Here is a 94,802-nt window from a genome sequence, read left to right as displayed (position 1 = left end):
TTTGTCGACGCAAGTATAACGGATATGGGAGTCTGCGTGTTTTTTTGTGTCTGTACCCCAACAAATATTATAGAGCCAAAAAAAAGAACGAAGCAATGCTGCAGCAGTACGCAGCCGAAGCTGAACAAGCGGGAGTGGCTAAGGTGGAGACGGTGCTGCGCTCCGGGGCGCCCAAGTCGACAGTCCCAGCGGAGCTCGCCCCTGATTTCGGGGCCGATCTGATCGTTACCGGAGCTTCCGGGATGGGCACCGTTGAAAAGCTGGTAATGGGGAGCGTGTCGAGCGGCGTTCTTCGCCGGGCCAGGGAGGATGTGCTTATCGTCCGGAGGGAAAGCGAAGGCGGACACAAAAAAATTCTGATAGCCGTGGACGGCTCCGAGGAAGCGGGGCTGGCATTTGAAAAGGGCGTCCAGCTCGCGCTGCAGACGAAGGCGGAATTGTTTATCGTGCACGTATACAACTCCAACCTACTGTATTCTACCGTTCTCAATACTGATGTGCAGAAGTTCATGGAGGACGATGACCGGAAAATGCTGGAGGATTACAAAACCCAGGCGGAGCGTCTCGGCGTCGCCAACGTAACAACGTCTCTGCTGTACGGATCGGCAAAGCTTATTATTCCCCAGGAATACGCCGTGCAGCATGAAATTGACCTGATTGTGAGCGGAGCGTCCGGCAGGAACAGAACGGAGCGGCTGCTGCTTGGAAGTGTGGCGGAGGGCATTGCCCACCGGGCGATCTGTGATGTGCTGATTGTGCGGCAGCCGCTTGAGCATAGAGAGCAGTAGAATTATTTTCTGGAATGAATCAGCCCGGTTTGGTAGGCGTACTCCACCAGCTCCTTCCGGGTTTTCATCGCGAGCTTTTCCATCAGATTGGTGCGGTGGGCCTCCACGGTTTTCACGCTGATGACGAGCGTATCGGCAATTTCTTTATTGGCATATCCAAGCGTTATATAGTAGAGCACCTCCCATTCCCTCGGGGAGAGCCGCCTTGGAATGCGGCCGGCAGGAGGAACGCTTTGGGCCTGCACCAGGGCCCGGAAGGAAGCAGAGGCGTAGCGGTTATGCCGGGCGGCCGCCCGGATGGCCCCGTATAAATCGTCCAGGGGATCGGTATGCAAAAGACAACCGGTGGAGGCGCGTTCGTATACCTGCTGCAGGAAAGCAGGCGTTTCCTCCCCGGAGACTAGAAATACGGCCGGAACCAGGGGACGTTCGAAGATGGACGTTTCTGGTGAAAGCGTGCCCGAATCAATAACATAGACGGGCTTCCGGTAGCCGGTTGGGAAAGCCTCTGCAGATGGCCTGCCGGCTGCTTCCTTCATGACGGTACAATCAGGAGCTTCCTCGAGCAGTATTTTTAACGCTTTCTGGTAGATTGGGCGTCTGCTTACTAAAACGATTGATATCATGCTGTCACCTTCTTAGGCATGGTTAGACATTTATGCACGGAGCCTTTCAGGAATACGTGCCTAGAGCATTAACCATCAAGTGTTAAAAAAACAGGAAAAAATAATTAAGGGTTTTCCCTTATATTTTTTAAAAATGCCCTTTGATAGTATCATGGTAATACTATCGAAGGAGATGGAAATAATGAGCAGGCCCCTTCAAAGTCTTTCAATGTACGAGAAACCGAGCGGATCTTTTGCAAGTATGCTGTCGCCTGAAGAGTTTGACCGTTTTCAGGAGCGCACGCAGCTGGCGCATAAACGGGCCGGAACGTACCTGTATTTAGAAGGAGACCCTTCTGATTATTTCTATTTTCTCTACGAAGGAACCGTGAAAATTCAAAAAAGCACAAGCGACGGAAAGGAACTGACCATTACGCTGCTTGGAAGCGGAGACCTGGCCGGCGAATATGGTAATCTGAATGCGGTGCACCATGATTTTTCGGCGAAGGTGTCAGCCGCCAGTACGGTAGGCGTAATTAAAAAAACAGAAATGGAGGCATTGATTAAAGAATCCGGCACTTTTTCCCTGAAAATGATGCAGTGGATGGGCAGCAACACGTTAAAGGAGCAGTCAAAATTCCGGGATCTGCTGCTGTACGGGAAAAACGGCGCGCTCGCCTCAACCCTGATCCGCCTCAGCACAACGCACGGAACGGATGGGGATAGCGGCACCGTTCTGCAGCTGAAGCTGACAAACACCGAGCTCGGGGAATACATCGGCTTATCCCGGGAGGGCGTGAACCGCTGCCTGAACGAGTGGAAAAAGGCCGGCGTCATTTCCTATAAGAACGGCCGCATTGTTATTCATAACATGCTTTATCTGCGCAGGCTGTGCAACTGCCCACTTGACAACCTTTGCTCCGGCGAAATATGCCGTCTTTAGCCACGCCTAATGTCATAAAATGATAGTCCCCCGGTGCCTCTTTCAGGCGCCGGGTTTTTTGGCGTTTCGCGGATTATAACCGTACAACCATCACGCTGCAGTCGGCATTTTTTGTAATGTGCTCGGAAACGCTGCCGAGAAAGAGCTTCTCTACGGCATTTATTCCGGTGGCGCCTGTAACGATTAAATCAACGTGGTATTTCGGTACAAGCTCACGTGGAATGAGCGTTTTCGGCGATCCGTATTCGATGTCAGCCACCACATTCGTGATACCAAACTCCTCCGCCTGCTTTTTGTATTTGTCGAGGAGCTGACGCGCTTCGTTTTCCACTTCGCCGATGAGGGAGGAGTCATAGTTACTCATCGGGCGGTAGGCGTTGTGGTTGATGACGTGGGTGATTACAAGCTGCGACCCCTGCGATTTGGCAAGCGGAAGAGCTGTTTCAAACGCGTAATCTGCTTCCTCAGAGCCGTCCACAGCAACTAAAATAACGTCCATCGTATGCATAATCTTCCTCCTAACGAAATAATGGTGCTTACACTTCATACTTCTAGTTTGTAAGCATATTTTCCTGTTAACGAACACAAAAATTGTCCTGGGACCGATTAAGCGAAGAGGCTGCCGGGAATCACAACGAATAAAAGCTCACTGGAGGTGCGTTAACGTGCTGACTGTTATTTCGTCAGAAGCAGGTCATATGATCGAGATTGAAATCAGCGGAAAGGTGACAGAGGACGATTATGAAACGTTCCAGAAATCGTTTGACGCCGTGAAGCAGGACGACACTCCGATTAATCTGCTTGTAGTGATGAGCGGCTGGAAAGGAATGACGCTACAGGCGGTCATGGAGGACCTGAAGTGGCTCCGGCGCATAAAGGAATTTCAAAAATTGGCGCTTGTCAGTGATGAAAAAGGCATAAAGGCAGCGGAAGCCTTCGGTAAGCTTCTGCCTGGAGTGGAAACAAAGCACTTCGGACAGGCAGAAAAAGGGGAGGCGCGGGAATGGCTGGCAAGCTGACCAGCATCGCTGCTTTTCAAATTTATATAATATAATTATGTTAACTAAAATTGTTTACCGGGGTTCAGCCTGCGCAGAAAAAGGATTACCCCGGCAGTAAAAGCGGGTAAAAGTGACTAACGGCTAAAATACGTACGTTAAAGGAGGGAGCACCGTGAATAAAAAGCAGAAAAAACAGCTGGATAATCTGATTATCGAATATTTGAAGGACAGGGGAAAATCCCACGAACTGAAGGTGGCAGACGAGCTGTCGGAGCGGTTTGAAGGAAAGCTGCATACAGCGACAGTGCTTGTGAGAATCGACCGTATGAAAAAAAGCAACGAGCTGCGGCATGAGGCCAAGGCTGTCCATGACACGATCGTCTGGGCAAAAAAACTGTAGCTTCATTCACAAAAACTGGGGATCCCGGTTTTTAACCCGGCCACAACAGGGAAAGACGGGAATAGAAGGATTGGCAGATGAAAGCTGCGCTGCCTCACAGCATATGGAGGAGGACAATAGGAATGGAAAAACTGGAATTTCAATTTATAACGTGTGATAAACGGGGAGAAATCCCGATAGAAAGCGGTATATTGACGATCGAAGACGACAATACATGGCAGGCGGAATTGATTAATTTCACCGGCGGCATGGAGCTGTTTTCGGATCAGGGCAACGAGTTCCGCATTAAGGACAACAGCCTGGTCGAGTATGAAGGAAAAGGCAAGGCGTCGAAAACAGGCGATGAAGAAGCGGAAGGAAATATTATTATTAAAGGTCAGGGGAAAATTAGCAAGTACTAATAAAGCATCCCGCATGGGGTGCTTTTTCAATGAACATGTCAGCCGCAGAGGAGGAATTTTTATGGACACGTATTACGAGCATCCTGAATACCGCCCGTTTTTCCCGAACGCACTGAACGCCTCGCACTCCATCGAGATAATGGATTTTGACGGGATCGCCCTGCTTATCCAGATGACCGACGGAGCAGTGGAGTCAGCGCACCGTCCGGACAAAGCAGATCTGCTGCACTGGCTGTGGGATACCGGGGTCGATTATTTGGAGAAAAATAATCCCGGCGACCGCCAGCGGATGGTAATTACAGAAAAAGATCTGGATAACGGCAAATTGATTACTCCCTACGAAGATCTTCTAAAAGAATTCGAAGCTTCCGGATACTGACCAGCAGCTTAAAAAATTTCCTCCAGGAGGTAAATATGTCATTTCGAAATTCAATAGGAAAAAATGTTAGAATCGCCCTCGCAGATATAGCCAAAGAAGATAAAGTTCTGCAATTGATTCTTGCGCCTAAAACGATGGAAAAGTTTATTATCGTCAAAATCGATTCCATCGATGAGATGGGCATATGGATCGAACATGAAATCGAAGCCGAGCTCGATGAAGATGAAGACGGGGAAAAGCTGCTGCAGTCGCAGCGCGAGAAAAAGTTTGTCCGGTCAAAATTCTTAATCAAGTGGCACTACATCGAAGGGGCCTACGCGCCGCTCGATGATGACGTGAACAGCAAAATGAAATTTCTGCGCTAAAGGGAGGAGTCTTACATGGACGATTGGATTCATCAGTTATCAAGCACGGCCCGCCAGAATAAGAAACAGGCGTCCACCGTGGAGGAAGAAAAACAGATGGAAAGCATACGTGCCTGCTCCGAGGAGCTGACAGGCATGTTCGATGAATTAATGGGAACCATTAACGGCCGGTCGGATTTAAAGGTAGAAAAAGTAAAAAGCAACAAGCATGTAAAATATTTTTACGGCGTTTCCGAGCTTATTATTGAAACCGGCGAGGTGTTCACCCGTAAAGGCTTTCTCGAAATAAGCTTCAAAATCCGTATTAACGATTCTGCCTACAACGTCAGCGACGTCCGGCCCCGCAGTGCCTATCTGAAGGATTTAAACACATGCAGGTGGGAAACGGAAACAGGTACTGTATTTAATGAGGAACAGGCGTCGATGTTATTTAAGCAGGCGCTGCTTCCGTATATCGAAGATTAAAAGCAACAGCTGCAGTCCGGAATTGCTCCGGGCTGTTTTTTTATGTCTTCATTTAAATAAATGTATTTTAAATGAAACAGTTGTATATAAAATACACTGCTGCAATACATGGAGCAACGGGAGATATACAAATATGAAAAAAGCTGCCTAAGGTTAAAAAGAATCAGAAAATAAATTCTGTAATTTGAAAAATAACAGTACTTTATTACTTGAAATTGAAGTATGATAAAGGAGAGGGGGATAAACGATGGCTACCGTGTATGTCAACCGTCATGTCCGTTATGTGCAGGTACTGTTAAGCGACGAGGGGAGCCTTTTGCACTGTTTAACCTGGGAGACCGACGACGGATTTGTCTTTGACATCCATGCGCTTGATGACAGCTCGTTTTCCCCGAAGTACGACCGGATCTATATGCCATTTGACCAGGAAACAATGACGCTTCACGGAAACACATATATTTTATATTAACCAGCCGCCTGCTGATAACAAATGAAAGGTTGTTCGGTGTTACCGTACATTTACTGTATTCAAAAAATATACACTACGTAGCTTTTTTCAAAAGAATCATTACGCGGTGGTATAATTGTTCCACGCATCTTTTTGTTTCTTTTTATATACAGTGACGTTGAAACCGAACCTGTGTAATTTCAAAAAAGGTACTGTATGCACGTTGCGGCGATACGCGTTTGTTTCCTATACAACAGGACGGAGGAGTGTTATGCTTTGGGCGGAACAGAAGTTGAAAGGAGCATGCGCTATCTCTCAATTTTCTTATGTGATCGATGAAGAAGGAAATGAAGTGTTCGTAGGGACAGAAGAAGACATTAAGGAGAAATTTCCGGCCAGGGAAAAACATATCTTTAACACTGAAGAGGAACTCCTGAAAGGCATACGCGATTTTCGGGAAAATGAACGAATTATATCTGTCGTAAGTGATCTGCCGGTTTTAAATGAACAGTGGAAAGATAAGGACAATATGTAAAACGGTTCGTTTAGGCCGGGGCCGGACTTTTTCCAGGAAGTCCGGTTTTTTTATTAGGTGGGGGACTATTAAAAGCACTGGCGTAGTATAATGAACAAAGCACCTCCCAGTCTTTATCAGAGAGGAAGATGATGATGAACAAAAAAAGAAATACCGCCTGGCTGTTGGTTCCACTGCTTTTATTACAGGCCTGGTGGCTTTACCGGGAAGCCGAAAAGCAGGGAAAGGCCAAATGGAAGTGGGGCCTGTGGGGATTAACACAGTTTCCGACCCCGGCAGTGGCTTTTTACGTCATTCATAAATGGAAGCAGTAAGCCCGGCTGCTGTGTTTCCGAGGTTTCAAACCGGCGCCCAGGTGTAATAGGATAAAAAGAAGCCGGGGATTCTGCCGGTACATGCAGCACCTATTAGAGTGAAGGGGCGACAAAAATGAAACAGGAAACCCAGGAAATTAACGAAATTGTACTCGACGAATCGGAGCTCCGGTTTGAATCTGCGTACTTGTATCTCGAAACGTCCGATCCGGACCGGATCGGGGAAAGCGCCTAGACGATGGCCATTTATAACGCAGAACAGGAATTTTCCGAAGAGTTTATCAATCGAAACAGCATCAGCATCCGGTTCAAAACCGAAGAAGCAGAGTATCAGGGGCTCGTTCAATTTAAAAACATTGAAGGCGGCGGGAAGAACCATTGCCACCTCGATGGTCTCGATGAACTGGTGCAGATATAAAGCAGGCATGACAACGGGTGACAGCGGAAGCTGGCGCCTGTTTTTTTATTTGCATCCCAGCCGGAAACCGCGGAAACGTTTAATACGCTCGAATTCGGGGATTATAGCTGTGAAAAGATGCTCAAAGATTGAAAGGAGAGAAAGCCATGAGTCCGAGAAAAGAAGCGATGGCCCAGCTGGCCGGAAGAGTCGAGCGGGGGGAAATCGGTGCCGAATGGTCGCCGGTGGATGAAATCGAGCAGGATCGTTTTCAGGAGCTTGCGGAGCACGGATACGTTACGTATGACGACGCCTCCGGAGAAAAAGACCAGGCGGTTTACAGCGGCATTAAAATCACAAAAGAAGGCCAAGAGCTTTATGAAGAATATAAACGGCAGGTAGACGAATAGAACTCACGCTTCCCGCGGGCGGTTTTATACAGGCCGCCTTTTTAAAAGAATGACACTCAGGAGGACGCGATGCCGACATTAGCACTTGAGGCTGTTAAAACAGTCTCCACAAATGAAGTTATTCATGTCAATGAAGGGCAGCTGCAGGCAGGCGGCGGGCCGCTTGAACGCTGGACCGTCTCCATTACAGACTGCGACAACGAGGAATTTTTCCACCAGGCATTTGACAGTGCTTCTCCTGCGCTGGATTTGTATTTTTACACCCGGGAAGGATTTCAGTTTGGCGGCCAGGTTTACATCACCCGGGCAGATGAGGAAGGCATTGAGCTTGAAGGAAGCAGTGCGCTCCAGGAACAGTCGTAATTGGATAAAAGGAGGATAACGATGGCACAGGAACCGGATTTTTCTCAGGAAGGACTGAAAGGCTACCGCGTGCGCCCGCTCCATTTTGCCGGCGAATCAGTCGAAGTGTATCAGGACGAAGAGCTCGTGCTGCTCGTGCAGGTGACTACATCGGCGATGGCAGCCGAAGCAAGTTTAAAGGAAGAAAATGTACCGGACTGGTTATGGAAAATCGGCATGGATTATCTGAAGCAGGAAGAGCCGACGGAAAGAAAGCGTCTCGTCATCACTGTTCAGGACGTGACGGACGGAGAAGTAAACAAAGCGTATGATAATTTATTAAGAGATTTCGAAGCGCCCTCGAGCTGAGAGGGTGCTTTTTGTTTTTATTTATATAGAAGAAATTGGCTGAAGGTTTCTTTTTCCAGTAGGAACACTGAGAAACGGTTTTCACTGACACGAGTAGGAAATTCTTTCTGAAAAAAACGGCCGGGCGTCTTCTCGAACCGAAAAAACTGTGGTATAAATAAGTGGAGGGGGTGGATGACAGTGGCTTTAGTGGAATTCAAATGCAGAACGCAGCCGCAGGTGACCTATAGCAGTGACGGTCATGAAATTCATTACAAGGTGATTGAATACGCCGATGGCTACGAAGTGGTGCTTCATTCGATGAGTGATTTTCAGCCGGCCGATGAAAAACTGTTATTTCATCAGGGAAGTCAGGTCATTCACGCCAAAGAGCATACTTACGTATTAGATACCTGCGATTGTGTGTACAGCGGTGGCTCCGATGAAACCATCGATCATTCGATCTGTCACAAACCGTATTCTAAATCCATGTAATCAAACGCTAAGCGGAGCTTTCCTTCCCGGGAGGCTCTTTTTTGTGGCGGACGCAGGTGCAAAAAATATTCCGGAAAACAGAAAGGGGCATACAAATGCTGCATTTTGAAAAGAAGGACCTTCACAATTTAAACCACGCGGAGGCGCCGTATGTATACATTTACCAATACGGAAAAACGGACATCAGTAGCCACCCCTCCGACAGCAGCCGGGTGGGGCTGTCCAAGCAGGGAATGATGAAGCTGGTGAATTACTGGATCGAGGAAGGCAACCTTGATGATAACGACAAGCAGCAGATTAAAGAGTGGCTCGACCAGTAACCCTTCAGGACACGTGGGGGAAATTCGGGTTTAGCAGGAGAGGTGCAGGGAAAAGGAATCACAATTCACCAATAGAAAAACGAGCTTCAGGCACGTATGTGCGCCGAAGTCGTTAAAGGGGGAATCGTGATGGCACGCCTGCTTGACTTTTATCACGGACCGTATGAAGGCAGCCCGGGAGAGTCTGAACATTTTAATGGACCGGTGCTTCACATCTTTGAGGGCGACCAGCTGCTGCTGTCGATGCAGATTACGGCAGAAGCACTCCGGAAAGATGAACTGAACGTAGACATGACAACGGTGTATGAATGGCTCTGGCACCGGGGGCTCGAATTTATTGAACAGGAAAATATTACGTCAGCCACGGTGATAGTGATTACCGATAGAGATGTCGAAGGAAATCAAATTGTTACGTCATACCGGACGCTTGCATGCCGGGCATAATACAAACGGGGCCGCCTGCTTTGATAAAGCAGGCGGCCCCGTTTATGTGATTAAAAGATGGTGCGGAAAACGCCGGTCACTCTGCCGAGTATCGTACAGTTTTCTAAAATGATCGGATCCATGGTGGCATTTTCAGGCTGCAGCCGGATAAAGTTTTCTTCTTTATAAAACCGTTTAACTGTCGCTTCCATTTCATCGGTCATAGCGACAATAATATCGCCGTTATCAGCGGTCTGCTGCTTTTGAACGACGACAAGATCCCCGTCAAAAATGCCAGCCTCTATCATACTGTCCCCCTGAATGGTAAGCATGTACACCTGTTCCTCGTCGGTCACCATGCGCTCCGGAAGAGGGATGTATTCTTCTACATTTTCCACCGCAGTGATAGGCTCCCCGGCCGTGACTTTACCGATCACCGGCACGTACACAGCTTTGCTTTCGTGAATCGGCTCGCTGCCCTGGTCTTCAAGCTCAAGCACTTCAATTGCCCGCGGCTTGGTCGGGTCACGGCGGATTAAATTTTTGTTTTCAAGGCGGGCGAGGTGCCCGTGCACCGTTGAACTCGAGGCGAGCCCCACGGCTTCTCCGATCTCCCGGACCGAAGGCGGATAGCCTTTTTCTTTTACTTCTTCTTTTATATAATCAAGAATTTGCTGCTGGCGCTTGGATAGCTTCATCTCCGCACCTCCTTTTGAGGAATTTTTCTGAGTAAAGTATAGCATGAGGGGAACAAAAACGCAAACACCCGTTCTAATATTTCTGTTGACGGGAACAGGTATTCTGGTATACTGGATGAATATAGGAACATACATTCTCATTCAGGGGGAACATGCATATGAATAAACTCAAAACTTTCACTTCAACGGACTGGACGATGCTTGCCTTATTTGCATTCGCGCTTTTATTTTTGGTATATTCAGCGGACGCTTCGATCACTCCGGACACGCTGGGCGGCACGGAAGCAGACCGTTCGGCAGAAATCGTCTATGAACAGGAGCATCCGGTTTTAAAGGACAGGCTGGGCTATCAGGAGCAGCCGTGGGAACGAACGGTTTCGTTTGACGCTGCCGAACAGTAAAACACGAACGGAAAGGACCGCAGACAAATGAAAACATGCATCATTTACGCCCGGGTAAGTACGGAAAAAGAAGAACAGCAGTCCTCGCTTGCCAGGCAGCAGGAGGAGCTGGAAGCTCTTGCGGCATCAAATGGCTGGACGGTGCAGCAGACCGTGACAGAACAGGAGAGCAGCTATTCCGTGGAGAGGGACGGACTTCTCCGTGTGTTTGAGCTCCTCGATGACACCGGGGCGGACACACTGCTGATCACCGATGACACGCGGCTTGGACGTGGAAATGCTAAAATTGCCGTGCTCCATGAGCTGCAGAAAAGGGGTACGTCCATCTATACGGTGAAGGATGACGGGGAGCTTGAAATTGCAGATACCGATCATATGATTATGGAGATTTTATCCATTGTGGAAGAGCATCAGCGCCGTCTGCATAATTTTAAGATTAAGCGGGGGATGCAGCGGGCGGTGGAAAACGGGTATCATCCGGAAGAAAACTTCGGGTTGAGCCGCAGCGGCGGCCGGAAGAAAATAGAGGTGCCCATTGAAGAAATCGTTAAGCTGAAACAGCGGGAGCTGACGTTTAAAGATATCGCTCTGACGCTCCGGGGCCTTGGCTACGATATTTCCAAAGCGACGGTGCACCGCCGTTATAAAGAATATGAACAGCAGCGTGCGGATATAGAACCGCAATGATTTGTTTGCGGTACGGCGCTGTTTTTAATATAATAAAAAAGGAACGCCATTTTAAGGGAGGCAACTTATGCTTTCGAAAGAAAAAATTGACCGGATTAATGAGTTAGCCAAACGTCAAAAATCAACAGGGCTGACAGCTGAAGAAGAAGAAGAACAGCATGCGCTGCGTCAGGAATATTTAAGCAAATTCCGTTCTTCGTTTAAAAACCAGCTTGAAAACGTAAAAGTGGTGGATGAAGAAGGCACGGATGTAACTCCAAGCAAGCTTGAGCGTGTGAAACGACGGAACCGCAGCTTCCGACATTAAGATAAAAGAGAGGCCTGGTCTTAACAAAGAGCAGGCCTTTTGATTTTCTTCTTTCTCTGTTAACACGCTTGTGTAATCGTTTTAAAACCTTTATCATAAAAGCGTACAAGAACACGGAAATTCCCGCGGGGTCAACTCACAGGTACGGGTTTCCACCCAAAAATACATACAGTGGAGGGACATATGCATGGCAATTAGCACAGAACAATTAGCAATTAACACGATTCGGACACTGTCCATCGAAAGCATTGAAAAAGCCCAGTCGGGCCACCCGGGGCTTCCGATGGGAGCGGCGCCGATGGCGTACGCGCTCTGGACCAAATCCATGAACCACAACCCGGCCAACCCGGCATGGTTTAACCGCGACCGCTTCGTGCTGTCCGCCGGACACGGATCGATGCTCCTATACAGCATGCTGCACCTGAGCGGCTACGACCTGTCGCTCGAGGAACTGAAAAACTTCCGCCAGTGGGGAAGCCAGACGCCGGGCCACCCGGAATACGGACACACCGCCGGCGTGGAAGCAACCACCGGCCCGCTCGGCCAGGGACTGGCCATGGGCACCGGGATGGCGATGGCCGAGCGCCATCTGGCCGCCAAATACAACACCGACGATCACGCCGTGGTCGACCATTTCACGTACGTGCTCTGCGGCGACGGCGACCTGATGGAAGGCGTGGCATCGGAATCGGCGTCCCTCGCCGGCCACCTGAAGCTCGGCAACCTCGTCGTGCTGTATGACTCCAACGACGTGTCGCTCGACGGCGCGCTCCACCAGTCGTTCTCCGAAAACGTGCTGCAGCGCTATGAAGCCTACGGCTGGCACACGATCTTTATCGAGGACGGCAACGACGTCGAGGCGTTGGAAGCAGCAATCGAAGAAGCGAAGCAGTCCCCGAAGCCATCCATGATCGAAGTGAAAACGGTGATTGGCTACGGAGCACCGAACAAAGGCGGCACGAATGCGGCCCACGGGGCGCCGATCGGTGACGAGGAGTACAACCTGGTGAAGGAAGCCTACCAGTGGGACTACGATGCGTTTCACATCCCGCCGGAGGTGACCGAGCTGTTTGACGAGGTCAAGCAGGCCGGGGCGAAGGCCGAACAGGAATGGAACGAGCGGTTTGATGCCTACAAGCAGGCGAACCCGGAACTCGCTGAAGAGCTCGAGCAGGCGATTGCCGGGAAACTCCCGGAAGGCTGGGGTGCCCATCTGCCGGTCTTTACGGATGAAAAAGTGGCGACCCGTGCCGCCTCCGGCGATGTGCTGCAGGAAGTAGCGGCCGCCGTGCCGTCCCTGTTCGGTGGATCGGCCGACCTGGCCGGCTCCAACAAAACGCTGATCAAAGCGGAGAACGATTTCAGCCGCAACGACTACACCGGCCGCAATATCTGGTTCGGGGTCCGCGAATTCGCGATGGCGGCAGCCGTGAACGGCATTCAGCTGCACGGCGGCCTGAAGCCGTTCGGCTCGACGTTCCTCGTCTTTTCCGATTACTTGCGTCCGGCGCTGCGCCTGAGCGCGTTGATGGGGCTGCCGCTGACGCAGGTATTCACGCACGACAGCATCGCGGTCGGCGAAGACGGTCCAACGCACGAACCGGTCGAACAGCTGGCGGCGCTCCGGGCGATTCCGAACCTGAACGTCATCCGCCCGGCGGACGGCAACGAAACGGTCGCTGCGTGGCGCGTGGCAATGGAAAGCGAATCGACGCCAACGGCGCTCGTGCTGACCCGCCAGGGCGTACCGACGCTCGAAGACACGAAGGAAAAAGCGGTCGAAGGCGTCCGCAAGGGAGCCTACGTGATCGGCGAACAGGCCGAAAAGCCGGATCTCCTTCTCGTCGCTGCCGGCTCGGAAGTGTCCCTCGCGGTGGACGCGAAAGCCCAGCTGCAGGAGGATGGCTGGACGGTCAACGTCGTCAGCATGCCAAACTTCCATGCGTTCGATCATCAGTCCGAGGACTACCGCCGCTCGGTGCTCCCGGACGGTGTACCGGCGATGGCGGTGGAAATGGGATCGTCCTTCGGCTGGTACAAGTACGTCGGCTCCCACGGCGCCGTGTACGGCATTGACCGCTTCGGTGCGTCCGCGCCGGGCGGGGAAGTCGTCGAAAAGTACGGCTTCACGCCGGACAAGGTGGCCGAAGCAGCCAGACAGTTGATCAAATAATCATGTGTTGAGGAGAAAGCAGCCCGCCGGCTGCTTTTTCTTATTTTCATCCGGTTGAAAAACGGGCACCGGTGCTGAATCTTTCGAATCGGTGCTTTCTTTACATAAAAGAATGCGTTATAATAAACAAGGTCTGTTTAGAGACACTAACAACACACACATATATGTTAGGTATTCGGGAAAGGGGTAAGACACATGGGCTGGCTATGGTTAACAATTATCGGCATTGTCATTTTACTAGTTGGTGTAGCCATCGGTTTCTTTATCGCAAGAAAAACGATGATGAACTATCTGAAAAAGAATCCTCCTATTAATGAACAAATGCTGCGCGTTATGATGATGCAGATGGGGCAGAACCCGTCCCAGAAGAAGATCAACCAAATGATGAAAGCAATGCAGCGACAACAAGATAAGAAATAACGGTCAGCACCCTTCTAGCTTCTGGAGGGTGCTTTTTTATCCATAGAGAGGATGAGAGGGATGCGCGCTTTTTGGGATTTACGCTGGTTTTTCTGGCAGGAGCGGTTCAAGTACAGCTTCGGGATTCTTCTGCTCATTATTGTGGCCCTGCTTTCCCTTCTGCCGCCGTATGTGGTCGGGGTGGTGGTCGATGCGATCGAACAAAACCGCCTGACGACCGGCATGCTTGCTGGCTGGATGGGAGCGATGATTGCGGCAGGGATATGCATGTACGTGCTCCGGTACGTCTGGCGTATTATGATTTTCGGCTCCTCGCTCCATCTCGGCCGGACGCTCCGCTACAATCTGTATCAGCACTTCACGCGGATGAGCAGCGATTTTTTTGGACGGAAACGGACCGGGGATCTGATGGCACACGCCACCAACGATATTACCGCGGTGCAGATGATGGCCGGGCAGGGAGTTTTAACGATTGTGGATTCGCTCGTCATGGGAGGATTCGTCGTTCTGGCCATGGCGGTCGGCATAAGCTGGCAGCTGACGCTGATTACGCTCCTGCCGATGCCGCTGATGGCTCTGTTGACAAGCTGGTACGGCCACCTGCTTCATCAGCGGTTTGGTGCTGCCCAGCAGTCCTTTTCGCAGCTGAACAACCGGACGCAGGAAAGCATTTCCGGCGTAAAGGTAACAAAAACGTTCGGGTACGAACGTGAAGACATCGAAGCGTTTGATGAGCAGTCCCGGGACGTGGTGGACAAAAACGAGCGGGTCGCCCGCATTGACGCCCTGTTTGATCCGACAATCACCCTTATCATCGGCGTATGCTATCTGCTCGCGATTGGCTTTGGTGCCGGCTATGTGAACGACGGGACGATTACCATCGGGCAGTTAACGACGTTCAGCGTCTATTTGGGCATGCTCATCTGGCCGATGCTTGCGTTTGGGTGGTTTTTTAACATTATTGAACGCGGGCACGCGTCGTATGACCGCATTCGCAGCCTGATGGCTGAGCGGACTGACATTACCGACCAGAAGGCCGGAGTGGAGGACGTGCCGGCTGGGGCAGTGCAGATAGACATAGATGAATTTTACTATCCGCGGTCGGAAACGAGCGCACTGCACGATATTCACGCGTCCGTGCAGCCGGGACAAACCATCGGGATCGTCGGGCGGACCGGCAGTGGGAAAACGACGCTTTTGCGGCTGCTTCTCCGGGAGCTGAAAAGCGGGGACGGAGCCATTACAATTGGCGGAACGCCCGCAGAGGCCTATTATCTGGACACGTACCGCCTCGCATTCGGAAATGTGCCGCAGGAGCATTTTCTGTTTTCGATGACGCTGGCAGACAATATCGCCTTCTCCAACCCGGAGGCCACCCAGCAGGACATTCAGCGTGCGGCCGGACTCGCAGCCATTCATGACGATATTGTGGCGCTTCCCTACGGCTATGCGACAGCTGTCGGGGAGCGCGGTGTCACTCTTTCCGGAGGCCAGAAGCAGCGTATTTCGATTGCGCGGGCGCTTCTGCAGAATCCGGAAATTCTCATCCTGGATGATGCTCTTTCCGCCGTGGACGCAAACACCGAGCAGCAGATTCTCGAAGCGCTGAAGCAGGAGCGCCGGGGGAAAACGACCTTTATCGTGACGCACCGCATGAGCACGGTAAAAGAAGCGGATGCGGTGTGGGTGATGGAGCACGGCACGATCGTTGAAAACGGCTCCCACCGTGCATTAATGGAAGCCGGAGGCATCTATGCAGAAATGGTGAAGCGCGAAGAACTGAAGGCTCAGGTGGAAAGGGGGGACCGCTGATGCTGCACGAGGATAAAGTGTTAACCAAACAGGAGCAGCGGGCGATTGTGAAGCGGCTGTTAAAGTATGCAGGTGTTCACAAACGGCTGCTGGCGTTTGCCTGTACGTTTCTTGTGATCGGCGTCGGCGCGGAGCTCCTCAGTCCGTACTTCGTAAAGGTCTTTATAGACAGCTACGTGACGCCAGGAGTATTTCCGGCGGATGAATTGACGTGGCTCGCGTCCATCTTCGCAGCGGCCACCGTTCTTTCCGCGGTGATGGTGTATTTTCACACCTACTGGTTTCAGCGCATTGCGCTGAAAAGCATTCAGCAAATCCGCGTCGATGTGTTTTCGAGCGTCGAAGAGGCGTCGATGCGTTTTTACGACCAGACGCCGTCCGGAGCGCTCGTGAGCCGGATCACCAACGACACCGAGCGGATCCGGGAGCTGTACATGGAGGTGCTTTCGACCTTTATCCAGAACGGGGTGTTTCTGGTTGGGGTGCTTATCGCCATGTTCTTTCTGGACGTCCGCCTTGCGGCTGCGGCGATACTGATTATGCCGCTTCTGCTTCTGCTGATGATGCTTTACCGCCGCTACAGCGCCAGGTACTACGGGGAAATGAGCGGCAAGCTGAGCCGGCTGAACACGAAAATTAACGAAAGCCTGCAGGGCATGTCGGTCATCCAGCTGTTCCGGCAGGAGAACCGGATGAAGCAGGAATTTTCCGGAATCAATGATGCCCACTACGAAGCCGGGCTGAAAAGCATGAAAATTGACGGCCTGCTGCTTCGCCCGGCGATCGACCTCGTGTCGGTGCTTGCTCTCGTCGGCGTGCTGTCGTATTTTGGCATTTTATCGATGGAAGGGGCCGTACAGGTCGGAGTGATTTATGCCTTCGTCAACTATTTTGAGCGCTTCTTTGAACCGGTGAATGAAATCATGCAGCAGATGTCGCTGTATCAGCAGTCGATTGTCTCCGCCGGACGGGTGTTTCATTTAATGGATGTGACCGGCCAGGAGGCAGCAGTGACGAGGGGCCGGCAGACCGGGGAAGCCTCACGGAGCGGAGAGATCGAATTTGATCACGTGACGTTCAGCTATGACGGCGAGCATCCGGTCCTCCGGGACATTAACCTGTCGGTAAAAGAAGGCGAGACCATTGCGATTGTCGGCCATACCGGCAGCGGTAAAAGCTCGATCATTAACCTGCTGCTCCGGTTTTATGAACACGATGCCGGCACCATCTTTCTCGGCGGAAAGGACCTGCAGCGCTGGCCGGAGGAGGCGCTGCGCCGGCACGTCGGACTTGTTCTGCAGGATCCGTTTTTGTTTACGGGAACGGTCAGGGAAAATATTGCGATGCACAACCACCGGCTGAGCGACGAGGAGGTGCGGCAGGCGGCTGCTTTTGTCGGGGCGGATCAGTTTATCGAAGCACTGCCGGATCAGTACGACGAACAGGTGGGCGAGCGGGGGAGCTCGTTTTCGAACGGCGAAAAGCAGCTGATCACGTTTGCCCGGACCGTCGCCCATGATCCGAAGGTGCTCGTACTCGATGAGGCAACGGCCAATATCGACAGCGAAAGTGAAGCGGTGATCCAGCAGGCGCTGGCAAGCCTTGTGGAAAACCGGACGACCATCATGATTGCCCACCGGCTCTCCACGATCCGGCACGCTGACCAGATTATCGTACTGCATCAGGGGGAAATTGCTGAACGCGGTACGCACCAGGAGCTGCTTGCCTCCGGGGGACTGTATGAAAAAATGTACCGGCTGCAGCATGAAAATGAAGAGGTGCTGTAAAAGAGCGAACAATTGCGGGCCGCCGCTTCGGGGTGTATCATAAGGGCAGGAAAGCCTTCATGTGATACACCCTATTTTTATAGAAAGGAAGGCGGCCGAAGTGAGTACACTGCTGATTATTACGACCCTCACGGCCTTTTTTATGGCTTCTGTCGTGATCGTCATCCGCATGAAAGCCATTAAGCAGCCGGCGACATTCAAAAAAATCGTGCTGCCGCCGTTTTTCATGGCGACGGGAGCGCTGATGTTTGTTTACCCGCCGGCCCGTCCGACCGGGCTCGAGGTCGGCGAGGCGCTTCTCGTCGGGTTTGTTTTCTCCTTTCTGCTGATGGCCACCACATCTTTTGAAATACGGGAACGCCGGATTTTTGTGCGCCGGTCCAAAGCTTTTTCATTCATTCTGGTCGGCCTCTTAATTGTGCGGACGATCATTAAGCTGATCATCGGCGATGCGATTGAGCCGGCAGTGCTTGCCGGAATGTTCTTTCTTCTGGCATTTGCCATGCTCGTGCCGTGGCGCGTTTACATGGCCGTGAAATACAAACAGCTCGAAAAGGTTCTTCAGCGGGAGCCGGAGCCCGACAGCTCCGTACCTTCCCGCCATTCATCCTAATGAAAGGGAGAAGTGCCCATGTCCAATGATGTAAACGAACACCTTCAAAATGAAATACACGGAAAGAAAATGCCCAATGAAGCGGAGCGGCGTCTGTATCTTGATACGTACCGCGAACGCGTCATTCTTGCACTGACGAAAAAACAGGTGATGGAAAAAGGTATACGCCAGGAAGTGCTGAATGCGATGCATGACCAGAAGGCGAAGGAAGTACTTGTCGACGGCCATCTGAGCCTTGAAGCGCTGCGGCCGTACCGGAAAGCAGCGGAGACCCGCCGCATGTCTTACCGGCGCGTCACGCTCGATGAGCCGGAGGGCGCGTACGGCCTGGTCGTCACGTCCGACACCGCGATTAACCGTGAGGACGTGTTTGCCGAGGATGAACCGGAAGCAGATGCCGGAAATCCGGATGCGGGAGAGAAAAAACCGTGGTGGAAAAAGCTGCTCGGGATCTGACAAACGAAAAAAAGAGGCAAGCGTTTTCCGAATTTTTATCCGAAAATATTTATCTTTGAGGAAAGTTTTGCTATTCTATGAAAGTGGGTCGAGAAACAGATCAGGAAAGGCGGCAGTGAAGTAATACAGCTGCAGGCCTTTCTGCTTATCCTCATCTACTTTTTCGACAACGTTATTGGATTGTTGTATAATAGATCAAGAAGGAGGGGTACATATGGCTCAAAATCAAGACGTATTCAATGCTCGCAAGGCTTTTGAATCGAATGGCAAAACGTATTACTATTACGACATTAAAGCTATTCAGGATGCAGGAGTCGGCGATGTGTCGAAGCTGCCATATTCCATTCGTGTGCTGCTCGAATCTGTACTAAGACAGTTGGACGGACACGTAATCAAACAGGAACATGTAGAAAGTTTGGCAAAATGGGGATCGGAAGAAGGCTCCAAGTATGACGTGCCATTCAAACCATCCCGCGTTATTCTCCAGGACTTTACCGGGGTTCCGGCAGTCGTGGACCTGGCATCGCTGCGGAAAGCAATGAATGATTTCGGGGGAGACCCGGATGTCATCGACCCGGCAATTCCGGTGGACCTTGTGGTGGACCACTCAGTACAGGTGGACCGTTACGGTACTGATGACTCGTTAAATCAGAACATGAACTTTGAATTTTCGAGAAACGAAGAGCGCTACAAGCTCCTCAGCTGGGCAACCAAAGCGTTTAACAACTACAGCGCTGTACCGCCGGCTACAGGCATCGTGCACCAGGTGAACCTGGAGTACCTTGCTTCCGTTGTACACACAAAAGAAACCGAAAACGGCGAGGTGGACACGTATCCGGATACACTCGTTGGTACGGACTCCCACACGACCATGATCAACGGCCTCGGTGTTCTTGGCTGGGGTGTTGGCGGTATTGAAGCGGAAGCGGGCATGCTGCAGCAGCCTTCCTACTTCCCGGCACCTGAAGTGGTCGGTGTTCGTCTCGTAAACTCCCTGCCGAACGGTTCGACAGCGACAGACCTGGCGCTGCGCGTTACCCAGCGGCTCCGGGAAACGAACGTTGTCGGTAAATTTGTGGAATTCTTCGGCGAAGGCCTGGCGGAAATGCCGCTTGCTGACCGGGCGACGATTTCCAACATGGCACCGGAATACGGCGCGACCTGTGGGTTCTTCCCGGTCGACGAAGAAGCGCTCAACTATCTGCGCCTGACCGGCCGCGATGAAGAGCATGTGCAGCTTGTCAAAGACTACTGCAAGCAGAACCACATCTTCTTTGATCCGTCCGAAAAAGAACCGCAGTTCACCCAGGTGATTGAAATTGACCTGGCGGAAATCGAACCAAGCCTGAGTGGTCCGAAGCGTCCGCAGGATTTGATTACGTTATCCGACATGAAAAAACAGTTCAATGATGCGCTTACGGCTCCAGCCGGCAATCAGGGATTCGGCCTGTCTCCGGAGGAGATCGACAACGAAGCGACTATCGAACATCCAAACGGCAAAACGTCGACGATGAAAACCGGGGCGCTTGCCATCGCAGCCATCACAAGCTGTACGAACACGTCCAACCCATACGTAATGATCGGCGCAGGTCTTGTCGCCCGTAATGCGGTGGAAAAAGGACTGGAAGTACCGGAGTACGTTAAAACGTCGCTCGCTCCAGGGTCCAAGGTGGTTACCCGCTATCTTGACGACTCCGGCCTGATGCCGTACCTGAACGATCTCGGGTTTAACCTGGTCGGCTACGGCTGTACGACGTGTATCGGTAACAGCGGCCCGCTGCTCGAAGAGATCGAAAAAGGGATCACAGACAGCGATCTGCTTGTATCATCCGTATTGAGCGGAAACCGTAACTTTGAAGGACGGATCCATCCGCTCGTCAAAGCCAACTACCTGGCATCGCCGCCGCTTGTTGTAGCGTACGCGCTGGCCGGCACAGTTGACTTTGATATGTACCGTGATTCGTTCGGCAAGGATAATGACGGCAACGACGTATACTTTAACGACCTGTGGCCGTCCGCGACCGAAATCAAAGACTTTATCACGCAAAACGTGTCTCCGGACCTCTTTAAAGAAGAGTACGAGACTGTCTTTGACAACAACGAGCGCTGGAACGAGCTGCAGTCGGACGAAAATGCGCAGCTGTACGACTTTGACGATGATTCCACGTACATTCAGAATCCGCCGTTCTTTGAAGAAATGTCCAAGGAGCCGGAAGACATTAAACCGTTGTCTGCTCTGCGGGCCGTGGCGAAATTCGGCGACTCGGTTACGACCGACCACATTTCCCCGGCAGGGTCCATCGCGAAGGACAGCCCGGCCGGCCGCTATCTGATGGAAAAAGGCCTGAAGCCGGCACAGTTTAACTCGTACGGTTCCCGCCGCGGTAACCACGAAGTGATGATGCGCGGAACCTTCGCCAACATCCGGATTAAAAACCAGCTGGCGCCTGGCACAGAAGGCGGATATACGACCTACTGGCCAAACGGTGAAGTGCTGTCCATCTATGATGCAGCGATGAAATACAAAGAGGAAAACACTGGCCTGCTTGTAATGGCCGGCAAAGATTACGGCATGGGAAGCTCCCGTGACTGGGCAGCGAAAGGGACAAACCTGCTCGGCATCAAGACCGTTATTGCGGAAAGCTTCGAGCGTATTCACCGCAGTAATCTTGTGCTGATGGGCGTGCTCCCGCTGCAGTTCCAGGAAGGCGAAAACGCTGATTCTCTCGGCCTGACCGGAGAAGAGCATTTCGATGTGAAAATTGATAATACCGTAAAGCCGCATGACATGATAGACGTCGTCGCCACTGATCAGGACGGCAAAACGACTACCTTCCAGGTGGTTGCCCGTTTTGACAGTGACGTCGAGATGGATTACTATCGTCACGGTGGTATTTTGCAGATGGTTCTCCGCAACAACCTTGAAGCGGCAGAAGCAAAACGCAATCAGTAAGTGTTAACAGAAGGTCCCGGTCCGCCGGGGCTTTCGCTTTAATAATATTTAAAATTTCACATACCGCAATGATAAAATTTGTCACACCTTTATCAACCTCTTATAATAAAAACAAGGACTAATGCGTGTTCAACCAGGGAATACGATAAAGATGACTACTCATTTTCGTCCTTTTCCCGATAGGGGGTGCCTTTATTGCAAATTAACGAGCAAAATAACATTTACGATATAATCGATAGATGGGAAAAAGAAGAAAATAATATCACAGTCAAACGGGCCTACGAGTGCATCCGGACGCTGGAGGAAAACGAACAGCCCTCCGGCTGCGCGCGCGTATACGCGCTCATGGCCAGAGACCGGTGGAAGCATCAGCGCCGGTTTGACCCGATGATCCGCAACTGGCTGCAAAAGGCAGAGGAGCTTGACGATTCGGTGCCTCTTCTGCAGCAGCTGCGGCCGATGGAGCGGATCGACAGCATTCAGGAAAACATTCTGGATACCCAGCTGACGCCGCTCCGCGAAACGGATCCGGCATCGGCCCGCTACCGCGTGGCTGAACAGCTGCGCGAGCAGTGCCGTCAGATGATTCAGTATCTTGATGATACGCTTGACACGTGGAATCCGGAAGAATTGACCGTAGACTTTTTGAACGTGGTGGAAAACGAACACCTGCGGGAGCTTCCGTTTCTGCTTGAAAACATCAAGCAGGCGTGCGAACGGCTGGCATTGAGCGCCCAGGCCTATATGGATACAGCCTCGGGCTCGTTTTATTCGCCCGAAGCCGTTCGCGAAATTAAAGAAGCAATCAGCCATGTGGAGCAGCTAAAGGGAAAGTGGAACGAAGCGTCGAGCTCACTCACGAAGGTGGGCGAAGAGTATGCCGACCCGCTTGAAGAGCTCAATGACATGATCGGCCTTCACGGCGTAAAGTCCCGCGTGCATAACATGTATCATTATCTGCAGTACCAGAAGCGGCGGAAGGAGCAGGGGTATCAGTGGAAGGATGAACGAAGCCTTCATATGATTCTGACGGGCAACCCCGGCACGGGCAAAACGATGCTCGCCCGCCTGCTGGCTAAGATTTATCACCAGCTCGGCCTGCTGCAGCGCGATGAAGTGCTTGAAACCGACCGTTCCCGCCTCGTCGGCTCGTACGTTGGCCAGACCGAGGAAAAAACCATGGCGCTGATCAAGGAAGCGGTCGGCGGCGTGCTGTTCATTGATGAGGCCTACAGCTTAAAACGCGAAGGAATGGCCGGAAACGACTTTGGACAGACGGCGATTGACACTCTGGTCTCGGCGATGACGAGCGGGGAGTACGCCGGTACGTTCGCGGTTATCCTGGCCGGCTATCCGGAAGAAATGCGGCAGTTTCTGCATGCCAATCCGGGCCTTCGCAGCCGGTTTCCGGAAAGCAACCATATCCATCTGCCCGACTACAATATGGATGAGCTGATGGAAATCGGGGAAAAGGTCGCGATGGAAAACGACTTTTTCCTGAGCGAGGAAAGCAAACGGGTGCTCGAAGAACGGATTGAAAAGGAACAGGTGGATGAAACGTTCGGCAACGGCCGCACCGTTAAAAATATTGTACTCGACAGCATTTTCCAGAAAGGGGCGGCAATCGGCAATCAGGACTATATCGGTATTGACGATTTTTCGCTGTTGACCGCTGATGATATTCAGGAGCCGGAAGGCGAACAGCCGAAGGACAAACGCTCCGCCGTCCAACAGCTCGATGACTTCATTGGCCTCGATCACGTGAAGCAGGAAATGAAAAAGCTTGCCTCCTTTATCCGCGTGCAACAGCAGCGCCGCGAAGAGGGGGCGCCGACCGTGCCGATTCAGCTGCATACCGTCTTTTCCGGACCGCCGGGCACCGGCAAGACGACGCTTGCCCAGGTGTATGCCGGCATCCTGAAGGAATACGGGTTTTTAAAGCGCGGCCACTGCATCGTCGCCGGCCGCAGCGACCTCGTCGCCGAGTATGTTGGCCAGACAGCCGCGAAAACGAAGCGGAAGGTCCGCGAAGCCCTCGGCGGAGTGCTGTTTATTGACGAGGCTTACGCCCTGATGTCGAGCTCGCGGAGCGACTTCGGCCGGGAGGCGCTTGATACGCTCGTCGAAGAAATGACGAAGCACGACGAAAATCTGGTGGTTGTCCTTTCCGGCTATCCGGAGCCGATGAAGCAGCTGCTTGAAATGAACCCGGGTCTTGAATCCCGATTTAAAAAAACCTTTTACTTCCCGCCGTATACGCCACAGGATCTGGCTGAGATCACAGAGCGTTCGGTGGAGCGGTTCGGCTATCATTTTGAGCCGGAGGCGCGCGAGCTGCTTGAAAGCAGGTACGCTGTATCCAACACGGACGGCAACGCCCGGCTCGCCGAGGACGTGGCTGAAGAAATTTTTCAGCAGCAGGCCTTCCGGCTGTTCCAGTCGGAGCAGAACGAGGAAAATCTGCACGAGCTGACGGCTGAAGACGTGAAGCATGCGCTTGAAGTACGGGTGAAATCCGAAGGAGAAGAAGGACATGAAGAGCGTTCATACACCAATTGAAGTACGATATGCTGAAACGGACCAGATGGGCATCGTCCATCACGGCTCCTATGTGGTCTGGTGCGAAATCGGACGGACGCACCACATGAAGGAGATGGGCTTTTACTATCCGGATATTGAAAAAGCCGGCTATTTGTTCCCGGTGCTCGGTATTAATATTGATTACGAAACGCCCGCCGTCTACGGCGAGGATGTGGAAATTGAAACGTGGATTGATTCTTATGACGGAGTGCGTGTAAAATATGGGTATATTGTGACTAACGCCGAAGGTAAGACGTGCATCCGGGCGTTTTCGAGCCACGTGTGCGTCCGAAAAGAAACGTTTAAGCCGGTAGCCATCCGCAAGGCGCTGCCGGACTGGCATGAGGCCTACAAGCGGCTGGCGGGCTCTACGGCCGCGGGTGCTGCCAAAGGTGGTGGAGACGATGGCGTTTGGCATTAAAGCCCATGAGCTGAGAGCCTGGAAGCAAAAGGCAGCGGCGGGCGAAGTGGCCCTCTTAACGCATTACTGGTATGATCCGCGTTTTCCCGACTGTGATACGGTCACAAAAGCCTCCTGCCGGGACGTGGAAACACTTGCGCGCTGGGGCAGGCAGTACGGGCTGAAGGCCGGATGGATCCATTACCGCGACGACTACCCGCACTTTGACCTGCTTGGGGACTACGAGGCGCACATTCTGTTCGAGGAAAAGCAGTGGAAACAGATGGAGCGGTTTGGTATCCAGGCTCCCCGTTCAAACAAATAATTTAATCTGGAGGCACGAACTATGAATGCAACACAGAATGAAATTATTGAAGCACTGCAGACGACGCCGGAGATTGATCCGAAGCAGGAAATCGAGCGCCGGGTGCACTTTTTAAAAGAATACGCGAAGCAGGCCGGAGCCAAAGGCTTTGTACTCGGCATTTCCGGCGGCCAGGATTCAACGCTCGCCGGCAAGCTCGCCCAGATGGCTGTGGATGAGCTTGAAACCGAGCAGGCCGTGCCGTTTAAATTCGTCGCGCTCCGTCTGCCGTACGGCAAGCAGCACGATGAAGACGATGCTTCGAAGGCCCTTGACTACATCGAGCCGCAGGAAACGTATACGATCGACGTGCAGCCGGGTGTGGACGCGTCGGTGCACGCGTTTGAGCAGGCCCTCGGGACGACCATGTCCGACTTTATCAAAGGCAACACGAAGGCCCGGGAGCGGATGAAGGCCCAGTATGATGTCGCCGGGGCCGAAGGCCTGCTTGTGCTCGGCACCGATCATGCGGCAGAGGCGGTCACCGGCTTTTATACGAAGCACGGGGACGGCGCCTGCGACGTGGCACCGCTGTTTGGCCTGAACAAGCGCCAGGGCAAAATGCTGCTGCGCGAGCTTGAAGCACCGGCATCGACGTTTGAAAAAGTCCCGACCGCCGATCTTGAAAGCGACCGGCCGGGACTCCCGGACGAGGAAGCGCTCGGGCTGACATACGATCAGATTGACGACTTTCTCGAAGGCCGCAGCATCGATTCCGAAGCCCATGACCGGCTGGTGGATATGTATAACAAAACGGCGCATAAACGGGAGCTGCCGGCAACGCTGTACGATACGTGGTGGAAAGAATAAAAACGTCTGCGGATGGTCCCTTGCGGCCATCCGTTTTTCACAAAAGCGGCAAAGACTGGACGCCGGCCGCGATGTTTGATATACAGATAACAGAAAGTAAAGGAGAGAACACCGAAATACGCTAAAGGAGTACGATAGTGCATGCCTATTAAAGTGCCTGACTATTTACCGGCCAAAGATACGCTGGAAAAAGAGAATATTTTCATCATGAACGAAAGCCGGGCCTACCTGCAGGATATCCGCCCGCTGAAAATCGTTATCCTGAACCTGATGCCGTTAAAGGAACGCACAGAGACCCAGATTCTGCGGATGCTCAGTAATACGCCGCTGCAGGTGGACGTCTCCTTTCTGCACCCGGACACCCACCGCTCCAAAAATACGCCGCGCGAGCATCTGTCTTCGTTCTATAAAACGATTGATGAAGTGCGGAGCCGGAAATTCGACGGCATGATCATCACCGGAGCGCCGCTTGAAAAAATTCCATTTGAAGAGGTGGACTACTGGGAAGAGCTGCAGAGCATTCTCGACTGGAGCGACCAGAACGTCACGAACACGCTGCACATCTGCTGGGGCGCCCAGGCCGGCCTGTACCACCACCACGGCATCGATAAGCATCCGCTCCCGAAAAAGCAGTTCGGCGTGTACCCGCACTATATTAACGGCGGCAACGAAAAGCTTCTGAGCGGGTTCGACGATCAGTTTTATGTGCCGCATTCCCGGTACACAAAAACGAGACGGGAGGACGTGGAGGCCTGTCCGGACCTTGACATTCTGTCAGAATCCGACGAAGCCGGGCTGTATATCGTGGCGACGAAGGACCGTAAACGGATTTATGTGACCGGCCACAGCGAATACGATGCAGAGACGCTGCGCGATGAATTTGAACGCGATATGCGGCGCGGACTCGGAACAGAGGTGCCGGAAAACTATTTTCCGGAGGACAACCATCTGTATTCCCCGCTGAAAATGTGGCGCGCCCACGCGACGCTGCTGTTTACGAACTGGCTGAACTACTATGTGTATCAGGAGACGCCATTCGACTTTGCCTGAAGCTGTTTCCAATTTTGGAAACAGTTTTTTCAATCGGCGGAAAAAAGATGATATAATAGACGCGTGTGTGAACAGTAAGAAACGATAAACTGGCAGAGCCGCCGAAGACTGAGAGCGGAAGATTGGGTGATGGAGTTGGATGCGCTAGACGTATTGATGAACAAAGAACGGGTCATGGTATACTTTCAGCCGATACTGAGCGCAGATAAGCTGGAAATTTCTGCGTATGAAGTGCTCGGCCGCTTCCAGAACGACAACGGGACCGTCGAAACGCTTGAGAACTGCTTTCGGGACCCGAACGTGCCGTGGGAGTATAAACAGGAAATCGACCGTGCCGTGCACCAGGCTGCCCTGGAAACATTTGTGGCCGGGGAGCGGACGGACATGATTTTTTTGAACGTGGATGCGGCCACCATTCTGGGGGACGGGGGAGACGGGCTGGTCGAATTTTTGCTCGGGTACGAGGAGAGGGGCATAGCCCCGACCTCGATCTGCCTGGAGCTGAAGGCGACGGATTTCCAGCAGGACCTGTCCCGCCTGAAGCATTTTATGCAGTATGCCCAGAGCGCCGGATTGACGATTGCGATTGACAATCTCGGCAAGGAAGCGATTCATTTGGAGCAGATTGCCTACTTAAAGCCGAACGTGCTGAAGGTGGACGTAACATTTTCTGAAAATTTTGCAGTGCCGAGCATTTACCGGGACGTGCTGCATTCGTTATCGACGCTGTCGAGAAAGATTGGAGCTTCGCTTTTATTTGAAAAAATCGAATCGTTTAATCAGCTGAACTACGCCTGGCGCAACGGCGCCCGGTACTACCAGGGATTTTATCTCGACAAGCCGAAAGAGACGTTCATTGAAAAGGATCAGTTTCAGGAACGGATGAAAAAAGACATCCATCATTTTATTGATGTGGAACGCAAAAAAATTGAAGCTCAGATCCAGCTTACCGCCGAGCTGAACCAGCGGCTGAACGACCGGCTCAAGCATGCGGAGGTGATGGAAGACATTGACGGGTGGACGCTGAAAACCGCAGAGTCGCTCGAGGAAATGAGCTTCCGGGTGTATGTGTGCGACCGGGAAGGGTATCAGCTTTCCGGAAACGCCTCGCGTCAGAACGGTGAAGCGTGGGAATACCGGACAGAGGAGCGCAACCGCAACTGGAGCTGGCGCCCGTATTTTCTGGAGAATATTGTACGCATGAATTTTGAACAGCGGGGGATTCTTTCCGATATGTATACGGATTTTCACAGCGATGAAATGATTCGGACGTATTCTCATCCAATTACGGAGGATCTGTATGTGTTTGTGGACATTCCCTACGCGTTTTTGTATGAAAAAGATTATCTGCTGTAAACAGCGCCGGCTTCTCCTGCTGTGGAGGAGCGGCGTTTTTACATAAAAAGGAGCGCGGTATCGGTGCAGCGGCCAAGTCTTGATATGTATCAATGGAACAACGACACGGTCCGGAGCTTTTTTTCCCGACATACGTTTTCGCAGGAAGCGGTCACATACGGCCTGGAAGAGGCCCGGGCCATGCCGGCGCTTGGCGAAGAGGAGCAGAAGGACCTACAGCGGCTGAAGGCGAAAAATAACGCATCGGCGTACCACATCCTCGTCTGCGGCCATTTTTCCGCCGGCAAAAGCACGCTGATCAATCAGCTGCTGGACGGGGAATGGCTGCCGGCCCACCCGGTGCCGACGAGTGCAAATATCGTTTCATTTACAACCGGCAGTACTATCTCCTATGAGGTTACGACCGGCGGACAGACAGCGGCCGTACCGCCGGAGGACTGGACGAACGCCTGGATGATGGCCAGAGAGACCGAGCGGGTGGAGGTGAAGCATCCGGATCTTCCGCTGCCGCCGGGAGTGACGCTTTTTGACACGCCGGGCATCGACTCTACCGAAGCCGCTCATCAGCGGGCAGCGGAGTCGGAGTGGATGATAGCGGATGAACTGTTTTACGTCACCGACTACCAGCAGGTGGAGTCGGAAGAAAATTTTTTATTTCTGCAGCAGCTGAACGAGCAGTATGTCCGCCCGTCGCTGATCGTCAACCAGGTGGATAAGCACGAGGAGGAGGAGCTTTCATTTCAGGCGTACCAGGACCGGATTCGGCAGAGCCTGGACCGGAGGAAGATCGAATACGGGGGTATTTTCTTTGTGTCTGCTCTTTATCCGGAACGGACCGCTGATGCATGGGAAGCCCTGCGGGAAAAAATGCTGCCTGAGGATTCCGGGGAGCGGAAGGAGCGCATCCGCCAGACGTGCGCCTCGAGGGCCTACTACATCACTGTCTCTCATTTGCGGAGACGTCTTGCTGACGCGGAGCCGGACGGGGATGTGCAGCACATCTGGGAGACGTTTCCCACACCGGGGGCCCTTTATGAGGCGCTCGAGGCCGATCAGGAGGCTGCCGGACAGTTCAGGCACTGGGAAACGAAGGCGGAAAAAGCGATGCGCCGGACCATCCACGACGGCTTCGCCCGGGCCAAGCTGATGCCTTATCACACCCGGGCAGCCGTGCATGCGTATCTGGAATCCCGTCTTGTCACCTTTCGTGTGAAAAGCTGGCTGGGGACGCAAAAAACAGCGAGGGTTCGTAAGGAACGTGAAGCACGGGTGATGGAAGAACTGAATGAAAACATTAAAAACGAGCTCGAAAACCATTTAAAACGTGATATGAAGCAGACCGCTGAACGATACGCCGGCAGAGATCCGGAAGTGGAGGCCGCTATTGAGGCCATGGAGGTGCGCGCGGACCCTGCCATGCTAGAAGAAGCGGAAAACAAGGGGGCACGTCTCACCGAGGCCTACGCAAGAACCTATTGCCGCACGCTGGAGGAAAAAATGCAGACGGCCTACCGCCGGCAGCTCGCTGACTGGATGCCGCTGTTTTTGGAGAAGGCCCGTGCCCATAAGGAGACGAAAGCCCACCGGCAGGAAACGAAAGCGGCAGCCCACCAGCAGGCATGGGAGGCTTATGAAGCGTGGCGAAGGGAATTTTATCAGGTGAAGGAACTGCTGGAGACCGCGCAGCAGCGGTGGGCCCAGGAGGCCGTTCCGCTGGCGCAGCCGGCAGAGCGTGAGCCAGTTACCCAGGCTGTGGCTCCTTCGACGGGCGAGCAAGTCTATTCGGTGCAGGAATGGTACCGCGATTACCTGGACAGTGCCGGCAGGAAGCGGGAAGCCCGCCCGGATCCGGAGGCAGCGGCAGATAAGTGGCAGAAGCTGGCCCGGCTCGTACAGCCGTATGCACCGCTTGAAGGTTTTGCCCGGCGGCTTGAGTCCCGGGCCCAGCGGCTTCGGGAGCAGGCATTCCGCGTTTCCTTTTTCGGCGGGTTCAGCGCCGGGAAATCCACCGTGGCCAATGCCATGGCCGGGGAAACAGCACTGCCGGTGTCGGCAAATCCGACCACAGCAGCCATTACTCATATCAAAGCGCCGGACGGCCGGTACCCGGACCGGAGCGCGGTGATTTATTATAAGCAGCAGGCCGACGTCCTGCAGGACATGAATGACCTGCTCGCGCCGTTCGAGGTGCGCCTTTCGCATGTGACGGAATGGAGCAGCCGGTACGCCTCCTATGAAGAAGAGCTGCAGGAGCGTTCGGAGAAGGCCGAAAAGCAGAAACGGACGGAACTCGAGCAGCAGCATCTGGAGCCGCTTGCGTTCGACGCCATGCGGGAGGAAGAAAAAAGGATGCTTGATCAGTATGTGGCGTCCTATCAAAAGCAAAAGAGCAGCGCCGGCCGCCGGGAAACAGTTTCCCTGGAAGCTTTCCAGGAGGCCGCCGGTGCTGAAGAAGCCGCCATGATGATCGAACGGGCGGATGTTTATCTTTCTACGAGGTGGACCGGCAGAGGGATGGAGGTCGTCGATACGCCCGGCATTCATTCGGTGTATCAGCGGCACGCGGACATTTCGTTTCAGGAAATGAAGCGGGCGGACGCTATTTTGTTTTTATCGTATTACAACCATGCGTTTTCCCGCGGGGACAAAGCGTTTTTGGAACAGCTGGCTGCGGTGAATCAGACCTTTTCCTACGATAAGCTCATTTTTTTAGTCAATGCAGCGGATCTGGCCGCCGGCAGGCGGGAGCTTGAGGAGGTTCTCCGGTACGTCCGGGAGGAGCTGGCCGCGATTGGCATTCATGATCCGCTCGTTTTGCCCATTTCCGGAAAAGTATCGCTTCAGGACAAAACGGCCGGCGGCCTGGAAGGATTCGAGGCCGTATTTGAGCAGTTTCTTTCCGCTACGCTTGAGACGACCGTGATGAAAGAGGGGAGCCGGGAAGCAGCAGAGGTCCTGGACTATGTGGAACGGACACGGGCGGAGGCAGGACGGACGGATGCCGAACAGGAGCAGGAAAGGCAAAGCGACATCGCGCAACTGGAGCAGTTCACCGCGCAGGACAAATGGACGGAATCATGGAAGCGCATCGAAAAGCGGCTTTCGGAGGAAACAGAGGAGTTGTTTTTTTACGTGCGCCAGCGCCTGTTTTATTATTACCGGGAGGAATTTCAGTTCTGGTTTTCGCGGGCATACTTTCACGACCAGTCGTCGTTTCGCTCCCAGCTTCGCCGGAAAACGACGGAGGCGGTCCAGCAGGTGCTGCAGCGCTTCATACAGGAAACAAGGATTACCTCCGCCCGGATTGAGCAGTGGATGCACCGTACCATGAACGAGGAAGAGCAGTACTGGAGAAAGCAGCTTCCGGACTCTTTCCGTTACGTATTTTCGGGGGAGCAGACGGCTTTTCCATCAATCGAATTCCCCCCGCCGGAGGTGCCGGCGATCGCAGAAGCAGTTGAAGGCGAGTGGAAGACGCTGACCCACTATGATTTTTTCATGAAGGGGCAGAACAAGGTGTACCGTGAAGTGCTGGAGCAGCAGCTGCGTCCCGTCGTGGAACAAGAACTGCAGACCGTGAAAAAAGACGTCTATGCGTGGGCAGAGGCGGCTGCGCGGGAACGGTGGAAGCAGCGCACGGCTGAGTGGGAGGCGGCTTCACGCCGGCAGGCGGAGTGGCTCAGGCAGGAAAAAACAGGAGAAACCGAACAGGAGTGGGCGCAGCTTGAAGCAGAGGTCCGGAGGCTGGTTGGACAGACAGAGTAAGTGTGTTATACTACAATTACTCTGTAAGATAAAGGATGGGGACATGAACGGAACAAATATTTTTTTAGACGACGTCCGACAGTCTCCGGATAATCACGTATTAGTGAAAACAGCTGAAGAATGTATGCGATTGCTGCAAAACACGGCTGATGTCAGCCATCTGTCGCTTGACCACGATTTGGGAACAAAGTATTTTAATGGTTTTTCCGTCGTGCTGTATTTACTTGAAAAACAAATTATACCTTCAAAGATTACTATACACTCAGCCAATGCAGTCGGCGGTAAACGGATGTACCGGAGATTGATGGAAGCACGCAAATCCGGGGAACTTCCTGAACGGGTGAAGATTCTGCACCGGCCGCTTCCATTGAATGCCTAAAAAGGAGCCTTTCAGGGCTTCTTTTTTTATACTGGGGAAAGCTTTGCTATAATGAACAGAATCAAAGGAGGCACAAACTATGCAGATAAACGTCACAGACCGGGCGGCGGAAGCGATCCGCCGTCTCGGCAGCAATCAGACAATCACGATTGCCTATGAATTCACGGGCGGGTGCCAGGGACTTCAGGAATTCCAGCTGCATTCCTCACCTGGAAGCTCGCCGGAGGTCCGGGCGGCCGATGAAGATACTCTGCACCTGATCGAGCCGTCGCCGGTGCTTGACTATCACCCAACGCTCAAGTGGATGCTGAAAAACAAAAATCAGACAATCGCAAACAATATTCATTTGTATGAACACACCAAAGCGTAAGGAGGTCAGACAATGGAGCGTTTAGTGGATATGAAAAATGTCAGCGTGCGGACCAACGGCCGGGTCCGACTTGACGACGTCTCGTTTACGGTCAATCAGGGCGAGCACCGGACGCTTCTCGGCCTGAACGGCTCCGGCAAAACCACCCTCCTGCAGGCCATTTTAGGACAGGTGTGGGCCACGGAAGGAGAAGTGCGCACCTGGTTTGGCCGTCACGGCAGGGTGAACATGCAGGACCTCCGCCGGGAAATCGGCATCGTTAGCAACGCCCTGGATGATCAGTACCAGCACCGTGCGGGCGAAACCGCCTTTAATGTCGCGTTAAGCGGTTATTTTGCGAGCATCGGTATTTATGAGCAGGCGCCGGAAGAAATTACAGCGCGGGCAGAGAATGCGCTGCACACGTTTGGGGTTTCGCAGTACCGGGACGTGCCGTATGCAGCGCTCTCGCAGGGGGAGAAGCGCCGGGTGATGCTTGCGCGGGCCTGGACAACAGGAGCGAAGCTGCTGCTTCTTGATGAACCATGCACCGGGCTCGATGTAAAGGGAAGGGAAGAGCTGATCGAAGGACTTGAAGCGTCGCTGCAGCACCCCGATTCGCCGACCGTGCTGTACGTAACCCATCATCTCGAAGAACTGCCGGGAGCAGTGGAGGCTGCGACGATTATGAAAAACGGACGGGTCCAGGCGGATGGAAAGAAACAGGACGTCCTGACGGATCAGGAAATTTCAACCGCATTTGACGTGAATGGAAGCATTCAATGGCATGAGCAGCGGCCGTGGTTTATTACCGGGGGAGCGACGACACGCCGGTGACCGGACACAGCTGTTCGGTTAACAATGAAAATTTCAATTACCGTATTTATTAATAAGATAAAAACAAACAATAATAAAAGGCAGAAAAATGAGTTAAAAAATAGACCCTTCCTGATAAAGGAAAGGGCCCTAAAACATGTTATGCCTCGAACGATGCCACGATTTTTCCGCGTGTGTGACCATCCTGCATGTCTTTTAACGCTTCTGGAATGTCACTGAAGCCGACAGTACGGTTAACGGAAGGCTTCAATTTTCCCTGGGAAGCCAGTTCTCCCAATTCCCGGGCAATGAACCCGAGATCTTTAATCTGTGCTTCGTCATCAGAGCGATACACAAATCCAAGTGCTACTTCATGAACCGAAGGGGCGAGCGTTTTCGCTACGTAGTGGGAAAGATCCGGCCACTCCACCACAGCAATCAAATGGCCGTTGAAGGCGAGATAATCCAGCGCTTCGGTGGCTGTCTGCTGTCCCACCAGATCAAGAACCACATCAACGCCGCGGCCGTCCGTCCATTTGTGTACTTCCTCCACCACGTTCTCACTGCGGTAGTCCACCACATGATCGGCGCCCAAATCTTTGACATAGTCCGCATTTTCGCTCGAGCAGGTGGAAATGACCGTAAGGTCGAGATGCTTGGCGAGCTGGACGGCAAAGCTGCCGACACCGCCGGCCCCGGCCTGAATCATGATCGTCTGTCCGGGACGAAGCGGTGCCTTCCGGTACAGCGACTGGTAGGCCGTAAAGCCGGCCGTCGGCATCGACGCGGCTTCCACATGCGTCAGTCCTTTCGGCACAGACGAAACTACGTCTGCCCGGGTGGTGGTAAATTCAGCAAATCCGCCGTCTTCCGTCATGTTGCCGTGATAATATACTTCATCGCCGACCGACCAATCGGTTACGTCTGCGCCGACTTCGTCGACCACCCCGGACACGTCCAGTCCCGAAACGTGGGGAAAAGACCACTCCGGGAGAGGGGACGCCATTAATTTATAATCGACCGGGTTTAATCCCACGGCGTGTACTTTAATGCGGAGCTCATGGGCTTCCGGCTCCGGCATGGCAATGTCCTCTTCCTTTAACTGGCCGGGGCCTCCGGCTTCATTTATCACAAGTGCTTTCATTTTATCAGCCTCCTGCTCTCCCTATACCTTCCGTCCACGGGCCAAAAACATCCAAAAAATAAAAACTCCTGCATGGAAGCCTTTAACACCTGCCCGCCGGGACCGATATATGAAGTAAAGAGACCAGGAGGGAAACGGCATGTCCTTAGCAAGCGAAAAAAACATTTTATTAGAATCCGGGACGAATGAGCTCGAGATCGTTCTTTTTTCCGTCGGAACCAGTCAATTCGGCATCAATGTGCTGAAGGTGCGCGAAATCATTCATCAGGTGGAGGTGACTCCCGTACCCAACCACCACGAACACGTCAAAGGAATTGTCCGGCTCCGCAATGAAGTGATTCCGGTGATCGACTTAAAAAAAGTGCTCCATCACGACGGGGCGGACGACGCCCGGCATGACAAATACATTATCGCAGAGCTCAATCAGGTGAAGGTAGCGTTTCATGTTGAAGAAGTATCGCGTATTCACCGCATCAGCTGGGAGGATATTGAAAAGCCCAATGCCCTGTCCCAGGGACTCGAAGCACGCTCCATCGGCATTGTGAAAATGGAGCACGCCATGGTCTTTCTACTTGATTACGAAAAAATCATCAGCGACATTTCCCCGGACACCCTGTTTGACCAGCACCTGCCGGCGTATAGACCGGACCGGGAAAACACGAGCGTTTTAATTGCGGAGGATTCGTCGGTGCTCAAGCATTTAATTGTCGATACACTCGCAGAAGCCGGCTACAAACAGCACCGATCCTTTGAAAACGGCCGGGAAGCGTACGAGTATCTGGAGGAACTACTGGCAGACGACGCCGCGGCCCACCTGCCGGATCTCGTCATTACAGACATTGAAATGCCGCAGATGGACGGCCATCATCTGACGAAAAAAATCAAGGACCATGAAAGCCTCCGCAGCCTTCCAGTCATTGTTTTTTCCTCTCTGATTACCGCGGATTTGTTTCACAAAGGAGAAAAAGTCGGAGCCGATGCCCAGGTGAGCAAGCCCGAAATTAATACACTGGTAAAAACAATCGACAGCTGCATCCGCGCTGCTGCCAGCCGCTGAACCGTCGATTGAGCCTCTCTGCGATCAAGCAGAGGGGATTTTTTTATAAAAAATTCGAAAAAATTAAGAAATAACCGTTGACTGTATTATAACAACGGTATATAATATGAATTACATTATAACAACATTAACGAAAAGGAGCGATTTAGGATGCGTCATTTCACAAGATCGAAAGAAGACCGTTATACCCCGGAAGAGGAAAATCAGACGATTCTCGACATGATTAATGACTATCACACCAACACTAAATAACGCTCACGTCCCGAAAAGGCTTCCCGCACACCGCTGCGGGAGGCCTTTTCTGTGTTATAACACTAAAAACAGCCGGGATAGAAAAACAAACATACATTCGCTATAATGGGAATATGCTGAGGTGAGCAACCATGAAAAAACAATCCTTACAGGAATTAATGCAGTGGATGAAAACTGACACGTCTATTGCGCCCAATATAGAATTCTGGCATACCGTGGAGGCACGGCCGGCCAAAACAGCGGCCTTCCCGGAACAGCTGCATGAGCGCCTGCGCGCCGGTCTTGCCGCCCGCGGCATCGACTCGCTGTACACCCATCAGCATTCCGCGTTTGAAGAGGCTTACGGACGTAGGGCCAATGTCGTCACTATTACGCCGACCGCCTCCGGGAAAACGCTGTGCTACAACCTTCCGGTGCTGCAGACGATCATGGACGAGCCGGAAGCACGCGCTCTGTATCTGTTTCCGACCAAGGCCCTCGCCCAGGACCAGAAAAGCGAAATCAATGAATTTATCGAGGAGATCGGTGCCTCCATCAACAGCTATACGTATGACGGAGACACGCCGCCGACCATCCGGCAATCAATCCGGCGCGCCGGCCATATCGTCATGACCAACCCGGACATGCTGCACTCGGCCATTCTTCCGCACCATACGAAATGGGTGTCGCTGTTTGAGCACCTGCGCTATATCGTGATTGACGAAATTCATACGTACCGCGGGGTATTCGGGAGCCACGTGGCGAACGTCCTCCGCCGGCTGCTGCGCATTGCCCGCTACTACGGGGCAGAGCCTACCTTTATCACGACCTCTGCGACGATCGCCAACCCGCGCGAGCTCGCCGAGACCCTTACCGAACAGCCCTTTGAGCTCGTGGACAACAACGGGGCGCCGCAGGGGAAAAAGCATTTTGTGTTTTACAACCCGCCGGTCATTAACGAAGCGATGAATATCCGCAAAGGGGTCCTCTCCGAAGTGAACCGGCTCGCCAATACGTTTCTCGAGCAGCACGTCCAGACGATTGTGTTTACGAAAAGCCGGGTGATGGTGGAGGTGATTTTAAGTCATCTGCAGCATTTAAACAGCAGGCAGACCGGCCAGCAGAGCCTCGTGACCGGCTACCGCGGCGGCTACCTGCCCAACCAACGCCGGGCCATTGAGGAAGGGCTGCGTTCCGGCGATATTATGGGCGTGATTTCGACCAACGCCCTCGAGCTTGGCGTCGATATCGGGCAGCTGCAGGTATGCATCATGTCCGGCTATCCGGGCTCGATCGCAAGCGCCTGGCAGCAGGCCGGGCGTGCGGGACGGCGCCAGTCGGAGTCGCTGATCGTCATGATCGCAAGCTCCAACCCGATCGACCAGTACATGATCCAGCATTCCGATTACTTTCTGGAGAAAAACCCGGAAACCGCGCGCATCCATCCCGATAACCTGATTATTCTCGTGGACCATGTGAAATGTGCCGCCTTTGAGCTCCCGTTCCGGGACGACGACATGTTCGGCGGCGTTGATGTAAACGACGTGCTCGAGTACCTGTCGGAGGAAAACGTCGTGCACCACCGGGGCTCCAAATGGTACTGGATGAGCGATGCGTTTCCGGCGCACGGCATCAGCCTTCGCTCGGCCTCGCAGGAAAACGTCGTCATCATCGACCAGACGGTGCCGTCCGCTTCCAAAGTAATCGGGCAGATGGACCGGTTCAGCGCGATGACCCTGCTGCATGACGAAGCCATTTACATTCACCAGGGCGTGCAGTACCAGGTCATTTATCTGGACTGGGACGAGAAAAAAGCGTATGTGGAGGAGGTGCGGGTCGACTACTACACCGATGCCAACATGGCCGTCGAGCTGAAGGTGCTTGAAGAGGATAAAACGGCCGGCTACCCGTCGTATCACGCCGGCTTCGGGGATGTGATGGTGCACGCCAAGGTGACCATCTTTAAAAAAATCAAGCTGACGACGTTTGAAAACATCGGTTCCGGAACCGTACACCTGCCGGAGGAGGAGCTGCATACGAATGCCTGCTGGCTGCATTTTCCGGAGGAGACCGTCCGGGAGTTTGGGCGCGACACGCTGGAGCAGGCGATGATGGGGCTTGCGAACGTGCTCCGGCACACGGCGCCTGTCCGGGTCATGTGCGATCCGTCCGACATTCACGTCGTGCCGCAGATGAAGGCGACCCATTCGGAGCAGCCGACCATCTTTTTATACGACCGCTATCCGGGCGGCGTCGGGCTGTCCTCCACCATTTTCATCGACCTGCCCGACGTGCTGGCCGACTGCGCCTCGCTGATTGAGGCCTGTCCGTGCCAGGACGGCTGCCCGTCCTGCATCGGGTCGGATATTATGCTGAGCGGAAACACGAAAGCGACCGTGCTCGCATTCATTCACCGGCTTCAGGCCGAACAGGAGGTGAGCTCAACCGGTGAGCATGAAAAATAAACTCAAGCGAATGAAAACGCATCTGCAGGAGGAAGCCCCGTCCGCTCCCCCTCCGCCCGAAGAAAAAAGGGAGGAGGCAGGCATTTTGCACCTGGACGAATGGGAGGCCTTTGGCGCGGTGCCGAAGCATTACGACGGGGAAACGATTTTAAAACGGACCGTAACGTATCCGCTTGACCATATCCACGGCAGCGCCTCGTTTGGCGAGCTGTTCACTGTGTTTGACCGCTGGAAGGAGGAGCCCGCGTTTCATCCGCTGCATCCGGAGGGGCGGCGGCCGGAGGACCTGCTGTTTTTTGATACCGAGACGACCGGACTGAAGGGGGGGACGGGGACCACCATCTTTCTGCTTGGCGGCGCCCGGGTGTACACCGACCGCGTCGAGGTGACGCAGTACTTCCTCCCCGGCCCGGAGCATGAAGTGGCTCTATACCATTATTTTCTCACCGAATGCTATTCGGCGGAAAACCTGGTCACCTATAACGGCAAGTCGTTTGACTGGCCGCAGGTGCAGACCCGGCATACGCTCGTGCGCAACCAGGTGCCGAAGCTTCCGGCCTTCGGTCACTTTGATCTTCTGCACGCGAGCCGCCGGCTGTTTGCCGACCAGCTGGAATCGTGCCGGCTGAGCGTAGTGGAGCGGGATATTCTCGGATTTGTCCGCCACGACGACACGCCGGGCTACCTCGCGCCGATGCTGTACTTTGACTACGTGAACGAAGGGCTTCCCGAGTTTGTCACCGGGATCATGGAGCATAACGAGCAGGATATTTTGTCCCTGATCACGCTTTACATTGATATTTCCAAGCGCATTCTCGCTGACGGTACAAGTGAAAAACAGTCGCTTGCCGTCGCCAAATGGTTTGACCAGCAGAAGGAATGGACGAAAAGCGCCCAGCACTACACCGCAATGGTCGAAAGCGGGGACGAGGACAGCGAAACGATGCACCGCTACGGTGTCAATTTAAAAAAACAGCAGCGTCAGGCTGAAGCCGTGTCCTGGTTTGAAAAGGTCTGGGAGCGCAACGAGAATTCGCGGTATACGCTGGAGGCCGGGGTCGAGCTTGCCAAATGGGAGGAGCACCAGGCGAAAAACCCCGAGCGGGCGCTGTTGTACGCCGCAGGGGTCCAGAGCAAGGCCGAACGCGCAGGAATCACGCTTCCGTCCGGGCAGCAGGCGGACCTGCACAAACGGCTTGAGCGGCTGATGAGCAAACGGGGGCGGACGTCTTGAGGCGGCTCGCTGCGACCGGCTACAAGCCGGCAGAGCTCGGCATCTTCAAGGACGACGCCCCGGAGATTGCCTACATCCGGAAAACGCTCGAAAAGCGGCTGCGGGCGCTGATTGAAGAGGGAAGCGAATGGCTGATTATTTCCGGGCAGCCCGGCGTGGAATGGTGGGCGGCGGAAGCATGGAACGCGCTGCGGGAGGAGTATGATCATATTCAGCTCGCCGTGCTTGAGCCGTTTCTCGAACAGGACTCCATCTGGCCGGAGCACGTCCGCACCGCCTACGCGGAGCTGAAGCAGAGTGCAGACTACGTGGACGCGATTTCCAAACGCCCGTATGTGAATCCGTCACAGCTGAAAGCCAAAAACGACTTTATTATTTCCCATACGGACGCCCTGTTGATTCTGTATGACGAGGAGCAGGAGGGCGTGCCCCGGTATATGCTTGCCTCTGCCGAGCGGCGCCAGGAGAGCGACCATTATCCGGTCTATACCATCGTGCCGGAGGACCTTGAGGAAACCGTGCGCGAGGAAGCGGAACGGGAATGGGACGAATAGGCCCGGGAAGGAAATTGACTTTTTTTATGTATTCTGAAAGAATATAAGCAGATAAATACGCGGTCGTCCGCCCGGCAGGCGCCGGCGGCTGCGAATGTATCATACAAATAAAGCAGAGGTGGTCCTTGCTGATGGAACAGACACAGTTATCTGCCAAAGACATTTTAGACAAAGATTTTAAAAACAGTGTCAAAGGCTACAACAAAGACGAAGTCGACCAATTTTTGGACATTATTATTCAGGACTATGAACGGTTCGAACAGAAAGTGCGCGAGCTTGAAGACCAGCTGAACCGCTCGCCGGAGCAACGGACAGCCGCATCGCCGGAGGGGGATTCCCGCTACCAGCGCACCGTGACGTCGTCGACCTCCACCCGGTCCGAAAGCGGCGCCGGCAGTACGGACACCGCTTCGAACACCGCCGCAGCCGAACCGGCCGCCGGGACAACCAATTACGATATTTTAAAACGGCTCTCGAACCTTGAAAAAGAAGTATTCGGCAAGAAACTATACGATTAAAGGCGGGGACGCGGGCCTATGCGGACGATTCATATTGACGGAGCGAGCGCCGGCCAGCCCGGGCCTTCCGGCATCGGCATATTCGTAAAGCACGATGACGGCAGCGTGGAGGAATTTTCCCGCCCGCTCGGCTGCCTGACCAACAACGAAGCGGAATTTGAGGCGTGCGTGCAGGCGTATGAGCTCTGCCGCGAGCGCGGCTGGCATTCGGCCTCCATCCGGACCGATTCGCAGCTTGTGAATGCGTCGGTGGAAAAGCGGTTTGTGAAACGAAAGCTCTATCAGCCGTATTTAACCAAAATCCTGCGTGCCGAAGAGGAGCTGCCCCTTTGTTTTCTCAAGTGGGTGCCCTCCCGGGACAACCGCGCGGCCGACCGGCTGGCCAGACAGGCCGTGCTCGCTTCGGGCACGGGCAATCGGTGCTGACTTCCAGTTTCTTTCCTTGCTTCTTGCGTCTGGAACCGATATAATAGCACCTGGCCATAAAGAGCCGGGATTCGTTCAGGTAATCGCTGTATGTACCCATACAGAGGAAAGTCCATGCTCGCACAGCCTGAGACGGCTGTAGTGTTCGTGTCTGACGAAACCATAAGTCAGAGCAGCTTCGTTTCGGAGCTGACGGCGGGGAAACAGCCTGTGTCCTGCTGGATATGGCTGGAGTCCCCTGAACAGTGCCACAGTGACGTAGTCCGGCTGGAAACGGCCGGAGTGGAACGCGGTAAACCCCTCGAGCGAGAAACCCAAAATTAGGTAGGGGCGCCTTTCGGAAGAAATTCAACGGAACGAAAGGGCAGAACGTTTTCTGCAGATAGATGATTACCACCCGAGTGCAAGGTGAACAGCCGCTGGCAGCACAAGGGAACAGAACATGGCTTACACGAACGGTCCCGGCTTCTTGAAGCAAAACCCCTGGAGGATTTCAGGGGTTTTTTTAGTAGATATGAACGGACATTGACGTCCAAGGAGGAACCTATGACCCAACCAGCATACACATTAATCGCCACGGCGACGATGGGCCTTGAAGCCCTGGTCGCCAAAGAAATCAAAGCGCTCGGCTACCGGCATCTGCGCACCGAAAACGGCCGGGTGGAATTTGAAGCTCCCGCCGAAGGCATTGCCCGGGCCAACCTGTGGCTCCGCACCGCCGGCCGGGTCAAAATTAAGATTGGAGCTTTTACCGCTGAAACGTTCGATGAGCTGTTCGAACAGACGAAGGCCCTCCCGTGGGAGCAATTCCTGCCCGAAAATGCCGAATTTCCCGTCAGCGGCCGATCGGTCAAATCCACGCTGTTCAGCGTCTCGGACTGCCAGGCGATCGTCAAAAAAGCCGTCGTGGAACGGCTGAAGCAGTCCTACCAGAGCGAATGGTTCCCGGAAAACGGACCGCTTTTTAAGCTCGAGGTGGCGCTGCATAAGGACGAAGCCGTGCTGTCGCTCGATACGTCCGGGGCCGGGCTGAACCAGCGCGGCTACCGGGAGACCCATGCCCAGGCACCGCTCAAGGAAACGCTGGCGGCAGCCATGGTTATGCTTGCCAACTGGCATCCGGACCGTCCGCTCGTCGATTTATTCTGCGGCTCGGGCACGATTCCCATCGAAGCGGCCATGATCGGCCAGAACATGGCCCCCGGTGTCAACCGCTCGTTTGTGAGCGAAACGTGGCCATGGGCCGAAGCCATGCAGTGGGAGGCGGCGCGCCAGGAAGCCGAGGACCTTATCCGCGACGACCAGCCGCTCATGATTACCGGCACCGACCTGAATCCGAAGGCCATCGAAGTCGCGGAGGAAAACGCCAAAGAGGCCGGCATGTACGGCCTGATCACGTTCAAGCAGATGGCGGCGCGGGACTTTAAGCCAAAGGGCGAGTACGGCGCCGTTATCAGTAATCCGCCGTACGGGGAACGAATCGGGGAAATGGAAGAGGTGGAGGAAATGTACCGGGCACTCGGCCGCATCGCCCGGGATACACCGACCTGGTCCTATTACGTGCTGACGTCCCATGAACGGTTTGAATCCCTGTTCGGCCGGCAGGCGACCAAACGGCGCAAGCTCTACAACGGCAACATCAAAACGGATTATTACCAGTACTGGGGGCCGAGGCCGCCGCGCCCGTCCTAATTGTTCGGGTGATCGGTATCCCCGAGCCGGGGATTGTCAAAATGAAGGTAGTCGATGGCCGGATGATAGCTGATGGTCATGCCGTCGAGGTACCACTGGTCCTGCGGCTCGACAAAAAAACGGAGGCCGCCCGCGTCCGTCCGGTAGCTGGCGCCGGACGGGTCCCCGGGCTCGACCCCGATGGAAAAACCGCCGGAGCCGACGCCGCCGATGCGGACAAACAGGCGTACAGCGGCCCCTTCGGACAGGTCCATTTCCTGCTTGTAGTGGCGGCCTGCTTCTTCAGTAATTGTCATTTGCATACGTATCTTTCGCTCCCTTCCACTCTTTGTTATATCATGAAGAAGAGAGTCACACCAAACAGAGTTCATAACAAGGAGGAATTACTATGCCGGATTATGCACAGATCGAACGGGATTTTTTGACCGAACAGCGCAGCCTGGACGCCTACAATCAGGCCCTCAGCCTGCTCGGATGGGACGCACGGACCGGAGCACCCAAAAAAGGGGTGGAGGAGCGCTCCGAAGTAATGGGGGCGCTTGCGACCGAGCTGTTTGCCCGGAAAACCTCCGGACGCCTGAAGGAAATGAGTCAGTATCTGCTCGAGCCGGAGGCCGCCTCGCAGGTGTCTGCAGTCGCCCGGAGAGCCGCGGAAGAAACGCTCACCGAGGTGGAACGGATGGAGCGTCTGCCCCGCGACGAGTATCAGGCGTTTACGACGCTTACGTCCAAAACGGAATCGTACTGGGAAGAGGCAAAAGCGTCCGGGGACTTTGAAGGGTTCCGCCCGTACCTGGAAGAAATCGTCGCCTACCAGCGCCGGTTCGCGGATTATCTCGGCTACGACGGGCACCCCTACAATGCGCTTCTGCATGACTTTGAGCCCGGTATGACCGTCTCCACCCTGGATACGACCTTTTCCAGGCTCCGCGACGGCCTGATGCCGCTCGTGGAACAAGTAAAAGCAGCATCGGCGCGGCCGGACACCTCGTTTCTGCATGCGCCTTTTCCGAAGGACCAGCAGCGTGCCTTCAGCGAGCATGTGCTCCGGCAGATGACGTACGATTTTGATGCCGGACGGCTGGATGAAACCGTGCACCCGTTTGCGGTCGGCCTGAACCGAAACGATGTGCGGGTCACCACCAAATACGACGAATCCGACTTCCGCACCGCCGTGTTCGGTACGATCCACGAGGGCGGCCATGCGCTGTATGAGCAAAACCTTGGCGCAGATCTGGCCGGAACGATTCTGGCGGACGGCGCATCGATGGGCATCCATGAATCGCAGTCGCTCTTCTGGGAAAATTTCGTGGCTCGGACCCGCTCCTTCTGGGAAAACAACTACGGCAAACTTCAGGAGCTCAGCGGCGGCCAGTTCCAGCACGTGGCCCTCGACGATTTCTACTTTGCCGTCAACAGCGTCGAACCGTCCCTGATCCGGATTGAAGCCGATGAAATGACCTATTCCCTGCATATCATTCTCCGCTACGAGCTGGAAAAAGCTCTGATCGAAGGCAGCCTGCAGGTGAAGGATCTGCCGGAGGCGTGGAACGAAAAAATGAAGCAGTACCTCGACGTCGTGCCGGCGAACCACTCCGAAGGGGTACTGCAGGACGTACACTGGGCGGGCGGCGCCTTTGGCTACTTCCCGTCCTATGCGCTCGGCTATATCTACGCGGCCCAGCTCCAACAGGCCATGGTGCGTGATTTGCCGGCGTTCGATGATCTGATCACAAGCGGTGACCTCGCACCAATCCGGCACTGGCTGACCGAGCACGTGCACAAGCACGGCCGGATGAAACGGCCGGCTGACATCATGGCAGCCGCTACTGGGGAAGGGACCAACCCGGAGCCGCTGCTTGCCCACCTGTCCCATAAATACCAGAGCCTGTACCGCTGGTCCTGATCCCGCTGCCCTATGCAGCGGGGGTTCCGCCCCGGGACGTTTGAAGGATGCACTTTTGTGAAATAAAGTAGAGACTCTAATAATTTAGATGTCCCTTGCAACAGAACCATTAGAGGGGGATTGGCATGATTACATTCACTGACATTGCAAAGACGTTTCCCGGTGCCGACGACCCGGCCGTTCAAAACTTTAACGCCACGGTCGAGCAGGGGGAATTTTTCGTCTTGATCGGCCCGAGCGGGTGCGGCAAGACGACCACGCTGAAAATGATCAACCGGCTGATCGAACCAAGCACCGGCACCATCCGGATCCAGGACAAGGACATCCGGGACTGGGACCGCCATGAACTGCGGTGGAACGTCGGTTACGTGCTGCAGCAGATTGCTCTGTTTCCGACGATGACGATTGCCGAAAACATTGCGGTTGTTCCGGAAATGCGGCGCTGGAAGAAAAACGAGATCAAGGAACGCGTCGATGAACTGCTGCAGATGGTCGGCCTCGACCCGGATACATACCGCAACCGGAAGCCGTCGGAGCTCTCCGGCGGCCAGCAGCAGCGGATCGGGGTGATACGGGCACTTGCTGCGGATCCGGACATTATCCTGATGGACGAGCCGTTCAGTGCCCTCGACCCGCTGAGCCGCGAACAGCTGCAGGAGGATATCCGCGCCCTGCAGCAGAACATCCGGAAAACGATCGTTTTTGTCACCCATGACATGGACGAAGCGCTTGCCCTCGGGGACCGGATCTGCCTCATGAAGGACGGCGACATCGTGCAGATCGGCACGCCGCGCGAGCTTAAAAACGAGCCGGCCAACGATTTTGTGCGCGACTTTATCGGAGACCGCCGGGACGAATGGGACACCCCGGTCCGGTCGGTCATGAGCGGGCGCGACAGCCAGTACATCGCAAGCGTCCACGACATGCCCGAAATGCCGCTGTATCCGGCTCCGCTGTACATTTTCGACCAGAACGACACGTTTCTCGGCCGCCGGGACGGCGACTCCATTGCGTCCCAGAAAACCGTGATTTCCCCGGATCATGTGCTGTATGACGCCCTTAGGACCTTTAACGACACGGACGCCGAAGCGCTGCCGGTGCTCGAAGAAGGACGGCTCGTCGGGGCGCTCAGCTACAAGGATGTGATGCAGTTTCTGCAGAAAGCGAAGCTCGCATCCGCAGGAGGTGACACGGAGGCATGAATTTACTCGAAAACACGTATCAGCTGTTTACCGACGAGCAGGGGCAGTTCTGGACCCTCGTGTGGGAGCACGTCAACATGAGTCTGATCTCGCTTCTGTGCGCGTCGTTTATTGCGGTGCCGGTCGGCGTGCTTCTGACCCGGCGCCGGTCGATTGCCGAGCCGATCATCGGCATCGCCGCTGTACTGCAGACGATTCCAAGTCTGGCCCTGCTCGGGTTCATGATTCTCATTCTTAACCAGATCGGCACCGTGCCGGCCGTGGTCGCGCTGACCGCCTACGCGCTGCTTCCGATTCTGCGCAACACCTACACCGGCATTGCCGGCGTGGATCCGGCCCTGGTGGAGGCGGCCACCGGCATGGGGATGAATTCCTTCCGACGCCTGCGCAAAATTGAGCTGCCGATGGCCATGCCGGTCATCATGGCCGGCATCCGGACGTCCATGGTGCTGATTGTCGGAACCGCCACCCTGGCGGCTCTGATCAGCGCAGGAGGCCTCGGCGATTTCATCATGACCGGCATCGACCGGGCAGACAACGCCTACATTCTGCTCGGTGCCATTCCGGCGGCGCTGCTGGCACTGTTTTTTGACCTGGTGCTGCGTATCACGGAGCGCACCTCCCAGGGCAAAGCACTTGCTCCCGTGGCTGTTGTTCTCGGTGTGGCGCTGTTAGTGGTTATCACTCCGGCGCTTGCCTCGACCCAGCAGGAGGAGCTCGTGATCGGCGGGAAGGAAGGGGCGGAGCCTGAAATTCTCGCCAACATGTATTCGCTGCTGATTGAGGAAAACACCGACCTTGAGACGAGCGTGGACGCCGGGCTGGGGAGCACAAGCATTGCGTTTAACGCCCTGGAATCCGACGACATTGATATTTATCCGGAGTTCACCGGCACCGTCACCGCCAACCTGTATGATCAGGGCGTGCCATCCGGCAGCACCCGGGAAGAAGTATACGAGGAAGCGCGCAGCCTGCTCGCTGATGACGGCTTGGCCTATCTCGAGCCGATGGAATACAACAATACGTATGCGCTGGCGCTCCGGGAGGAGGAGGCCAACAATCTGGGCATTGAAACCATTTCCGATCTCGAGCCGCATACCGATGAGCTCGTACCCGGGTTTACCTTTGAATTTGCCGACCGTCAGACCGACGGGTATCCCGCGATTGTCGACACGTACGGCTTCGAGTTTGACGAAGTGGAAACTCTCGATGCCGGCCTTCGTTCCAATGCGCTGCAGGAGGGCCAGATCGATTTGATTGACTCCTACTCCACCGATGCGTATATCATAGAGTACGGGCTTACCGTACTTGAAGACGATGAAAATGTATTTCCGCCGTACCAGGGGGCTCCGCTTTTAAAGCAGGAAACCCTGGATGACAACCCCGGTCTCGAAGAAGCATTAAACCGCCTCGGCGGCCAGATTACCAATGAAGAAATGCAGGAAATGAACTACGAGGTGGACTACGAAGGCGCCGACCACCGGGAAGTGGCCCGGGACTACCTCGAAGAACATGACCTGCTTGGCAGCAACTAACAGGCAGTACATTCATATTTTAAGGAGGGACAACCAATGAAAAACCCTGAACGAGAAGAAATACGGGCCATTCTCGACCGCAGCAAACGTATCGCGGTCGTCGGCCTGTCGGATAACCCGTACCGGACGTCCTACCAGATCAGCAAAGTGATGCTTGAAGCAGGCTACGAGATCATTCCGGTCAATCCGACCGTAGAACAAGTTTTTGACATTCCGGCCGTTGACTCGCTGAAAGACATTGAGGGCCACATTGATATCGTGAACGTCTTCCGCCGCAGCGAGTTTCTTAAAGACGTAGCCGAGGAAGCGGCGCAGGTGGACGCGGACGTGTTCTGGGCCCAGCTCGGCCTCGTGAGCGAAGACGCTTATGAGATTGCAGCCAATGCAGGCATGACGGTGATCATGGACCGCTGTATTAAAGTGGAGCATGCGATCGCGTAAGCATCGATTATACCGAACAGCAACCAGCCTTGGCGGGACTCTCCTGCCAAGGTTTTCCTGTCTGCAGAAGGATTCAGCCTGAAATCGAAACATATGTTCCCGTTCATTGACAAACTGTGTTAGTATGAAATATAACTAGAACGGAGAACGAAGAAGGGAGAGACAGGAGTGGCAGCAGATAAATCCTATCAATACAATGATGAATCCATTCAGGTACTGGAGGGGCTTGAGGCGGTACGGAAACGGCCGGGCATGTATATCGGCAGCACAGACAGCCGTGGGCTTCACCATCTAGTTTTTGAAATTCTTGATAATTCGGTCGATGAAGCGATCGCCGGCTACGGCAGCGTGATCGAAGTGACGCTCCACAAGGACGGGAGCGTGTCCGTGTCCGACCATGGACGGGGCATGCCGACGGGCACCCACAGCTCCGGCAAGCCGACCCCGGAAGTGATCCTGACCGTGCTTCACGCCGGCGGAAAATTCGGCCAGGGCGGCTACGCGACCAGCGGCGGCCTGCACGGCGTCGGCGCCTCGGTGGTGAACGCGCTGTCGGAATGGCTTGAAGTCACCATTTACCGGGATAACCAGATTTACGAACAGCGCTTTGAAAACGGCGGCCGCCCGGTGACGACCCTGGAACAGAAGGGCAATACCAAAAAAACCGGAACCACGATCCGGTTCAAGCCGGACGCCTCCATGTTCAATGCGGTGCACTACCAGTTTGACGTGCTTGCCGAACGCCTGCGCGAAGCGGCATTTCTGTTAAAGGGCACAAGCATCCGCCTGCACGACAAACGCGACAAGGAACCGGTCAGCGAAGAGTTTCAGTTTGACACCGGCATTCAGGCTTTTGTCGAATATTTAAACGAAGACAAGGAGACCCTCCACCCGGTCGTGGCCTTTGAGGGCCGGTCCCAGGATATTGAGGTGGACTTTTCCTTTCAGTTTACCGATGGCTATACCGAGAATATGCTGTCGTTTGTAAACAACGTCCGCACCCGCGACGGCGGGACCCATGAATCCGGCGCCCGCTCGGCGTTCACCCGCGTGCTGAACGAACACGCCCGCAAGCTTCAGCTGTTAAAGGAAAAGGATAAAAACCTGGACGGCAGCGACATCCGTGAAGGGCTGACCGCCGTGGTTTCCATCCGGATCCCGGAGCATCTTCTTCAGTTTGAAGGGCAGACAAAAAGCAAGCTCGGGACCCCGGAGGCCCGTTCTGCGGTGGATCAGTACATTACGGACCGCCTGACGTACTTTCTGGAGGAAAATTCGACGATCAGCACGATGCTGATCAAAAAAGCCATCAAAGCCGCCCAGGTGCGCGAAGCCGCACGTAAAGCCCGGGAAGAAGCCAGAAACGGCAAAAAGAACCGGAAAAAGGACGCGCTCCTGAGCGGGAAGCTTACCCCGGCCCAGTCCAAAAACCCGGACCGCAATGAGCTGTACCTCGTCGAGGGCGATTCGGCCGGCGGCTCGGCCAAGCAGGGGAGGGACCGGAAATTCCAGGCTGTGCTTCCGCTGCGCGGCAAGGTCATTAATACGGAGAAAGCAAAGCTCGATGACATCATGAAAAACGAAGAAATCCGCACCATCATCTATGCCCTCGGAGCCGGTGTCGGCACGGATTTCACCCTCGAGGACCGTAATTACGACAAGGTCGTCATCATGACAGATGCCGACACCGACGGCGCGCACATCCAGGTGCTGTTGCTGACCTTTTTCTACCGCTACATGCGGGAGCTTGTGGAAGCCGGAAAGGTGTATATCGCACTGCCGCCGCTCTATAAAATCAGCAGGGGCAGCGGCGCTAAACAGAAATCCGAATACGCCTGGGAGGAAAACGGCCTCCAGGAAGCCATTCAGCGTATCGGAAAAGGCTACGCCATCCAGCGCTACAAAGGACTCGGGGAAATGGACGCCTCCCAGTTGTGGGAGACGACAATGAATCCGGAGAGCCGCACCCTCATCCGGGTGACCGTGGAGGACGGCGCCCGGGCAGACCGGCGTGTATCTACGCTGATGGGCAACAAAGTGGAGCCCCGGCGCAAGTGGATTGAATCCAACGTGGCGTTTGGCATGGAAGAGGACTTGAATATTTTGGATAACACTGACCTGCAGATTATTAAGGAGGAACCGTAAGTGGCTGATGCAGAACAATACTTGGATCTGCGCCTCGAGGATGTTCTCGGCGAACGCTTCGGGCGCTACAGCAAATATATCATTCAGGAGCGTGCCCTCCCGGACGCACGTGACGGGTTAAAGCCCGTCCAGCGACGGATTCTGTTCGCGATGCTTCAGGACGGCAACACCGCGGACAAACCATTCCGCAAAGCAGCAAAAACGGTGGGGAACGTGATCGGGAATTATCACCCGCACGGCGATTCCTCCGTGTATGAAGCGATGGTGCGGATGAGCCAGGAGTGGAAGGTCCGCGCCCCGCTTGTGGAGATGCACGGCAACAACGGCTCGGTCGACGGCGACCCGCCGGCGGCAATGCGGTATACCGAGGCACGGCTTGCCAGCGTTTCGTCCGAGCTTTTAAAAGACATTGACAAACAGACGGTCGAGCATGTAACAAACTTTGATGATACCCAGGAGGAGCCGACGGTGCTCCCGGCGAAATTTCCGAACCTCCTGGTAAACGGCTCCACCGGCATTTCCTCCGGCTATGCTACCGATATTCCGCCGCACCAGCTCGGGGAAATCATTGATGCTGCCGTGGTCCAGCTCGAGAACCCGGCGGTATCGACCGAGGAATTGATGCAGTACGTGCAGGGGCCTGATTTTCCCACCGGCGGCGTGATTCAGGGCAGGGACGGCATCCGCCAGGCGTATGAGACCGGACGGGGAAAGGTAGTCGTTCGGGCCCAAACGAGCATTGAGCAGGTACGGGGCGGCCGGGAACAGATTCTGATCACCGAACTGCCGTACGAAGTGAATAAATCCACGCTCGTGAAAAAAATGGATGAGCTCCGGTTCGACCGTAAAGTGGACGGCGTCGCCGAGGTGCGCGATGATACAGACCGGACCGGCCTCCGGGTCGTCATCGAGCTTAAAAAAGACGCCGATGCCCAGAGCGTGCTGAACTTTTATTACAAAATGACCGACCTGCAGGTGTCATACAATTTCAATATGGTCGCCATCAGCAACCGGACCCCGCAGCTGATGAATTTAAAACAGCTGCTTGATGCCTATATCAGCCATCGCCGGAGCGTGGTCACCAACCGGTCCCAATTTGACCTTAACAAAGCAGAGCAGCGCCAGCACATCGTGGAAGGCCTGATTAAGGCAATCAGCGTGCTCGACCAGGTGATCGACACGATCCGCCAGTCGGAAAACAAGAAAAATGCGAAGGAAAACCTCGTAGCGCAGTTTGCCTTTACGGACGCGCAGGCTGAAGCCATTGTGAACCTGCAGCTGTACCGGTTGACCAACACCGATGTGACCCAGCTTGAAAAGGAAGCCAGCCAGCTCGAAAAAGAAATCAAGCGGCTCCGCGGCATCCTGTCGAGCGCAAAAAAGCTGCAGCAGGTCGTGAAAAAAGAACTCGAGGAAGTCAAAAAGCAGTATGACGACACCCGGCGCACCTCGATCGAAGCGGAAATCGAAGAGCTTAAAATCGACCGCGAAGTGATGATTCCGTCGGAGGACGTGATTGTTACCGCTACGGCAGAAGGATACATTAAACGCACGAGCCAGCGGTCCTACGCGGCTTCCAACACCGAACCGCCGGGCATGAAGGAAGAAGACGCCCTGTTGTTTTTCCGCGACATGAATACCACAGACATGCTGCTGCTGTTTACGAAAAAAGGCCAGTTTATCTATCTGCCGGTGCATATGCTATCGGACATCCGCTGGAAGGATAACGGCCAGCACATCGGCAACGTTTCCCCGCTTGATCCGGGGGATGCGCTGGTGGCAGTCATACCGGTCCAGGAGTTTACTGAAGCCAATTATTTCGTGTTCATTACCCGCCAGGGCATGATCAAAAAAACGGCGATGACCGCTTACCAGGCTTCACGATACGGACGCTCCATGATCGGAGTAAATGTAAAGGACGGGGACGAAGTGCTTTCCGTGTACCAGACGGACGGGGAGCAGGAGCTGTTTCTCACTACCTATCAAAACTACGGCCTCCGCTTCCATGAACAGGAGGTTTCCCCGGTCGGCGTCCGCGCGGCCGGCGTCAAAGCCATTGATTTGAAAGAGGAGGACACGGTCACGGGGGCACATGTGACGTCAGCCTACGACACCGAGGATGCCGTCATGGTCACCCAGCGCGGCGGTGTGAAACGGATGAGCCTGGATGATATTCCAATGACAAACCGGGCCAAGCGGGGCGTCGTCCTCTGGAAAGAAGTCAAATCCAAACCGCACCGCATCATCGCAAGCTATATCCTGGACGGCGAGCCATTGGTGCTGCAGGCCCGCACCAAAAACACAACTGTTACAATTGATCCGGCAAAATACCGACGGGTGGACCGGTACAGCAACGGTTCCTATGTTATAGATACGAAAAAGCACGGAGTAATTGAAGCGGTATGGAAAAATGTTTCGTACCAGTAACAACGATCCGCTCGCTTTCAAAAAGGACGCTGAACAACCATGAAAGCAGGAACACATGTGATCGGGGCAGTCACCGGCGGCCTGGCCGTTCAGTGGCTGACGCCGGTGCCATTTGCCTTTTTTGAATGGGAGACAAGTATTTATGTCGCAAGCCTGGTTTTCGGGGGCCTGGCGCCGGACATCTGCCAGCCCAATTCGTGGATGGGGCGGCGGGTGCCGGGCGTTTCCCATCTGATTTCGAAGCTGGTGGGGCACCGCACCTTTACCCACAGCCTCCTGCTCGTGCTGCTCGTCTTTTTGTCGCTTGCCCAGTGGCAGGAAGGATGGGGACTCGCGCTGCAGTGGGGCATCAGCCTCGGAATTTCAAGCCATATTGTACTCGACATGATGACCACCAAAGGCGTTCATCTGCTGTTTCCGCTGCACTATGCCTTTCGGTTCCCATTTACGACAAAAACCGGATCCACCTTTGGGGAAGGGCTGATCAACGCCTTGCTCATCGCCGGTTTGTTTTACGTGAGCTTTCAGCTTTTTTCGATTGATCTCACACTGTAAACCAATATGCCAACAAACCAATGAAGGAAGCATCAGTAATGAAGGAAGCATCAGTACGGAATAATACTGGTGCTTTTTATTTGTTTTGTCTCAAAACACGAAGTTATCTTTGGTAGTGAAACAATATATCATTAACTTCCGATAATATATATTATGTTAACTAGAAACAAATGAAGTACACCAGGCTATCATTTTAGCTTTATATCCGCCTTCCCTTTCAGGAATCAACTTTCCTATTTCCTATGCAGGCTTGCCTTTAATCGTCATTTCATTTCTGTACTATCACTCTGACAAATTTGATAACTTCTCGGCTGTTCGTTTCAACTGCGATAACTGATACTCTTCATGCTATGCTGAGCTTTCCTCGCCGGGCTCACCATTTAACTCTGCATTTCTGTACGTATCCAAGCTGCCAACAGACTTTTAGATTGTAATAACGATTTCCGTTAGCTGATGAAAATATGATGCTGCTATGAACCCAGCCATTTTCACCGGCGGTTCTGATACTCTTGATACGTGTCCGTCAGCTTCAGATTCGATTTCTTTCCACGCATTTTTTATCTATAAGCCGTTCCTATTAGCTGTTTAAGGACAAGCCCATTTTCCGCTTTTTGGTTTGTCTCAAAATCAACTGAGACGATGTTCCCTATGTCCATAAGCAATAAAAAAGACCCCCGAAGGAGTCTTTTCAGGCCAATTCCGACATATCGCCGGTAAAATGATGACTTTCCCGCTCTATATAACCACGGGCAGGTGCTGTTTCAATTGCTCTGAGACACCGCTCCCGCTCCGGGCCTTTTCAAAGACACGTATATGTCCCTGTGGGCAGTTAAATTCCTGAGGGGCGAGCTGCTTATATTATAAAGGATCGTGCCAGCCGCTTCTTCGTTTGATTCAAAAACTGGCGTAATCCCTACCACGGCTGGTCGGTAATCTCCTGCACCGTGCCAATGTCTTCGCTGCGGTTGACTGTAAAGCTGATCTCGTCGCCTTCCTGCATCAGCACAGCGTCAGCATCACTGGACGTGTTGTAGACGTAAAGGGTTTCATCACCCTCAAGCTTAAACTGGACAAGATTGGCTTCCTCAGCACCGGACGTGATGACGACCCGGTCGACCGTTCCTTCCGCTTCTTCCCGATTGGCTTCACTCGCTTCCACGCCTTCATCGGTAGAGGCAAGCGCGGAGCGGTAATTTTCCAGCGCTCCCTGCGCGGTGTCACCAAACGCGTATACGTCGGCATCGTTCGCTTTAATATAGGCGTACTGGCGGAATAAACCTGCCGGATCAAGCGTATTAACGACCCAGGTCGCATTGCCGTTAATGTTGTACATGATCGGCATGCTGCCGGTCCATTCCTTCTCGGGAAACTGGCGGTTCACGATGCCGCGCGCTCCCCGGGTATCCATCGCCCCTGTATATTCCTCGCCGTTGTACAGACGAAGCTCTCCGGTGCGGGCATCAATAAAGGATACGCCGAGCGTGGAGTCCGAATCTTCATTGGGACTCGTAAAGTCGGTAAAGTAGCTCATGTTTCCCTCTGCATCAAAAACCGGCGTGACCTTATTCTCGGTGCCGTTTTCATTTGGAATCAGCACATCCTCTTTTCCAAACATGTAATTAAGAAGCCCCTGCCCATATTTTCCGTACTTGTCGTTCATGTCACTTGCCATCGCAGGGCTGTACACACTTTCAACAAACGACGGGGCGTTATCAGGTTTGTACTTGGACGCATCCCCTGTTTCCGGGTCCACAACTACCACCTGCGCGTTGGTGTGATCCGTGTGCCACGTTAAGGCGCGGTTTTGATAGACGGTTTGGACGTACCACGGTTTTCCTTCCTCATCCACCTCCAGATAGGTGCTCCCGCTCTGGTACCAGGACGGAAAGGCACTGTAAATCACACGGTTCAGCTTCTCGTTAAAAAAGCTGCTGTTGGTATATTGCATAGGTGATTCCACGAAGGTTGAATTGTCGTTCGGGTCGACCGCAGAAATCTGAAAATATCCCGGCGTTCCATCACCACGGAACCAGCGGAACAGGTTCGTGTAATCCACATTGGCGACATACATCGGCTCTCCGTCGATCACCTGGGCCTGGATGTCTCCAAAGTCATAAAACTGCGCGTTCTCCACCTCCGACATCGCCTTTTGCATTTTATTACGGGCGGATTCAGGTGCGACCTGCACAGGCGTCTCCTCCTCGGAAAACGACGGTGGGTTGTCCGCCACCTGACTGTTGTTATCGATCGCTTCATGGGTCTCCCCGTAGCCAAACAGGCTCCGTACCAGAAGCACAATCAGAAAAAGAAGGATCACCGCACCGCCAAGAGCGGAAATGTTGATGCTTTTATCAGGCACCCCTTCTCCTGAAGTCCTGGCCAGGGCGTAAAAAATGGCACTGAACACCAGCAGGGCGACGAGGTTGGGCCCAGCCAGCGAAAGCATCGTCCATGCCGGCAGGAAAAAGTAGCTGGTAATGACGGCTAAAACAAATGTCAGCCCAAGCGCAGGCAAAACGGATTTAACCAATAAACGCGGACGGATGACAGCAATAACCAGAGCGGCAATAAAAGAAAAAATCATCACAAGTAAAGCAGTCAGTAAAATCGTCAAAAAAAACACTCCAAGCGTCATAGAATTAGGTTCGGTTGGCATCTGAGTTTCATGATCCGCCTGTTTAACCAGCGGTCGTAAGGTTCATATGTACCTCTATCGTGAAGCCGTATTTTATAAGGGAATTACCGAATTGGTACCTGACAAATTATCGCCTCCTTCCTCCTAGGTGATAAAAACGCTCCCGCTCCACCATAGCATAGGCGTCCATCGTGCCACTCGCATTTTTTAACCGCAGAAGCATCCGATCATTCTCCGTAAATAATGATCACCTTGGAGATAAATTACGAAACGCACATCAAATTCCCCTGGAGACAGCAGGGGGATGCGTTCTTCTTTCCGAACGCTGTTGTTCAGGAGATGAGACATTCGCAGTCTGCTTAAAATGGAAATAACTAATCCTTCTCCTTGCAGAGCAGCATTCAGGCAAAAAAGAAATGACAAAGATGAAGATATAGAAAGAAAGCATAAGTTTTATTATATCAGCCATGCATCTGTAAAAAAATGGTTGTCTATGTAAAATAAAAAAGCCCTGGCTCCAGGGCTTAAAATTCCACTTGATCCTGATTGGTAACTACAAGCAGCGTTTTGCCTTTTTGCAGTTCTTCTTCGAGGCGCTCGGACTTTTCCGAATCAAAACCGAGCTTCTGCAGCTTAGTTAAAATCGTTTTCGTTTTCCCCCGGAACACGTTTTTTAGGCTCGTGCCGAATCCGACCACTTTCATTCCCACTTTTTTGGCGTCAGTATCCTTTCTCGCCCGGCGGTCATGGTCATTATCGTACGCCAGTTAGTATAGATTCATTTAGGCATTGGATGCTTTTTTTAGTTTTTTGATTACCTTTGCCGGTTGCTGCGTCGAGGCTTTTGTGCCTTCAAACTTTTCTTCCTCGTATTCTTCTTCCTGCTCCCAGGTCTCTTCGGTACCGCTGTTCTCAGAAGCTTCCGCGGCGCTCTCCCCGTTTTCCGACGAAGGCTCCTCCCTTCTGTTTTCACTCCCAGCAGCGGTCCGCTCAGGGTCATACGCAGGGCCCTGAATCTTTTCGCCGGTATGGATGACGGCTTCACCCACGTGATAGCGCAGAGTGTAAATTTTCTTTTTGATCTTTTTCGGAACCTTAGCCATCGCAAAGGCAGCTGCTGATACTTTGGCAGCCCGTTTGACGGTTTTTACCGTACCCTTGGCTTTTTTCTCCATGCTCTGGCCGGATTTAATGGCCTGGCTCAGCGGTTCCGGACTCATCTTCCGGGCTTTTTTCGCCGTCTGATTGACATTTTTTTCTGTTTTTTTGCCGATATCTTTGCGCAGCAATGGCAGTGCCCCGCCGATTAAACTGCCGGCAGCCATGAACGCATAGGTAAGGTTGTCATTGCTTTTGGAGCTTTTCTTCTTGCTGCTCACTGTCCCACCACCATTCAAAAGTATGATTGCATGTACCATACCCGTATCTGTTTGTTCTTAAGCCACACTCGTTTCATAAACATACTTTAGGTCCAGAGCTGACGGGGCACATGCTCCCGCTTAAGTCCGAACTAAAGAGGTCCCCGGCGGTTATCACCTTCGCAGCATAAAGAAGAGCGGCCCTGGGAGGGTCCGCTCTTCTATCATGATATGCCGCCCGGTCTCGTAAAATCTGAAGCCATTACCCTTTGTCCTCCTCCGATTGCTCCAGGATCAGGGTATTGTTTTCCTGACGAATGTGCTTTTCCTTCAACAGCGAACCAACTGCCCGCTTGAACGCTGCCTTGCTGAGACCGAACTCCCTCCGGATGGTTTCCGGACTGCTCCGATCCCCGAATGGGAGCGTGCCGCCCTCCTGCTGGATCCGATCCAGGATCAGTTGGGCGTCTTTGCCGATCGCTATTTCCTTCGGCGGATACATTGAGGCGTTTAACGACCCGTCCTCCTGGCGGTGGGTAATACGCACCTTCAGCTCTTCCCCTACGCGTGGCCGGTGGGTCCAGTCCGATTCATGGATAAAGATTTTGTAGCGGTCGGCGGTTAATAGAAAGGCACCGAACGGCGGTGAACTGTAAACCGTAGCATTGATCCATGTGTGGTGCAGCTCTGCGGGGGCCGGCGCCATAAGCTGCTGCACGTCGTCTTCACTGGCCGGAAAGGCTCTCAGGCCACTGGCTGTGTACTCCAGGTGCACAAACAGAAACTCCCCGGGAGCGGGCCAATACGTTTCATCCTGGAGATAGTCATGCCGTTCCACCGGCGCCTTCCACCGTTCGTCGACCGCTACTTCGATGCCATGGCCCGCGTCGCTTGTCACAACCGCCCGCCAGGCAAAGCCTTCCTCTTCTACTTCCGGCAGATGAATATCCAGCCGCTTGTTTCCTTCTTCGTCAAACCAGCTGATCGCCTCCACCTGGTCCCCGGAGGAAAGCTCCCCGTCCGTATCTTCTTTGTACAGCCGGGCAATTTGCGCTCCTGAAGCAAGCACATAGTACTCGCCTTTATCATTCAGTACGTTCCATCGCTGCATGCGTGAGAATAGTTGTTTCAATGGATTAGTCCTTTCATTGTTCAAAATGTTTGGATAAAGCGACAATCATGGCGCCCATTCGTTCGTTTTCCGGCACCACGTAGTCTGCGATGCCTCGTTCTTTTAACGCTTCCGCCGTTACTTTCCCGACCGCCGTCGGAACCACCTGGTGGCGGAGCGCTTCCTGCAGCTCTTCGGTGCGGCCGGCCTGCCCGGCATGCTGAAAGAGAGCGTGCACCTGGATGGCTGTCGTAAAACAGATAGCCTCACTTCCTGCAGTCAAAAGGTCTTCGAGGCATGCGGATGCCACCGCTTCTTCCGGAGGCGTATGCTGATACGGCAGAATATCATACACCTCGGCTCCGTGGTCCTCAAGATACCGGCGGAGCCTCGGATTTTCAATCCCGTGCAGCTGCACCATCACCTGCTTCTGCCGGAAATCGTGGCCGTCAAGGGCCCTGATCATGCCTTCGGTCGTCCCGTCATCATCGCGGGCCGCAATAGTGCAGTCCAGACCTTTTAAGACATTAGCGGTCTTGTAGCCGCGAGCCGCCACCTTTGTCTGCTGGATCTTTTGCACAAATGCTTCACGGATGCCTTCCTCCTCCGCAATATCAAGCATGGCGTTCAGCCCCATGCCCGTCATGAAGATGCTCCAGTCCACCGGCTGATCCAGATAGGCCCGCATCGGAGCCCGAAGCTGTTCTTCATTTAAAAATGAGGTTCCCTGGAGCGGGTAGTTGAGCGGCTTTCCCCCCTGCCGCCGAATCAACTCTTCCATTTCCTCTGTTTTCCGGGACGCGGCAAGAATCACCTGCCGTCCGCTTAATCCTTTGGCCACCGAAATGCCTCCTTTGGTCTCTATCCGTTTTCTGCATTTACTATATCATGCTTTTTCTGTCTCTGACAGCAGTGCCGGTTTTCTTTTCTGCGGAAAACCTTCCCTTCCCCTGTTCATTTTGAACCGCCGCATGTTAGTATGAAACAGACTGTTATTTATAAAGGAGATATGAACATGATCGATGTACAAAACGTTGGACTCCGGTTCGGGGATCAAATTTTATTTGAAGACGTTAATATAAAGTTCACTCCCGGCAACTGCTACGGCTTGATTGGGGCGAACGGGGCCGGCAAATCCACGTTCTTAAAAATTCTTTCCGGGGAAATTGATTCCCAGAGCGGAAATGTAATCATGGATAAAGATTCACGGCTTGCTGTGCTGAAGCAGGACCACTTCGCATACGAGGAATATACGGTTATCGACGTGGTCATTATGGGCCACAGCCGCCTGTATGAAGTCATGAACGAAAAGAACGAAATTTATATGAAACCGGACTTCTCCGACGAAGACGGTATGAAAGCGGCAGAGCTGGAGGCGGAATTTGCGGAAATGAACGGGTACGAAGCGGAAACAGAAGCTGCCCAGCTGCTGCAGGGCCTCGGCATTACAGAGGATCTGCACCAGAAGCCGATGTCTTCGTTAAGCGGTTCCCAGAAGGTTAAAGTACTGCTCGCGCAGGCACTGTTCGGCGACCCGGACGTGCTGCTTCTCGACGAGCCGACCAACAACCTGGACGTGCAGGCGGTACACTGGCTCGAGGAATTTTTGATTAACTTTGAAAACACGGTCATTGTCGTTTCCCACGACCGTCACTTTCTGAATCAGGTGTGCACGCACATTGCGGACCTCGACTTTAACAAAATTGAGCTGTACGTCGGCAACTATGACTTCTGGTACGAATCCAGCCAGCTCGCCCAGAAGATGGCCCGCGAACAGAACAAGAAAAAAGAAGAACAAATCAAGGAACTGAAAGACTTTATCGCCCGCTTCAGCGCGAACGCCTCCAAGTCCAAACAGGCCACTTCCCGGAAAAAGACGCTGGATAAAATTTCTCTTGATGACATCAAGCCGTCCTCGAGAAAGTATCCATTCGTGCAGTTTAAGCCAAACCGCGAGCTTGGCAAGGACCTGCTGACCGTTGAAAACCTGTCGAAAACCATTGATGGCGTTAAAGTGCTTGATAACGTCAATTTCACCCTTAACAGCGGTGACAAAGTAGCGTTTGTCGGCGAAGAGGAAACGAAAAAAACCGTTCTGCTGCAGATTCTTGCCGGCGAAATGGAACCGGACAGCGGCGACTACAAATGGGGACTGACCACGAGCCGCTCCTACTTCCCGAAAGACAATTCTGCTTACTTTGAAGGTCTGAACATCAACTTGGTTGACTGGCTGCGCCAGTATTCCCCGGATGACCAGAGTGAAACATTTATTCGCGGCTTCCTCGGGCGGATGCTCTTTTCCGGCGAAGAAGTATTTAAAAAAGCGGATGTTCTTTCCGGTGGCGAAAAGGTCCGCTGCATGCTTTCCAAAATGATGTTAAGCGGCGCGAACGTTCTTATTATGGATGAGCCGACTAACCACCTCGACCTCGAAGCCATCCAGGCACTGAACAACGGCCTGAAGTCGTTTAACGGTTCCGTTCTCTTCACGTCCCATGACCATGAATTTGTTCAGACGATTGCCAACCGGATTATTGAATTCACTCCGGACGGTATGATCGATAAAGAAATGAGCTACGATGAGTATATTGAAGAGCAGTATGCTCGCGCGTAACGTTTTTATGTAATATATCAGGCATCAGGGTGTTCGTGCCCTGGTGCTTTTTTATGTTTATTTATAACCTTCTATCTATTTCTTAATTATGCTATTAATTTTTATAATAATTACGGTAAATGAAATTTTTATTTATTTAAAATAATTACCACGAACCTGCACCTTCCGTGGTAACTTGCTGCTTTTAATTGTTTTCTGCTCGGGCGATTGCCTCATGCACCTGCTCCACCGGTACCGCGAGTCCATATCGTTCCCCCTGCTGCTCTCTGCTCGCAAACACCACACCGGCCACCTCGCCTGCTTCTGTCAGCACCGGGCTGCCGCTGCTTCCGTTGAACACGGGAGCGTCAAGCACCAGCTGGTTGTCCTCCCTCTCGATGATGTCTCCACGGTTGGCGACATCTGAAAAACCGAGCGGATTCCCGATCACGATAACATCTGAACCGGTAGATGCACTCGTGTCCGCAAGTGTAACGCCGCCCCCATCCCACTGCTCTTTGAGCGTTACAACAGCAAGGTCAGCCTGCTCATCTACAGCCTCCACCGCTGCTTCTGCCAGGTTACCCTCCCCGGTTTCGACCGCTACAGTATCCGCTCCTTCGACCACGTGGTAATTTGTAATGAAAACGCTGGCTTCTTCGACAAAAAAACCAGTCCCAAAAGACGTTTCCCCATTTTCTGTTGCCTGTATTTTCGTGACAGCCTCCTGCCACTGCTGAACATCCTCCTGCTTGGAAAGCTGATACGAAGCGGTTAAAAAAGACCACGTATCCAAACGGAAGGTATCAATTAAATAATAGGCGGATTGAAAAACCAGCATCCCTGCCATCAGCACTGCTATTATCCGGAACAAGCCACGGCGCTTCTTTTTCGGCTTCCGCGGCAAACCCGGCTCAAAGTCTTCCGGATCCGGTTCACCTTCGAGGCGTTCGTCCCCTTCTTCGTCTCTTCTCATACACCTCTCCTTTTCCGCCTCTTCTCATTCTCTACTTCTGTATTATAATGAGAAAAAGGGACTTCCGCAAAAAGGAGGATTATCTTATGCATTTTCTCCAATCTTTCTTTAAAAAAAGCATTGAAGATAAAATCTATGACATCGCGGCTCAGCTGGCCTATTACTTTCTTCTCGCCATGCTGCCTCTATTAATGCTGATGATCAGTATTATCGGCTTTTTTTCCATCAATACAGACGATATCCTTTCGCTTATAAGCACCTATGTTCCGGGGGGAGCCTTTACGATTATTCAGAACAACCTGAATGCCATTTTGAATTCCCAGTCCGTAGGCCTGCTGTCGCTCAGTACAGCCGCTACACTCTGGCTGAGCCTTATGGGTACACTTGCCATTATCCGTGCAATTAATGCCGCCTACCGACTAAAGCTTCCTTCCTTTGTATCCATGTTGGGAAAGGGCATCATTATCGTTTTATCCCTGCTGCTCGCTATCATTTTATCCCTTCTGCTCCCTATTTATGGTGAACCGCTCGGTGCTTTTCTTTTTCGATTCATCGGCCTTGATGATTATTTCCTGCAGCTGTGGAGCTGGATTCGCTGGGTCATCAGTTTTTTGGTCATAGGTGCGATCCTTGCCATGATTTACAAAGTGGTGCCGAACCGTAAAACTACCTGGAAGGAATCCCTCCCCGGGGCTACTATTGCCTTATTCACCTGGCAGGCAGCTTCATTTGGATTTTCATTCTATGTCAGCATTAGTGATTATTCTATGGTATATGGCAATTTAGGCAATCTAATCGTACTCATGCTCTGGTTTTATCTTACAGGATTTGCAATTCTTCTTGGCGGAGAATGGAACGCCTGTCTCCATGAAAGAGACAAAAAAGCTATTTGAATATATCTTCAACCTCCCTGCCGCCTCCCTCCAGAGGACAAAAGATGTTCACGCCAGGAACCTGAAGGAATAAGTGGATAGCGTTCTGCCTGGGAAAGGGAGTACGTGTATATCCACCCTTCTTTTTCTCCCTCAGCATCTTCCACCCACACCCTTTCATATTCGTTCACCTGTCCCGGCTGTTCGTACTGCTCGAGCCAATCCAGCACACTCGTAGCCGAATCATCTACTTGTACCCATTCACCTACAACATCCATTCCGTTTTCATCGACAACAATCGCAGGGTACGGACCTGTATTGTATAAAAAACCTTTCACTTTCCCTTGTACTGTTTTATATATACTATTTTCAATGTAGTGATAATTGTTTAATTCTTGCAACAATGTGCCGTATACAAATACTGTTTGCATTTTGAACCTCCTCAAATTGACAAACTTTATATCTGAAGCTATAATAATCCTTAGTAAATTAATCAGAATAGTTAACTTTAAAGGAGGAAATGTTCATGCCTAAGGCTCCCCGGGTGCTTCCTGGCGCTGAATCACTTTATTTGCCTGGTGGTGAAACGGCTGTACTGGTCTGTCACGGTTTTTTAGGCACCCCGCAGAGCGTACAGTATGTATGCCGCCAGCTGGCCCAAGATGGCTTTACTGTTTATGCTCCCAGACTACAGGGTCATGGCACCTCCTATCAAGATCTTGGACGCTTTACGCACCAGGATTGGATCAGGGACATTCATACCGCGTACCGGTCGCTTCGCGCTGAGCACAGTCGTGTTTTCATTGTAGGACAGTCCATGGGAGGGACTCTTGCTCTCCACACCGCCGCTTTCTTTCAGGATGCTGCTGGTGTTGCTTTAATAAACCCTGCTTTAGACGTTCCGGAGATGGAGCGTGCAGTTACGCAGACATCTGCTGCTTTCATTAAAGAAGAGTGTCCTGATATTCGGGCCCCTCAGGAAGAAGAGATCACGTATTCTTACGTTCCGACAGCTTCAGTACATTCTCTGCTTGAATTAACCGCTACCGTACGCCCACAGGTACCCTCTATTTCATGCCCGGCGTTTGTCGCAGCATCACGAGTCGATCACGTTGTGCCACCGGCCAATGCTGTCGCTATATACGAAAACCTTGCTTCATCCTTTAAATCATTTGAGTGGCTCGACCATTCCTATCATGTAGCAACGCTTGATGCTGATCGGGATTTCCTTGCCAAACGTTTATCCTCCTGGATGTCTTCGGTAGTGTCAGCTGATGCTTTTTCTTATCATAATTACATTATGTAAACCAAAAGGGAGCTGCAGCCGCTGCAGCTCCCTTTTTTATGCTTCTTCAAAGTAGTCTTTGTAAAACCCGCCGATACGTCCGGTGTTGTCGATAATGAAAATAAATTCATCGGTTTCGTTTTTTACCGGATACTGCCTCCCCGGGGTCAACACGCTGTCCACCTTGTATTTGGCTGCTTGCGCATGCCTGCATGTTACATATCTTAAGGTTTCACTATTCTTCCACTGCTCATGAATCATGATAAGCCTCCTAATCATCTGAGTATTTGTTTATTGTAGCATATTACCTGCTGTGAAGCCGTCCCTGATACAAAAAGACGCCCCTTCGAAAAGGAGCGCCTGCGATAGTTCTGAGCTTACAGCACAAACATGCCGGCAATCGATGCACTCAAGAGTGATACTAAAGCCCCTGCTGCTACTGCCTTCAGACCCATTTGAGCAATATCATTGCGGCGCGTCGGCGCCAGCGAAGCGAAGCCGCCTAAAATGATAGCAAGGGACGAAAGGTTTGCAAATCCACAAAGCGCAAAGGTAATGATCGCCTGGGATTTTTCGCTGAAGGAGTCAATTTCCGGTGCAAAGTTCGCGTATGCAACAAATTCGTTTAATACCAGCTTCTGGCCGATAAATCCGCCGGCCTGGAGAGCTTCGCTCCACGGTACGCCAATCATGAAGGCAACTGGGGCGAACACATAGCCAAGAAGCAGTTCAAGCGTAATGCCGTCAGCACCAAACAACCCAAAAATTGCACCAAGCAGCAGATTAACCAGCGCAATCAAAGCAACAAACGCAATCAGCATCGCCCCGACGTTCAAGGCAAGCTGCAGGCCGGTGGAAGCTCCTCGGGCTGCGGCGTCGATCACGTTGTGGGACTCAGTATCCTTTTCCACTTTAATTTCGTCCGTGGTTAAGCTGAGGTCCGGCTCCGGGAAAATCACCTTCGCAATGATCAGCCCGCCCGGTGCTGCCATAAAGCTCGCGGCAAGCAAGTAATCAAGCGGAATACCAAGCCCGGCGTAACCGAACAGTACCGACCCGGCTACCGACCCGAGGCCCCCGGTCATAACAGCGAACAGCTCGGACTTTGTCATGTTCGGCAGAAACGGACGAACTACAAGCGGGGCCTCCGTCTGTCCGACGAATACGTTGGCGGCTGCCGACATGGATTCGGCTTTACTCGTTTTCAGAAGCGCAGAAAGCACCCCGCCGATGAATTTGATGATGACCTGCATGACCCCGATATAATACAAAATACCGATCAGGGAGGAGAAAAAGATAATAACTGGAAGGACGGTAAATGCAAACGCGCCAGTCGCTGTAATATCTTCCCCAAACAGGAATATGTATCCTTCGCTGGCAGTATCTATTACCGACTGTACAGCACGTACTAGACCTTCGAATAAACTACTACCCCAAGGCGACCCTAATACTAAAAATGCAAATACGAGCTGGAACAGAAGCCCTACGAGTACGGGACGAAAACGAATTGATTTTTTTCGGGAAGAGAGTAAAAAAGCTAAAAACAGGACAAAAACAATTCCCATCAATCCCCATAATATGTTCATATACCCACCACCATGTATGTAAGATTGATCTAATCCTTAAAGAGTAGATCAAAGTTAATGTATCAAAAGGCGGGCATGAAGTAAATAACTATATCCTCTTATGGCTAAAAATTATGTGATTTCTCAATTATCAGTCAGCTAACCCTGCCGTTAATAAGAAAGCGGTTACGAAATTCACAGGTGATAAAAGGAGAAAACCCTGGCACCTCCCCAGGGTTTTCTCCTGCAATATAATATCTACTCTACGCTTAACCGCAGATCGGGCAAATGATTTAAAATAAACTGGGCTTTATTTGTGTCCACCTTCATTTTAAACTGACGGTAATATTTTAACGCTGTTTCAAAATGTGCAGGCATATGATGGTATTCATCCATCACCCGGTCAAAGGCGTCGTAGGCAAGCATTAATGAACTGACCATCTCTGTAAGAGGTAAAATATATTTATCGGTGCCATGGTGCGGAGATGTGCACAGTGTCATCTGCTCGACCTGGTCGTCAAAAAAAGCAGCAGCGTCCTCTACGTACGGGCGGTACACGGATTGAACACTTTTTGCTTTTTCTTCAAAGTACGAGCGCCATTCACGGCAGAAGCTGATCATGTACGGAAGATCGTCCCGTGTAATAACGATATCAAAGCCTGCCTGACGGACACGATCCATACTCATTGGTTCCATCTTCTCCTGGTGTAAAGGCAGATAAAAGAATTTGCGACGATAAGCTTTCATGCTGCACCCCGTCTTTCTACTGTTTTCGAGCATATTTTAAAATATTATAACATCTTGCTCCATTGTTTCCTACTGTTTTCCCTTACTTTTTTCAGATTCACCGTGGCTTATTTACCATTCGAAGGAAAAAGGCATGTCCGTATCCACAGCCCCCCGGATTTTCGTGATCCGCAGCGGCTCTTCGTTCAGCCATCCTCCAAACGGCAGAAGCACCGGATACCGGTTTCCGCCGATTCCGACGTATATCTTTCTTTCCGTGGGAAGGTACTGGGCTGTATGAATAGTGCCGGACCAATGCTCGTAATCATTCGAATAAATGGAGTCGGTATCATGATTAAAGCGGGCAAACGCGCTGTAGGCCGTTTCCCGTTCCCAGTCAATGGAGCGGATGCGGGCTTCGCGTTCCCGGGAATTGCCCATCAAATGACGGTTTTCCTCCTGCATCGACGGCACGTTAAAATGATTGGTGCACGCTACTTCCCCCGCCGGGCGCACAGCCGTACCCCGGGGCGACGCTTCCACTACTGCGCTCTCGCCGTAGGCGTCCATCATGGAGTAGTTGAACGAGTGCCGGTGCGGAAGCTCCTGCAGAAGCCGTACCGCTTCTGCGGTAGTGCGGCACGTTTCAAGTACAATCCTGAGCAGGTTGGAGCAGACAATTCCGGGTTTTGGCTTAATGCGGTGGACGAAATGATACCCGATGGAAAGGCCGTATTCATTCATTGCATCCGAACGGCCGATAATCCGCTGGGCAAACCCCGCTGTTCCTGGTCCATTGACTGGCTTTGTGAACAAAAACCGCCCTTCATACGTACTCGGCAAATAGTCATAATTTCGAATGTACATCCCGTTTGCCATCAGTCCGCTGCAGCCGGAGCGCACCTTCGATGCCTGATAGCCGCTGAACTCCTGGAGCACATCCGGAAAAGACCACTCAAGCCCTTCAGCCAGCCCCTTTAATTCTTCCCACAAACCGGGCACGTACAGCTGATAAAGTTTTTTCACGTCTTCCACCGGAACATCGAATTTTGCGAGTGAACGCTTCAAACGCTCATTATAATGGTAACGAACGAGCGGCGTATGTTTTAAATAACGTCCCTGCTGATAGCCGATGTCTGCATAGGTCCCTCTGTATGCTTTAACGTCAACATGAATATTTTTCATCGATCCTTCGGACTCCTTTGCCCTGCTTTTCTGTTCGCTTTTAAGTATAGAAAAAACGGACCCATTTATCGAACCATCTGCACCTCAGCATAAAAAAACGCCCAAAAACCGGGCGTTTAAAAGAAATTTTTTAATTTTACAGGCAGGACCAGCGTCTTACATCGCTAATGAGCTCGAGGGTTTCACTGTCGCGGAATGAAGTCTGTTCGAGAGTTTCTTTGAACAGATAAATAACAATGGTATGGCGGTCCCGGTTATCAATCATTTCTACGCCGGTTTTTCCCTCATTGCCATTCACAATATCGAGATCCAGGCGTTCGCTTACTTCTTCAATGGAAGTTCTTCCTTTTGGAATATCAAGCACTACTTTCAGGAAATTTTCCCTGTCATCATTAATCATGCCCCAGCGTTTTCCGAACCAGGCCCGGCAGCCGGTCATACTTACTAACGTATATCCATACGGAGGCGTCGGGACGAGTTTTGTACTGGCCCACCCTCTTAATTCCATCGCGTTTGACAATTCTTTCGCCTTTTCCTGAACGAATGTCAGTTGATTTTCCTGTACTTCCATTTTATAGCCTCCTTAAAAATCTCGTTTTACCGCTTGGTTTGCCTACCACTCCCCACGATATACATTCGTCCATGCGTGTAAATAAATATATCATAATTGAAAGCGGTTGTCGATAAAATGAAAGAAAATTCAAACAATGTTCTCCATTACATTCACTCGGAATGCTTTTTCATTATACCTTATTTTCATACTTTTAAAACATCTCGTAAAAATTGCACTTTTACTGTTAGAATACGATAGAGAGTGTTAATATAAGGAGATGAGTTTTTGAGCTGTTCAAATGTGAAAGTTCGAGGCGTTTCTTTAGATGAAGAAACAAGATGCGCCCATTATCATACATCCGTCGATATTGTTGCCATGAAGTTTTATTGTTGTGGACGTTGGTACAGCTGCCACGCATGTCATGAAGAAAGCGAGAGCCATCCTATAGAACCCTGGCCTTCTTCTTTATTTTCCGAAGAAGCAGTTTTGTGTGGAAAGTGCTGGCACACTATGAGCGTGTCTGCTTACCTTCATGCTGATCATCGATGCCCGAATTGTCATGCGGCATTCAACCCAGGATGCCAGCGCCATGCTTCCATCTATTTTTCGATGTCACAGGGCTGAGAAATTTTTGAAAACCATTAGGTCTTCCTGACCTTTTTTTTCAACATAAATGCCTTTATTATAGATTAGTCGTTAATAGGTAAAGCACAGGCGGAGTCAAATGACGTTCAAAAACTACTCAGACCATCCAGAAAGGAGTTTGACCCGACTCGTGAATGCTCAAAAAATAACGTACATACTTGCTGCAGTAGTCGTAGCAGGACTGCTCATTTACGTAGGCGTAACAAATTTTGGAGGAAGCGATCAAAGCGGCTCCAGTTCAGAGGAAGAAAGTGCTCAAAATGACTCGAATTCCAGTTCAGGGGCCTCAAGCGACATAGCCTCCGGTTCCGACTATGAAGGCTACGGGGTCAGTACGGATAACGAGCTTGCTACAGAGGCAGGCATGAAAATCCTTGAACAGGGAGGTAACGCAGCGGATGCCGCAGTTGCCACCTCCTTTGCCCTGACGGTAACTGAACCATACGGCTCAGGAATTGGCGGCGGTGGATCTGCGCTTGTGATGAACGGGCCGAACGCCGACCCTTCGGTGTACGATTACCGGGAGGAGGCCTCCACGACTAACCGTGCTTTGAATGTAGCTGTGCCTGGTTTTGTTAAAGGCATGGCTTCCCTGCATGAAGAACAGGGCAGCGGTCAGTTTACGCTTGCTGAGTTAATGCAGCCGGCCATTGATTATGCCGAAAACGGATATGAAATCAATAGTTATCTGGCCAGCCGCATGTATTACGCTCAACCAAGATTAAATCAGCAAAATTCTCCTGATTTTTTCGATGAGAATGGCAACCTTCTTACTGAAGGTGATACACTCGTCCAGGAAGAATACGCCCAGACCCTCCGCACGCTTCAGGAACAGGGGCCGGAAAGCTTTTACAGCGCGGATGGAGCTATTGCCCAGCAGCTGACGACGGATTATTCACACATAACCCCGGAGAGTCTCGAGCAGTATGACGTGCAGACGCCCGATGTCGCTCAGGGGACTTTTGAAGGCCAGAATGTATACAGCGCTCCTTCTCCTCTTTCCGGCGTAACCCTGATTCAAATGCTTGGCATGGGTGAGCGTCTGAATATTGGCGAAGCGCTTCAGGGAAATGAAGCAGATTACATTCATACAATGAGTGAAATTACCCGGGAAGCTTATTATCAGCGTCTTGAAAATTTAGGAGATCCGGAGTTTAATGAAATTACGACAGAGGAATACGTGAGCGAGAGTACTATCGACGATCTGGCACAAAATGTCCGGGAAGAGCGTCTTGATACCGAAGCACTCGAAAACGAAGTAGGATACGAGTCTTCTGACGGACAAAATACGATCACCCACTCCAGCACTACCCACGTGAATGTAATGGATGAAGATGGAAACACCGTAGCTCTTACGAACACGCTTGGTAATTTCTTTGGAAGCGGACAGACATCCGGCGGCATGTTTTTAAACAATCAGTTGAACAACTATAACGAAACGGAGTCTTCTCCGAATAATATCGAAGTTGGCAAGCGACCGAGAAGCTTCATTGCCCCTACTATTATTCAGGACCCGGAGGAAGGTACAGTAATGGGGATTGGCTCCCCTGGCGGCTCACGTATTCCAACTGCTATGGCAGAAGTTATTTTCCGCATGGAATATTTAGACCAGAGCTATGAAGAAGCTTTTGCAGCTAACCGTTCCTTTGTGGATGTGGTCGAAGGACAGGCAACGCTGGCAGTAGAAAATGGAGATCAGGCAGAAAACGCTGAGCTTATTGAAGAAATCAATAACAAATACGGGGACCGCTACTTTATCGCCCCGGACAAAGGCCCTTCCTATTTCGGAAACGTCACGGCTTTAATTAAAGACTATGACGATGAAGAAATGCAGGGCATCATTGACCAGCGCCGCGGAGGCTCTGCTCAGACTCAATAAAGGAGAAGTGAATGTGAACATTTTAAAGAAAATCGGCCCTTACCTCTTTTTGTTTGCTTTAGTGCTGTTTATGTATTTCTTCAAGGTGGACGCTGAGTTGTCTACCACGGAAGAACTTGAAATCAATAACGCATTAAATACCCCGCCGGAAACAGAAACACAGGAAAACACAAATACCCAGTAACTATTTTCCTGAATTAACGTCTTAGTAAAGGCATTGTTTGCAGGAGTGTCTCTTACACACAAGAGACACTCTACGCTTGCAATGAGACGATTACTCTGGGCAGAAGCGGGTATGGAATACTGTTGGTGTTATTTGACATTCAAAGGGAGATAATATTAGAGAGTACCAAGGAGGTAAAGCATCGGATGTTATTATTATACGGTTCATGTATAGCGATCGCGGCAGTAGGCATTTTTGAACTGCGCCGGCATCAGAAAAGGGTCGATCAGATCCCGCTGCGCATTAATGTAAACGGCGTTCGCGGCAAATCAACGGTGACCCGCCTGATTACGGGAATGCTGAGCGAAGCTGATTACAAAGTAGTTGGCAAGACAACCGGGACACAGGCACGGAGAATTTACTGGGACCGGACGGAGAAACCAATCGAACGTTCACTAGAGGGACCAAATATCCGGGAACAAAAAGAAATCCTAAAGCACGCTTCGAGTCTTGAAGCCAATGCATTTGTCAGCGAATGTATGGCAATCAATCCGGATTATCAGCGCGTCCTGCAGGAAAAATTCCTTCAGGCGAACGTCAGCGTCATTTTAAACGTATTTGAAGACCACATGGAAACACTCGGCCCAACGCTGAAATACGTAGCAGAAGCATTCAGCTCCACTATTCCATACAATGGCAAGCTCATTTTGTCCAACGGCCCTTATTTTCACTACTTCAGTGAAATAGCTGAAAAAAGAAATACGGAAGTATATCTGGCCAACCCGGAAGAAATTCCGGACGGTTTTATCGACAAATTCGATTATATGCTTTTTCCGGAAAACATTGCTGCAGCCCTTGCAGTAGCCCGCGCTGTCGATATCGATAAGCGTACAGCACTTTCCGGTATGCTGAATGCCAATCCAGACCCTGGTGCTCTACGGATCGTCACTCTTGAAGATGGCAGCCGGGAACGCTCCCACTTCGTAAACGGCTTTGCGGCAAACGATGCCCGTTCCACGCTTGAGATCTGGTCACGCGTACGGTCGTCAAGCTACATGACTGACAATCCGATGATCATTATCAACTGCCGTGAAGACCGGGTAGACCGGACCGAAGAATTCACAAAGTACGTTCTTCCTTATTTACCGGCAGAGAAATTAATCCTTATCGGCGGAAATGTACGGCCGATTACCCAGGCTTTTGATCAGGGTGATTTGCCTTTTAATTCCGTTATCAATTTGGAAGGCGAAGATGCAGATGCCATTTTGGCCCGGGTGAAACAGGAAGCTTCCCATTCGCTTATATTTGGAATTGGAAACATTCACGGTGCTGCTGAAGAATTTATGGAAAAACTGTATGATTCACCGGAAACACTCATTAGTAAAGTCGGCGAGGAGGCCATGTAACATTGTTTGGTACAGATCTTTATATCGCATTAGTCGTAGGAGTTATTATTAGTTTGATATACGCAGAAAAGACAGGAATTATGCCGGCCGGGCTGATTGCGCCCGGCTATTTGGCAATTGTTTTTGATCAGCCGGTCTTTCTGTTAACGATTTTTCTCATTAGTTTCCTGACGTATTTAATTGTTGCCCACGGACTGTCCCGTATTATGATTCTATACGGACGCCGGAAATTTGCAGCCATGTTGTCTACAGGGATTGTGTTAAAGCTGATCTTTGACTACTTTTACCCTATTCTGCCTTTTGAAATATACGAGTTTCGTGGTCTCGGGGTTATCGTTCCGGGATTGATTGCAAACGCGATGCAGCGCCAGGGCGTCGTCCCTACCGTGGCAAGTACACTGGTTCTTACCGCTGCGACCTTTGTAATCATCACGCTATACTATTTAATTTAGGGGTTCTTACATATGGCCAAGCGATTATTAAACTTCAAAGAAAAATATTTAGCCTACACCAAACGCCAGCGGCGCAAAGCTGGTAAACATGCTGTACTCGGCATTATTATCTGTTTGGTGGCAATGACCCTGATCCGTGTGGTGGAACCCTCTGCTGCTGAAAGCGAGTACGAGCAGGAGCAGGATACCATCTTTACCTCTGCCATGGTCGGTGACATGATGACCGGCCGTCACGTGGAGGAAGTAGCCGAGCAGGAAGGATATGAGTCTCTCTTCCAGTATGCAAAACCAACGCTCGAAGCTGCTGATTATACGATTGGTAATTTTGAAAATCCGATCGTAGATAATCCAGACGAAACCGAAGAAGCCGATAAAATTATTAACCTTTCTTCGAAATCAGGAGCGATTGACGGGTTGGAAGACGCCGGCTTTGACGCTGTTAACCTGGCGAACAACCACCTGATGGATTATCAATATGAAGGCTTGAATGAAACCCTTCAGGCATTTGAAAACTCGAGCATCGACATTGTTGGCGCCGGGGCCAATGAAAATGAAGCCCACGGGTATACGTTAAGCACGCACAATGGCATGGACGTGGCTACTCTTGGCGTGAACGATATTACGTACGCGAATATGGAACAGGCCGGCCCAAATTCCCCTGGTATCTCCACAAGTCAGGACCCTAGTGCTTACATTGATGCGGTGCAGCAGGCTGATCAGGAAGCGGACTTAGTTATTGTGAACGTCCACTTCGGTCAGGAGTATGACAGTACGCCGACGACACGTCAGCGGCAGATGACTGAAGCCATCGCTGACGCCGGTGCTGACGTTATCGTAGGCACTCACCCGCACGTACTTCAGTCTGCGGAAGTATACAACAATACATTCATCATGCACTCCATCGGTAACTTCGTATTTGACCAGGGCTGGACAAGAACGAGAGACAGCGTTATCGCGAACTACTCTCTTGCCTCCGATGGCACGGCTCATCTGGAAATGCAGCCCTTCCGGGTATTTGAAGCATCACCCCGTCCGGTCGAAAGCGCGTTCCATCGTGAACGGATCTTCCGTCAGCTGACGAAGGATACACAAAACAAAGATGCCATTGTGGAAAACGGGGAACACCTTGTGTTTGAAGCAGACCACTCCAGTGTAATTGACAGCATGGAGCAAAACGGCAACCAGAATAACAACCAGAACAATACTCAAAATTAATAAAAATGATCTTTGCACACCTGCTGGTTTTAAACTGGCAGGTGTTTTTTTATGAATTTAAATATTTACATTACAGTAAATGAAATTTTTGTTTTTTTTATAAAAAGCCCCTGATTTCTCAGGGGCTACATCGTTTCCATCGTTATAGTCGATCCATTACCCCCAGGGCTTGCCGGAGTAACCATCAGCCGTTTTGGCACCCGCTGCTGCATGTCCGGGACGTGGCTGATAACCCCTACCGATAAATATTCCCCGTGAAGGTTTTCCAGGGCCTCCATCACCGTATCAAGCAGGTCCTGATCAAGCGTGCCAAATCCTTCATCCAAAAAGAAGAATTCCAGCGGATACTGCCCTTTCAGCTGAATGGATGTTGAGAGTGAAAGGGCAAGAGCAAGGGAGGTTAAAAACGTCTCTCCCCCGGAAAGCGTGGAAACCGGACGGTATACTCCTCCGTTTGCATCATCACGAATAACGAAAGCATTCTGCTCGTTTACTTCAATGGCATAGCGTCCTCTCGTTAAGGCGTGCAGCCGCTGGGAAGCCTCTCTTGTCACCTGCACCAGCTGTTCTTCGGCCAGAAACTCGACAAATTTTCTTCCCTTCATAATTTGGTCAAGATCTGCCAGCCGCTCTTTTTCTGCCTGTCTCTCGATCCGGTTTTGTTCGAGCTCCTGATAACGTTCTACTTTCCGTTCGATATCTTCAAGCTTTTCTTTGATTCCGCCAAGCGTTTCTTTGTAATTATCCCACTCGTCCGAAGCTTCGTTGTACTGCTGCTCTATTTTATTAAATGTCTCTTCGTTTACCCGTTCGTTTTGAAGCTTTGCCTGCAGCCGGTTCTGTTCGTACTGCAATTCTTTTTGTTTTGTATCAAACTCCTCCACCTGACGCTGCAGCTCTGTTTTTTGCTCTTCCGATAACGAATAGGCAAGCACCTCCTCTGGAGAAACAGCTGAACCTTTCTGCTGTTTCTGGCGAAGCCATTCGTCTTCAGCTGCTTTTCGTTTAACTTCAGATTTTTGCAGCGATTCAGCGCTTTCCCTGCTTGAGGCTTTCGTTCGCTCGTATTCCCTTTCTGCTTCTCTCTGCAGCTCCTGCAGCTCTTCTTTTTCTGTTTTAAGCGCATCCTCCCGCTTGTTGACCGCGTCCTTCCACTCCTGTTTGGTTCTTCCTTCAAGCTGTTCATTTAGCTTGTGTTCTGCTTCCTGCCTGGCCTCTGCAGTCTGCTTCCTTTCTGACGCCGCTACAGCTTCCCGGCTTTTTACCTCATAGAAGTGGCGCTCCTGGACAGCACGTTCGTTCCGTTTTTCCTCCAAATACTTCTGGCCGTCATCGATGCGCCGCTGGAGAGCTTTAATAGTTTTTTTGCGCGCTTTCGCCTGTTCGTATTCTGTATCAAACTGCTCCAGGCGAAGAGGCTTAAATGTCTGTTCCCACTGATTTTTTTGTTCCTGCCACTGCTTTTGAAGCTGTGCCAGTTTATTTTCCTGCTCTTTAGCTTCTGTTTCCTGCTGGGCTGCTTTTACAGAAAGACGGTCGTTCCGCCGGTTCCAATCCTCCCACGAACGGTTCAATGCCTGCATCTGTTCCTTTAGCCGGTCTACCGTTTTCATTTCTGCTTCCCAGCGGGCAAACGCGATGCTCTCCTCTGTCTCCTCCGGATCACCTTCTTCTTTCTGCTCTTCTCCGTAAGAAAGCGACGAAGCTACATGCTGGAGGCCAACTTTCGTATGCTCCCAGGCGGTTTTCCACCGACGCAATGCCTCGATTTCTTCCTCTGTGTGCCCCTCTGTTTCTTCCTCCGGGCTGGCAGCCGGTGCAGGGTGCTCCACAGCTCCACATACCGGGCACGCTTCTCCGTCTTTCAGTTCTTCTGCCAGCGCATGCAGCTGCCGTTTCTGTTCAGCCTGCTGCTTTTTTTCAAAGCGTCTTAATTCCTGATCAATGAGCCGGATATGCACTGCCGCCCGGCTGTACCAGTAATAGATATTCTGCGCTGTTTCCTTCGTACGCTTTTGAAGCGTTTGCTGATCTTTTTCAGCTTCCCTGGCTTCTTCCGCAGTATTGTTCAACTTTTCTTTTATGGACGATTCCTGAGCCTGCTGTTCATTCAGCTGCTGGTGAAGGGCATCAAGCCATTGCTTTTGCGACGAAGCCTCCCCCATATCCGGCAGGTCCTCTTCTTTCTGTTCGGCGTCGGCATAGTCCTGCTTGAGCTTTTCGAGTAGCTCTCTCGCTTCCTGCTCTTTCTTCTGTAAGTCATTCACCTGCTCAGAAGCTTCCCGGAATAACCTGCGCTGTTTTTCGAGCTCCTGAAGCTTTTCTTTCTCCAGTTTATTGTGCCGCTGATATTCAGCCTCCAGCGTCTCGATCTGCTCGAGCCGGCGATGCCACTCCTGGAGCAGGCGCTCTTCCTCTTCCCATCGTTTTTCGTTCTGTTCTGCTTTTTTTCCGGCTTCCTGTTTTTTGCGTTCAGCCTCTTCATGCGTCTTTTGTTTTTCTTTTAGGTCCTGCTCCTGCTCCCTGTAATCCTGCCTTGATTTTTGAAAGCTGTCCGCATACGGATACAGGGCTTCATACATTTCATTTTCCTTTAACGTATGACGCTTGTGTTCAATGGAATGCCTCGTTTTTTCCCATTCCTGCATGGAGGCTTCCAGAAGCTTAAGCTCTTCGGTCCAATGAAACTTCTGCTTCGCCTCTTCGTACTGTTTCCTTCGTTCCTCCACATGCTTCTGCTGCTTTTGGACAAGCTGAACCCAACTGGCATGCTCTTCCCGGGCTTTTTTTAAGTCCTCCTGCGAAGCCGGTCCGAGTCCCTGCTGCTCTGCTTCGATGTTATGTACCTCCTGCTCGGCAGATGCTTTCCGGGATTTCACAGAGGCAATCAGCTGATTGCCGTACCGCTCGAGATGAAACAGCCGCTCGAGCATTTTGCTTCGGTCACTGCCCCCGAGATGGAGAAACTCGGCAAATTTCCCCTGAGGAAGTACGACCGCACGGGTGAAATCATCAAGGGTGAGGCCGAGAAGTTCTTCGATTTTCTGATTAACTGCTTTTGTTTTTTCTGCAAGCACTACCGGCTCCCCGGTCTGATCGGTTAACCGGCACAGCTTTCCTGCCATGGTCGCTTCCCCAGTGCGTTTATAATGGCGCTCGATATGATACACCGACGGGCCGAGCGAAAACGTAAAGGAGACGCGAAGCTCGTTTTCCGACTGGTTCATGATTCCTTCGGTTTTGGAAGCCCGCTCCACGTTTCCGTACAAGGCTAACGTCATGGCATCGAGCAGCGATGATTTTCCGCTTCCGGTCGGACCGAAAATACCGAATACCCCGTTTTCACAAAGCGTTTTAAAATCCACCGTCTGTTTTTGGCGGAAGCTGTGCAGTCCTTGTATCTGCAGTTGTAATGGCTTCATTTTATCCGTCCTCTTGCTGAATAAGTTCTAAAAAGAGATTGGTCACCGACGGGTCAGGTACTGCTCCGCCGGACTGCTTTTCATAAAAACGTTCAAACAGCTGATCAATGGGGATATGTTTTTTACTTTCCACAGGTTCAAGCTCCTGACGGGAATACACCGGACGAATCGTCAGAAGGCCGGTATGCTTTGTCCGCAGGGCATGAATGTCTTCCATGGACAGCTGGTTTTCCACGTACACATCCACCTCTACCCATGCATTCCAGTCCCGTTTCTCCTCCACCCACTGCTGCAGCTCCGCGAGTCCGTTTCTTGCTTTCCATATGCTGAGCGGCTTCCCCGCCGTTAAAGGAATCGTAGAAATACGGGGCTCCTTCTGATTGTCATTTGTGTCAATAATCGTCACCGATTTCTGCTGCCCTGCTTCAGAAAAGCTGTAGGCAAGCGGGGAGCCGGAGTACCTGGCCGGACCGCCCGCTCCGCGTACATCCTGGGGCCGGTGCATATGACCCAGAGCCGTATAAACGGCATGCTCCGGCAGGCTGTCGGCGGTTACAGTATACGCCCCGCCCACTTCAATCGGTCGTTCAGAATCACTGGCATCGCTTCCGGCGATAAACAGGTGACTCATCCCCACGATCGTATCTCCCGCCCGGCGGGAGGATGCAAGCCGCTGAAAAATTTCCTGCACTTTTTGATTGTAGGCATCGCGGAGATCTAATTCTGTTGCTTCCTGCATAAATGCCTGCTTCAGCCTCGATTCCGAAGGATACGGAAGCGTCTGCACGTACAGCCGCTCCTCTGAAAACGGGACAATCACCGGGTCGATGCCCGGGTAGCCGCGCAAATGAATGCCGTGCTTTTGCAAAAGCGTCCGCGAGGCCGCCAGCCGTTCCGGATGATCATGATTGCCGGCAATAACGATGACCGGCACCCGGCCGTTATCGCTCATCCTGGCCATGGCTTCATAAAACATTTCCTCAGCAGCGGCTGGCGGATTGACGGAGTCAAACACATCCCCTGCCATCAGAACCGCATCAATATTTTCTTCTTCGATAATCCGGATGATTTCCTCGAGTATTGCCTGTTGTTCATCGAGCCGCGAACGCCCTTCAAGCGTCCGCCCTAAGTGCCAGTCGGCGGTGTGCAGTAAGCGCATAAACTATTGCCTCCTCTTCGTTCTTTTATCGGCCATTCATCGGAATGGTCTGCATGCCGTCGAAGGCAAAAATGTATGCTTCCGGTATAGCCGTTCCCCATATACTCTCCAGGGAGGAGCGGTATAAGTCCAGCTGGGTCTGGTAGCGTTCCCGCAAGAATTCCTGCTGCTGCTTGGGATTTCCCGGGAACCGGGACTGCACCCGGTCCGTTTTATAGTCAATCAGCACCCAGCGGCCGTCCGCTTCCTGTATCACGAGATCTGCAATTCCCTGAAGGAGCTGCCGGTTTTCAAGACCGTCCCCGGTTACTCCTGCCGTAATAGGAACTTCTTTCTGAACTGTTTCGGCTGACAGAACGCGCCGGCCCAATTCGGTTTCGAAAAAAGCCGTGACTGCAGCGGTATCGACGCTTTCCGCCTGGGCGGCAGTAATGTATTCCTCGTCTGTCAGCCTGCGAAGCAGCCGCTGCACCCGTTCTTCGTCCGGGACGCCGGTAAAGGAAAGCTGCTCCATAACGATATGAAGCACGGTTCCCTTTTCGGCCGGACTTACGGCTTCTTCCATCATAAATGACGGCCTTCGTGCATAGGAGGAGGTAAACGTAGTCGCGTGCCGCTGCTCCGCCTGGGGGTCTTCCGAGCGCCGTTTCCATTCGCTCACCGAAATTTTGGCCGCATGCCGGGTATCCTCCTTGTAGGAATAACTCCAATACATGCGGCGCCTGACTTCTTCGTCCCATTCCGTTCCCACCGGCACCTCTTCTTTATTTTTCACCGCCTGCATCCAGTCCTGCGCTGACGTCTCCTCCTGCACCGTGCCGATCTGCAGGTTTGAGGCCGGGACAATATGAACCTTCCAGGAGGAATGATCCGACAGGTTCTTTGAGGTCTGCTGCTCTAACGGGTCGACTTCCGCGTGCTGCAATAAAACGGGCATCAGCCAGTCAAATGCGTGCTGTGCTTCCAGACGGTCGTGCAGCTCAAGAGTGTTGCCGGCCTGGGCGCTTTTCTGCTCCCATTCTTCAAATTTCTTTTCTACCCGCTGCATTGAGCTTACGAGAATCAGTTGTTCCTCTGCCCTTGTAAAAGCGACGTACAGCACACGCAGTTCTTCAGCAAGGCTTTCCGTTTTCATGCGGTGTTTTATCGCCGCATGCGGCAGTGTCGGCCAGCTGATGCGCTGCTTCGGATCGACATATTTCATGCCGATGCCAAGCTCTTTATGAAACAGAAGAGGCTGCCGCTGATCCTGCACGTTAAAGCCCTTCTGCAGTCCGGCAGCATAAACAATCGGAAATTCCAGTCCCTTGCTTTTATGGATGCTCATAAACCTCACCACATCTTCCTGCTCCCCAAGCGCCCGTGCGGTGCCCAGATCTTCCTTTCGGTTTTTCATGCCTTCAATAAAACGAAGGAAGCGGAAGACGCCGCGAAACGACGTCGATTCATACACACGGGCACGGTCATACAGTGCAAGCAGGTTCGCCCGCCGCTGTTTACCTCCGTGCAGCCCGGAACAGAAGTCCAGGTAGCCGGTTTCTTCGAGCAGTGCCCATATAAACTCTGACAGCGGCTCATACTTGGACCGGCTGCGCCAGCCCTCCAGCTGTTCCAGAAACTCCTGGGCCCGGGGCTGCATACTGGAGGTACCGGCAGCGGCCAGTTCCACACACTGATAAAAGGAAGCATTTTTGTCCTCCAGCCGCACTTCTGCGAGCATCTCTTCATCCCAGCCGACAATCGGCGAGCGGAGCACAGAGGCAAGCGGAATGTCCTGCAATGGATTATCGATGATCTGCAGCAGTGAAATCATGATTTGAATTTCAACTGCCTGAAAATATCCGCCGGACACTTCTGCGTATACAGGAATGCCGTATGCCTGCATTTCTTCCATCATTTCATTCACCCATGGCATCGAGCGCATTAAAATCACGTGATCCCGGTACACCGGCCGGCGCTTTTCACCTGTCTTTTGATCGGTCACCCAGCCGTTCTGCATCGAATGGCTGACCGCCTGAGCGATCCACCGGGCCTCTGCCCGGGCGTTGGTCAGCTCCGCTGCCTGCGGGTCATTCTCGGCAGTGTCCTCCTGATCAATTACGGCCACCTCGGTTACCATGTCCCCGATATCCGGATACTGATCGTTACCCCATTTCAGCTCGGCCTCGCTGTCATAGGCAATGCCGCCAAGGTCATTATCCATCAGCTGGCGGAATAAGTAGTTAACGGCATCAAGCACCTGCCTGCGACTGCGGAAGTTTTTATCGAGCATAATTCGTTCGCCGTCATTACTTTCCCCGTACCGCTTGAATTTTTCCAGAAACAGATCCGGCTCTGCCAGACGAAAACGGTAAATGCTCTGTTTGACGTCTCCCACCATAAACAGGTTATCACCGGAGGAAAGCTGGGTAACAATTTTTTCCTGCACAAAGTTGGTATCCTGATATTCGTCCACGAGCACTTCCTGGAAAAACCCGCGATAATGTTCCGACGCTTCTTCAAAAGCCAGAATCTGCAGGCATGTATGCTCCAGGTCGGAAAAGTCCATCATTGCCCGCTTTTGCTTCACCTGGTGGTACCGCTCGCTGAATGTCTGCACGAGCTGACAGAGCTCCCGGACCGACGGATAGAGGGCTGCAATATCGCTTAACGCATCCTCCGGGTTTTCCGCCACCATTTCCTCCTGAAGCTTCTGAATGACCTTTTTAGCTCCGTCCCGGTTGTTTCTTATCTGTTCCCGCCGTTCCGGCGCCGCATCCGCCTCCTTTTTGCTGGCCAGCTTTTTAAAGGTGAACCCGGCAAGCGTCTGCTGCATCTCTTTCCACGTAGTGGCTTCGAGAGCTCTCTGGCACGTATCAAGCTCCTCCTGCAGAAGCCTAAGGTTTGCTTTCGGTCCATCCGGCTGTCCGGCAGCGGCAATCGCATTTTCATACTTGAGGGCAGCGCCGGCAAGAGAAGTCTCTGCCTGCTGCATCATTTCACGCCCCCACGGAAGCTCTTCGATCGACCTGCTTCCGTCTGTACGGTACTGTTCAGCCACCTCCTGCAGCCACTCTGCCGGATCCGCGTGTGCCCGGGAATACTGAAACAGGCGCAGTACTGCTTCACGCAGTGAGTCGTCGCTCCGGTCCTTATTCAGCCGGTCGGCAAGCAGAACAAAATCGTCGTTATTTTCAGCGGCATAGTTTTCCTCGAGCAGCTCCTCAAGCAGCTCCTCCTGAATCATAGCCCCTTCATTCTGGTCCATGATCCGAAACTGCGGGTCCACATCCACCAGGTAATAATACGTCCGGATGACGTTCATACAAAACGAGTGGAGAGTGGAGATCGACGCCCGGTTTAACAGCGCCAGCTGCCTGCGGATATGCAGGTTGGCAGGGTCTGCTTTTAACTTTTCCTCGAGCGCCTTGCCCACCCTTGTTTTCATTTCAGCAGCGGCTGCGTTTGTAAACGTTACGATCAAAAGCCGGTCCACATCCACCGGATCTTCTGCCTGGGTAATTTTTCGGATAACCCGCTCCACGAGCACAGCAGTTTTTCCGCTCCCTGCGGCGGCAGAAACTAAAATATTGGAGCCTTCCGCGTGTATGGCTTCCCACTGGCTCTCCGTCCAGCGGGCGTCTGTCGGTTTTTCAGGAATGGTCCTCAGACTCATCGTTTTCCTCCTCCTGGAACAGTGTCTCCCATTTCATGCCGCCGCTCCGAAAGCTCCGGAATTCGTTGCCCGGAAACCCGCGGTCGAATTGGCATACAGAATGAAATTCACAGTAGTCACATGCTTTCTTTTGTTTCATCTGAAAAGGCTGGATACTCGTATCGCCCCCTCTCAGCTGTTCGCCGATATGGCGGATTTTTTCACGAATATGACCGCGAAGGCGTTCAAACTGTTCTTTTGACACGACCGGTGACTGTTTATTAAACCCTCCGCCTTTATTCAGTCGTGCAGGAACGATGAATGAATCGGAGGCCGTCTCAAGCCGTTCATCCATCATTTTGGCAATGCCGGGGTCATCCGGCAGAATGCCTTTCATGCGGAACTGCTTCATCATCTCCTGTTCAATATCGTCCGGGGACCATGATCTTCCCGCCTGAATAATGGGATTGTGTACGTTGAAATACAGTACGCCGGCCGGATCTGCTTTCGTTCCGAGCCATTCTTCGGAAAAGGAGAGCACAACATCCAAATAGACGAGCATCTGCAGCGCCAGTCCGAAAAACACCTCTTCCGGACGCAGGTCCTTGGCACTGGACTTGTAATCAATCACCCGCAGGAGCACCCCGCCGTCTGACACCGCCTGGTCGACGCGGTCAATTCTTCCCGCTACTTCCATCTGGGTGCCATCAGCCAGTTCAAACAGGAGCGGCGGAATTTCCTCGCTCGGTCCAAAGCCTACTTCAAGTCCGATAGGCGAAAAACGGCTGGATTTCGCCTGCTGGCTCAGAATCATTGAAGCCCGCTGCACGGTTTCTTCAAGCTTTTTCAGTAAATACTGGTGTCTGGAATTGCTTAGAAGAATCTGTCGCTGAATCGCCGGAGCCAGTTCATGTACCGCCTCTTCGGCATAGTCGCGGGCGTTCTGCTCGGAAAGCTCCTCCCATGTCCGCCCGTCCCGGTACACCGCTTTCGTCACATCCTTTAAAGCCGCGTGAAACAGCTGGCCGATATCCGGCGCTTCAAGCTTATACAGCTGCCTCTCCTTTAGCTTTAACCCGTACGAAGCAAACTGCCGGAAGGCACAGGCTTCGTACTGCTCCATCCGCGATACGCTCGTTTTCATTTTCCTTCCGTACAGTTCCCGGGTCGTCTCCCTGGAAAGCGCTACTGCTTCATTACGGTAAAACAGGCTGTTCGTCAGTTTTTCCAACCGGTTGTTTTTAACAAAGACATTGTACACGCTCCACCAAAGCTCAGCCACGTCCTCTCCCTGTTTACAGCGCTCGAGCTCCCCAATCAAAAAGCTCATCGTTTTCATGGAAGCATTTACAAAATACAGCTGCCCCTCTTTACTGTAGGCACCTGGTTCGTTTTGAATCAGCACCGGCGCCTGGTCCGGAAACATGTCGAGCAGCTGCTGGATAACGATTGAAGGCTGCAGCCGCTTCCCTTCCTCATCAGCCATCGGATAGCTGACAATCAGTCTGTCGGAGGGCAGGCTCATCGTGCGGTAAATGAGAAAGTTTTCATTCAGGAGCTTTGCCTCCCCGCTTTCTTCAAGTTCAACACCCTGCTGCTCCAGCCAGGCCCGGTCGGACTCCTGCAGCATGCTGCTTTCTTCGAGGGCGGCCGGAAGTATGCCTTCATTTACGCCGAGCAGGTAGACCACTTTAATACCCAGCAGCCGTGAACGCTCCATATCAGCTGCAGTTACCTGGTCCAGAGAAGGAGGCACAATCGAAAAAGTAGCTTTCGTAAAGCCTGCTTCCATCATCTGCTGAAAGGTCTGCATACCTGCTTTATCATCGCCAGCCACCTCTACCATCTGTTCAAGCAGGTCTACGGTCATGTCCCAGATCTGCTCATGCTCTCTCGCCATTTCCAGGCGGTTATGCCTGAGACAGTCATCGCGCATCACTTCAAGCTTCTCCGGTATCCGGAGTTCTTCCAGAAATGTAAACAACGCACCCGTTTTTTCCCGTACAGTACGGGCTTTTTTCAGCCGTGCCTGCAGGGAGAACAACGGGGCGCTTAACCGCATTCGTGTTTGATGAATATCTCTTTCGATCTCGTGGTTGTCTTTATGCTCCCAGTCATCCTCCACATTGGTGGCATGATACCGGTAGACCCACTGCTCTTCGCTTTTCCAGTCTTTTTCTTTAACGTTTCGCGCGAGCACATAATTTTCCAGAAAATCCACCTGTTTTCTCGCCTCGGTCCAGGACTCATGTACATCAAACAGCATATCTGTTTTGAACGTCCGGAACACCGACTCGTATCTCCACCGTTCTGCAATTGTCTCAAGCGCCGATCGGATAAATTCCACTACCGGGTGATTCAGCACCGGACGCGTTTCATCCACAAACACCGGGACCCGGTAATCCTGAAATACGGTCTCAATAATATGACTATAGTCCCCCGGGTTTCTGGCTACGACGGCAATGTCTTCATACCTGTAATCATGATCCCGGACAAGCGCTGCAATATCACGCGCGCATTCCTCGACTTCTGTCCGGCGGTTGACCGCATTTTTAACCGTAACGGCCTCTCCGCCCGAACTTGTTTTATAGGAACGGTTTTCCATGAACCTCTCTAAATGCTGCAGCGCTTCGTGCTTATTTGCCGCTCCGCCATTAAACCAGTACGGCCTATTCACCGGTACAGCATGGGCTTCTGCCAGTCCGCTCAGCTGGTAATACGTTTTTGCTGTCTGTCTGAACATATCCGGAGCGGGATGTGCCTCTTCCTTGTTCGTTAAATCGTCGAGCGTCAACGCGATCCGCACATCCCGCGAGTACTGAAGCAGCTGCTCAACTACCGACAGCTCCTGCGGGGTGAATCGGTGGAAGCCGTCAATATAAACGACTGCTTCTGCAATGTAAGCAGAAGAAGACACTTTTTCAGTCAGCCAGAACAGCTGCTCCTCGCTTCCAATGTAGTGGTCACCGATGACCTTATCCATCTCTTCCCAAATCAGCAGAAGATCCTGGAGCTTCGCTGTCAGAATGCGGTCAGCCCCATTTGTCCCGCTGTTTTCCAGCTCTTCAACCATACCGTGCATAGCCGCTTTGGACACGTTGTGGGTTTTCCATTCTGTAATTACTTCATCCACCTGGTCAATGAAGCCGTCCGTATAGCTCGACGTTTCATACAGCCGAAAATGCTTGCGCTGTTCACTGATCACTTTGCGAATCAGCATCTGTTTGCCTGTTTTCTGAAGCGCGGTTTTGGCCGCTCCACCTGTTTCCTGAAAAACCTTCCACGCAAGCCGCGGAAAGCTGTAGACCTGGGCTCTTGTCATCCCTTTTTCTGACAGGCGGACAAGCTGCTGTTCTACCTGAAAAGTCATTTGGTCAGGGGTAATAACGATTACCGGCGGTCCATTGGGATCACGGGTGATCATTTCATTAATCTCTTGATGCATGGCGGTGGACTTACCCGTCCCGGAACGCCCGAGATAAAATTGTAGGCTCATGAACATTCTCCTCTGCCGGATTAAAAACCGGATCATATGTTTGGTTTTATTATATCAGATTTTTATTTTTTTTGTTTAATACAGTATGTGAAATTAATTAATTTTACAAAAAAAACGCCCTGCTGCCAGGACGTTTTTCAACTTATTAGGAAACAGCATCTGCTGTTTTTTGTGGTTTGCTGAATCGTTTCACTCCCGCGCAGTTGAGATGTTCGAACGGACCAAATCCATGGAGGAATAGGCGCAATTCTTTTTTCAGCTGCAGGCGTTCATGGACGTACACAGAGATGTCTTCAAACTGGTAACGCGTATACTTGGCAGTTTCAGCAGGTGTGCCTACCTGTACTACTGTATCGACTGGGCCTTTGTCTTTTTTCTGATTCCAAAAATAAAATGGGTCCAGCGTAACTACGCCTCCATCTCTTCTAATACGCGCAGCTGTTTTTCGGTCCATTTTAATATTGCTCATACTATCCCTCCTTGGTATATCGTGTTCTCTCAACGATCACATAAGTGATTATATCAATAGATATAAACGGAACGCAAGCGTTAAACGAAGAAAAAATCATTTATTTTCATTTCAGCTCTGTTTTTACGATAAAATGCCTGAAAATCAGAAATTATGGCGAAATATCAAAAAATATGTGTTTTCTTATCGCTGGGCGGGCACCGGCAGACATCATACCTTCTGCGTTTCTACAAAGAAAAAAGCCCGCCGGAAAGCGGGCCTTTTCATCGTGTATTATCCTTCAAGCAGAAGGTTTTCCGGATCCTCAAGCAGCTGTTTCAGCGTTACGAGAAAACTTACTGCTTCTTTTCCGTCTACGATACGGTGATCGTAGGAAAGAGCCGTATACATCATCGGCCGGTTCTCCATCGTATCCTGGTCAATGGCCACCGGGCGCCACTGGATCGTGTGCATACCGAGTATACCTACCTGCGGAGCGTTCAGAATCGGTGTCGACAGCAGCGAACCGAAAACGCCACCGTTCGTGATTGTGAAGGTACCGCCCTGAAGATCTTTCAGGGTTAATTTATTATCGCGGGCCTTTAAGGAAAGGTCCATAATTTCCTGTTCGATTTCAGCAAACGTTTTGCGGTCGGCGTCCCGGACTACCGGTACGACGAGGCCGTCATCAGTGGAAACAGCCATGCCGATATCGTAGAACTGCTTTTTGATCACTTCTGTAGCCTGAATTTCCGCATTCAGCAGCGGATATTTTTTCAGAGCCGCAATAACACCCTTCGTGAAGAAGGACATAAATCCGAGGCGCACGTCGTGCTGCTCCTGGAACGTATCCTTCCGGCGTTTTCTCAGGTCCATGATTGCTGACATGTCCACTTCGTTAAACGTCGTCAGCATCGCTGTTTCCTGCTGAACTTCCTTCAGCCGGCTCGCGATCGTCTGACGGCGGCGGGACATTTTGACCCGTTCAACCGGCTTGCCTTCGAATTCGTCCTTCTCGCTTTTGGCAGCAGGCTTTTCAGGCTGTTTTTCCTCTTTTTTGCTGCTTCCTTTTACTTCATTATCCACATCTTCTTTGCGGACGCGCCCCTTCGGATCACTCCCGGACACTTCGTTCAGGTCAATGCCCTGTTCACGAGCGTATTTGCGCACAGAAGGAGAAGCAACCGGCCGGTCTGCCGGGGATTCTTCTTTTGATTCTTCTTTCGTGCCTTCTTCCGATTTAGCCGCTGCCGGCTCTTTGGAAGCTTCCTGCTTTTCTTCGCTTTCTTTTTCAGGAGCTGCTTCCTCTGAGCTTTTTTCCTCTGAGCTTCCGCCTCCGGCTTCACCGTTTTCATCCACTACGGCAATTACTTCGCCGACTTCTACATTGTCGCCCTCTTCTTTTAACAGTTCCTGGAGGACACCGGTTTTTTCCGATGGAATTTCCACATTCACTTTATCGGTTTCAAGTTCAGCGATGTTTTCTCCCTGTTCGACTTTATCCCCCGGTTTCTTTAACCATTCTGCGATTGTTCCCTCTGTAACGGATTCGCCTAGTTCTGGTACTTTGATCTCTGCCATGACTGCGTCCTCCTTATTCGTTTCCTTTTAGGGCTTCCTGAATGATGCGGTTCTGTTCTTTTTTATGGATTGTAGGGTCGCCTTCCGCCGGACTTGACCTTCTGCGGCGCCCAATATAATCCACCGATGCTCCTTTTGGTGCCAGGTTATGCAGGAGCGGGTACATGTAATACCATGCGCCCATGTTCTTCGGCTCCTCCTGGACCCACTGGATCGATTTTACGTTTGGATACGCTTCTAAGATGTCACGGATTTCTTCTTCCGGAAACGGATAGAGCTCTTCAATCCGGACGATATGAATATCGCTCGGCACCTCACCGTCGGCCAGTGCTTCATGCAGGTCGATGGTCATTTTTCCAGTACCTACGAGCAGACGTTTTACTTTCTTTTTGTCTTTGCCTGTCAGCGGGTCCTCTACTACGGACTGGAAAGCACCTTCCCCGAAAGCCTCCGGTTCGCTCGCGACGGTCTGATTACGCAGCAGACTTTTTGGTGTCATGAGCACAAGCGGACGCATTTCGTCTTTTCCGAGAAATTCCGCCTGGCGCCGGAGCAGGTGAAAGTATTGCGCTGAACTCGACAGGTAAGCGACATTCCAGTTATTTTCTGCCGAGAGCGTCAGAAAACGTTCGAGTCTTGCACTTGAGTGCTCAGGCCCCTGCCCTTCGTAGCCGTGCGGGAGCAGAAAGACGATGCCGGACTTTTGGCCCCACTTAGCGCGGCCCGCAGAAACAAACTGGTCAAATATTACCTGCGCAGCGTTACCGAAATCGCCAAACTGGGCTTCCCAGAGTGTCAGTGTTTCCGGTGCCTGCACATTATACCCGTATTCAAAACCGACGATCCCGTTTTCGGAAAGCGGGCTGTTGTAGAGTGCAAAGGCAGCATTTGCTTTCGAGAACGTATGCATTGGGGAATAAATATCACCGTTTTTATGGTCATGGAGCACCAGGTGTCTCTGCGCAAACGTACCGCGCTGGGAATCCTGGCCGGTTAAGCGTACCGGCGTGCCATCTGCCAGAATAGTTGCAAAGGCTAACGCTTCGGCGTGGCCCCAGTCCACTTTGCCGCCTTCTTCCATAGCCGGACCACGGCGTTCAAGAATTTTTCTTAATTTCGGAAAGACGTTGAAGTTTTCGGGCCAGGTAATAAGCTCCTGGTTAATTTCTTTCAGTTCGTTTAAGTCATAGCCGGTTTCAACTTTAGGAAGGCGTTTTTCCACTTCTTCCGGTACCGGTCCAAGCTCCGTTTCCGCTTCTTTATCTTCTGCTACTTTGTTGTATTGATCCCGCAGATGATTCAGCGTATCCTCTTTCAGCTGATCCGTTTCGGATTTTTTCCAGAAGCCGATTCGGTCCAGATGATCCGCGTAATGCTCACGAACAGACGGATGCTCACGGATCAGTCCGTATAAGTATGGCTGGGTTGCTGCCGGCTCATCTGTTTCGTTATGGCCATAACGGCGGTAGCCGATCAAATCAATCAAAAAGTCTTTATTGAATTTGTTTCTGTATTCGTAAGCCAGCTGCACGGCCGCGAGACAGGCCTCCGGCTCATCTGCGTTCACGTGAATAACCGGGATTTCGTACCCTTTGGCCGGGTCACTCGAATAGGTGGTGCTTCTTGCCTCGTCCGTGTCGGTTGTAAAACCGAGCTGGTTATTGGCAATCACATGCACGGTGCCGCCCGTCTGATACCCTTTCAGCCGGCTCATATTCAAGGTTTCCGTTACGACACCTTCGCCCGGAAACGCCGCATCGCCGTGCACTAAAATAGCCATGGCCTTAGAGCCGTCCTGCTGCGGAAAGCCCGGTTCGCTGCTGTCATCCTGCGCCGCCCGGGTATAGCCTTCCACGACCGGATTGACGTATTCCAGGTGACTTGGATTGTTGGCCAGGGAAATACGGGATTCAAACGATTCCTGGTTAATATTTTTATCTGCTCCCAGATGATATTTTACGTCTCCCGTCCAGCCGTAGTTAATGCCGACAGAACCTTCCGAAGGTACGAGGTCTTTATTCGGGGAGTGCTGAAATTCAGAGAAAATCAGGTCATAAGGCTTTCCGATAACTTTGGCCAGAACGCTCAAACGCCCACGGTGAGCCATGCCGATCATAATATTTCTTGCCCCGTCCTGCATCGCGCTGTGGGTCAGCTCTTCCATAATAGGAGCAAGAATATCAATTCCTTCTATAGAAAAACGTTTCTGTCCGACAAACGTTTTCTGCAGAAACTGCTCAAAGGCTTCTACTTCCGTAAGGCTTTTCAGCAAAGCTTTGCGTTTATCATCTGACACAGCGCTGTAAATTTCGCCTGACTCCACCTTGCGATTGAGCCAACGGTGCTCTTCCACGTCATGGACGTGGTCGAATTCAAAAGCGATGGTTTTTGTATACATCTGTTTTAAATGCTCGATTGCTTCAAGTCCGTCAGATACTGATTCCGGAGCGTCCGGACAGAGGATTTCCTTTGGGATGGTCCGAAGGTCTTCTTCACTTAATCCGTATTCTTCTATGCGAAGAAATGACGTTTCTCCGTTTGGTTCCTGAAGCGGGTTAATGTCTGCAGAAAGATGACCGTGAATACGGATATTTTCAGCAAGTTTGACTGCATACGCGATCTTTTCCATATTAAGTCCGGCACCGACTGCCTGGTCTTTTTCATCCACAGCAGGAGCGTAGCTGACTGCTGCTTCCCCATTTGAAGACGGCGGTCCGTACTGGTCAAACCAGCTTTTTATCTCCGGATCCACAGCGTCAGGATCTTCCTTGTACACGTCGTATTGTTCCCACATATAGCCCAAATTGGGACCATAAAATTCCTGCCAGGCTTCTTCAGCCCTGGATTGATGCTTACTCATCGAGTGATACCCCCAGCTTATGTGATCAATAAGTTTTCTAAACTATCATATTAGTCGTTTAATATCTATGAAGGTGAACCATTTGGAATGGAGTTTCCACCATCACTTCCCTTCTTCGACTCAACCAATTCTTCGAGAACATGCCTTTTCATAAATCAGACATATTTTAACATGCTTAAAGCAGGTGCTCAAAACCTTACACAGCCAAGTATACGAAAAATATGTATGCTCCCCGCTGCAGGAGGCCAAAAATCCGCCTGATTTCCATTTTCCGGCATCTTTAAAGCGTCATTTCCTATGAAGCGTTCTCACACACCTACATTGTACACTAATTCTTTTCACTTGACAGTCCCTAAACTGAATTATTTGCTTTTCCGGGCGCAGCGGCATATTTCTTTTTCTTAAACATTAATCGCTGTGCTATGATTTATACATAAATTTTCACTTTCACAGGGGGATTTTCATGAAAACACTTATTTTTGATTTAGACGACACCCTGCTCTGGGATAAAAAAAGCATCACTGAAGCGCTGCGGGCCACGGCCTTCGACGCCGAGATACGAACTGGTGTGAACGCACCGCTGCTCATGGAAACCGTGCAGCAGACTGCACCAGAACTGTATAAGAACCTTTCTGTATATGATTTCACTAAAACGATAGGTATTAACGCATTTGAAGGCCTCTGGGGACACTTTGACGATATTGAGCACCGGCGCTTCCAGGAAATGAGCCGGCTCATTTCCTCCTATCAAAAAGAAACATGGACGCGGGCGCTTGCAGCCCACGGCGTCCACCAGCCCGAAACAGGCGAATGGCTTAAAGACCGCTTTATTATGCACCGGCGTCACCTCCCCTACGTATATGCTGATACGTTTGAAGTCCTTCATACACTGAAGGATGACTATCAGCTGCTGATGCTCACCAACGGCTCCCCAAGCCTGCAGCGGCTGAAGCTTTCACTGACCCCGGCTCTCGTGCCTTTTTTCGACCACATTATTATCAGCGGCGAATTCGGGGCCGGAAAACCTGATCCCGCCATTTTTACTCATGCCCTGCGCCTTGCAGGCGCTGCTCCTGAAGATACACTGATGATCGGGGACAATATGAACACTGATATTTCCGGGGCAAAAAAAGCCGGTATCAACAGCGCCTGGATCAACCATGACGGGAGCGTCCCGACTCATGAATTCCGGGCAGAACACGAGCTTACGGCCCTTGGGGATCTTCTGCCTCTGCTCCGCTGAGCATACGCCCACCCATCCCGGTTCACAAAAACGGACGAAGTTTTTTGACGTAGCGCTTCACACGAAACAGCACCTCCCGCTGCAGCGCAGGCCGGGGTATCTGAGAGGCTACTGCTTTTACATCAGGGTAGACTCCGTAAGCATGGTAAGCTACCGGAATGACAGCTTCAAATAAAACGTCGCCTTTTTCACGGTGTATTACTTCCGTTCTCACTTCTGCTATATGCGTCCGGAGTTCGTCTTCCGGCTCTTTTAAATACACGGATTCAACGTCAAAGATATATTGCGGCATAGCCTGGTCGTATCTCCTTTCCCTTGAGACGGATAAAAATGTTCTTTGCAAAAGGCGGCTTTCGTGTTAATTTAGTACAATGTTTGTAGTAATTATACATAAAATTGTATGAATATCGAGGTGAAGAAAATGAGTTCCACTCCATCCACCAGGGCCTCGAGCGCCCTTAAATTTATTATTCCTTCATTGATTGGGATCTTTTTATTTATGGTCCCCATTTCTACTGATGACGGGTTAACCGTTCCGGTGGCTCTTCTTGCCGGATGGCTCGAAGGTCTACTAAGCGGTATACTGCCTGCGATGGGCGTCATTTTTATCGGCATCTCCGTAGCCGGTGCCATTATTGCCCGGTTCCGTCCGTTTTCCTCAGGTATCGCCGTATCATTGTTTCATGTAACCAACGGCTGGCTGCTTATCCGGATTTTAGGCTTTATTTTTGCCTTTTTAACACTTTTTCAAATCGGACCGGGCTGGCTTGTCGGGGACGCCACCGGTGGTCTTCTGCTTTATTCCCTGATTCTTCTCTTAATTACCGTTTTCTTTTTTGCCGGTTATTTTCTGCCGTTTCTGCTTAATTTCGGTCTGCTCGAGTTTTTCGGTTCGATCCTGACGATTTTAATGCGTCCGTTATTTACCCTTCCAGGCCGCTCATCGATTGACGGTCTCGCTTCATGGTTAGGCGACGGCACAATCGGCGTGCTTTTGACAAGCCAGCAGTATGAAAGCGGGCATTACACGCAGCGCGAGGCCGCTGTTATCAGTACGACGTTCTCGGTAGTCAGTATCACATTCACCATCACAATCCTCGGGGAGCTTGACATGCTTGCCTACACGCTGCCGTATTATCTCACCATTGTTGCAGCCGGCGTGGCATGCGCACTCATTATGCCCCGGATCCCTCCGCTGTCGCGGAAGAAGAACGAGTATTACAACCAACAGCCTGCAGAGGAAATCGCGAACGGCCATACAGGTAAAAATCCTGTGTCCTCCGGGTGGGAAAAAGCACTCGAAAAAGCTTCACGCACTCATTGGTCTTCCGTGCTGATCAGCGGTACAAAAAACGTGCTCGATATGTGGATCAGCGTCATCCCTATTGTCATGGGCCTTGGCACCATCGCAGTTGTTATTGCAGAATTTACGCCGTTGTTTGCGTGGCTCGGTGCCCCGTTCGTGCCGCTCCTGCAGCTGATGCAGGTGCCGGAGGCAGTGGCAGCCAGCGAAACAATGCTCATCGGATTTGCGGATATGTTCCTGCCGGCTATTCTTGGTACGGATATTGAAAGCGAAATGACCCGCTTCATTATCGGGGCCCTGTCGGTCAGTCAGCTCATTTACATGTCCGAAGTCGGCGGTCTGCTGCTCGGGAGCAAGCTTCCGGTGCGCTTTATCGACCTTGTACTGATCTTTCTGGAAAGAACCATTATTTCACTTCCAGTCATTGTTTTGATCGCTCATTTTATCTTCTAATAAACCAACAGACGTATAGAAGAAACCGTAAAAAGCCGGCGGAGCCCCGCCGGCTTTCTTTATGCTTCAGTACGCTGTTTTCCGTACCAGTCATCGAGCACCTTTGCATCGAGTATTTTGCTTTCAATAAACTCCTGCTGCTTCGTTTTGAATTCTTTCTGCCAGTCGATATTTAGTTCCTCTGCGATCTCCACCATGGTAAGCAGCTCCTGCCAGGCTACATACCGTTTATACCAGAAAAACTGCGGCTGTTCATTCATATACGGATACAAATCATCAAAAGCGGTGTGTTTACAGTCGATGGTGCGCTCAAATTGAGTTTTGGCTTCCTGCAATTTGCCGGCAAAAAACGTGCTGAGATTCGTTTCGTTTTGACTCATCAGCTCTCCATCCCTTCTGTATATTTACCTACATTCTGCCACATAAACGCCTAATCGAAAAGAATTATGTTCTCACCGGGTTTTCAAAGCAATAAAAAACGCTGCAGCTCTGCAGCGTTTTGTTCGTCTATTAACCAATCCGGTCAAGCCGGCGCTCCATCCGCTCAAGCTGATGGTCTCCTGCTCTCTTTTTATTGGAAGATTTAATTACTTTCTTCAGCTTTTTCTTCGTTGTCCCTGCCGGAAGAAGGCCCTCGCTGATCAGAAACTTATAAAAGAAGTCGAGTCGCCCGGTTTCCAGCTGATAAGCACGCGGCACCTGCTGCAGATACGAAGTGACCGCATCTGATAAGGAAGCGTTGTGAGCATCCAATTCGCTGTAACGTTCTTTATACATGCGGTAATTGTTTTCACTGAGGCGATTCATAAGCGTCAGCAGAAAACGTTCCTCATTTCCCTGAAGCTGAAAGCCTTTCTTTTCAATCAAACGAAGAAATACCGCAAGATCCGTGTTGTAAAAGTCGAGCGCAAGCTTCATTTCGCTTGTGACAGAAAGCGTCAGCGAATACTTTCCCTGCGCGCGGGCAAGCAGACGGTTGTATAGCGCCCGATTCACACGGTCGTTTAAAAGAAATGACGGATGGATCGTATACAAATATTTTTCAATATCTTTATTGAGAAGTTCATCAGTCCAATCATCATTTTCACGTCTCTGCCTCATCTGTACCTGCAGATCCGTATTATAATCCTGAATCCGTTCTTCTGTTTGCCGGGCAAGCTGGTCCCGCTTGTCCATCCATTTTTGCTTCATTGCTTTTAGCATATGACAGCCTCCCTTCCTTATCCTCTCTCTTATAGGCTGATTTATCCAACCCTCTCTTTATTTCCTAGAGCAGTGTATCACATCACAACTTAAAATAAAATAGAGCATTTAAAAGTTTTTTCGTATGAATTTAAACCTTTACGCTACTGAGTGCTTTTATTGGACTCACAGAAGGATATATCATATTACAGAGGCATTCACTTCTTTTTTATAACTTAGATTGTCAATTTAAGCGCAACACTTCTTTTTGAAACACATCGTCCGTGGTCTTCCCATGTAAACATTTTCTGG

The 94,802-nt window shown here is 51.9% G+C and carries 90 protein-coding genes and 1 other RNA gene; 64 read left to right on the top strand and 27 right to left on the bottom strand.

Annotation, left to right across the window (positions count from 1 at the left end; genetic code table 11):
* Positions 1 to 788 (top strand): universal stress protein (locus ACTTK7_RS07400; RefSeq protein ID WP_462867051.1); only part of this gene is annotated, 788 nt, incomplete at its 5' end.
* Positions 789 to 790: 2 nt separating this feature from the next.
* Here ACTTK7_RS07400 and ACTTK7_RS07395 read toward each other — a convergent pair.
* Positions 791 to 1,414, bottom strand: a complete 624-nt coding sequence (locus ACTTK7_RS07395; RefSeq protein WP_462867049.1) for a response regulator transcription factor — start codon at positions 1,412 to 1,414, stop codon at positions 791 to 793.
* A gap of 181 nt (positions 1,415 to 1,595) precedes the next feature.
* Here ACTTK7_RS07395 and ACTTK7_RS07390 point away from each other — a divergent pair, with 181 nt between their 5' ends.
* Complete coding sequence (locus ACTTK7_RS07390; RefSeq protein WP_462867047.1) at positions 1,596 to 2,336, top strand: Crp/Fnr family transcriptional regulator; 741 nt, start codon at positions 1,596 to 1,598, stop codon at positions 2,334 to 2,336.
* Between the two features lie 73 nt (positions 2,337 to 2,409).
* Here the strand turns inward: ACTTK7_RS07390 and ACTTK7_RS07385 are convergent, their stop codons facing one another.
* The gene (locus ACTTK7_RS07385; RefSeq protein WP_462867045.1) at positions 2,410 to 2,844 is read right to left on the bottom strand and encodes a universal stress protein; all 435 of its coding nucleotides are present in this window, start codon (positions 2,842 to 2,844) and stop codon (positions 2,410 to 2,412) included.
* 157 nt (positions 2,845 to 3,001) lie between these two features.
* Here ACTTK7_RS07385 and ACTTK7_RS07380 point away from each other — a divergent pair, with 157 nt between their 5' ends.
* The 16 genes from ACTTK7_RS07380 (at position 3,002) to ACTTK7_RS07305 (ending at position 9,400) form a co-directional block, all read left to right on the top strand.
* Positions 3,002 to 3,355 (top strand): SpoIIAA family protein, encoded by a 354-nt coding sequence (locus ACTTK7_RS07380; protein WP_462867043.1) that lies wholly within the window; start codon positions 3,002 to 3,004, stop codon positions 3,353 to 3,355.
* A 154-nt stretch (positions 3,356 to 3,509) separates the two neighbouring features.
* Positions 3,510 to 3,737, top strand: a complete 228-nt coding sequence (locus tag ACTTK7_RS07375; RefSeq protein ID WP_462867041.1) for a hypothetical protein — start codon at positions 3,510 to 3,512, stop codon at positions 3,735 to 3,737.
* Between the two features lie 122 nt (positions 3,738 to 3,859).
* A complete protein-coding gene (locus tag ACTTK7_RS07370) occupies positions 3,860 to 4,138 on the top strand; it encodes a hypothetical protein (RefSeq protein WP_462867039.1) in 279 nt (92 codons plus the stop codon).
* A gap of 61 nt (positions 4,139 to 4,199) precedes the next feature.
* Positions 4,200 to 4,517, top strand: coding sequence for a hypothetical protein (locus ACTTK7_RS07365; protein WP_462867037.1), 318 nt, complete (start codon positions 4,200 to 4,202; stop codon positions 4,515 to 4,517).
* A 35-nt stretch (positions 4,518 to 4,552) separates the two neighbouring features.
* Complete coding sequence (locus ACTTK7_RS07360) at positions 4,553 to 4,882, top strand: hypothetical protein (protein WP_462867035.1); 330 nt, start codon at positions 4,553 to 4,555, stop codon at positions 4,880 to 4,882.
* Between the two features lie 15 nt (positions 4,883 to 4,897).
* Positions 4,898 to 5,347 carry a hypothetical protein gene (locus ACTTK7_RS07355; RefSeq protein ID WP_462867033.1) on the top strand — a complete coding sequence of 150 codons (450 nt, stop codon included), beginning with the start codon at positions 4,898 to 4,900 and terminating at the stop codon, positions 5,345 to 5,347.
* 247 nt (positions 5,348 to 5,594) lie between these two features.
* The gene (locus ACTTK7_RS07350) at positions 5,595 to 5,816 is read left to right on the top strand and encodes a hypothetical protein (protein ID WP_462867031.1); all 222 of its coding nucleotides are present in this window, start codon (positions 5,595 to 5,597) and stop codon (positions 5,814 to 5,816) included.
* Between the two features lie 250 nt (positions 5,817 to 6,066).
* The gene (locus ACTTK7_RS07345) at positions 6,067 to 6,330 is read left to right on the top strand and encodes a hypothetical protein (protein WP_462867030.1); all 264 of its coding nucleotides are present in this window, start codon (positions 6,067 to 6,069) and stop codon (positions 6,328 to 6,330) included.
* Between the two features lie 134 nt (positions 6,331 to 6,464).
* Positions 6,465 to 6,644 (top strand): hypothetical protein, encoded by a 180-nt coding sequence (locus ACTTK7_RS07340; protein ID WP_462867028.1) that lies wholly within the window; start codon positions 6,465 to 6,467, stop codon positions 6,642 to 6,644.
* A gap of 238 nt (positions 6,645 to 6,882) precedes the next feature.
* A complete protein-coding gene (locus ACTTK7_RS07335) occupies positions 6,883 to 7,062 on the top strand; it encodes a hypothetical protein (protein WP_462867026.1) in 180 nt (59 codons plus the stop codon).
* 146 nt (positions 7,063 to 7,208) lie between these two features.
* Entirely contained in the window at positions 7,209 to 7,451 is a 243-nt protein-coding gene (locus ACTTK7_RS07330; RefSeq protein ID WP_462867025.1) for a hypothetical protein, read from the top strand.
* A gap of 69 nt (positions 7,452 to 7,520) precedes the next feature.
* The gene (locus tag ACTTK7_RS07325; RefSeq protein WP_462867023.1) at positions 7,521 to 7,814 is read left to right on the top strand and encodes a hypothetical protein; all 294 of its coding nucleotides are present in this window, start codon (positions 7,521 to 7,523) and stop codon (positions 7,812 to 7,814) included.
* Positions 7,815 to 7,835: 21 nt separating this feature from the next.
* Positions 7,836 to 8,162, top strand: a complete 327-nt coding sequence (locus tag ACTTK7_RS07320) for a hypothetical protein (protein ID WP_462867021.1) — start codon at positions 7,836 to 7,838, stop codon at positions 8,160 to 8,162.
* A gap of 174 nt (positions 8,163 to 8,336) precedes the next feature.
* Complete coding sequence (locus ACTTK7_RS07315) at positions 8,337 to 8,636, top strand: hypothetical protein (protein WP_462867020.1); 300 nt, start codon at positions 8,337 to 8,339, stop codon at positions 8,634 to 8,636.
* Between the two features lie 41 nt (positions 8,637 to 8,677).
* Positions 8,678 to 8,956 carry a hypothetical protein gene (locus ACTTK7_RS07310; protein WP_462867018.1) on the top strand — a complete coding sequence of 93 codons (279 nt, stop codon included), beginning with the start codon at positions 8,678 to 8,680 and terminating at the stop codon, positions 8,954 to 8,956.
* A gap of 129 nt (positions 8,957 to 9,085) precedes the next feature.
* Positions 9,086 to 9,400 (top strand): hypothetical protein, encoded by a 315-nt coding sequence (locus ACTTK7_RS07305; RefSeq protein ID WP_462867016.1) that lies wholly within the window; start codon positions 9,086 to 9,088, stop codon positions 9,398 to 9,400.
* Positions 9,401 to 9,450: 50 nt separating this feature from the next.
* Here ACTTK7_RS07305 and lexA read toward each other — a convergent pair whose 3' ends face one another.
* A complete protein-coding gene (gene lexA / locus ACTTK7_RS07300) occupies positions 9,451 to 10,077 on the bottom strand; it encodes a transcriptional repressor LexA (RefSeq protein WP_022792125.1) in 627 nt (208 codons plus the stop codon).
* A 158-nt stretch (positions 10,078 to 10,235) separates the two neighbouring features.
* On the opposite strand from lexA, the gene ACTTK7_RS07295 reads away from it, so the two are divergent.
* The 20 genes from ACTTK7_RS07295 (at position 10,236) to ACTTK7_RS07200 (ending at position 33,576) form a co-directional block, all read left to right on the top strand.
* On the top strand, positions 10,236 to 10,478 hold the full coding sequence (locus ACTTK7_RS07295; protein WP_462867014.1) for a hypothetical protein: 243 nt from the start codon (positions 10,236 to 10,238) through the stop codon (positions 10,476 to 10,478).
* 27 nt (positions 10,479 to 10,505) lie between these two features.
* Positions 10,506 to 11,165 (top strand): YneB family resolvase-like protein, encoded by a 660-nt coding sequence (locus tag ACTTK7_RS07290; RefSeq protein WP_462867012.1) that lies wholly within the window; start codon positions 10,506 to 10,508, stop codon positions 11,163 to 11,165.
* Between the two features lie 67 nt (positions 11,166 to 11,232).
* A complete protein-coding gene (locus tag ACTTK7_RS07285) occupies positions 11,233 to 11,472 on the top strand; it encodes a DUF896 domain-containing protein (protein WP_022792128.1) in 240 nt (79 codons plus the stop codon).
* Positions 11,473 to 11,659: 187 nt separating this feature from the next.
* Positions 11,660 to 13,645, top strand: a complete 1,986-nt coding sequence (gene tkt, locus ACTTK7_RS07280; protein WP_462867009.1) for a transketolase — start codon at positions 11,660 to 11,662, stop codon at positions 13,643 to 13,645.
* A gap of 195 nt (positions 13,646 to 13,840) precedes the next feature.
* Positions 13,841 to 14,065, top strand: coding sequence for a YneF family protein (locus ACTTK7_RS07275; protein ID WP_462867008.1), 225 nt, complete (start codon positions 13,841 to 13,843; stop codon positions 14,063 to 14,065).
* Between the two features lie 60 nt (positions 14,066 to 14,125).
* Positions 14,126 to 15,877, top strand: coding sequence for an ABC transporter transmembrane domain-containing protein (locus ACTTK7_RS07270; protein WP_462867006.1), 1,752 nt, complete (start codon positions 14,126 to 14,128; stop codon positions 15,875 to 15,877).
* Positions 15,877 to 17,664 carry an ABC transporter ATP-binding protein gene (locus ACTTK7_RS07265; RefSeq protein ID WP_462867005.1) on the top strand — a complete coding sequence of 596 codons (1,788 nt, stop codon included), beginning with the start codon at positions 15,877 to 15,879 and terminating at the stop codon, positions 17,662 to 17,664. Before ACTTK7_RS07270 ends, ACTTK7_RS07265 begins: the two co-directional genes overlap by 1 nt.
* Before the next feature lie 100 nt (positions 17,665 to 17,764).
* Positions 17,765 to 18,277, top strand: a complete 513-nt coding sequence (locus ACTTK7_RS07260) for a CcdC family protein (RefSeq protein WP_462867003.1) — start codon at positions 17,765 to 17,767, stop codon at positions 18,275 to 18,277.
* An 18-nt stretch (positions 18,278 to 18,295) separates the two neighbouring features.
* Positions 18,296 to 18,733 (top strand): DUF1694 domain-containing protein, encoded by a 438-nt coding sequence (locus ACTTK7_RS07255; protein ID WP_462867002.1) that lies wholly within the window; start codon positions 18,296 to 18,298, stop codon positions 18,731 to 18,733.
* Positions 18,734 to 18,947: 214 nt separating this feature from the next.
* Positions 18,948 to 21,686: an aconitate hydratase AcnA gene (gene acnA / locus ACTTK7_RS07250; RefSeq protein WP_462867000.1), complete on the top strand. Its 2,739-nt coding sequence runs from the start codon at positions 18,948 to 18,950 to the stop codon at positions 21,684 to 21,686.
* 195 nt (positions 21,687 to 21,881) lie between these two features.
* Positions 21,882 to 24,245: an AAA family ATPase gene (locus ACTTK7_RS07245; RefSeq protein WP_462866998.1), complete on the top strand. Its 2,364-nt coding sequence runs from the start codon at positions 21,882 to 21,884 to the stop codon at positions 24,243 to 24,245.
* A complete protein-coding gene (locus ACTTK7_RS07240; protein ID WP_462866997.1) occupies positions 24,220 to 24,687 on the top strand; it encodes an acyl-CoA thioesterase in 468 nt (155 codons plus the stop codon). The genes ACTTK7_RS07245 and ACTTK7_RS07240 overlap by 26 nt, the downstream gene beginning before the upstream one ends.
* Positions 24,671 to 24,991: a hypothetical protein gene (locus ACTTK7_RS07235; RefSeq protein ID WP_462866995.1), complete on the top strand. Its 321-nt coding sequence runs from the start codon at positions 24,671 to 24,673 to the stop codon at positions 24,989 to 24,991. The genes ACTTK7_RS07240 and ACTTK7_RS07235 overlap by 17 nt, the downstream gene beginning before the upstream one ends.
* A gap of 21 nt (positions 24,992 to 25,012) precedes the next feature.
* Positions 25,013 to 25,840, top strand: a complete 828-nt coding sequence (nadE, locus tag ACTTK7_RS07230) for an ammonia-dependent NAD(+) synthetase (RefSeq protein ID WP_462866993.1) — start codon at positions 25,013 to 25,015, stop codon at positions 25,838 to 25,840.
* A gap of 141 nt (positions 25,841 to 25,981) precedes the next feature.
* Positions 25,982 to 26,890 (top strand): homoserine O-acetyltransferase MetA, encoded by a 909-nt coding sequence (metA, locus tag ACTTK7_RS07225; protein ID WP_462866991.1) that lies wholly within the window; start codon positions 25,982 to 25,984, stop codon positions 26,888 to 26,890.
* 129 nt (positions 26,891 to 27,019) lie between these two features.
* Positions 27,020 to 28,246, top strand: a complete 1,227-nt coding sequence (locus ACTTK7_RS07220) for an EAL domain-containing protein (RefSeq protein ID WP_462867059.1) — start codon at positions 27,020 to 27,022, stop codon at positions 28,244 to 28,246.
* 63 nt (positions 28,247 to 28,309) lie between these two features.
* A complete protein-coding gene (locus ACTTK7_RS07215) occupies positions 28,310 to 32,011 on the top strand; it encodes a dynamin family protein (protein WP_462866989.1) in 3,702 nt (1,233 codons plus the stop codon).
* A gap of 43 nt (positions 32,012 to 32,054) precedes the next feature.
* Positions 32,055 to 32,390: a cyclic-phosphate processing receiver domain-containing protein gene (locus ACTTK7_RS07210; RefSeq protein WP_079476470.1), complete on the top strand. Its 336-nt coding sequence runs from the start codon at positions 32,055 to 32,057 to the stop codon at positions 32,388 to 32,390.
* 79 nt (positions 32,391 to 32,469) lie between these two features.
* Positions 32,470 to 32,760: an iron-sulfur cluster assembly accessory protein gene (locus tag ACTTK7_RS07205; RefSeq protein WP_462866987.1), complete on the top strand. Its 291-nt coding sequence runs from the start codon at positions 32,470 to 32,472 to the stop codon at positions 32,758 to 32,760.
* A gap of 12 nt (positions 32,761 to 32,772) precedes the next feature.
* Entirely contained in the window at positions 32,773 to 33,576 is an 804-nt protein-coding gene (locus tag ACTTK7_RS07200; RefSeq protein WP_462866985.1) for an ABC transporter ATP-binding protein, read from the top strand.
* Between the two features lie 139 nt (positions 33,577 to 33,715).
* On the opposite strand, the gene ACTTK7_RS07195 is transcribed toward ACTTK7_RS07200, so the two are convergent.
* Positions 33,716 to 34,699 (bottom strand): zinc-binding dehydrogenase, encoded by a 984-nt coding sequence (locus tag ACTTK7_RS07195; RefSeq protein ID WP_462866983.1) that lies wholly within the window; start codon positions 34,697 to 34,699, stop codon positions 33,716 to 33,718.
* Positions 34,700 to 34,838: 139 nt separating this feature from the next.
* On the opposite strand from ACTTK7_RS07195, the gene ACTTK7_RS07190 reads away from it, so the two are divergent.
* The 8 genes from ACTTK7_RS07190 to ACTTK7_RS07155 all read left to right on the top strand — a co-directional run bounded on the left by ACTTK7_RS07190 (position 34,839) and on the right by ACTTK7_RS07155 (position 42,876).
* Positions 34,839 to 35,756, top strand: coding sequence for a chemotaxis protein (locus ACTTK7_RS07190; protein ID WP_462866981.1), 918 nt, complete (start codon positions 34,839 to 34,841; stop codon positions 35,754 to 35,756).
* Positions 35,757 to 36,139: 383 nt separating this feature from the next.
* Positions 36,140 to 38,452 (top strand): DEAD/DEAH box helicase, encoded by a 2,313-nt coding sequence (locus ACTTK7_RS07185; protein ID WP_462866979.1) that lies wholly within the window; start codon positions 36,140 to 36,142, stop codon positions 38,450 to 38,452.
* The gene (locus tag ACTTK7_RS07180; protein WP_462867057.1) at positions 38,442 to 39,686 is read left to right on the top strand and encodes a ribonuclease H-like domain-containing protein; all 1,245 of its coding nucleotides are present in this window, start codon (positions 38,442 to 38,444) and stop codon (positions 39,684 to 39,686) included. Before ACTTK7_RS07185 ends, ACTTK7_RS07180 begins: the two co-directional genes overlap by 11 nt.
* The gene (locus ACTTK7_RS07175; protein ID WP_462866977.1) at positions 39,683 to 40,240 is read left to right on the top strand and encodes an SLOG family protein; all 558 of its coding nucleotides are present in this window, start codon (positions 39,683 to 39,685) and stop codon (positions 40,238 to 40,240) included. The genes ACTTK7_RS07180 and ACTTK7_RS07175 overlap by 4 nt, the downstream gene beginning before the upstream one ends.
* Positions 40,241 to 40,365: 125 nt before the next feature.
* The gene (locus ACTTK7_RS07170) at positions 40,366 to 40,758 is read left to right on the top strand and encodes a DivIVA domain-containing protein (protein ID WP_462866976.1); all 393 of its coding nucleotides are present in this window, start codon (positions 40,366 to 40,368) and stop codon (positions 40,756 to 40,758) included.
* Between the two features lie 18 nt (positions 40,759 to 40,776).
* A complete protein-coding gene (locus ACTTK7_RS07165; RefSeq protein WP_462866974.1) occupies positions 40,777 to 41,184 on the top strand; it encodes a ribonuclease HI family protein in 408 nt (135 codons plus the stop codon).
* Between the two features lie 71 nt (positions 41,185 to 41,255).
* Positions 41,256 to 41,639: RNase P RNA component class B (rnpB, locus tag ACTTK7_RS07160), an RNA gene on the top strand.
* A gap of 91 nt (positions 41,640 to 41,730) precedes the next feature.
* Positions 41,731 to 42,876 (top strand): THUMP domain-containing class I SAM-dependent RNA methyltransferase, encoded by a 1,146-nt coding sequence (locus ACTTK7_RS07155; RefSeq protein ID WP_462866972.1) that lies wholly within the window; start codon positions 41,731 to 41,733, stop codon positions 42,874 to 42,876.
* Here ACTTK7_RS07155 and ACTTK7_RS07150 read toward each other — a convergent pair.
* A complete protein-coding gene (locus ACTTK7_RS07150; protein ID WP_462866970.1) occupies positions 42,873 to 43,178 on the bottom strand; it encodes a HesB/YadR/YfhF family protein in 306 nt (101 codons plus the stop codon). The two genes, ACTTK7_RS07155 and ACTTK7_RS07150, sit on opposite strands and share 4 nt — an antisense overlap.
* Positions 43,179 to 43,264: 86 nt before the next feature.
* On the opposite strand from ACTTK7_RS07150, the gene ACTTK7_RS07145 reads away from it, so the two are divergent.
* The 7 genes from ACTTK7_RS07145 to ACTTK7_RS07115 all read left to right on the top strand — a co-directional run bounded on the left by ACTTK7_RS07145 (position 43,265) and on the right by ACTTK7_RS07115 (position 53,087).
* Positions 43,265 to 44,782 (top strand): carboxypeptidase M32, encoded by a 1,518-nt coding sequence (locus ACTTK7_RS07145; protein ID WP_462866968.1) that lies wholly within the window; start codon positions 43,265 to 43,267, stop codon positions 44,780 to 44,782.
* A gap of 125 nt (positions 44,783 to 44,907) precedes the next feature.
* Positions 44,908 to 45,984, top strand: coding sequence for an ABC transporter ATP-binding protein (locus ACTTK7_RS07140; RefSeq protein ID WP_462866966.1), 1,077 nt, complete (start codon positions 44,908 to 44,910; stop codon positions 45,982 to 45,984).
* The gene (locus ACTTK7_RS07135) at positions 45,981 to 47,519 is read left to right on the top strand and encodes an ABC transporter permease/substrate-binding protein (protein ID WP_462866964.1); all 1,539 of its coding nucleotides are present in this window, start codon (positions 45,981 to 45,983) and stop codon (positions 47,517 to 47,519) included. Before ACTTK7_RS07140 ends, ACTTK7_RS07135 begins: the two co-directional genes overlap by 4 nt.
* Positions 47,520 to 47,555: 36 nt before the next feature.
* The gene (locus ACTTK7_RS07130) at positions 47,556 to 47,960 is read left to right on the top strand and encodes a CoA-binding protein (RefSeq protein ID WP_462866962.1); all 405 of its coding nucleotides are present in this window, start codon (positions 47,556 to 47,558) and stop codon (positions 47,958 to 47,960) included.
* A gap of 168 nt (positions 47,961 to 48,128) precedes the next feature.
* Positions 48,129 to 50,105 (top strand): DNA topoisomerase IV subunit B, encoded by a 1,977-nt coding sequence (parE, locus tag ACTTK7_RS07125; RefSeq protein ID WP_462866961.1) that lies wholly within the window; start codon positions 48,129 to 48,131, stop codon positions 50,103 to 50,105.
* Positions 50,106 to 52,532 (top strand): DNA topoisomerase IV subunit A, encoded by a 2,427-nt coding sequence (gene parC / locus ACTTK7_RS07120; RefSeq protein ID WP_462866959.1) that lies wholly within the window; start codon positions 50,106 to 50,108, stop codon positions 52,530 to 52,532.
* Between the two features lie 39 nt (positions 52,533 to 52,571).
* Positions 52,572 to 53,087: a metal-dependent hydrolase gene (locus tag ACTTK7_RS07115; RefSeq protein ID WP_462866957.1), complete on the top strand. Its 516-nt coding sequence runs from the start codon at positions 52,572 to 52,574 to the stop codon at positions 53,085 to 53,087.
* 913 nt (positions 53,088 to 54,000) lie between these two features.
* Here ACTTK7_RS07115 and ACTTK7_RS07110 read toward each other — a convergent pair.
* From ACTTK7_RS07110 to ACTTK7_RS07090, 5 genes are all read right to left on the bottom strand, one after another.
* A complete protein-coding gene (locus ACTTK7_RS07110) occupies positions 54,001 to 55,701 on the bottom strand; it encodes a DNA-binding protein (protein WP_462866955.1) in 1,701 nt (566 codons plus the stop codon).
* A gap of 545 nt (positions 55,702 to 56,246) precedes the next feature.
* Positions 56,247 to 56,489, bottom strand: coding sequence for a general stress protein (locus tag ACTTK7_RS07105; protein ID WP_462867055.1), 243 nt, complete (start codon positions 56,487 to 56,489; stop codon positions 56,247 to 56,249).
* Between the two features lie 15 nt (positions 56,490 to 56,504).
* Positions 56,505 to 57,101 carry a hypothetical protein gene (locus ACTTK7_RS07100; protein WP_462866954.1) on the bottom strand — a complete coding sequence of 199 codons (597 nt, stop codon included), beginning with the start codon at positions 57,099 to 57,101 and terminating at the stop codon, positions 56,505 to 56,507.
* Positions 57,102 to 57,342: 241 nt separating this feature from the next.
* Positions 57,343 to 58,212 (bottom strand): S1 RNA-binding domain-containing protein, encoded by an 870-nt coding sequence (locus ACTTK7_RS07095; RefSeq protein ID WP_462866952.1) that lies wholly within the window; start codon positions 58,210 to 58,212, stop codon positions 57,343 to 57,345.
* 13 nt (positions 58,213 to 58,225) lie between these two features.
* On the bottom strand, positions 58,226 to 59,032 hold the full coding sequence (locus ACTTK7_RS07090) for a uroporphyrinogen-III synthase (RefSeq protein ID WP_462866950.1): 807 nt from the start codon (positions 59,030 to 59,032) through the stop codon (positions 58,226 to 58,228).
* A gap of 174 nt (positions 59,033 to 59,206) precedes the next feature.
* Here ACTTK7_RS07090 and ACTTK7_RS07085 point away from each other — a divergent pair, with 174 nt between their 5' ends.
* Positions 59,207 to 60,805 (top strand): ABC-F family ATP-binding cassette domain-containing protein, encoded by a 1,599-nt coding sequence (locus ACTTK7_RS07085; RefSeq protein WP_462866948.1) that lies wholly within the window; start codon positions 59,207 to 59,209, stop codon positions 60,803 to 60,805.
* A 184-nt stretch (positions 60,806 to 60,989) separates the two neighbouring features.
* On the opposite strand, the gene ACTTK7_RS07080 is transcribed toward ACTTK7_RS07085, so the two are convergent.
* On the bottom strand, positions 60,990 to 61,760 hold the full coding sequence (locus ACTTK7_RS07080; protein WP_462866946.1) for a S1 family peptidase: 771 nt from the start codon (positions 61,758 to 61,760) through the stop codon (positions 60,990 to 60,992).
* Between the two features lie 86 nt (positions 61,761 to 61,846).
* Here ACTTK7_RS07080 and ACTTK7_RS07075 point away from each other — a divergent pair, with 86 nt between their 5' ends.
* Complete coding sequence (locus tag ACTTK7_RS07075) at positions 61,847 to 62,653, top strand: YihY/virulence factor BrkB family protein (RefSeq protein ID WP_462866944.1); 807 nt, start codon at positions 61,847 to 61,849, stop codon at positions 62,651 to 62,653.
* 8 nt (positions 62,654 to 62,661) lie between these two features.
* Here ACTTK7_RS07075 and ACTTK7_RS07070 read toward each other — a convergent pair whose 3' ends face one another.
* Entirely contained in the window at positions 62,662 to 63,063 is a 402-nt protein-coding gene (locus ACTTK7_RS07070; protein WP_462866942.1) for a gamma-glutamylcyclotransferase family protein, read from the bottom strand.
* 95 nt (positions 63,064 to 63,158) lie between these two features.
* Between ACTTK7_RS07070 and ACTTK7_RS07065 the strand changes: the two genes are divergently transcribed.
* The gene (locus tag ACTTK7_RS07065; protein ID WP_462866940.1) at positions 63,159 to 63,938 is read left to right on the top strand and encodes an alpha/beta hydrolase; all 780 of its coding nucleotides are present in this window, start codon (positions 63,159 to 63,161) and stop codon (positions 63,936 to 63,938) included.
* A 36-nt stretch (positions 63,939 to 63,974) separates the two neighbouring features.
* On the opposite strand, the gene ACTTK7_RS07060 is transcribed toward ACTTK7_RS07065, so the two are convergent.
* From ACTTK7_RS07060 to ACTTK7_RS07040, 5 genes are all read right to left on the bottom strand, one after another.
* The gene (locus ACTTK7_RS07060) at positions 63,975 to 64,178 is read right to left on the bottom strand and encodes a DUF6501 family protein (protein ID WP_462866938.1); all 204 of its coding nucleotides are present in this window, start codon (positions 64,176 to 64,178) and stop codon (positions 63,975 to 63,977) included.
* A 116-nt stretch (positions 64,179 to 64,294) separates the two neighbouring features.
* The gene (locus ACTTK7_RS07055) at positions 64,295 to 65,503 is read right to left on the bottom strand and encodes a NupC/NupG family nucleoside CNT transporter (protein WP_462866936.1); all 1,209 of its coding nucleotides are present in this window, start codon (positions 65,501 to 65,503) and stop codon (positions 64,295 to 64,297) included.
* A gap of 237 nt (positions 65,504 to 65,740) precedes the next feature.
* The gene (locus tag ACTTK7_RS07050) at positions 65,741 to 66,169 is read right to left on the bottom strand and encodes a hypothetical protein (protein WP_091610979.1); all 429 of its coding nucleotides are present in this window, start codon (positions 66,167 to 66,169) and stop codon (positions 65,741 to 65,743) included.
* Positions 66,170 to 66,340: 171 nt separating this feature from the next.
* Complete coding sequence (locus ACTTK7_RS07045) at positions 66,341 to 67,393, bottom strand: C45 family autoproteolytic acyltransferase/hydolase (protein ID WP_462866934.1); 1,053 nt, start codon at positions 67,391 to 67,393, stop codon at positions 66,341 to 66,343.
* Between the two features lie 136 nt (positions 67,394 to 67,529).
* The gene (locus ACTTK7_RS07040) at positions 67,530 to 67,964 is read right to left on the bottom strand and encodes a hypothetical protein (protein ID WP_462866933.1); all 435 of its coding nucleotides are present in this window, start codon (positions 67,962 to 67,964) and stop codon (positions 67,530 to 67,532) included.
* A 282-nt stretch (positions 67,965 to 68,246) separates the two neighbouring features.
* Between ACTTK7_RS07040 and ACTTK7_RS07035 the strand changes: the two genes are divergently transcribed.
* The 6 genes from ACTTK7_RS07035 to ACTTK7_RS07010 all read left to right on the top strand — a co-directional run bounded on the left by ACTTK7_RS07035 (position 68,247) and on the right by ACTTK7_RS07010 (position 73,706).
* Positions 68,247 to 68,570 carry a CHY zinc finger protein gene (locus ACTTK7_RS07035; protein WP_462867053.1) on the top strand — a complete coding sequence of 108 codons (324 nt, stop codon included), beginning with the start codon at positions 68,247 to 68,249 and terminating at the stop codon, positions 68,568 to 68,570.
* 100 nt (positions 68,571 to 68,670) lie between these two features.
* Positions 68,671 to 70,470, top strand: a complete 1,800-nt coding sequence (locus ACTTK7_RS07030; protein WP_462866932.1) for a gamma-glutamyltransferase family protein — start codon at positions 68,671 to 68,673, stop codon at positions 70,468 to 70,470.
* 13 nt (positions 70,471 to 70,483) lie between these two features.
* A complete protein-coding gene (locus tag ACTTK7_RS07025; protein WP_462866930.1) occupies positions 70,484 to 70,654 on the top strand; it encodes a hypothetical protein in 171 nt (56 codons plus the stop codon).
* A gap of 185 nt (positions 70,655 to 70,839) precedes the next feature.
* On the top strand, positions 70,840 to 72,039 hold the full coding sequence (gene pgsB, locus ACTTK7_RS07020; protein ID WP_462866928.1) for a poly-gamma-glutamate synthase PgsB: 1,200 nt from the start codon (positions 70,840 to 70,842) through the stop codon (positions 72,037 to 72,039).
* Between the two features lie 2 nt (positions 72,040 to 72,041).
* Positions 72,042 to 72,491, top strand: coding sequence for a poly-gamma-glutamate biosynthesis protein PgsC (gene pgsC, locus ACTTK7_RS07015; RefSeq protein WP_022792185.1), 450 nt, complete (start codon positions 72,042 to 72,044; stop codon positions 72,489 to 72,491).
* 12 nt (positions 72,492 to 72,503) lie between these two features.
* Positions 72,504 to 73,706: a CapA family protein gene (locus ACTTK7_RS07010; RefSeq protein WP_462866926.1), complete on the top strand. Its 1,203-nt coding sequence runs from the start codon at positions 72,504 to 72,506 to the stop codon at positions 73,704 to 73,706.
* A gap of 125 nt (positions 73,707 to 73,831) precedes the next feature.
* Here the strand turns inward: ACTTK7_RS07010 and ACTTK7_RS07005 are convergent, their stop codons facing one another.
* The 7 genes from ACTTK7_RS07005 to ACTTK7_RS06975 form a co-directional block, all read right to left on the bottom strand.
* Positions 73,832 to 77,128: an AAA family ATPase gene (locus ACTTK7_RS07005; protein ID WP_462866924.1), complete on the bottom strand. Its 3,297-nt coding sequence runs from the start codon at positions 77,126 to 77,128 to the stop codon at positions 73,832 to 73,834.
* Between the two features lies 1 nt (position 77,129).
* Positions 77,130 to 78,287 carry a metallophosphoesterase family protein gene (locus ACTTK7_RS07000; RefSeq protein WP_462866922.1) on the bottom strand — a complete coding sequence of 386 codons (1,158 nt, stop codon included), beginning with the start codon at positions 78,285 to 78,287 and terminating at the stop codon, positions 77,130 to 77,132.
* 25 nt (positions 78,288 to 78,312) lie between these two features.
* Positions 78,313 to 81,942: a helicase-exonuclease AddAB subunit AddA gene (gene addA, locus ACTTK7_RS06995; protein ID WP_462866920.1), complete on the bottom strand. Its 3,630-nt coding sequence runs from the start codon at positions 81,940 to 81,942 to the stop codon at positions 78,313 to 78,315.
* Positions 81,920 to 85,417, bottom strand: a complete 3,498-nt coding sequence (addB, locus tag ACTTK7_RS06990) for a helicase-exonuclease AddAB subunit AddB (RefSeq protein WP_462866918.1) — start codon at positions 85,415 to 85,417, stop codon at positions 81,920 to 81,922. The genes addA and addB overlap by 23 nt, the downstream gene beginning before the upstream one ends.
* A gap of 145 nt (positions 85,418 to 85,562) precedes the next feature.
* Positions 85,563 to 85,886: a hypothetical protein gene (locus ACTTK7_RS06985; RefSeq protein WP_462866916.1), complete on the bottom strand. Its 324-nt coding sequence runs from the start codon at positions 85,884 to 85,886 to the stop codon at positions 85,563 to 85,565.
* Between the two features lie 273 nt (positions 85,887 to 86,159).
* Positions 86,160 to 87,446 (bottom strand): 2-oxoglutarate dehydrogenase complex dihydrolipoyllysine-residue succinyltransferase, encoded by a 1,287-nt coding sequence (gene odhB, locus ACTTK7_RS06980; RefSeq protein WP_462866914.1) that lies wholly within the window; start codon positions 87,444 to 87,446, stop codon positions 86,160 to 86,162.
* A 13-nt stretch (positions 87,447 to 87,459) separates the two neighbouring features.
* Entirely contained in the window at positions 87,460 to 90,306 is a 2,847-nt protein-coding gene (locus tag ACTTK7_RS06975; protein WP_462866912.1) for a 2-oxoglutarate dehydrogenase E1 component, read from the bottom strand.
* Between the two features lie 463 nt (positions 90,307 to 90,769).
* Between ACTTK7_RS06975 and ACTTK7_RS06970 the strand changes: the two genes are divergently transcribed.
* Positions 90,770 to 91,549: an HAD family hydrolase gene (locus ACTTK7_RS06970; RefSeq protein ID WP_462866910.1), complete on the top strand. Its 780-nt coding sequence runs from the start codon at positions 90,770 to 90,772 to the stop codon at positions 91,547 to 91,549.
* 22 nt (positions 91,550 to 91,571) lie between these two features.
* Here ACTTK7_RS06970 and ACTTK7_RS06965 read toward each other — a convergent pair whose 3' ends face one another.
* Complete coding sequence (locus ACTTK7_RS06965) at positions 91,572 to 91,841, bottom strand: hypothetical protein (RefSeq protein WP_462866908.1); 270 nt, start codon at positions 91,839 to 91,841, stop codon at positions 91,572 to 91,574.
* A gap of 129 nt (positions 91,842 to 91,970) precedes the next feature.
* Here ACTTK7_RS06965 and ACTTK7_RS06960 point away from each other — a divergent pair, with 129 nt between their 5' ends.
* Positions 91,971 to 93,308 (top strand): YjiH family protein, encoded by a 1,338-nt coding sequence (locus ACTTK7_RS06960; protein WP_462866906.1) that lies wholly within the window; start codon positions 91,971 to 91,973, stop codon positions 93,306 to 93,308.
* 59 nt (positions 93,309 to 93,367) lie between these two features.
* Here ACTTK7_RS06960 and ACTTK7_RS06955 read toward each other — a convergent pair whose 3' ends face one another.
* On the bottom strand, positions 93,368 to 93,688 hold the full coding sequence (locus tag ACTTK7_RS06955; protein WP_462866904.1) for a hypothetical protein: 321 nt from the start codon (positions 93,686 to 93,688) through the stop codon (positions 93,368 to 93,370).
* A 130-nt stretch (positions 93,689 to 93,818) separates the two neighbouring features.
* A complete protein-coding gene (locus ACTTK7_RS06950) occupies positions 93,819 to 94,511 on the bottom strand; it encodes a hypothetical protein (RefSeq protein ID WP_462866902.1) in 693 nt (230 codons plus the stop codon).
* Between the last annotated feature and the right edge of the window lie 291 nt (positions 94,512 to 94,802).

The organism is Marinococcus tarijensis, from assembly GCF_054971385.1.
This window is presented reverse-complemented; position numbering and strand designations above follow the sequence as displayed.

Excerpts from the sequence above, each read along its gene's own strand:
- ACTTK7_RS07235 (WP_462866995.1), top strand. The coding sequence starts at position 24,671 with ATGGCGTTTGGCATTAAAGCCCATGAGCTGAGAGCCTGGAAGCAAAAG.
- ACTTK7_RS07385 (WP_462867045.1), bottom strand. The coding sequence starts at position 2,844 with ATGCATACGATGGACGTTATTTTAGTTGCTGTGGACGGCTCTGAGGAA.
- ACTTK7_RS07200 (WP_462866985.1), top strand. The coding sequence starts at position 32,773 with ATGGAGCGTTTAGTGGATATGAAAAATGTCAGCGTGCGGACCAACGGC.
- metA (WP_462866991.1), top strand. The coding sequence starts at position 25,982 with ATGCCTATTAAAGTGCCTGACTATTTACCGGCCAAAGATACGCTGGAA.
- ACTTK7_RS07060 (WP_462866938.1), bottom strand. The coding sequence starts at position 64,178 with ATGATTCATGAGCAGTGGAAGAATAGTGAAACCTTAAGATATGTAACA.
- ACTTK7_RS07355 (WP_462867033.1), top strand. The coding sequence starts at position 4,898 with ATGGACGATTGGATTCATCAGTTATCAAGCACGGCCCGCCAGAATAAG.
- pgsB (WP_462866928.1), top strand. The coding sequence starts at position 70,840 with ATGTTATTATTATACGGTTCATGTATAGCGATCGCGGCAGTAGGCATT.
- ACTTK7_RS07155 (WP_462866972.1), top strand. The coding sequence starts at position 41,731 with ATGACCCAACCAGCATACACATTAATCGCCACGGCGACGATGGGCCTT.
- ACTTK7_RS07075 (WP_462866944.1), top strand. The coding sequence starts at position 61,847 with ATGCATTTTCTCCAATCTTTCTTTAAAAAAAGCATTGAAGATAAAATC.
- ACTTK7_RS07145 (WP_462866968.1), top strand. The coding sequence starts at position 43,265 with ATGCCGGATTATGCACAGATCGAACGGGATTTTTTGACCGAACAGCGC.
- ACTTK7_RS07040 (WP_462866933.1), bottom strand. The coding sequence starts at position 67,964 with ATGGAAGTACAGGAAAATCAACTGACATTCGTTCAGGAAAAGGCGAAA.
- ACTTK7_RS07010 (WP_462866926.1), top strand. The coding sequence starts at position 72,504 with ATGGCCAAGCGATTATTAAACTTCAAAGAAAAATATTTAGCCTACACC.
- ACTTK7_RS07270 (WP_462867006.1), top strand. The coding sequence starts at position 14,126 with ATGCGCGCTTTTTGGGATTTACGCTGGTTTTTCTGGCAGGAGCGGTTC.
- ACTTK7_RS07045 (WP_462866934.1), bottom strand. The coding sequence starts at position 67,393 with ATGAAAAATATTCATGTTGACGTTAAAGCATACAGAGGGACCTATGCA.
- ACTTK7_RS06970 (WP_462866910.1), top strand. The coding sequence starts at position 90,770 with ATGAAAACACTTATTTTTGATTTAGACGACACCCTGCTCTGGGATAAA.
- ACTTK7_RS07365 (WP_462867037.1), top strand. The coding sequence starts at position 4,200 with ATGGACACGTATTACGAGCATCCTGAATACCGCCCGTTTTTCCCGAAC.
- ACTTK7_RS06965 (WP_462866908.1), bottom strand. The coding sequence starts at position 91,841 with ATGCCGCAATATATCTTTGACGTTGAATCCGTGTATTTAAAAGAGCCG.
- ACTTK7_RS07320 (WP_462867021.1), top strand. The coding sequence starts at position 7,836 with ATGGCACAGGAACCGGATTTTTCTCAGGAAGGACTGAAAGGCTACCGC.
- lexA (WP_022792125.1), bottom strand. The coding sequence starts at position 10,077 with ATGAAGCTATCCAAGCGCCAGCAGCAAATTCTTGATTATATAAAAGAA.
- ACTTK7_RS07000 (WP_462866922.1), bottom strand. The coding sequence starts at position 78,287 with ATGCGCTTACTGCACACCGCCGACTGGCACTTAGGGCGGACGCTTGAA.
- ACTTK7_RS07220 (WP_462867059.1), top strand. The coding sequence starts at position 27,020 with ATGGAGTTGGATGCGCTAGACGTATTGATGAACAAAGAACGGGTCATG.
- ACTTK7_RS07065 (WP_462866940.1), top strand. The coding sequence starts at position 63,159 with ATGCCTAAGGCTCCCCGGGTGCTTCCTGGCGCTGAATCACTTTATTTG.
- ACTTK7_RS07285 (WP_022792128.1), top strand. The coding sequence starts at position 11,233 with ATGCTTTCGAAAGAAAAAATTGACCGGATTAATGAGTTAGCCAAACGT.
- ACTTK7_RS06975 (WP_462866912.1), bottom strand. The coding sequence starts at position 90,306 with ATGAGTAAGCATCAATCCAGGGCTGAAGAAGCCTGGCAGGAATTTTAT.
- tkt (WP_462867009.1), top strand. The coding sequence starts at position 11,660 with ATGGCAATTAGCACAGAACAATTAGCAATTAACACGATTCGGACACTG.
- ACTTK7_RS07185 (WP_462866979.1), top strand. The coding sequence starts at position 36,140 with ATGAAAAAACAATCCTTACAGGAATTAATGCAGTGGATGAAAACTGAC.
- ACTTK7_RS07195 (WP_462866983.1), bottom strand. The coding sequence starts at position 34,699 with ATGAAAGCACTTGTGATAAATGAAGCCGGAGGCCCCGGCCAGTTAAAG.
- ACTTK7_RS07130 (WP_462866962.1), top strand. The coding sequence starts at position 47,556 with ATGAAAAACCCTGAACGAGAAGAAATACGGGCCATTCTCGACCGCAGC.
- acnA (WP_462867000.1), top strand. The coding sequence starts at position 18,948 with ATGGCTCAAAATCAAGACGTATTCAATGCTCGCAAGGCTTTTGAATCG.
- nadE (WP_462866993.1), top strand. The coding sequence starts at position 25,013 with ATGAATGCAACACAGAATGAAATTATTGAAGCACTGCAGACGACGCCG.
- ACTTK7_RS07360 (WP_462867035.1), top strand. The coding sequence starts at position 4,553 with ATGTCATTTCGAAATTCAATAGGAAAAAATGTTAGAATCGCCCTCGCA.
- ACTTK7_RS07345 (WP_462867030.1), top strand. The coding sequence starts at position 6,067 with ATGCTTTGGGCGGAACAGAAGTTGAAAGGAGCATGCGCTATCTCTCAA.
- ACTTK7_RS07080 (WP_462866946.1), bottom strand. The coding sequence starts at position 61,760 with ATGAGAAGAGACGAAGAAGGGGACGAACGCCTCGAAGGTGAACCGGAT.
- ACTTK7_RS06955 (WP_462866904.1), bottom strand. The coding sequence starts at position 93,688 with ATGAGTCAAAACGAAACGAATCTCAGCACGTTTTTTGCCGGCAAATTG.
- ACTTK7_RS07305 (WP_462867016.1), top strand. The coding sequence starts at position 9,086 with ATGGCACGCCTGCTTGACTTTTATCACGGACCGTATGAAGGCAGCCCG.
- ACTTK7_RS07295 (WP_462867014.1), top strand. The coding sequence starts at position 10,236 with ATGAATAAACTCAAAACTTTCACTTCAACGGACTGGACGATGCTTGCC.
- ACTTK7_RS07030 (WP_462866932.1), top strand. The coding sequence starts at position 68,671 with ATGACGTTCAAAAACTACTCAGACCATCCAGAAAGGAGTTTGACCCGA.
- ACTTK7_RS07165 (WP_462866974.1), top strand. The coding sequence starts at position 40,777 with ATGCGGACGATTCATATTGACGGAGCGAGCGCCGGCCAGCCCGGGCCT.
- ACTTK7_RS07240 (WP_462866997.1), top strand. The coding sequence starts at position 24,220 with ATGAAGAGCGTTCATACACCAATTGAAGTACGATATGCTGAAACGGAC.
- ACTTK7_RS07275 (WP_462867008.1), top strand. The coding sequence starts at position 13,841 with ATGGGCTGGCTATGGTTAACAATTATCGGCATTGTCATTTTACTAGTT.
- ACTTK7_RS07370 (WP_462867039.1), top strand. The coding sequence starts at position 3,860 with ATGGAAAAACTGGAATTTCAATTTATAACGTGTGATAAACGGGGAGAA.
- addB (WP_462866918.1), bottom strand. The coding sequence starts at position 85,417 with ATGAGCCTACAATTTTATCTCGGGCGTTCCGGGACGGGTAAGTCCACC.
- ACTTK7_RS07340 (WP_462867028.1), top strand. The coding sequence starts at position 6,465 with ATGAACAAAAAAAGAAATACCGCCTGGCTGTTGGTTCCACTGCTTTTA.
- ACTTK7_RS07115 (WP_462866957.1), top strand. The coding sequence starts at position 52,572 with ATGAAAGCAGGAACACATGTGATCGGGGCAGTCACCGGCGGCCTGGCC.
- ACTTK7_RS07140 (WP_462866966.1), top strand. The coding sequence starts at position 44,908 with ATGATTACATTCACTGACATTGCAAAGACGTTTCCCGGTGCCGACGAC.
- ACTTK7_RS07085 (WP_462866948.1), top strand. The coding sequence starts at position 59,207 with ATGATCGATGTACAAAACGTTGGACTCCGGTTCGGGGATCAAATTTTA.
- ACTTK7_RS06985 (WP_462866916.1), bottom strand. The coding sequence starts at position 85,886 with ATGAGCAATATTAAAATGGACCGAAAAACAGCTGCGCGTATTAGAAGA.
- ACTTK7_RS07395 (WP_462867049.1), bottom strand. The coding sequence starts at position 1,414 with ATGATATCAATCGTTTTAGTAAGCAGACGCCCAATCTACCAGAAAGCG.
- ACTTK7_RS06960 (WP_462866906.1), top strand. The coding sequence starts at position 91,971 with ATGAGTTCCACTCCATCCACCAGGGCCTCGAGCGCCCTTAAATTTATT.
- ACTTK7_RS07315 (WP_462867020.1), top strand. The coding sequence starts at position 8,337 with ATGACAGTGGCTTTAGTGGAATTCAAATGCAGAACGCAGCCGCAGGTG.
- ACTTK7_RS07070 (WP_462866942.1), bottom strand. The coding sequence starts at position 63,063 with ATGCAAACAGTATTTGTATACGGCACATTGTTGCAAGAATTAAACAAT.
- ACTTK7_RS07325 (WP_462867023.1), top strand. The coding sequence starts at position 7,521 with ATGCCGACATTAGCACTTGAGGCTGTTAAAACAGTCTCCACAAATGAA.
- ACTTK7_RS07265 (WP_462867005.1), top strand. The coding sequence starts at position 15,877 with ATGCTGCACGAGGATAAAGTGTTAACCAAACAGGAGCAGCGGGCGATT.
- odhB (WP_462866914.1), bottom strand. The coding sequence starts at position 87,446 with ATGGCAGAGATCAAAGTACCAGAACTAGGCGAATCCGTTACAGAGGGA.
- ACTTK7_RS07135 (WP_462866964.1), top strand. The coding sequence starts at position 45,981 with ATGAATTTACTCGAAAACACGTATCAGCTGTTTACCGACGAGCAGGGG.
- ACTTK7_RS07005 (WP_462866924.1), bottom strand. The coding sequence starts at position 77,128 with ATGAAGCCATTACAACTGCAGATACAAGGACTGCACAGCTTCCGCCAA.
- ACTTK7_RS07150 (WP_462866970.1), bottom strand. The coding sequence starts at position 43,178 with ATGCAAATGACAATTACTGAAGAAGCAGGCCGCCACTACAAGCAGGAA.
- ACTTK7_RS07210 (WP_079476470.1), top strand. The coding sequence starts at position 32,055 with ATGAACGGAACAAATATTTTTTTAGACGACGTCCGACAGTCTCCGGAT.
- ACTTK7_RS07055 (WP_462866936.1), bottom strand. The coding sequence starts at position 65,503 with ATGAACATATTATGGGGATTGATGGGAATTGTTTTTGTCCTGTTTTTA.
- ACTTK7_RS07205 (WP_462866987.1), top strand. The coding sequence starts at position 32,470 with ATGCAGATAAACGTCACAGACCGGGCGGCGGAAGCGATCCGCCGTCTC.
- ACTTK7_RS07180 (WP_462867057.1), top strand. The coding sequence starts at position 38,442 with ATGAAAAATAAACTCAAGCGAATGAAAACGCATCTGCAGGAGGAAGCC.
- ACTTK7_RS07290 (WP_462867012.1), top strand. The coding sequence starts at position 10,506 with ATGAAAACATGCATCATTTACGCCCGGGTAAGTACGGAAAAAGAAGAA.
- ACTTK7_RS07350 (WP_462867031.1), top strand. The coding sequence starts at position 5,595 with ATGGCTACCGTGTATGTCAACCGTCATGTCCGTTATGTGCAGGTACTG.
- ACTTK7_RS06950 (WP_462866902.1), bottom strand. The coding sequence starts at position 94,511 with ATGCTAAAAGCAATGAAGCAAAAATGGATGGACAAGCGGGACCAGCTT.
- ACTTK7_RS07190 (WP_462866981.1), top strand. The coding sequence starts at position 34,839 with ATGTCCTTAGCAAGCGAAAAAAACATTTTATTAGAATCCGGGACGAAT.
- ACTTK7_RS07050 (WP_091610979.1), bottom strand. The coding sequence starts at position 66,169 with ATGAGTATGGATCGTGTCCGTCAGGCAGGCTTTGATATCGTTATTACA.
- ACTTK7_RS07330 (WP_462867025.1), top strand. The coding sequence starts at position 7,209 with ATGAGTCCGAGAAAAGAAGCGATGGCCCAGCTGGCCGGAAGAGTCGAG.
- ACTTK7_RS07390 (WP_462867047.1), top strand. The coding sequence starts at position 1,596 with ATGAGCAGGCCCCTTCAAAGTCTTTCAATGTACGAGAAACCGAGCGGA.
- ACTTK7_RS07335 (WP_462867026.1), top strand. The coding sequence starts at position 6,883 with ATGGCCATTTATAACGCAGAACAGGAATTTTCCGAAGAGTTTATCAAT.
- addA (WP_462866920.1), bottom strand. The coding sequence starts at position 81,942 with ATGAGTCTGAGGACCATTCCTGAAAAACCGACAGACGCCCGCTGGACG.
- ACTTK7_RS07255 (WP_462867002.1), top strand. The coding sequence starts at position 18,296 with ATGTCCAATGATGTAAACGAACACCTTCAAAATGAAATACACGGAAAG.